This is a genomic window from Pseudoalteromonas luteoviolacea H33-S, from assembly GCF_001625695.1.
Lineage (GTDB): Bacteria > Pseudomonadota > Gammaproteobacteria > Enterobacterales > Alteromonadaceae > Pseudoalteromonas > Pseudoalteromonas luteoviolacea_B.
In genome coordinates this window covers 57,672-173,014 of sequence record NZ_AUXY01000080.1, presented here as the reverse complement: position 1 = coordinate 173,014, position 115,343 = coordinate 57,672, and the positions used below count along the sequence as shown (strand labels likewise).

The following is a 115,343-nucleotide window of genomic DNA, read 5'->3' as shown; positions in this document are numbered from 1 at the left end:
TGCAATTCTTCATTTAGTCGAAAACGCGTCAATTGAAATCGTTGAGATTGCTTGCCACCACTTACATAAAACACGGCAGGAGTTGATTAACTTTGCGTCCTGTCACCCCCATCTTCCTGAGTTAATTGAACAAGTTAACATGGCAATGGAAGGTGGCTTTAACCGTCCACATATCGTCCACTAAAGTAAATGAGGAAAAATCATGGCTTTTACATTGCCACAACTACCGTACGCGTATGATGCGCTAGAGCCGCATATTGATACAAGAACAATGGAAATTCACCATACACTTCACCACCAGACTTATGTCAATAAAGCGAATGCGGCTTTAGAAGGCACAGAGTTTGCCGACCGTGGTGTTGAAGACTTACTTGTAAACATTGAATCACTACCTGAAAACCTTAAAGGTGCTGTAAGAGACCATGTTGGCGGTCACCATAACCACAGCCTATTCTGGACTATTATGTCTCCAGATGGTGGTGAATTACACGAAGGTGAGTTGTCTAAAGCAATTGCAGACACGTTTGGTAGTTTTGATGCGTTCAAGGAGCTATTCACAGCCGCTGCAGTCAGTCGTTTTGGTAGCGGCTGGGCGTGGTTAGTTGTTGACGCTGATGGTGCGTTGAAAGTGACAAGCTCACTAAACCAAGATAGCCCACTTATGAGCAATCAGACACCAATTTTAGGTTTGGATGTGTGGGAACATGCATATTACCTTAAGTATCAAAATCGTCGTCCTGAATACATCGCGGCGTTTTACAATGTTATTAACTGGGCAGAAGTTGAAAAGCGTTATTTAGACGCGAAGTAATTAAGCTTCAGTTTTCTGTGCCTTGAGCGTTTTACTCAAGGCACTTGTTTATATACTCATAAATACAAGACCAATCTCCTGAACCAAAGGCAGAGCGCTACGAGTAGGCTATAGTATAAAGAGTGTCAGGCATGCCTGTGCATTACTTAACTCTTCAACTAGTTGCGAGCCATATGCGTTTTTTAGCATTTTTTCTTTTCATATCATGGTCCTCATTATCACATGCAACCACCTTCATGACCCTGTGTTATGAAGATAAAAACATCCCTCCGTTTTTTCTTGGTAGCGGTTTTGAAGTACCCAACTACCGCCCGGGTGCGACCATTGAGATTTTGCGCGGGCTAGAGAACAAGGTACGTAATGTAAAGTTTAAATTTGTTCGTAAGCCTTGGCAGCGATGTTTGAAAGAAGTTCAAAAAAACAAAGTGGATGCTGTGGTTGCGTCTTATCGCGCTGAACGATCTACTTTTTTGAATTTTCCCATAAATGAACTGGGCAAGGTGGATGAAACATTAGCGATTAGCATGTTAGGTACTTGCTTAGTCGGTAAGCAAGGCTTAGGTCAAGACGTCGCAAACAACAATTTTCCAATTAGCCTCGCGGTGCCGCGTGGTTATGCAGTGTTAAAATCACTCCAACAAGACTTGTATCGTGTGATTCAAACAGACTCTCAAGATGATGCCTATCAACTTGTTTTGAAGGGCTTAGTAGATGGTGCGCTGGGCTTATGCCAAATTTACGATGAACAGATCTCTGGCTTTCCATATAGTGATTTACTTGAGCCAGTGTTTCCACCGGTCGATATAAGTTATGGGTATTTAGCTCTGTCAAAAGATTTCTTGAAGCAAAACCCAGAGGTCTCCCGTGCTTTATGGGAGGGGCTAGGCGCCATGCCCTTACATGAATATTACTTAGATTATGTAAATAACCCAGTGAATCATAAGATTCCTCGATATTGATTGTGGTCAGCTCAGTCAAGTTTCTGTAGACTTACGTGCACTTGAAATCAGACACTTGCAACTATGGCACAACTTTATTTTTATTACTCGGCAATGAATGCGGGTAAATCGACTACGTTATTGCAATCAGCATTTAATTACCGTGAACGCGGTATGACACCATTTATTTTAACCGCTGCCATAGACAATCGCTCAGGTGTTGGAAAAGTTGCTTCTCGTATTGGCCTTGAGGCCGATGCGAGCACCTTCGAACCAGCTACAAATGTGTTTGAATTAGTAAAGCTTGAGCACGAAAAAAACAAACTTGATTGTATTCTAGTAGATGAAAGTCAGTTTCTATCAAAAGAGCAAGTCTCTGAATTAACAGATGTCGTTGATATGTTGGGCGTCCCAGTGTTGTGCTATGGGCTCAGAACTGACTTTAGAGGTGAGCTATTTGAAGGTGCGCAATACTTATTGGCATGGGCTGACAAATTGATAGAACTTAAAACGGTATGTCACTGTGGCCGCAAAGCGAATCACGTATTGCGGTTAGACGAACAGGGCAATGCCATTGCCGATGGTGATCAAGTAGAAATTGGCGGCAACGATCGGTATGTATCTGTGTGTAGAAAACACTACAAAACTGAGCTTAATAGGTTGTAAATTTAACGCTTTTTGCCATGCTTAAGGCTATCAACACTTATAATTGGTAGCCATGCCAAATTCCACATTTTCTTTTCTAGCAAGCGAGTCTTCGCAAGCACAACAAAAACCACAACGTCCTCCGTGGAAAGTGCTCGTCGTTGATGATGAGCCTGAAGTGCACGAAGTGACAAAAATGGCCTTATCAAAGTTCAGTTATCAAGATCGAGGCTTGTCCTTTTTACATGCCTATTCAAAAGCACAAGCGATAGAATGTATGCAGTCAGAGCAAGATATCAGCGTGATCTTGCTAGATGTAATTATGGAGACGGATCAGGCTGGGCTTGAATGTGTTCATCACATCCGAAATGAATTGAACGATCATGATGTAAGGATAATATTAAGAACTGGCCAGCCTAGCACCATACCTGAACATGAGGTGATGCTTAAATATGATATTAACGACTATAAAAACAAAGTTGACCTAACAAAGTCCCGTTTATACATAACGATGACCAGTGCGCTGAGAGCTTTTCAAGATATTAAGAAGCAGTCAGAATTGGCGAGTGCTTTAAAAGACCTAAATGAGAATTTAGAAGTTAAGGTCGCTGAGCGAACTGCGGAGTTACTAAGTGTAAATACCTCACTACAAGCAGCAAAAGATCAAATCTTAGCTCAGCAGGCATCTTTGCTTCAATCAGAGAAAATGGCCTCAATAGGCTACTTAGCCGCAGGAATGGCCCATGAGATTAATAATCCGCTTGGGGCGTTAAAGTGTAATTTTTCAGTGCTGCAAGATTACATTAATGCGGTATTGAATAAAGTAGATGTGACTCATGATGAAGATTTGGACAATGACTTTAAAGACATTTTTGAATTACTTGAAGACAATGCTGTTGATTTAAATAGAATTGAGCGCATTGTGGCTGCCTTGTCGGTTTTTAATGGTATTTCAGATGAGCAGGCTAACCTTTATGACTTACATGAAATTGTTACGAGCTTCAGTGCTGAAATACATAGCCAAGTCGTATTTGAAAATAAGCATGAGCCGCTACCCAAATTAAGTTGCTGTCGTGAGCAATTATTACAAGTGTTCAAAAGTTTATATTTAAATGCGAAGGAATCAGGCTCTGCACTTTGTGACATAAAAATAAGCATACGAAATCATGAGCAGTCAATGAGTGTCTACTTTGAGGATAAGGGGGCAGGGATCCCTGAGCAAAAGCTGAACCAAATTTTTGATCCTTTTTACACAACTAAACCCGTTGGAGCAAATGTGGGGCTGGGTTTAACCATCGCGTTAATGATGGTACAAAATCAAGGTGCTGAGCTTATCGCGACATCGCAGTTAGGTGTTGGTAGCTGTTTTGAAGTTCGACTGCCTCATAATACAAGCAGTTAAGTTTTTCCTTCTTACAATACACTTTGAAGCTTTGGTTTTCGGGTGTATTTAATCTTATTTCTTTCTATATTTATAGCAGGTGGATGGAAACTTACATGGCCGCTGCATATCTGGAGCTGATATGTCTGGAAAAACTTATACAGATTTGGAAAGTGAACTTGAAGGCTTGAGAGAAGAGCTAGAGCAAGTTAAGTTTGAGCGCGACAAATATAAAAAGCTGTTTGATGTATCTGGCGATGCACTTTCAATTATCAATTTAAATTCAGGAAAATTCGTAGAGTGTAACGACGCGGCGATCGAAATGCATGGCATTAGAAGCCAACACGCGTTTTTACAACTGACACCAGCTGATATTTCACCCATACACCAGCCCTGCGGCCAATCATCTGAACACTTAGCTAACCACTATATCGGTAAAACTCAAAATGAAGGCGCGCAATTATTTCAATGGACCCATTCTCGCCCAGATGGCTCAACATTCCCATGCTTAGTATCTCTCACGGCAGTGAAGTTCAATGGTGAGGACCTTATTCTGGCGATTGGTCGAGATATTAGTGAAATTGTGCAGGTCCAACAAAAGCTTGATGCTGCCCATTCTGATATCAAACGGTACAAAAAAGCATATCAAAGGGAAAAAGAAAAATTCGAGCATTTTGTAAATTTGGCGCCAGTAGGCATTGCCATAAACTTTATGAAAGATGGCAGTTTTGACTATGTAAATCAGGAATTCAGTAACATTACGGGTTACTCCGTGGAGGAACTAAATCAAATGGATTACTGGCAACTGACGCCGAAAAAGTATGAACAACAAGAATATAAACAGCTCGATGATTTAAAGATGAAAGGGCGCTACGGTCCTTATGCTAAAGAATATATTCATAAATCAGGAAATGTATTTCCGGTGCTATTGTCAGGGATAAAAATTACCGACAGTGATGATGAGGATTTTATCTGGTCTGTTGTTCAAGACACGACGCAGCAAAAGAAGGTTGAGGCGCAAATGCAAAGGGCAAAAGAAGAGGCGGATTCATTCGCTATTCGAATGCAGCTTGCTAACGACTCTGCAGAGATTGGGGTTTGGGAGTGGGATCTTATTTCCAATGAGTTAATTTGGGATGATTGGATGTTTAAGCTGTATGGCGTTTCCCAAGGGCAGTTCTCAGGCGTTTATGAAGCTTGGGAAAATAGTGTTCACCCACAAGACCTTGAATATGCGCGCTCAAAATTAGAGGCGGCAGTGAAAGGTGAAGGTGTTTATGAGCCTGAGTTTAGAGTTGTGCATCCAAATGGCAATATAAGGACCATGAAAGCGAGTGCGGAAGTGCTCAAAGACGAGTCTGGCAAACCAGTCAAAGTCATTGGAGTAAACTATGATGTCACGGATAAGGTAGCTGTGATAGAAAAACTCGCAGCAGCAAAGCTAGCTGCAGAAAACTCAGTTAAGGCCAAGAGTGATTTTCTTGCCAATATGAGCCATGAAATACGTACACCCATGAATGCGATTTTAGGCGGTTTGCAGTTACTTCAAGGTGCAGATTTAAATTCTGACTATAGAAAAACACTTGCTAATGCTTCATTTTCAGCGCAAAGCTTGCTGACAATTATCAATGATATCCTGGATTATTCAAAAATTGAGTCGAATAAGCTGGAACTAGAAAACGCACCTATTTCATTCGCAGATATTGTCGAGTCGGTCAAGTATGACTTGGATGGGTTGATCAGCAAAAAAGGTATTGATTTTAATGTCGCAATCGATGAGGAGTTTGATGACAGGTGGCTCGGGGATTTGGTGAGGGTTAAGCAGATAATTCTAAACTTGGCGTCCAATGCTGTTAAGTTCACGGATGAAGGGTCAGTAAAAATAAGCGTGATGAACGGAAAGTATGAACACAATCCAGCTGTTGTCCTGAATATAGATGATACAGGGATTGGCATGAGTAAGGAGGTGCAAAGCAGTATATTTGACCGGTTTTCACAAGCGGATACATCGACAACAAGAAAATACGGTGGGACTGGTTTAGGTATGTCTATCACCACAAGCTTAGTGCGACTGATGGGAGGAGAAATAAAATTAAAGAGTGAACAAGCTAAAGGCACCAATATCCGAGTTGTACTGCCACTTGAAAAAACGAGTCAAATACCTAGCTCATTACCCTGTAAATCGCTATCACCTCCAGATTTAAAAGGAAGAAAAGTGTTAATTGCAGAGGATAATAAAATTAACCAGATGCTGGTTAAAGTGATGCTCAAAGAAACACAAGCAGAGTTAGTCATTGTAGAAAATGGAAAATTAGCAATTGACGCTTGCCAAAAAGGTGAGTTTGATTTGGTTTTAATGGATATTCACATGCCAGAAATGGACGGTATCGAAGCGCAAACAGTCATCAATACGCAGCAGCCAAACTTACCTATAGTTGCCTTAACGGCGAACGTGATGAAGAGTGATGTGCAAAGGTATCTTGCACAGGGCTTTGTATCTCATGTAGGAAAGCCCATCGACATGAGAGCGCTGTTTGGTGTGCTGCAACATATTCTCAATGACAAGTAGGGCGATAGTGGGGGCATAAGCAGTTCATTAAAACTGCCATGCGATAAATCGACTTTGCTTATTTCCTTGCAACATATTAACGACTTTATGGTTTTTAACGTTTTGCTGTTTCAAGCACTTTGTTAAAGCTGGCAGGTTATCTTTTTTTGATACCAAGGTCGTGAACCATCCTACTTGCTCTTTAAACTGAGTACTTTCTTTTATCATATTTGTAATAAAGGCAAGCTCGCCCCCGTCACACCAAAGCTCTGGTGCATGGCCACCAAAATTTAGTTGTTTAGCTGTTTTTGTGATTCCAAGGTTTTTCCACTTTCTTTGAGTACCTTGTTGAGCTGCCTGTTCACTTGCATGAAATGGTGGGTTACACATAGTGATATCAAAATAGCTATCTTTTGTGATGACGCCTTGAAATATTGAATTGCTGTCAGCTTGATGTTTTATTTTCACCGCCAGCTTGTTTGCCCTAGCGATATTCTCAGCTACTTTCACTGCAATTGGATTAATATCACTGCCGACAAATCGCCATTTATATTCCGCATGCCCTAATATAGGATAGATTAAGTTAGCGCCTGTCCCAATATCCAAACATTTTATCTTTTTTCCAGTGGGGATTTCGCCTTCATTTTCATCTGCGAGTAAATCAGCAAGGGCATGGATATAGTCTGCTCTCCCTGGTACTGGCGGACATAAGAATTGCGGAGGTAGATCCCAATATTTGATCCCGTAGTGCTTGAACAACAGTGCTTTATTTAATAATAGAACGGCTTGAGCGTCAGAGAAGTCAATCGTAGTTTGGTCATTTGGCTTTTTTACAAGATAATTTGCTAGCTCAGGGACTATGACCGAGAGACCAGCTAAATCGTAGCCGTTGGCGTGTTTATTTCTAGGGTGCATGCTTAGAATGTATATCGCAAAATTACTTTGCAGAATTATACCTTAATTTCAATGCCTTCACTAATGGGTTTACTTTTAAGTCATCCGGCTGGTACGATGAGTTAAAAAGAGCATGCGCATATCATGATAAAGCAAGAGTCGATACAAGTACCAATACCTGATAAAAATGCTTCATTGCATCTTAGGTATATTCACAACCCAGATAAACAAGGACCTGTGGTGTTATGTCTGCATGGTGCAATAGAAAATGGCAAAATTTTTTATACAAATTCAAATAAAGGCTTTGCTCCTTATCTCGCAGCACAAGGGTACCGGTGCTTTGTGTTGGATTTACGTGGAAGAGGTGAAAGCGTACCCGCCATTTCGTCAGGACATGACTATGGTCAGACAGAGTCAATCACAGAGGAAGTACCAGCGGCACTTGAGTACATAACGAAAAAAGTCGGTGAGCGGCCGCACTATTGGGCTGCGCACTCTTGGGGCGGAGTCATCTTGAATAGTGTGTTTGCTCGCTATCCAGATGAAATCAACCATGTAAGAGCTTGCGCTTATTTTGGCTCTAAGCGTAGCTTATACAATAATCACCCTGAAAAATTACTCAAAGCAAATCTGTTGTGGTTTTGGCTTGCACATTATTACGTAAAAAAACACGGCTTTTTACCGGCGAAAAAGCTTCGTTGGGGCGCCGATAGCGAGACAATAAAGTCACATGCGCAAAGTGCGCAATGGGCAAAAATTAGCCCTTGGCTAGATAGTGATGATAACTTTGATTATGGCCAAGCTTTGAGTGGTCTATCTCTTCCTCCTACGCTGCATATAGCGGGAGTAAGTGACAAGGCTTTGGCTCAGCCAATCGATATTGAAATGTTTATGAAAGAGTCAGGAGGGGGCGTTCAGAAATTAAATATTTATGGAAAAAGATATGGTCACACTCATAACTATGGCCATATCGATATGCTCACTCATCCAAACGCGTTGCAAGACCAATTTATAGATGTTCTCAATTGGTTTGATCGTTATAACAGCTCAAGCTATTAGCTGCCTATACTTTATTCAGGCTGCGTGAGCTCTTTTTCTATCTCTTTTTCAAAGACTTGCCAGCGGTTTAATGAACGATTATGGATTGGCTGCCGTACTTGAGTTTTACTCAGTGTTGAGACCTTGCTGCGACTTTTATAAAACTCCATACATTCTGGCTCATACTTTAGATACATAAAGTTAAGAATTTTCTGAACGGTTCGTTCTGGCTCATCGATTAGCTTCTCATAGCTGATATTGAATACATTTCTTTTTAGATTTGATGAAAAGTGGGACATCACTTGTTGTTCAATTTCAGAGTAAAGCTTGAACTCTGGGAGCGAACAAAAGTAGGGTTCATTTTCGGCAAAATGGTTACTGTAAACTGACCAAGCGTTAGCCATAAAATCACGGGTTAAATGGATGATTCTGGCGTTTGGGAATATCCTGTAAATCAGTCCTATGTTCTGAAAGTTTGCCGGAAGCTTATTGATAACAGCTTCTTCTTGGACCCTGTTTTTCTTGATTTCATCTACATAAACACTGCGACAGTAATCAAGCATGGATGTGGATGGTTCATAAATACAATCTGGAAAAGGGCGTTCAGTTCGCATTTCAAGGTATGGCACTATTTTGTCACTGAGCACTATGCTTTCGCCAATTGTGCCGACTTGGCTATGTTGTGTCAGAATTTGCTCAAGCAGTGTAGAGCCGGTTCTGGGTAGTCCAACGATAAACACAGGTGTAAACGTTGATTTCACTTTATCTATTGGCTTTGAGAAAAAGTCCTCATCACAAGTGGCTAATAAACGGTTATAGAATGGCAGCATATCCACTGTGCTAAATTCGCATTGTGTAAGCTGTAGCTCATTGGCTTTTTTATAATATTCAAAGGCTTTTTTATTGTCGCCCAGAGCTTGGTGCGCAGTTGCAAAGGCATGATAGGCAACAATTTGAAATTTTGGGTTCTCAAATTTACCATCAAATTTCTCTAAACGCGCCATTAACTCAGGTATTTCAGAGGGAGGAGCCAATTGCATGAGCTCAAAAATCATAAATACAGAAACACCAGATTCTGGACACTCTAGTCCTTTTTTGAAAACTTGATAAGCGTTATCTATGAAGCCATGATCTAAATAGAATTGACCAAGATGATAGTGAATTTGGGCGTTATGTCTGGCTACACTTAAGGCGTATTCAAGGACGGTTTTAGCATCAACGGGCGATCCAACAGCAATAAATGCATCAGCCAAAGCATATAAAGGGTCGAGCATTTTAGGTAGATGTTCACATGCTCTTTTCAGGTAGTATATTGCGTTATCATATTGCTCTAAACGCATACATATACGGCCTAGGCCAAATAGGGCTTTGCCATTGGTGGGGTTTTGTTTAAGCACTTGTTTAAACATAAACTCGGCTTCTCTGAGCCTGTTTTCTAACAGCAGTTCTGTTGCGCGATCTAAAAGTAACATGTTAATCAGCAGTTTATTTTAATAATAAAAATAAAAAGAGGAAATAGCTATCGCTAATTCCTCTTTTGCTCTGGGTTACAGATAAAGTTTAGAACGTATAAGTTGCTTTGACGTAGTAGAATCCACCATTTATACCAAATGGTGAGGTTTCATAATAAATACCGCCCCATGTGTTGGATGGCGTAAGTTCAGTAGCGCCTTCTTCAGCGAAGTTAATGACTTTTTCAGCATCTTGGTCAAAGATATTATTTGCACCGACTGTAAGGCTGATATTTTCTGTCGCGTAATACGTTAGCTCAGCATCAAATGTAAAGTTTGGATCCGCCATGATTGCAGTCGCGTCATAGTCAACGTGAACGCCTTGATATTCGCCAAAGTAGTTGTAACGAATAAAGCCTGAGAAGTCTTCCCACTGCTGAGTCCAAGTATAAGTGGCTCTATGCTGAGGTAAATCATTCTCCAAACGTTTTACTTTAAAAGCACCTGTAATATCGGAGAACTTGTCAACCTCAGTTTCATTCCAGTTATATGCCATGCTGAAAGTTGCAAAGCCACCTAATAAGTCCATTGAGTAGTTAGCTACAACATCAACGCCTTGTGTTGTGGTATCGAAGTCATTTGTAAAGAACGACACTTGCGCGATGCTATCTACATTCGGGACGCCATCGGCTTTAAGCGCTTCTTTTTGAGTCGGCGTTAGATTAATTTTTTCAGATTGACTGAGTCTATCTTCTACCTGAATATTGTAGTAGTCGATGGTTAAGAATAAGTCGCCTGTCTGGTACACAAAACCAAGTGTATAACTCTCAGACTCTTCAGGTTGTAATTCCGTACCGCCTAATATCTCTGATACAGGGTTTGTAGGTGGTAGAAGCGCTGAGTCTACAAGTACACCGCTGCTCAGATTTGTTTGCACATTACTTACGTTGGCTTGACCAACGGTTGGCGCTCTAAAGCCTGTGCTCACAGAGCCTCGAACTGATAAATCATCTGTCAGTTGGTATTGACCCATGATTTTAAAGTTGGTTGTAGAGCCGAATGAATCATAATCCTCAAACCTGAGTGCCCATCCCATTAAAAACTCTTCTGTGAATGGGGTTTCTACGTCCACATATGCGGCATAGTTACGGCGGGAAAACTCGCCTGCTGCTGCAGGTTGGAAACCAGGGAAACCATTTGAGCCGATACCAAACCCTTGTTGAGTTAACGGCCCGGCTATAAATGAAGCTTCATCACCAGCAATGACTTCAAAAGTCTCTTCGTGCCATTCTAAGCCTGTTGCTACATTCACCTCATAGGCCAAACCAAAGTCGAATTCTTTAGATACATCAAAGTTAAAGTTTTTCTCTAGCTGGATATATTTACCCGGGCTGAATTCCATCGGCGTTTCAGCGCCTAGCGAGGCATTAACTGTGTTGGTGATGAAATAACGGGATTCATTCCGACCGACAGAACCACTAATGTCATAGTAGCCGCCTTCCATAAAGCCTTCTGTGAACTCACCTTTTGTACCAATCGTTAGGGATGTATCGGTAATATTACCGCCAAAATTTGGTGTAAAGCCACCAGGTAAAATCTCATTAAAAGCAAAACAATTTCTACCAACTTCTGTATCGGCTGCAATTTGTTGATAAGCTGCAATGGTCGCGACATTATATATGCGGTTGCCGTCGGCATCTTTTAGGTTTACGGTGGGGCAACCAATTCCTGTGTTTAAGCCGTCGAGATCGGCAACAAGTAACGTATCACCTCCGTCATTAGAATATACTTGAGGGCGGGTTTGTGGGTTACGATAGTAGAACCCACCTTTTACATCACGTTCCGAGTAGTTACCAAACATATAAAATTCAGAACTATTACTTAATTCAAGTCCAACATTACCAAAAAGAGTAATATCGTCTTTGATCTCTGGTGCACCCCAAATTTGCGCTGGGTTTCTTACGCCTTCGACACTCGCGTCAATATATGCTTGAGCATCAGGCCTTTGCACACTTCTACTTGTTGCGTCGGCTTCTTTGTACTGAAAACTTAGGTTTGCAAAGCCTTGATCAGTAAATGGTAAGCCAATATTACCTTCAAATGTCGTTGTATCACCGTCACCTTCGTAATATTCGCCCTGTTTCACAGAAAAACTACCGCCTTCTGAAGCGTCCTTAAGTACAAAGTTCAAAACACCTGCTATTGCATCGGAACCATATTGTGCAGCTGCGCCATCACGCAGTACTTCAACTTGTTTAAGCGCGACACTGGGAATCACAGAAATATCTGGGCCTTGTGCACCATCATTAATACCACCGCCTAAAAATGCGATAACAGATGAGCGGTGTCTGCGCTTACCGTTAAGTAAAATTAGAGTTGAGTCAGCAGGAAGGCCACGGAGGTTCGCTGGACGAACTAAACTTGCCGCATCACTGATTGGGTTGGCATGGACATTAAGTGAGGGCACTGAACCTTTTAAAAGCTCAAGCATATCATCACCACCCGCTTTGCTCAGTTCATCGCCGCCTATGATATCGATTGGTACAGGCGACTCACCAATTGACCTAGGCGCTGCCCTCGAACCAACTACGGCAATTTTCTCAATATCTTTTTTTGCTCCTTCTTCTCTTGCGTCTGCTTGAGCGCTAAATGCGAGTAAGGCTGTGGTCGCTGCAGTAGTAGAAATAGCAAATTGTATCGCTTTTCTTAGTTTGCATCTCTGTAGTTTCATCCTGTTTCCCCAGTTTTTCTAAACTTCTTTTTATAAACCAAATTGCAATATGCAATAACGTGTTATCACGTGAATGTATTCAATTCGTTAACACAATAATAAAAGTAGCAGCCAATTCGCCAAGTTCAATTTTTTGGTTGATTTAATTGCATTTATTTCTAAATTAAGTGGACCTAGACCCAATTTTCCACTTAAGCGAAATGAGTTTGTATTTAAAATGGGTAAATCCATCTCGCTTAGTGTGTTTTGTATAGTTTCTGAATTAACAAGGTAAGGGTGAATGTTCGATATTTGTAAACACGGTTATGAGCCCCCACAGTTATGCAAGGAAAGTTGTTTTAGCTGGACCAAATATCTACACGATTTTTACAGAGAACTTTGCTAGAATGATGGTAAATAAGCTGATTTTGGATATCAATGCGGTTAATAAAAGTCGTGCATAAAGCGCCCATACGGGTGGCACGGATAAGTAGAAAAAGGCAAAGGTTAAGGATAAAACGTACGCTGATTGCGTTGAAAGGGGCGCTCGCCCAAGAAAAGCAAGAAACGGAAGAAATGCTTGATATTTATAAGCGCTATACACTGGGTAATGCATCTAAGTCAGAACTAAGAGTTGCCAACAAACAGTTTGTAGATGTTTTAAAAGGCTTAGGACTAGGGGTTTTTGCTATTTTACCATTTGCGCCCATTACGATACCTTTAATCATCGCATTGGGTAATAAGTTTGGGGTAGAAGTGCTCCCCAGTTCATTCGCAATAAAAAAAGAAGAAAAAAGAAATAAAAGTGAGTGAGCGATGCTCAATGCCACGCTTATTCAGTGCTTTACACTAAGCCAACATAATTATAGAAAAAACTTACCCTTATGACGGTGAATTGTGTCTCAGTTATTGATATCCTTGAGTCAATACAACTTAGAATAAGAGGCACGTATGAGTACTTTACTCGTTCATTCCCAGGAAGGAACACCAGTCCATTTAACCACAGAGTCACAGCTAGAAAGCTGGTTGTCAGAAAATGCACAAACGGCCAAAAGCTTTGTGTTGTCAACGCGTCAAGAGGGACAAAATGTATTGCTGGTCCCGGATTTGGAAAGTGGAGCATTATCAAGTGTTGTATGCATAGTTGAATCGCTTGATGATCAATGGTTAGCCGGTGATCTAGCCAAGCAGTTACCGAAAGGTATGTATCAGTTTGTTGGTGGTGAAGAGTTAATCGAGCGAGCTGCCACGAGTTATATACTTGGTGCATACAAATATAGCGCATATAAGAAAACCGCCCCTATTCAAGCAAAGCTAGCTATCTCAGAAGAGAGCCTATTTAAGAAAGTGTCGAATATCACTGCAGGTATATACTTGGTACGTGATTTAGTGAACACGCCAGCTGCCGATATGATGCCTCAGCATTTGGCAGAAACATTTATTGAACTCAGCGAGCAATTTGGCGGTGAATTTAAACAGCTTATTGGTGACGAACTTTTAGAGCACAACTATCCGACTATTCACATGGTTGGTCGTGCAAGTGATAACAAACCTCGCTTATTAGACTTAACTTGGGGTGACAAAAACGCACCTAAACTGACATTAGTGGGCAAAGGCGTATGTTTTGACTCCGGTGGTTTGGACCTTAAACCAGCTGCAGGCATGAGAAACATGAAAAAAGACATGGGCGGTGCAGCGCATGTACTAGGCTTGGCACATATGATTATGGCGGCAAACCTGCCTGTAAGGTTACGCGTGCTAGTCCCTGCGGTTGAAAATGCAGTGTCAAAAAATGCGTTTAGGCCGGGTGATGTGATTGTTACGCGTAAAGGGATCACAGTTGAAATTGACAATACAGATGCTGAAGGGCGTTTAGTGTTGTGTGATGCTTTGGCTGAAGCACAGACTGAAAAGCCTGATCTGCTAATTGATTTTGCAACATTAACAGGTGCTTGTCGAATCGCCTTAGGTACTGAATTACCTGGTTTTTATAGTACAGATCAAAAGATTGCTAACGACATCATTGCTGAGGGAATTGAGTTAAATGACCCAGTTTGGCAATTACCTTTATTTGATCAATATAAAGGTTTGTTTAAAAGCGATATTGCGGATATTGCGAACTGCGGTTCAACGCCTTTTGGTGGTTCTATTACTGCTGCGTTATATCTCAAAGAGTTTGTTGAACCAGAGAATACACCTTGGCTTCACTTTGATGTTATGGCGTGGAATGTTCGTCATTTACCGGGTCGCCCAGTAGGCGGTGAAGGCTTAGGCTTAAGAGCTACCTTCTCTTATTTGCAAAAGCGCTTTGCTTAGGCAATATTAAAAAACGGCTCAATTGAGCCGTTTTTTGTTATGCAGAATTATGCAGATTTTACAGGGATATTTGAAAGCAGTGCTTTCATTTGCTCCCAGTATAGCCCTACAGAGCCAATATGTACTTTTTCATCTGGAGAGTGAGGGAATTTAATGGTTGGGCCAAATGAAATCATATCCATGTCTGGGTAAGGTTCTTTGAACAGACCACACTCTAAGCCTGCATGAATCACCATGATGTCAGGTTTTTTACCGTAGATACCTTCATACATATCTCTGAAAATATGAATGAGTTCTGATTCTGGTTCAGGTTTCCAACCTGGATATGCACCAGAAAACTCAACTTTTGCGCCAGCAAGCTCGGCCAATGAAGCAAGCGTACCTTCAACGTCCGTTCTACCTGAGTCAATCAAAGAGCGGATCAGACATAAAATTTCCACGCTGTCTTGCTCTGTGGTGATCACGCCAAGATTTAAAGAGGTTTCTACAACTCCTTGAATATCGTCGCTCATTCTTACTACACCATTAGGGCAAGCATTCAACAATGACAGCAATTGCTGTGTGCTTTTTGATGTCATCGGTGTTTGTGATGCTTCGACTTGCGTAGTGATAAAAGTGAGGCCAGTTTCAATTGCAGCAAGCTCTTTACGCATTAGCGCCTGTACTTCCTCAATACGCTCTATCAATTGATTAATATCAGCATCTTGAACTGCAACCGTAGCGTAAGCTTCTCGAGGAATTGCATTTCTTAGCGAGCCGCCTTTGAACTCAACAATTTGAAAATCAATACCACTGAGGTGGTGCTTTAATGTACGAGCTAACAGCTTATTCGCGTTGGCACGTCCGGTATGAATGTCGACACCTGAGTGGCCGCCTTTGAGGCCTTTCAGTGTGATTTCAACATACACTTGTCCGGTTGCTTCAGTCTGCCTTTCTATATCGAGTGTCAGGCTAGCATCAATACCACCGGCACAGCCCATATAGATCTCGCCTTCTTGCTCAGAGTCGGTGTTTAGTAAAATTTCACCTTCCAACCAACCCGCTTCTAGACCAAATGCGCCGGTCATACCAGCTTCTTCATCCACGGTTAAAATCACTTCTAGTGGTCCGTGTGCAATGTCATTTGAGGCTAAAACAGCTAAACAAGATGCCATGCCAATGCCGTTATCAGCACCGAGCGTTGTACCATCAGCTGTTACCCAATCGCCATCGACAAAGGGTCTAATTGGATCTGTCACAAAATTATGATTTGTATCGTCATTTTTTTGCGGCACCATGTCGATATGCGCCTGCAATACGACTGGCTTTCTAGTTTCCATCCCTTCAGTAGCAGGTTTTTTGATGAAGACATTACCTGTTTTATCTCTGCGTGTAGCTAAATTTTGTGACGTTGCCCAGTCAACAATAAACTGTGCAAGTGCTTCTTCATGCTTTGATGGGTGTGGGATTGAACAGATTTGGTCGAAAAATTGCCATACGATTTGTGGTTCGAGTTGGCTGATCTCTGAATGAGGTTTAAACACCATATTCCCCTAATAACTAGCTTGTTGTCAGTAATTTGATTTAATAGCAAACATCGGTTGCTTTATAACAGCGTTCGTTGTGCGGTATTCAAAAGCAACCTCATATTAATTTAAGACGTTTGAATGTCGTTAAAATAAGTATAAAGGCGTCACTTCAGGTTATTTACATAAGACGATGAGATGCCAAGGGCATATAGTCTAGACGCGCTGTGGGAAGTATATTATCAGTTATTCGTGTCTATATCGAGCAGCAGCGTCGACCACTGCTCGGTGTAGATTAATCCGCTTTTTGACAGGCAGCAACAGAGTCGCTGACAAGTTCTAAACCTGACTTTTCACAAGTTGGGAATGTATAATCAGACGTTGAGATAGGCGTTACACGTTCGCTCCATTTGATGTAACTTGCTGCCCAAGTTAATCCTGCACCAAATGCCGCAGACATGATATTTGCGTGTGGTTTGATCATACCTTGCTCAACAGCTTCACAAAGTGCTATCGCAATTGTTGCAGCCGATGTGTTGCCATAATTGTCAATGTTGACCATGACTTTATTGTCGTCAATATCTAATTTTTTCTGAATGGCTTGTATTATTCTCAGGTTAGCCTGATGAGGGATCAGTACATCTATATCTGCAAGTTGCAGGTTTGTTGTTTGTAGCACATCGTCACAAGCTAAGCTCATCCCGGTAACAGCACGCTTAAATATCTCTCTGCCTTCAAACAGTAAATCTGATGGACCAACCGCTTCATATTTATTTAAATCCGTACCGTAGTTCGTAATGTGCAATATATCTCTGTCTTCAGTATCACACCCAGTCTTGGTTCCCATTAAACCGCTCGGCTCAGAGCTCGCTTCAAGCACCACTGCGCCTGCGCCATCTCCAAATAAAACAGCACTGTCTCTTTTGGCCCAGTTGACATACCAGGTCATACGTTCAGCTGCGACGACAACGGCCTTTTTAATCATGCCAGCTTGGATCTGAGCAGTTGCATTTTGCAATGCGTATAAAAAGCCAGAACACGCTGCATTTGTATCACATGCAGCGGCACCTGTTGCGCCAATATTTTTTTGCACAAGAGAGGCGGTATTGGCAACCATGGTTGAAGGCGTACACGTTGCAAGTAAAACAAGGTCAATGTCTTCACCATCAATGCCTGCACATGCAAGCGCATGCTTACTAGCGATAGTGGCCAGCTCTGCTGTGCTAACATGACTTACTCGTCGTGAACGGATCCCTGTACGCGTTGTGATCCACTCGTCTGTGGTATCAACAATCGTACTTATTTCATCATTACTGATTGACGCTGGTGGTACTGCTTTTCCCCAGCCGGTAATTTTGGCATATATCATAGTGTCTCTTTATCAAATCCGACCACTTGGTTAATTGCGTATTTATAACAAACTATTGATTTTTACTCAAAGAATACCTTGTTGAATTAGCACATTTGACTAAAATAAAATGAGAAATAGGTCAGATATCAGTTGTTTATGACTCAGAAAATCACTCAAGAATTACTTGATGAACTTGTATCTTTAGAGCGGCTTTTACTTGAACCTCATGTAAGAGAATCCAAAGAACGCTTGTCTTTGTTGTTGGATGATGACTTTTACGAAATATCTGCGAACGGCTTACTCTTTGACAAAAGACATGTTCTGGCACGATTGCCTTGTGAAAAAGTGCCTCAATTTTACAATCAAGATTTTAGAGGGCAGATGTTATCTGAAACAATCGCGCAGTTAACTTATCATGCAGCATACAGAAGAAACGCATACAGCAATTTGCAGTTTTCATTAAGAATGTCATTATGGCGCGACATAGGATTAGGTTGGCGGTTGCTCTTTCATCAGGGGACACCCTGTCCAGAGTTTGCTTTGAGATATGATTGAGTTTGCAAAAGCACACTTGCTCTCTTTAAGTTAGTTTGTTGTTGGGGTAAAGTACGCGCATCTTCAATCTTTGGCTCGACTTATGGTAATCGCTTTTTCTCCCCAGTCCGCGCTTGGTCAGTTGTTATTGCTTCGCTCCATAGCCATCGTGTTGCAACTTGTTTTGGTTTTGATTTCAATTTTATTATTGGATAAAAGCATTCCACATCAGCCTGTTTTTTCGGTCATTGCATTAGAGTCGTTGTTTCAGTTAATCAGTATTGTGATGTATCGCCGAAGCCGAGAAATATCAGAAAGGGCAATGACCCTTCAGCTCATGGCTGACATTGTATTTTTATCTGTTCTGCTTTCTTTTTTAGGTGGTGCGAGCAACGCCTTTGTCTCTCTTTTGTTATTGCCTTGTATTATTGCGGCTGTAACCGTTTCAATTGGGTATGTCTTATTCGTGTCAGCAAGTGCCTTAGCCGCCTATGGCTATTTGTATGTTGCTGTGACCATGCCAATGCATCACCATGGAATGCACATGGGAGAGCATTTACTTGGAATGTTTGTTAACTTTGTCTTTATGGTGGTTGTGACAGTCGGTGTTGTTGCCATATTGGTTAAAAGGATCAGAGAAAGGGAAGCATTACTTGCAAAAACTAGAGAGAAGCAATTACAACAAGAGCAACTTTTAGCTTTAGGGAGCGCTGCAGCGCAAGTTACTCACCAATTGGCCACACCAATCGCACATCTAAACCTCTTATTAGAAGAGTTACAAGAAGACTTTCCAGCGCATCCCGCAGTCGCTGAGATGAATGGGCCAATATTACAATGTCGAACACAATTAGATAGCTTTCGAGAACAGACCGAACTACTCAAACTTAAACGTCAAGAAAAGTCGCAATCCACTCAATTCGTTTTAGAGCAACTTGAAGAACTGATGACGTTGCAATATCCGGGGCAGTCTTTGACGGTAATTGAGAAGACCTCCAGTGTGGATATTAATGGTGATCCAATGTTAGTGCCTTCTTTACTCAATTTAATCGTGAACGCCGCGAAGGCTAATGAGCGGGCGGGTAAAAACCAAATTGAGCTGAACGCGTTTTCTGAAGCGGGTAAATGGCATTTTACTATCAGAGATCAAGGTAAAGGGATCGCACAGAAAAAGTTAGATGATATCGGAAAGTCAGTTGTTGAGAGTGATACCGGTTTTGGCATGGCTTTATTATTAACCCATGCGACCCTAGAAAGGGTGAATGGTGAGTTGCACCTTGAAAACTTGAGTGAGGGCGGTGTGTTATCTACAGCAGTATTACCAATTGTGGGTGAGTTATGAAGTTATTGATCATTGAAGACGATATTGCGTTTTCTAATACGCTTGCAAGGCGAATGGCCAAAATGGGCTTTGAGTGTCAAATTGTTAATCGAGAGGAAGAGATAGTTTCTCATTGCGAAACTTTTCTTCCCGAGTATGTACTGTTAGACATGAAGTTAGAGCACTCGTCTGGTTTGCAGCACATTGGTGCAATTAGACAAGTGTTATCCTGCGCAAAAATAGTTTTACTCACAGGCTTTGCAAGTATTGCGACCGCAGTAGAGGCCATTAAGCTTGGCGCTGATGATTATCTAACAAAGCCCGCTGATACCAAACTCATTGCGAAAAAGTTATTGGGTGAAGATGTGGTATTAGAAGACACATTTGAATCTACCATGTCACCAGAGCGGCTAGAGTGGGAGCATATACAACAAACGTTGCAGGCAAATGACGGGAATGTCTCAGAAACAGCTCGCCAGCTAAATATGCACAGAAGAACATTGCAGCGAAAACTACAAAAAAAACCTGTATCTAAATAACCTACTGATACACATATATTGCCCTATTGATAGATTTTAACTAAATTGAAAATAATGAAACAATGGGGCAGAGCTCATGTATGTATTCGATATCAATATCATTGCGGTACTACTTGCTGCATTAAGCTCTTTTTTACTAGGCGGGATATGGTATTCGCCTCTACTCTTTCAACGCACATGGCTTGAGGGCGCAGGATTAACTGAACTGGACTTGAAAGCAGCCAATCATAAAATCATTTTTTTGGGATCATTTTTGTTGAGTATTGTTGCATCAGTGGCAGTAGCAACCTTGGTAGGTAAAGGCTCCTCTGTAATCGATACGATGTCATTTGGGCTATTTATTGGGATTTTGTTTGTCGCAAGCTCTTTTGGTGTGAGTTACCTGTTTGAACAAAGACCACTTAAATTATTTCTGGTGAATGCCGGCTATCACACGTTACAATTCACGTTAATTGGGTTTGTGATAGGGAGTTTAAATTAATTGGCAAAACCGAATAAAAAAGGCCCTGTTAGAACAGTCGATATCTTCTGTGCAAATTGTAAAGCAAAGCTTTTCAAATACCGAAAAGGCGGAAAGGGCAGCTTAATAAAGTGTTTTATTGAGCGTATTAGTGTAGACCACACCAATAATCAGACTCATTGTCCCCAGTGTGAGCAGGAGTTTTCCCGTAAAACTTTGATTAGAGGTGCACCAGCACTGAAAATTGTTGGCAATAAGGTGACTTTTAAATAACACCCTTATCGATAAGGACAATTATCCTGTTTTCTCACCCCTATTTTTAAGATACTCACAAAGTTTGTGCTGTTTCAACGATTGAAAGTCACCCTACCCATGGAAAAGGGCCAGCGTGTTTGGGTGAGTATCCACAAAAATATATGGACAAAAACATGATTGATATTTTATTTGATGTAATTGGTATGACTGGTACTTTTCTTGTAGTTGGCGCGTTCTTTTTGTTACAACTTGAAAAAGTCACGCCAGATGGCCTCAAATATAACCTCATGAACCTTTCTGGTGCAATATTGCTACTTATCAGTTTGTGCTACAACTTCAACCTTGCAAGCTTTGTGATTGAGCTATTCTGGATAGTTGCTTCACTCATAGGTTTGTATAAGTATTTCAAGGCAAAGAGATTACAAGCGGCATAAAACTTAAGTAAAAACTTGCACAGTTACATTTCATGCGTATTATTTAGATGTATGAACGGTAACTGTGTAAGCAAAATTGAGTGATTTTAATCGCTTAAATTGAGCTTGTTACGGTATCAGTAGCCAGGCTCAATATGAAAAAAACAACCCCGCTGATATTTTTATTTTCTTTTTGCTTAAGTGCAGCCGCTTCTCAAGATGAGTTGTTCGAATTGAGCTTTGAAGAGCTACTTGATGTTAACATCACCTTAGCAACCAAAACTGTTGAAACTCCCACATCAGTTCCATCTAGTACCACCGTCTTTAATCGTCAACACATTCAACTATTAGGCGTTGCTAATGTATATGAGCTCATGAATTTTGTGCCAGGTATGCAGTCAACCCGCGGAGATTGGGTCGGCGCGGTGCCAAAAGAGCATGCGCGCGGTATTTATCTCGATAGCGGTAATGTACTTGTTATGCTCAATGGACAGCGACTCAATGATGCATCATTTGGTAAAGCGTCTGTTTATGCACCGTTTATCCCAGTTGAAATCGTTGAAAGAGTTGAGTTTATAAGAGGCCCTGGTTCTGCACTTTACGGAAGTAATGCTTTTTTAGGTGTGATGAACATAGTAACCAAAAAGGGCGACAATCAGATCATGGCTGCAGTCGGTGATAATGGGATGTATCAAGGTGCTGTTAGTTTACATAAAGCCTTTGATAATGGCTTATCAGTTCAAGCAAATACCTCTTTATATCGAGATGATGGAGATAAATATTTTGAAGCCCAAGTGAGAGATCCTGTTGATGGTCGGTTTATTGAGCTTGAATTCAGTTGGCACAATTGGCGATTTGCAATTCATAATACAGAGACTCGATTAGATGAGTTTATTAACTTATCTGGGGAATCAAAAGATAATCGTCACACTAGCCGAAATCTAGGTATGCAATTAGAAGTCAACTCTTCATGGCATGAATCCATGACCAACACCACTCGCTTGGATTTTATTAAACACGATATTAAAAGTGCGGGCCTCATTGCCAGTGCAGAAGTTCTTCAGCTAGAAAATGGTTTTTTTGTCGGGCCTCGTTGGCAATCAAGAGATTTAACTTTAAATAGTGAAACTGTGTACACATACGATGAGTCACTTAATGTGATTTTTGGGGCTGAATACTCGTGGGAAGAGCAGTCTCGAGCAGATGTGTACACTAATTATTATAATGCTGATACAGGACAAATCTTTGTCGATGAACCTTACTTTTTAGGCGGCCTTCAGGTGATTAGTAATCACGAACCATTTAAACCGCTTGAAGCGAGTTTTGATTCTTATGCGGTGTATACGCAATTAAAGTATGTACTGAGTGAATCGATTACCATGTTTACAGGTCTGCGTTATGACGATGTGGTAGATATAGATCGAAAGCTTTCGCCAAGGTTGGCGCTGATATATCAGTTTAATCCGGTGCACACATTCAAGTTACAATATGGCGAGGCATTTAGGGTGCCAGTAAGCAATGAGCTATATTCCAACGATGAGGTGACGTCAGGAAATCCAAGCTTGAAAGCTGAATATCTAAAAACGACGGAATTGGTTTGGCATGCTAAAGATAATAATTGGCAGATTGATTTAGTTTTGTTTGATAATGAGCTTGAAGACTTTATTAATTTAATTCCCGTTGATGAAGCGCAATCTCGTTTTACGTTTGATAATGTATTTGAAACCAGTATGCAAGGCTTGGAGTTTAGTGGTACTTTGCATATCAGCGATAATACTTGGCTTTCTAGTACGTTTACACAGTATATAGACTTACCTTTTAATCCGAGTTATAAAAAGTTTGGCTCTTTAGTGTTTAATCACCGTCATGGTGATATGCAATACTCTTTCAACGGCATTTGGCGAGATAGTATTACTGTTATCCCAGCTGTGCTGCCAGATGACCCAGAATTCTCTCCTTATCATCAGTCTAGCCACTGGCTGTTTGGTACAACCGTGAGTTGGAAAGTTGATGAAAAGCAAGGTATTGCATTACAAGTTCAAAACTTATTTGATAAATCAACTGATGCGTTTGACCCTAGAAGATACGATGGCAGAGTCCCTCAAAAAGGGCGTCAAATTAGGTTACGCTATACCTACGACTTTTAATGTTTGGTGAAGCACAGTATTCAAACCGGTAAACTCTTTATCCAGTACCGTTAACTTATAACTCCTAGCGCAGTTCAGGTTTATCAGCCTACATACACCTTTTTGGAACTCCTTAAATTAGATTTTCAAACACGTCATTATTCTAACTTAGTAACTATGTATGTAGTGCTTTGTTTACATTTATTTATTGTACAATATGAAGTTTATCAAAACTTTTGTATAACCATATGATTACTTTGATTAAAAAAATACAGATTGCAAGGGTGTAATTTATGTAAATTAAAGGTTTATTTTTTGTTTTATTTGGCTAGTCTCAACTATGCATCCAACACAGGTGCACATTCAGAACCTGAATGTAAAAACACACAATCAAGGAGCATAAAGTGAAACTACATAAAATAACGAAATTATCTCTCGCCACACTCGCAATATTAAGTTGCGCTGCGAATGCCGCACAAAAGCAGTATTTAAACCAACAAAATAATTTAAATATGATGCTGGTATCAGGCTCAATGAGTGTTTTATCGGCCCCAGCAGAACAAATAATTGGTTTTTCATCAGCTGACTCACTCAAAGTATTAAAAACGTTTAAACACAAAAACGGTGCTACAACCTATCGCTATCAGCAGTTGCACCAAGGGTTGCCAGTGATAGGCGATACGGTCAGCCTGACATTTGATAAGCAGGGGCTTTTGAAACATGCGCACGGGGCGGCCGTTTATGGCATTGCGGGAGATGTTTTGTCAACAAAACCATCCTTGGCAGTAGAGCAGGCAAAAACGATGTCAACTGCGTCGATTGCTTCGGTGCAAAAGGGAAAAGAGAAGTTTCATGAGACAGATAGGCTAGCTATTTGGATTGATAGCAACAATCAAGCGCGGCTAGTGTATGAGTTGTCGCATGTGACATATGGTGAACACCCCTCAAGACCTTACCAAATTGTTGATGCGAATACAGGTGAGGTTTTAGTTAGCTATGACAACATTCAACATGCAAATGCAACGGGTCCAGGTGGCAACCAAAAAACAGGCAAGTATCAATATGGTACAGATTATGGCCATTTAGATGTCAGCCAGTCTGGCAATACATGCACCATGAACAATGCCAATGTAAAGACCATTCACTTAAATCATGGAAGCAGCGGTTCAAGTGCGCACAGTTTTACTTGCCCTGAGAATACGGTTAAAGAAATAAATGGGGCATACTCTCCGCTTAATGATGCGCACTATTTTGGTAATGTGGTTTTTAACATGTACAGTGATTGGCTTGGTACAGCACCACTGAGCTTCCAATTACAAATGCGTGTCCACTATAGCAATAATTATGAAAATGCTTTTTGGGACGGCCGTTCGATGACATTTGGTGATGGTAAAGACCGTTTTTATCCTTTGGTAAGTTTAGACGTGTCTGCACATGAAGTAAGCCACGGCTTTACAGAGCAAAACTCAGGATTAATTTATCGTAACAAATCCGGTGGCTTGAACGAGGCATTTTCAGATATGGCTGGTGAAGCTGCTGAGTATTATATGAAAGGCAGCAATGATTGGCTGGTAGGGCAAGACATCTTCAAAGGTAGCGGTGCACTACGATACATGAACGACCCGACAAAAGATGGTCGCTCTATTGATCATCAGTCAAACTTCACCTCAGGTATGGATGTACATCACTCATCGGGTGTGTTTAACAAAGCTTTTTATCACCTAGCAACGACAACAGGGTGGGATACTAAAAAGGCGTTTGTTGTGATGGCTAAGGCAAATCAGATGTACTGGACAGCGAGCACTGATTGGGATTTAGCAGGTAACGGCGTGATGGATGCGGCATGTGACTTAGGTTACAACCCAGATGATGTTAAAGCAGCGCTTGCGCTGGTCGGCGTAAACTCTCAGTTAAGTTCTGGAAGTAGCTGCGGCACACCGCCAACAGATGAAGCGTTGACCAATGGTGTTGCAAGAACGGGGATCAGTGGCAGTGCCAAATCTCAACAGTTTTTCACCTTGGATGTACCTGCAAATGCAAGCAACCTTAAGTTTGTTACAACGGGCGGCACAGGTGATGCTGATTTATATGTTAAATTTGCTAGTCGACCAACTTTGCAGTCATATGACTGCAAGAGCACAACGTCTACAAGTGCTGAGTCATGTTCAATAGCAGCTGTACAAGCCGGTACTTATTTTGTGATGGTTGAAGCTTGGAATCAAATCTCAGGGGTTTCCCTGACTGGTAGTTATTCAGATGGGGGAAACACAACCCCGCCTATTGATAGAACTGAGAGCAATATTTCAGTATCTACTGGTCAGTGGTCGAGATACACTCAATCACTCGGTGCAGGCTACTCAAATTTGACGGTGACTATTTCTGGTGGCGCTGGCGATGCAGATCTTTACGTGAATTTTGGTTCTGCCTCTTCTACTACAACATATCAATGCCGCCCATACAAAAATGGTAACAGTGAGACCTGTACATTTACCAATCCACAATCTGGTACATGGTATATAGACTTGCGCGGTTACAGTAATGCAAGTGGCGTTAGTTTAAATATTAAAGCCAACTAACACACATCAACAAAAGGCGGCAATGTGTCGCCTTTTACTTACATTGCCCAAAGGAACAACTATGCGTACAAACACTTATTTATGTTTGTTGACGTGTCTGACTTTCCCTTGTTTATCAAATGAAGTATCTGAAAAAAAATGGATCACATTAGGCGCAACAGCAAGTCATCATTACCAGCTAGAAAATTCAGTTAAAGGCCGCTCTTTCGTTCAATCAAAGAGTGATAATTCATCCGTTGATTTACTTTTGATGAATGAAGCGGAGCATGTCCATGTTAGTCATTTTATGCATGATAATTATCATCGCTGTGGTGGGTTTGTATTACATGAAAGTGAAGAGGAGGCATTAGACTATCTGCGCACATTAGACTATGCGCACAACAACCAGCCAGAGCTCACGTACTCCATAGACAACGCTGATACTGCACGAGCCCTAATGAGTAGGGTGTCGACGACAGGCTTGGAGAGTACGGTTAGCGCTATGACGGCTTTCTACAATCGATACTATACACAGCAATCGGGAGTAGATGCTGCCAACTGGGTGAAGCAGCACTGGACAGATTTGGCGCGAAGTCGCACGGATATAAAAGTGGAATCTTATAATCACTCATGGCCTCAGTCATCTGTGGTTGTCACTATTCCTGGCAACGAACTTAAAGATGAAATAGTGATTATTGGTGGGCACTTAGATTCTATTAATGGTTCTAATCCTAGCAATGGAAAAGCGCCTGGGGCAGATGACAATGCCTCAGGTATTGCGGTGCTCAGCGAAGTACTTAAAGCCATTGTGGAGAGTAATTATAAACCCAAAAGAACAGTTCAAATCATGGGCTTTGCAGCGGAAGAGGTAGGGCTTAGAGGGTCAAAAGCAATTGCTCAAGATTATAAGAGCTTAGGTAAAAACGTGGCGGGTATGGCGCAGTTTGACATGTCTGGGCATAAGGGCGGGCAGTATGACATTGTTTTTATTACAGACTACACAAACAGCAGTCAAAACACATTTATGAGCCAGTTGCTAGATACCTATTTAAGCAATGTGAATTATGGCTTTGATAGGTGTGGTTATGGATGTTCAGATCACGCGTCATGGTATCAGCAAAGTTATCCCGCTTCTTTTCCTTTCGAATCCCGAATGAGAGAGTCCAATCGATTGATCCATACGTCAAATGATACTGAGTTTGATGCCAATCACTCAATAAACTTTGCCAAGCTAGCCAGTGCGTATGTGGCGGAGCTTGCTAAAACGGCAGGCTCTGCACCGCCGCCCACTGATCCAACCCCAATTCAAAAGAGTTACAAAGACATAGCTGTGGCCCAAGGACAATGGTGGCGTACAAGCTTGACTTTAGGCAGTGGATACAGCTCACTCATTGTGACCATCTCTGGTGGTACGGGTGATGCCGACCTCTACGTTAATTTTGGTGATCAGTCTACGACTTCTCAATATCGATGCCGACCTTATCGGTATGGTAATGAGGAAAGGTGTGAAATTACAATACCAGAGTCTGGCCAGTGGTATTTTGATTTGAGAGGTTATACGCAAGCTTCCGGTGTTAATTTGACTGTGAGTGCAAATTAAATAAGTGCGATGCTGCCACTTTGTGGCAGCATAAATAATTACGTGTTTTATGTGCTGGTTACTCAAAGGTATTTTTTATGTTTCATAAGCATGCTGTTTGCTTGTAGAAAGTCACACTCTCATTCATACTGCCTCCTTAATTTAAAGACATAATTATAAAAAATAGATAAATGACGGATACAATGGTTAAAGGCAGTTCCTTATACAACAAGTTTTGGCTATTTTTAGGCCCTTTTCTTTTTTTACTTACATGTTTAACGCAAAGCCCAGAGGGGTTATCTGAACAGGGATGGCGCACGGCAGGATTAGCAATGTGGTTAGCCGTTTGGTGGGTGAGCGAAGCAGTTCCAATTCCAGTGACTTCTTTAGTCCCTTTATTGGCTGTGCCTCTAGCAGATATCAATGATATTAAAAGTACATCGTCTGCCTATGCACACCCATTGATATTCTTATTTTTAGGTGGTTTTCTCATCTCTATTGCGATGGAAAAGTCGCAATTACATAAACGTATTGCTTTAAAAACCATGTTAAAAAGCGGCACGAACCCGAAATATCAAGTATTGGCGATGATGCTAGTGAGTGGTTTTCTATCAATGTGGATTAATAACACAGCAACGACGCTGATGTTGCTGCCAATCGCTTTATCTGTGATCCACGTTTTTCAGAAAAATGGTGCCCATTGTGATAATTACGCGAAAGCTTTGCTACTGGCCATCGCTTATAGTGCCAGCTTAGGTGGGGTAGGTACAATTATCGGTACTGCGCCAAATGCTTTGATGGTTGCCTACTTGTGGGATAATCATCAGATAGAAATTGGCTTTGGGCAGTGGATGATGGTCGCTGTGCCTTTTACATTTGGCATGATTGTGTTGTGTTGGCTTTGGTTGACTAAGTTCGCATTTAAGCTCACACCTCAGAAAAGTGATACTCAAATGACCGAGGTTTTCTCTGCTCAACTTCAAGAGCAAGGAAAGATGACGATAGCCGAAAAGAATGTAATGTATGTCTTTTTGTTTGCGGTTTTTGGCTGGCTTTTAAGGCCATACTTGCAGACGTGGACTGGATTAAACATAACAGATACGGGCATTGCTGTTGCAGCATCAATCATGTTGTTTATTTTACCTGCAGATAGCTCAGGTGAGCAAAAAGTGATGGATTGGCCTGCGGCTAAAGAAGTGCCCTGGGGCATACTTTTGTTATTTGGTGGAGGCTTAACCTTAGCAAGCCAAATAAAAGGCTCGGGCCTAGCTGAGTACATCGCTAATTTGTTAGCGGGTGCCAGTGCAATCCCTCTTGTGTTGAGCGTTGTTGCTGTTGCAGCACTCATTACTTTCTTAACCGAGTTAACCAGCAATACTGCTACAGCTGCAGGGTTTTTGCCGCTGCTCGGGCCTGTTGCGGAGCAAGTAACAGGGACGCCTCTTGTATGGATCATCCCAGCTGCAATGGCCGCAAGCTGCGCATTCATGATGCCTGTGGCTACGCCACCAAATGCGATTGTGTTTGGCTCAGGCGAAATTAAAATTAAAGATATGATTAAAGCTGGGTTTGTGTTGAACCTAATTGCAATTGCGGTGATAAGTATCTTAACACTGACAGTTGCTCGTTGGGTTTTTGTATTCTAAATTATCTGCCAAGCTGTTCAGTTTTGAAGAGCTTGGCCTTTCTATTTAAGCTTCGAAACTTCCTACCTTATTTACAAATTATCCGTGTAGATTGCCTACTCAAAACCTTCAAAACCATGCTTTGTGTCGAACTGTTTAGAGTAAGGGCTGATTTGTAATTTATTGGCTAATCTTTCTATTTAATAATAAAGTTGGTGCTAGGCTCATCGCGTAATTATGTCGTGGCGTTTAAACATAGGCGCGATTGCAATAAAAGTTTCAGGTGCATGCTGTTATTTTGGGTATGAAATCAGCTCAAACTATGGAGTTGTACAGTAAGTGAAAGTCAGCAGATAACTCAATGGTATACTAATATCTGGTTAGAAATTGAGGTGAAAAGTGCAATCAAAGGCCACTTACAGATAATGGCTGTTGGTCACGAATAATAATAGTAGTTCTGGAGAATTTTAATACTTTGCAAATATAATCGTACTTTGAGCACGCTCAGGCATTTTTTGCAGGAGAGGGCTTGGTTTATCTGATGAAGATGAAGTTAGAGCGCTTTTCCTTTAAATGTGTAAGCTAATATTAATTTGATAAAAATAAAAAGGGCTTGGTCAACACCAAGCCCTTTTAAAGACTTCAAGCTTATTGAATTGGCAATTCAAGAGTGCCAGTGATCACATCTTCACTACCTTTCAACTGGTAGCTGTAGTTGATTGTAACTGTGTTCTTTGAACCTGTTTTGTTGTCATTCATACGCAAGTCATAATTGTTCCAAATACGTGCTCTATAGCCATTTTCTTGTGCAGAGCCGCCTCTGACCTCACCGTGATGATTTTCGTTTTGAGCGATTTTTGCTAAATACGCTGTTGAATAGTCATGGTAGTCACCGTTAATGACTTCCCGCATATTATTAGCATCGGCAGTAGTTTCTGTATTGTTCTTTGTATATTTAACAACTGAGTAGCTGAATTTTTCAACTAAGTGTAAGTTTTTAGGTAAAATGAAGGTAACATGACCGTCATAATCCCACGCCCAACTATCTTCACCTGCTGAGTTTTTCTTGACGATTAACGTGCCATTTGTGTGGTAGTTAAAGTTATCGGCTGTGAGTTCATTGATATCGAAAACAGCGTTTGCAGCAGGTAAGCTATATTCACCGTAGAAGTTTAGCTGCTCATTTTTACCTGAGATTGTATTCGTAACTTCACCAATAGATACACGGTATCTATGGTTAGCGACTACTTCTTTTTTAGGTGCTACGGTGATGCGTGTATTGTCTAAATCAAGCTTGACGTCATGTTCTACATCTGTTTCTACAGTCTGCAAAGTTGTCCAGCCATCTTTTGACTCGACAACGTGATTTACAGCAACAGCTTTAACGTTGTCCGTGTTTACTTCAACTGGTACGTTTAAGTATAGCTGTACGTCGTTGTCAACAGTGTCTTTTGCTTCAACAGTGGTGATGGTTCTAACTGTTGTTTCACTCAACTCCTCAGTTTGTAACTTAACAACTAGGTTCAAAGTGTTATTTGATAGCTCAACCGAAGAATTGCGGTAATTACTGTATACTTCAAATGCAGAAAGAGCAAGATCATACGAGATATGTATGTTTTCACTGCCGTAAACAAGTTCATCTTTTTCAAAGCCTGGAATAACGATCTCTAAGCTACCCACAAAGTGAGCTTCTAAGTCATATTGCTTAGTTTCTTCATTGAAGCTCGCGTACTTTTCACCAAAATCGTTACCTTCGGCATACACACGTTTAACTTCAAGTGTATTTCCTTCTTCATCTAGGACAGTAAGTGCGATAGTAAATTCGTGGTGATTAGCTGCAACAAGGTACATCACATCCATTGACTCGATCGCACTTGCATCTGCAAGCATAATTTCGCCATTGTTGGCTAGGTAATTCGTTGACTCTGGCACATAATTGTCATTACCGTCACCATTTAAGTCCGACTTATAATATATGTTGGCTGGTAAATCTTTTGCTACCTGAATCTCGTAAACGCCTTTTTCTTCGTTGAAGGTCGCTTTTGATGAGTAGTTAATTTCAGCTTTACGGTCGTAAGTGTTTCGGTTCCAATTGCGGTTTTGTAGACCAAAAACATCATCTGCCCAGATAGTTAAGTTTTTAATTGGCTGGTTGGTCTCAGAGTCAAGAATGCTAATTTCTTTTGTATAGCCTTCAGATACCTCAAGTTCAAACAAATCTGTCGTGTGAACTCCATTAGCAACAGAACCACCCGTTCTTACTTTGAAGTAGCGAGTCATAAAAACATCGCTTTCACTCGATACTTTAACGATGATATTTCTTCCAGCAGGTAGACCTGTGAAATTGAATGAGCCATCCTCTGTTACTGCAACTGCGTCTGACCATGCGTTATCCCAGAAGATGCTTACTTGAGCATCTGCTGCAGAAACGCCTTCAGATACAGAAACAACAGTACCCCTAATCGCTGCTGGTGCTTTTGCGTTATCTTGCTGTTCTTGAAGTAGATCAACTTGAGATTGTAATAGTTGATTTTGTTCATTTAATTGGTTTGAGATCTCCTTATTACCATCATCTTCTACTTCCAAACAACCTGTTAGTGCAAAGCAAGTCGCAAGTCCAAGAGCAATTTTTGAGTATTTAAACATTAACATCTTCCTGTATTAATTTTTTTCACTTTTAAATCGCGGCTATTAAAACACATTCGAATAAGAAAATATTTATATAAATAAAAACAGCCGAAAAACTTTGTGTTATTAATGAACAGCTTGTGTTTTATATGTATATTTTTTGGGACTTAGAGCGATATTTTCTTTTGTAAAAAAAAGTAAATAAAGGGGGAGGGTTATGGCTCTTAGATTAAACATTGTTCAATTATGAGGTTTGTATATTTATTTTTTACTGTGAACTTTTGAACAATTAGCTTCTGAAATAGTAGTAATCTGATAATTTCGATTAAACATAAAGCTAAAAGTTTAATATAATAAGGTGTAAATGTTGGTAGGTGTTAACGGGGGCAGAGTGGCAGTAGCACACAATTTCACTATCAAAAATTCACTTATTACACTTAAAGCGGCTTATTTATCTGGGCCCTATCCTTCGCATGAGGCGCGCCAAAGGCAATTAAACCGATTGAGGTTGGCGATTATTGAGAATAAGTCACGCTTAATTGGTGCAGCTAAAACTGATTTTAGTGTGCGTTCTGAGCATGACACAGTGCTAGCAGATGTCATACCAACTATAAGTCACATTAACTATCTATCAAAGCACCTAAGAGAATGGATGAAACCTGAGAAAAGATCCTCAGGGTTGGAGTTTTTTCCTTCAAAGGTGCTGAGTGAATATGTCCCTAAAGGCGTTGTTGGTATAATTGCACCGTGGAATTATCCGATTCAGTTAGCATTGGTGCCGCTCGCCACCGCAATTGCTGCTGGTAATAAAGTCATGATTAAGTTAAGTGAATACACGCCTGCTGTAAACGCAGTCATAAAGGATGTATTAGCAGTATTGAAAGGTGATTGTGTCGTGATTGAAGGCGGTCCAGATGTTGCTACTGAGTTTAGCCATCAAGCTTTTGATCATTTGTTTTTTACTGGCTCAACAGAAGTTGGTAAAAAGGTTTATACTGCTGCGGCACAAAATTTAGTACCAGTGACATTAGAGCTTGGTGGCAAATCCCCTTTAATCGTTTTAGAAGATGCAAACATCGAAAAAGTGCTTTTAGATATTGTATTTGCAAAAAATATGAATGCAGGGCAAGTGTGTGTGGCGCCTGACTATGTGCTTGTTCATGAAGCGATTTATGATGAATTTATTAAAAAGTTGAAGTTACAATTCTTGAAATCAAATACAAGGGCATTGAAGACGGGCATATTGAATGAGGCACATGCCCAAAGGCTTAAAAACTTGATGGTTGATGCTCAAGACAGGGGAGCAAAAATTTATCACTCAGTAGAATTAGAATCGATACACTCCAAAGAATTTGGCACGCATATGGTTATTGACCCGCCACTTGATGCGCGCATCATGCAAGAAGAAGTATTTGGACCGGTGCTGAATATCATTAAAGTACAAAGTATTGCGCATGCAAAAATGACCGTTCAAGAATTAGGGACGCCACTTGCCTGTTATCTGTATACGAACTGTCAGATTGCTCAGAATGATATTAGGCAGAACCTGCAAAGCGGCGCTTTATGTATTAATGATATGCTTTTTCACGTTGCGGTACCTGATTTACCGTTTGGTGGCGTAGGAAGCTCGGGGTTTGGTAACTACCATGGTAAAGAGGGGTTTGTTACATTTAGTCACTGTAAGTCTATATTCCAGTCAAGCAACAACATATGGCGAAGCAAACTATTCAGCAAATATAGTCATGTCATTCAACGTATACTGACACGACTATATTTAAGGTAGATTGTTTTAATTACTCGGCAAAACCACTGCCCGCAATGTATGTATTAGCTTGGATTTTATGATAAATCTCATTAGCAATACGTTGTCCACGCTCGAGCTGTGAGCGAGACAAACTTTGTTCATCTAATTCCCGACTTTCTGCGGCTTGTTTATAACCGTTGAATTCGGCAAGTAAATTCCATATGTATGAACGTTCAACGTTCTTTTGCACCCCAAGACCTTGGTAATAAAGCAAAGCTAGGTTGTACATTGCTAGGGTATAGTTATTGGCAGCCGCCCGTTCGTACCAAAAGCGTGCTTGCACATAGTCTTGAACTACGCCGTCACCATTAGCATGCATGACACCCAAATTGAATTGTGCAGCTGGTAGGTTTTTCTTGGCGGCTTGAGTAAACAAATCTACGGCTTTTTGCTTGTCAAGTTTTACGCCACGGCCTTCTTGATGCATGACAGCCAGTGCAAACATAGCATCTGCACTGCCAAGTTTAACTGCACGTTGTAAAAGTTCTGCTGCTTTTCTTGGGTTTCTCGGTACGCCATGTCCACCATCATACAGTTTAGCCAGTTCATACATACCAGGCGCAAAGCCCATATCGACTAAATACTGAAATTCTTGGATAGCAACATCAAACTGACCAGCATTTGCAGCAGCGATACCTTCTTCTAACCCTGCAAGTGTTGGAGTTGAACTGAGCAGAAACCCTGAGAATAAAAGTGTTTGAGTTATTTTTCGCATCTAATTTCTCCTTGTAGAGCAGGGGAAGTTTATTGAGTTTTAAGCACTGTGTATACCAATGCAGTTTAGACTATAAGTTTATGAAGGGGAATAAAAAAAGCCCTTTCGGGCTTTTTAATTTTCATATCTACCGTCACCGATATGAGCAATGTAGCAAGTAAATGAGTTTGTGAATATACTGGGTCGAATAGTAATCCACTTAATGAAACAAGCTTTGTGCGTATAATCAAATCATCGCTTCATTGAGAATGATTATCAGTTACTTGCTTTTGGATGTCAACTGTAAATGATAATTAATTGTATTTGAGGGTGTGATGTTTAGAGTATCGATTGTTATTTTTGCTGTGCTGATGCTGACAGGGTGTTTTTATCAAACCGTATATAAAAATTCAGATAAGTTGGCGCTGAATAGACTCGAGGAATATGTTGATTTAAATAAAACTCAAAGGAAGTGGGTGCTTAACGAAGTTCAAAAAGTGCAAATTTGGCATCAAACACGCTACCTACCAATTTACTTGAAGTGGCATTCGCAATTGCAAACGGATTGGCAAAGCGCAGATCGAACTGAACTTTATTCGCTAAGCAAAAAAGTAAGCAGGCATTGGTTCGAGCTTTTACAAGATTTAGAGCCGATAATGGTAGAGTTCTTACTGTCTTTGGATGCTGGACAGCGAGTTCAGTTTATTGAAAATATCAAGGAAAAAATGGCTGAACAGCAAAGCACAAAAGAAAGAGTAGAGAGAACACAGGAGCGGTTTGAAAAGTCACTAGGTCGACTAAGTGATGAGCAGCTAAAAATGATTCAGAAGCACAGTGAGTCCATATCATATTACCGACAAATCAGAAACTTAAATAATCAAAAAAGGCTCTTAGAAATCGAAACTATTTTGTTGAAAAACAAACCTTCAGACACTGATTTGAATCGCCTTGGTGTGCTTATCGTGAATCATCCAAACAGCAGGTCGGAGTATCAAGTCAAGCAAATGGAAAAGCGTGTTTTGTCTCAAATTGATTTTTTAATCAATTTACGAGGTACACTCACTGTTATGCAGAAAAGGGAATTTGAAGAACAAATGATAGAGATTGGTGATATCCTGAGTGTCATTCAATCGACCGAGCTTTAAGGTTGATAGTAAGAGCTGCAGACATTCTTTAAGAGTGGCTGCAGTTTGATTTAATCGCAAGCTCAGCTTATATTTTGCAAGTCGTCGGTATGTTAGGCTTTGCGTATTCTAACCTGTCAATCTTACTTGCCGTGTGGTAGCAGTCCAAGCCAGAGACTGCAACTGTGTCTAATTGTTCTAAGTTAACAAATCCGTCTGCTTTCACTGCGTTATCATCCACTTCAACATGTACAATTTCGCCAATAACAAGTACTGTTTTGTTTAATTCGATAGTTTGATGTTGCCTAAGCTTTAAGCCTATCTTTACTTGGCTTTGCGTTACAAATGGCGCCTCAAAACCTGCATGGTAATAAGGTGTCAATCCTGTTTCGTCAAATTCAGATTGCCCCTCATCATAGCGTGCAGACGTCTGGTGTGCTTCTTTCCAAATCAAAGAATTTACGTGGTTAATTGTATAGGTTTCTGTTTCCAACATATTTTCTAATGTGTCACGCCTTACACTGTGGGGTCTAAAAATAACACCCATAAGTGGTGGATTTGCACCTAAATGAAAGACTGAGCTCACAATTGATAAATTTTCTCTGCCATTTAAGTCCTTGGTTCCAATTAGATTGGCGCTTTTATACCCAGACAGACTGTTGATGAAGTGTGCGCGGTATCTTTCAGATAAATTGAGTATGTCTTGGTTGTTTAAAATCATGAACTTACCATTGTATGTTGTGGCCTTGCCAATCGATATAGTCGATGGCTCCATTGAACTCTCGATTGAGTTGGAATGTATGTAGCTGCTGGGCAACAAATTCCGGCTTAAATAATTTTCCTGCGGGAACATTGTTTTGAAAAGGTTTAGATAATTCAGAATCTGTTGTACCAGGATGAAATAGCATGAGCTTTGCGTTACATTTTCGCCTTTGCAATTCAATACTGGCTGTTTTGAATAACATATTTAATGCAGCTTTTGATGCTCTGTAGCTATACCACCCACCTAATTGGTTGTCAGAAATGCTCCCTATTCGAGCGCTTAATGCTGTGAACACGCAAGGAGTTTGGGTTGATAGAAGGTGCGGTATAAATGCTTGCAGCCACATAAAAGGCGTCATTGTATTCACGTGTAAGAGCGTACTGAAATAATCAATGTCAAACGCTTCAATGCGCTTTTCAGGCATGTTTGTTTGTGTATGTAATACCCCGTTGCATACAGTAATGGATGACAACATGGGGTAGACTCTTGAAATCAGGCTAGCGACATCGCTAATACTTTTTTGCGAATAGTCAGTTTGGTATTTTTTCAACAGGGGATGTGAGATGTTGAGTGTTTCTCGGCTCACAGCAACGACTTGGTTGTTTAGACGCAAATTCAAATTAACTAACGCCTTGCCAATTGCTCCACTTGCTCCGATGATGACAACAGTTTTTTGAGACATAAAACGGATTCTGCACGGATAAATATTTATCATGATGGATACGAAATGTGCCTGAATTTAGATCACTGACTTGCAGGTGCCAAAGAAACTTATCCTTGCTTACCATGGATATGATTGAAAAAAGTGTAATCAAATGGTCTTTTCAATTAAGTCGTTTTAACAGTATATTGGTTTGAATAAAATGTATTCAAAGGAAAGTGTATGGATCAGCAATATACAAATCTTCGCCGTAATGTGAGTCTGTTAGGTGAGTGTTTAGGGGCAACCATCGAACACGCTCAAGGTTCAGAATTACTCGAAAAAGTTGAACAAATAAGACATCTTGCCAAAGCCTCCAGAAGTGGTGATCACCAAGCTAGAGATTTGCTAATTGATACGCTTAAAGCGCTCAGTAACGAAGAATTACTGCCTGTTTGTAGAGCCTTTAATCATTTTCTTAATTTGGCAAATGTCGCAGAGCAATATCACACCACGTCTAAGGCAGGATCGCCGAATGGTGCATTTGAAGCCATTGAAGGCACGATTAAGGAGCTGGCAGAAAAAATTGCAAAAGGTGAGTGCACTCAAGAACATGCGCTTCAAGCGCTGTCATCTTTGCAAATAGAACTGGTACTCACAGCGCACCCGACAGAAGTCACTCGTAGAACCATCATCAGCAAACATGTTGAGTTAAGTGACTGTCTAAAAGAGTTAGAGAATATCGAGTGCTCAGGCGTTGAGCGCGACACTGTGCTTTCTCGAATAGCGCAGCTGATCTGCCAAGCTTGGCATACTAATGAAATTAGAGATAAAAGACCTACCCCTTTAGAGGAAGCCAAATGGGGCTTTGCAGTGGTTGAAAACAGCTTATGGCATGCGATACCAAGGTTTGTGAGCGAGTTGAGAAAAATGGCGCAAGTGCATTTAGGTGTTGTGTTACCGCAAAACTTTTCGCCTGTAAAGCTTGCTTCTTGGATGGGGGGAGACAGAGACGGCAACCCAAATGTAACCGCAAAGGTGACTCAAAGTGTGCTTGATCATGGTCGTTGGATGGCTCTGGACCTGTATTACCGTGATTTGGATAAGCTCAGTGCTGAACTCTCAATGAGTGGCGCAAATGAGGCACTGTTAACGCATACTGGCAATACCAGTGAACCATATCGAGATTTACTTAAAAATGTTAAAGCAGACGTTCGAGAAACAATAGATTTTCTTGAGAGCAAAATCAAAGGTGTCCCGACATCTTGCAGGGATAAGATTAAACACACAGAGCAGTTACAAGACCCTCTATTGATTTGTTTTAATTCTTTAAATGAGATGGGGATGGAAGTTGTTGCCAATGGTTTACTACTTGATGTGCTTAGACGGTTAAATTGCTTTGGCGTTAATTTATGTCAACTTGATATTCGCCAGGACTCAGCCCGTCACACCGAGGTGCTTTCAGAGTTAACAAGGTACTTGGGTGTTGGCGATTATGCGCAGTGGTCAGAAGAAGATAAGCAAGCTTTCTTATTGTCTGAGTTGAGCTCTAGGCGGCCCATTATTCCAAAGCATTGGCGCCCGAATGATTCTGTAAAAGAGGTACTCGATACATTTGACGTGGTAGCTCAGCAAGACCGTGCAGCTTTGGGGATATATATCATTTCTATGGCGCAATACGCTTCAGATGTATTGGCTGTTCAATTGCTGTTGAAAGAGAGTGGGGTCAGGTTTAACTTACCGGTAGCTCCGTTATTTGAAACGCTCGATGATTTGAACCGCGCAGATAAAGTTATGACAGAGTTGTTCAGCTCTAGCTGGTACAAAGGGCATTTATCTCATCAACAGTATGTGATGATTGGCTATTCTGACTCTGCTAAGGACGCCGGGATGATGGCTGCTGGTTGGGCACAATACCGTGCTATGGAATCTCTTATTGAGCTTGGAGAAAAGCATGGCATTAAAATGAAGTTATTCCATGGGCGCGGTGGAACGATCGGCCGTGGTGGCGCGCCTGCGCGTCAAGCATTGCGCTCTCAGCCCCCAGGTTCACTTAAACATGGTTTACGTGTGACAGAGCAAGGAGAAATGATCCGCTTTAAATTTGGCCTCACACCCGTTGCTATTCAAAGCTTGTCTTTGTACGCCAGTGCTATTATAGACAATAACTTGTTTCCACCACCAAAGCCTCAGTCACAATGGCGTGAAGCGATGGGTGTGCTGAGTGAAGCATCATGCAAGAGATATAGAAAATATGTGAGAGACACCCCCGATTTTGTCTCGTATTTTAGAAGTGCAACACCTGAAATTGAGCTTGCAAAATTACCCTTGGGCTCGCGCCCCGCTAAACGAAACCCTAAAGGCGGAATAGAAAGTTTGAGAGCAATTCCTTGGATTTTTGCATGGAGTCAAAATCGGTTGATGTTACCCGCTTGGTTGGGAGCCAATGAAGGGATTAAAGCTGTGCTTGATTTGGGTGGGGAAGCATTAATTGAAGAAATGAGCGAGTTGTGGCCATTTTTTAGAACCCGATTAGAGATGCTTGAAATGGTTTTTTGCAAAGCAGACCTCTGGCTTACCGAATATTATGACGAAAGGCTCGTACCTGAAGTTCTACAACCAATAGGTGAGCAGCTTAGAGCTGAGTTAAAAGAGACAACAGATGAGGTTTTACGCCTTGCACCAAAAGGAAGCTTGCTATCGGCACAGCCATGGATAAAAGAATCCATTTCATTACGAAACCCTTATACCGATCCACTCAATTTATTACAGGTTGAACTACTCAAGCGAAGCCGTAATACAGATAATCAAAGCTTAGATAGTGCATTGATGATCACCATGATGGGGATCGCGGCTGGTTTACGCAATACAGGTTAATACTTATGTGCTAATTGAAGCGTAATAGCACATTTATATAACTTATCGAAATAAAAAACCAATCCCAAAGGGTTGGTTTTTTGTTTTTTACTCATTTTTAAATCTTATTTTATTGACAGCAGCGCCGATTAAATTAAAATCCCCATCCTATTTATAAATTTATTAATCAGTTCCTTTACAGAGTTCTTTATGTCAGCACTATCTACCAGCATTACTTTTGATCAAACAACCTCTCTAATCCTGATGACGGTGCGTGGTAAAGCTGGAGCAGAAGATGTAGTGAATGCGTACAAAGCTGCAAAAGTCTACTCGGAACAGCATGGTAGTAAAAAAGTACTGGTGGATGTCTCTGAGCTGGAACATAAGTTTGCGGCAATTGACATCGTTAATGTCATGCCAAAAGTGGCTCACTATTTAACAAATATGCAAATTGCTCGGGTAGTTGGTTTTGAAGGTTATATGCACGATTTATTTTTGCAAAAAGTTAAAAGATTCGGTATTCATGCAGAAAACTTTGAATGTTTTAAATCTGCAAAGGAATGGTTGAGTAACGCATAAAACCTGCGTAAACTGGCATGCCATATTCTATAATAATTAAATTATGGTAATAATAGACAGCAAAACAGAAGAATATATTTACGATATTGCAAAGCAATCTAACGGTGTTTTTGCATCAAGTGTGGTATCGGAACTGACTAAAAAGCTCAATTGCGATCGTGAGCAATTACAGCAAGCTTTACTTGTTGTTGCAGCAAAATTCTCTCAAGCGCCTATCTCCTCATTTTTTGTTGGTGCAGTCGCCTTCGACAAAATCACTGGGAACCTTTATTTAGGTGCAAATCTTGAATTTAAACACCAAGCATTGTCATTAGTAGTGCACGCAGAGCAGGCGGCGATTAATAATGCATGGGTCAACGGTGCACATGAGATCACGTCAATAGCGATTAATGCGGCGCCGTGTGGGTTTTGCCGCCAATTTATGAATGAGTTAAGTTCAGCTGGCAACCTAAGCATACTACTACCAACGGGGAAATATACTTTAAGTGAACTGCTTCCCTGTGACTTTGGGCCGGGTGATTTAGGCAACGCGTCTTCTTTGATGGCAAACGATGTATCAGACATTGACATTGATTTACCTATTTCTGAAGCACTCAAACAACACCTTCGTTATGCATATGTGCCCTATACACAAAACCTGTCTGCAGCCGAGCTTGTGTTAAAAGATGGCCGAGCATTCTATGGTCGATATGCAGAAAATGCAGCCTATAGCCCAAGTCTATCGCCAATGAATAGCGTTTTAAGCCAACTAGCTTTAGCAGGTGAAGCATTAAATGAAGCGGACGTAGAACGTATTACACTTGTAGAAAAAGCGGGAAATGAAAATCAAAAATCCGTGGCGCAAGCTGTAATGACGAGCTTAAAGGGTAACTTACCACTTATACACCACGTATTTTAGTACAAAGTAGGCGCTAGCCTACTTTGCTTGTGTAAGCAGTATCTCAGCTGCTTTGATAACCACCGACACAGCACGTTTTTCAACTAGCTGGTGGTCAACATCAGGAATTTCTTGTCTCGTACGGTTAACTAATACGCCTGCAACACAAGCGGCTTTAAGCCCAAGCGCCGCACACATAGTAAATAGCGTTGCCGATTCCATCTCATAATTCATAACATTAAGCTTTTGCCACTCTTCACATGAGCCTTGAAATGCTTTAGAAACATAACCAGAGAAGGTGTCATAGCGTTCTTGTCCTGGATAGAAAGTGTCGCTAGATGCTGTAATGCCCGTATGGTACGGTACGCCTTCAAGCTCACATGCTTGTACCATTGCTTGCGTGCTATGGAAATCAGATACCGCAGGGTAAGCCAACGGCGCAAAGTGTTGACTCGCACCATCCAATCTTACAGAGGCAGTACTGACAAGAATGTCACCTTCATCAATTTGCGGCTGAATTGCACCCGTTGTTCCGATGCGTAGGAAAGTTTTGATACCAAGCTGAGCAAGTTCTTCAACAGCAATTGAAGTAGATGGTCCGCCTATTCCCGTTGAGCAGACAACCACAGGTTGTTCTTTGATTGTCGCAAGGTAAATGTGAAATTCACGTGTTTGTGCAAGGCAAATAGCATTATCTAATTGCTGTGCAATACGCTTTGAGCGTTCAGGATCGCCAGGCACGATAGCAAGTGTTGCCCCTTGAAGATCTGCTTTGGTCAACCCTAAGTGAAATACCTTTTCCATAAAAAACCTTTCTGTGTTCTAAAACGTAATGGTTAAAGTTAGCGAGATTTAAGTACAGGACACATGTCCGCTGTGTCGGCGCAAGTTCGTCAACTGGTTATTTTAAAAACGAGCTTGGTTGCAATACAGGTAAACTTGTTACTAGCACACCCATAATATCGATTTGATCAATAAAAACATAAGTGAACTATTGCCATGCTTGCATGTTGGGCTTCGCTAATCTAAACCTTAATATAGCAATGTAGAGAGGACAATTTTATGCCAACATCTCACTCAGTAGATAAAAATCCGGAGTTCGCTCGGTGTTTAGAGAGTAATCAAATAGCAGCACTCGCCCCGTTTCACTGGTTATCATTAGCTTGCAAAGATATTGTTAGGGCGCCAATTCTTAGCTTAGTTTACGGTTTGGTCTTCAGCATCATTCCTGCATTTATCATGTGGCTTGTTTTTCAGTCAGGTACGCATTTAGTGATTTTACCTGCCTCCGTCGCATTTGCCTTAATTGGTCCGGCATTTGCCGCTGGGTTGTATGATGTTGCTTGGGAGTTAGAAAAAGGCCACAAGCCAACACTGATGCATAGCTTAAAGTCAATGTTTAGAAACCCAGCTGGTGAGTGGGGTTTTGCAATCTTATTAATGGTAATCATGATAGTATGGATGCGCTTGGCGGCACTAATACATGCGCTTTACCCAAATGTACCAAACCCTAATTTTGAACAGCTGTCTGCCTTTTTAGCATTGGGCTCTATTGTCGGTGGCATTCTTATGATGGCTGTATTCGCTATCTCGGCATTTACGCCCCAGATTATGATGGAACGCCGTGTTGATATAATGACAGCAGTGGTGTCATCTATCCATGCTGTGGGGACTAATGTCCCAGCGATGATTGTGTGGGGCTTAACCATAGTCACGCTTGTTGTCATCGGGTTTTTAACTGGCGCAGCAGGTTTTATCATTATTATGCCGTTACTATCTTACGCAAGTTGGCATGGTTATATCGCTATTATAAAAACGAAAAAGCCCAGAGGATACGAATAACTAGACATCATCTGTGAATATTCAACCGCTTAGAGAAATGCGCATTTTTCTCTAAGCGGTTGACTTATATTTCCACCATGTTATATCAGCGTTATTCTAATTGTAATTTTCTCTTAGCTCATTATTTTTAATAATAACTCCCTTGAATTTAAAGCGTTTTTTCAATTTTGATTTGATAAACCTAATGGGGAATATGATTGGAAATGGGTTAAATTCAATAGCGGAATACGTTTTTGAAGTAGAGTTAATTTAGCATGATTATGCAAATTATTGAGGAGCACGCTATGAGCAACAGCAAATCACAATACCTTGAAAAACTAGAAAATTGTTTGTGTCCACCAGGTGATGGTGTTTTCACTGTAAATACGGCTAAGGAGCGTAAAGACGCACTTAGACAAAAGTTATATGGCCAAACAGAAGGTGTTGAAGCGCTTTGGAAAGACTCGCTACAAACGATTGATGCGAGTGAGCACAAAGCCGCGATTTTAGGTATTAGCTCTGACTGTGGTGGTGGTATTTTACGTGGTGCAAACTGGGGTCCACTGTTTTTAAGAAGTACGTTAATAGAGCAACAGCCGCAAACATCAGCATTTGATTTAGGTGATGTTCGTGTTATTCCTCACTTACTTCATGACAAGTATTTAAATGAAGGTACGATCTCAAACTGTCAAAAAGCGCTTTATCAAGACGAAAACAGTGAATACTTTGTCGCACCGCTTTCAATCACTGAAGATGTATGTGACGGCTTTTATAAGTATTATCCAGATAAAGGTGTATTTGGTATTGGCGGTGACCATTCTATCAGTTATCCACTTACAAAAGCCTACTTAAAAGCAAAAAGAGAGCAGGGCAAGCGTACGGCTATCATTCATTTTGATGCGCACACTGACTTGCTAGTAGAAAGATTAGGTATCGATCTTTGTTTTGGCTCTTGGTGTACTCACATTCTTGAGTTTTTACCGGCTCCACATCATCTTATCCAGTTTGGCATTCGTTCAAGCGGAAAAGCGAAAGAGCACTGGGAAGGTACTTTCGGTGTTAAGCAGCATTGGGCACATGAAATTCGTGAAAAAGGTGCAGACGCAATTGTTGCTGGTGTAATTGAGCAGCTTAAAGCTGATAATGTTGATGAGCTGTACGTTAGCTTTGACATCGATGCCCTTGATGAAGAGTTTGCTGCGGCGACAGGTACACCTGAAACAGGCGGTTTAACACCTGAAGAGGCGCTTACGATTTTGAAAGCGCTTGCTAAAGAGTTCCCAATTACAGGTGCTGATATGATGGAAATTGCACCATTTACAGATAGTTCTTTAGCTGGGCAATCTAGCTCAGAAACGACTTTACGAGAAGGGGCTAAGATCTCAGCATTTTTGATTGATGCAATGAACAAAGCATAATCTCGGATATGATGAGAGGAGTATTTGCTCCTTTCATCATCTTTAAGTCCCCTGTGAATACCCAATTCAAATATCTTTTCCTACACATTTCACAGAGTATCAATTCTTACCTATAGTTTGTATAAATATACCTAGTCTGATTGGAGAGAAGTGTTGTATTTGTGGGTGCTTGGATGCTATTTCTTTTTGTTCGCGACACTCGTTCAAGCTAATTATACGCTCAATATAGTGACTGAAAATTTTCCAAAGTTTCAATATCTTAATGGTGAGGGCGAATTAGTTGGCAGCGCGGTAGACAAAGTTAAAGCGGTATTAGATGAATCAAAAATAAACTATAGAATTTCTGTGCAGAGTTGGACGACGGCATACAATACGGCAGCACGAGATGAGAATACGTGTATCTTTTCGATGGCTAAAAATGAAGTTCGTAGTGAAAAATTTAATTGGATTTTCCCAATTAGTAAGTTTACAACCTCCTTTTATGCGCTCAAGTCGTCGCAAATTTCTCTAGAAACAATAGAAGATACAAAACAGTATAAAGTAGCAGTGATAAAAGATAACTACAGCCACCAGTTTTTAATCAAGAATGGGTTTATTGAAGGGTACAATTTAGTATTAATAAACTCATTTGACCGAGTGTTTGAGTTACTTGCGACGAGGCGAAAGTTTGTCGATTTGGTTATTCTAAGCGACAATCAGTTTGAATTTAAGAGACAGAATGAACCCAATAGTGCGCTGTTAGAGCCGGTTTTAACCCTGCGGAATTTGGATACTGAACTATATTTTGCCTGTAATAAAGGTCTTTCACCTCATGTGACGAGGAGAATTATCAGTAGTTATGAAAAGCTTAAATTGCATTGATTTTGTCAGCAAGAGGCGTTCACCTCTCACTGTCAGTGGTTACTTTTTTTGAGGACTTGTTGGCCATGCAAAGCCGTGAAAAGTATCTAAATATAGTTGTTCAACTTTGTCTCTAGCCCAAGGCGTTTTGCGCAAAAACTTTAAACTAGACTTAACGGAAGGGTCTTTTTTAAAGCAGTTGATGTCAACATGCTGCGCCATTTCCTCCCAGCCTAGCTCAGCTTCCAGCTTTTCAACTATGTCTTGTAGTTTGACACCATGGAGTGGGTTATTTGGTTGCTGTGTACTCATGTTTAAACCTAAAATTCGTGACGCGCTAGTGTACTCTTATCTTACCTCTGAGATCCAGCCTTTTAGGCTGCCCATTTTCATCGAGTTTTAACCATACTAGCTGGCTATCTGGTTGGTTTGTATATTTGTGACTGCAAACATACATTTCATTAAACTGTTTGATTAATGACCCTTCGCTATATTGAGATGAGTTAAACAAGCAAACGCGCTGCGGTGAGTCAATAAATACCCTCGGCGAATTTTCTTTTGCATTTAATGGCAAACAAGATAAAAAAAGTATTAAAAATGATAAAAAATTGATCTTATACATGGCATTACTCATAGTCTGGGCTAATGTTTATTAGGTCGAAGTACGTTTATCGGCACTAATGTTACTGTAACAACCTAGTACTGAAAACGGCTGTTCAAAAGGATTGTCAGCGGCAAAACCGTCTGACCGATTATATTAAAATGTAAGCACAAGTCATGCCCGAATGGTAGCTTGATTGTAATAGGGGGAAGTATGGCATTTGACACTCAGTTAATGGCGGAACTAGAACTATTGGCAAAATTTCCAAGGAGTAGTTTGCACCAAGGCATCAAAATACATAGCAGTGCGGATCAAAGCATTTTGGCAGCAGCTGAGCGGCTATTTGCGAAAGGCGTAATAGATAGACCTGATGGAGGTTATTTGACTGACTTGGGTCACGACCTACTGTCTCATATTGACCAAGTCCATGGGGCATTAAAATAACGCCCCAATACTTGATTTAATTAAGCTGCATCCGGTTGATTCTCGGGTGCTGCTTTAATAAATGCTTCCAACGTGTTGCAGTGTGCGTAAATGGCTGCAATTTTTGGAAATTGTGTCATATCGACTTTAAAACGCAGTGCATTAAATACCTGTGGCACTAGGCAAAGGTCTGCCAACGTCGGTTGTTCGCCAAAGCAGAAAGGCCCTTCACCTAATGTAGGTTCTAGCTTTTTGAAGCCCTCAATGATCCAGTGTTTATACCAAGTCGTTTTTTGCTCATCAGTTACGTTTAATTCACCACTTAAATATTTAAGAACACGCAGGTTATCAATAGGGTGAATATCACATGCAATGGCATAACTGAAATTTCGTACCTGTGCCTTTTGCCATGGATCCGATGGCAAAAGAGGTATGTTTGGGTGTGTTTCTTCTAGCCACTCTAGGATTGCTAAAGATTGCGCTAAAGTACCTTGCTCAGTTTCCATTGCTGGTAATAGACCCTGTGGGTTTTTATCTGTGTAAGGTGCTTGTTGTTGTTCAGATTTCAAAAGGTTAACAGCTTCAAGCTGATGCTCAATACCTTTAAGGTTGAGCGCGATGCGAACGCGATAGGCCGCCGACGAACGAAAGTAAGTATATAGTTTCATTTTAAATCCTTATTCACGACAAAGGCCACATTGCAGTGGCCAATATAGATATAGTTTTTTATGCAGATTTATCTATTATGCACCTTTGAAGTACTTTTTGATGCCTTTCCAACAATCTGAATAGTTTGGTTGGCGTTCTTTACCTTCCAGCGCATATTTAGTTGGAGAAATCACATAACGAGATTCAAACATAAACGCCAAGGTATTCTCGTAGCGCTGAGGTTCAAGTTCTGCGTTTGAGGCTTTTTCAAATACATCAGCTTCAGGACCATGTGGAGACATGCAGTTATGCAAGCTCATGCCACCAGGCACAAAACCATGCTCTTTTGCGTCATATACACCTTCGATCAGGCCCATAAATTCACTCATGATGTTACGGTGATAATATGGTGGGCGGAACGTATTCTCTGCAACCATCCAACGTGGTGGGAAGATAACAAAATCAACATTAGCAACGCCTTCTTCGCTTGAAGGAGACGTCAAGACTGTGAAAATTGATGGATCTGGATGGTCAAAGCTCACTGTATTCATCACGTTAAAGCGCGAGAGGTCATATTTATATGGTGCGCTGTTACCTGTCCATGCAACCACATCTAGTGGAGAATGTCCGATATCACAACGGAATAGGTTGCCATTGAATTTAGCGACAAGTTCAAAATCGCCTTCTAAGTCTTCAAATGCTGCGACAGGGTACTGAAAGTCACGCTCGTTAGTGTAACCATTTGCGCCAACCGGCCCACGTTCAGGTAAAATATAAGGGTGACCGTAGTTCTCGCAAATATAGCCACGTACTTGTTCGCTAATTAGCTCGACGCGGAACTTAAGACCCCGTGGGATAACTGCAATCTCACCAGGCTTAATCGCCAGCTTACCGCACTCAGTGTGTAATACTAGTTCACCTTGTTGAGGCACAAATAATAATTCACCATCAGCATTATAAAAGTAGCGACCTTCCATTGAGGCATTGGCCACGTATACATGAATGCCAATACCTACTTGGCCATTTGCACTGCCATTGGCAGCCATTGTAATTAGACCATCAATAAAGTCTGTTTTCTCAGTAGGCACTTCAACTGGGTTCCAACGCAGCATTGACGGTGGCGTTGGTACTTCTGTAATAGGACCTGTTCTCACTAAGCCATTGTCCATTGGTTGGTACTCACCTTGTAAAACAGATGGGCGAATACGATAAAACCAATTTCTGCGGTTTTCAGCGCGAGGTGCTGTAAATGCAGTTGTATTATATTGCTCTGCGTATAGGTCGTATTTCACTTTTTGCGGTGAAAACTGTCCTACTGGTAACGCGCCTGGTAGGGCTTCAGTTTCAAATTCGTTACCAAATCCTGTCAAATAGTCGAATTCTGTACTCATTTTACGTAGACTCCATTGATGTTTTCTGTAAGATACTCTCATGTGAGAGTAATTGCAAACATCCTGATAAAGATGTACTGTAAATTAATAATTACAAAAATGAGAGGTGCTTTGCACTGTGAGTAAATCAAAGATTTTAGATATTAGCCATTTTTTGCCTTATCAACTGGTCGCCTTGTCTACCAAGGTTAGTGACGCTTTTGCACACGTTTATAGCCAAGAAGCCGGGTTAACTCAGGCTCAATGGCGTGTGCTCTCGCATGTGATAAATATTCAATTTGCAACGGCGAAGCAAATTTGTGAGTTAGCTAATATGGATAAATCGACTGTGTCACGTGCAATAAAGCAATTAGAGCAGAAGCAATTCCTTCGCCTTAATCAGCACCCAGAAGATAAGCGTGCAACAGTAATAGAGTGCACTGATATGGGATTCGATTTGTATAAACAGCTGACGCCGAAAGCGTTAGAGTGGGAGCAAGTTTTGTTAGAAAGTTTTTCTGAAGGTGAGAAAGATACTCTGAAAAAGCTTATCTCAAAATTATCACAAAGCGTTGATAAAGAGTAGGCTAGAAATGGCGCATCACGATATACTTGTGTGCGCCAAAGCTTCTCGCCTTACAGGCTACGCAGCTTGTTTATAACCGCTTGAATACCATCAAATTTAGTTTTTCTATACTGAGCCTCTTTGACTCTTTTTAAGTTTTCCCAATAGGCTTCATCGCCTGGATACTGAGGTTCAATAACATATGATGTGATTGTATTGCCATGAGGGTCTCGTAGTGAGCATTTATATTCTACGACTTGATCGTGGGGGTCTGGCGCTTCACAGCGTTCACGCAAAGGCAAATCGACACTTTTTTTCTTTCTCAGCATTGTATCTAATATATTCGCAAGGTTTTGTGCTTTGGTTGAGACGACACTTTTAGAAACATAGCCCTGCAAATAGCGCTCAGTATAAATTGCAACTACCACTGATGCTGCAAGTGCATAGGTATCTGCCATATAGTAGAAGTCGTTGTTGTAACGAACATTTAGCGCTCTATGATTAATAACATCCTCTGACTTAACCAGTAAGCTACTTAGCAAAGCAAGATCTGGTGCACCATATCTAGCAGTGTCAGAATAATGTTCCATTGATGACTCTAAAGACCTAAATTCTGAGATGAATTCAAACTCAGCATCTCTGATGATCTCAGCTCTAACGCGCTCTTGAATTGCTTGTAAACTAGCTTCACTGAGCATCACATAATTAGGTCCGCTTGAGCCAAAAAAGCGGTTGAAAAGTAAAGATCCGACGCCTGATAGCAGTTGTTCTTTGGCTAGGTCTAAAATTTGTTCGCCTGCGCTGGCTGTGTCAGCTTCTTGCTGAGTGGCATAGGTAGGTGTAGCAGCGATGCTGCCTAATATGCTTACACTTAGTAATAGTGTTTTTAATTTCATTTGAATTTATCCTTTTCAAAAATGCAGTGTATTTATATATCTGAATTGCTTAACCTTGGGAATATTATATTCATTGGTGTGTGTCGGTTATATGAATACAAGCAAAAGATTTAATTATCTTGAGAAGAAAGAGACGATTTTAATTGAGTGAAAGGAATAAAAAGGCCAGAAATTAAACTGGCCTTTGGTATCTAATTACATGTTTAAGTTAGATATTAGAATTTGTAGTTAACACCTAACTTGATACGCCATGAAGAACGTTCAGCATCAAATGTTGTAGGCGCTTCGTCTTCATAACCTTCGCTGTATACGTACTGGTTAGCTGCTTGGTCATATTCAACACCTACTAAATCGCGGTTGTTGAAGAAATCAGTTCTGTAAACCTTACCTGCACTGCTATCAATTAGGTTAAGTAGATTCTTAACTGAGAAGTATACAGAGCCTTTGTGACCTTCCATAAACCCAGGGATTTCTTGAGTGAATTTAAAGTCTAAACGGGTTGTCCAAGGGCCAGTAACGGTGTTTCTATCAACGATGTTTCCAGCATGACCGCCTAACCCATTTTCGTCAATTAAGGTTTTTAATTGCTCATAGCTATAGCCGTCAGCATATCTTACTTTAGTATCATCAGCACCTGTCGGGATATAAGCTAGGAATTCACCGTCGTCAAAGTTGTTTTGGCCACCAAAAGTGTCAAATCCATTATCAAATATCCAGCTGTAAGGTCTGCCTGAGCTGCGTTCACCTTGTAATGAGAAAGTAGACTTATAACCAGCAAACAATTCAGTAGAGTATGATACATTTAGCTTAAAGCTGTGTTCAATTTCGTAGCGGCTACGGCCAACAACAGGGTTGTTTCTATCAGCTGTGTTGTACTTCTCATAGTTTGAGTTAGCCGTTGAAGAAGTACCACCTACCAAAGATGACGCATCTTGGTTTGCATATGAAGTATTTACATAGAAGCCGTTTTCAAATGCTTTTGATAGGCTTAATGTAAATGTCTTACGCGTACCACCATCGCCATTTGTCAACATGATATCAGCGCGATCACGCTCTCCAGTACCGACATAAATATTTCGACCATCAGGACCTACTACAACTTCTTGCGTCTCACGGTACAGTTCGTGCCAGCGAACGGCATCTTGTTCTTCAACATACATGAAGCTTGCTTCAAGATCCCAGTTGTTACCAAGGCCAATGCTTGAGAAATCCGCAGAGTAGTTAGCTGTAATGCCATATCGCCACTCTGATGGCAGATCGAAGTTAGGGTCGATAAGGTTTACGTCGCCGTCGCCCGGCTCAAGAGTTGCGCCAGCTGGTGGTTGAGTGAAGTTAGGGTTTTCTAAATCTACACCGTCAGTATTAGCACGTACGTTGATTTGGCCATCGTTTGAATAAGAGTTAGAGATCCAAACATTTGGTGTACCACCGTAGTAGCGACCCACACCACCACTGATTGTAAGATCGTCAGCCGCAGTCCAGTTAAAGCCTAAACGAGGAAGGATGATGTCTTTTCCATCTAAGCTGTTGGTGTTTGAGAAACCGTACAAACCAGTGAAAGTGCTGTTTTCACGGATTAAACCTGATGTTGAAATGCGCTCATAACGAACACCTGCATTAATCCATAGGTTATCTTGGATATCCCAGCGGTCTTCAACAAACATATGTAGGTTTTGCACTTCGAAATCGGCAGCAGCATCATTCGGGTTACCTGTATGTGCGTTTGAATAAGACACGCGACTCGCTTTACCTGCTTTAAAGTCTTCCAAAGAGTCGAACGTCCAGTCACCACGTGAGAATGGTACGAACTGGTTAAATACGTCAATCTTTTCAACGCCAATACCAAAGCTCAGTGTGTGGTAATCAAATAGGTACTCACCTTCAACATCAATAGTCGTTGTTGTGTTTTCGAGTTGGTTAGCGTGACGGAATGGATCTGTACCGAAGTACAATCTATTGTCGTCAAAGTCTATACGTACTTGGCCAACTTTTGCATCATTAAGCGCATCAGAGAAAGGTGCTTGATTAGTTTTAGTATCTTTATAGGACACTTTTACCTGAGTTGAAAACTCATCAGTCCAATCTGAATAGAACTGAGCAGCATAAGATGTAATTTCACCTTTTTTATCGTACCAGTTACTTAATAAAGAGAAACGATCATCACGTGTATTTTGCGGCGTGATTGAGTTATCTGTTGAGTCTTGGTAAGTAAACGCTGCACGGTGATAGTCGTTGATATTCCAATCAAGTTTTAACAATAATTTCTCACTATCATTGTCTAAACCGTTTGGTGCATCACCAGTATTAACGCCATATTTGCTGCTAGCTACACTTTGCACATCTGAGATGTCAGCACTAGATAGCCAACTAACCTCGTTTGCAGCACCAGAACCTTGCACGCCCCACTCAGTTACAAATGGTGTTGTTGATTCTTCGTAAGCAACGAAGAAGAAAAGCTCGTCTTCGATGATTTTACCACCAAGCGCTGCACCAAATGTTTTGCGCTCATACTGTAAATCTACATCTGTACCATCTTCACGTTTTGGCGTACCCGCTAATGAATCATCTTCGTACTCATAGAAGAATTCACCAGAAAGCTCGTTAGTACCAGACTTTGTTACTGCATTAACTGATGCCCCTGTAAAACCAGACGCTTTCGCGTTAAATGGTGTGATATCAACAGAAACTTGGTCAATAGCTAGAAGAGAAATAGGAGAACCATTTGTTGGGTAGCCATTGTCGTTTAGACCGAAGTCATCATTTTGTTTAACACCGTCAATCGAGATGCTGTTAAAGCGTGGGTTTACACCAGCAACTGACATTTCGCCGCGTGAATCATCTGAGATGTTCACTAAAGGGTTTTGGCGAACAATGTCTTTTAGGTCACGGTCAAATGAAGGTGCACGTTCAATATCAGCCGCGCCGTAAACACTGCCGATAGTGTCTTTAGATGCGTTGATGATTGAGTGACGAGAAGAACCTGTGATTGTGATTGTTTCAACATCAGAGTTAAGTGCAATATCTAAAGCAGATGTTTTACCTAGGGTAAGGAATAAATCTGTTAGCGTTTTATCTCTGTGCTTTTGAGAGTCGATCACGACAGTGTAAGGACCACCTACGCGCAAACCAGACGCATTGAACACACCACTATCATTAGGAGAAAAAGTTTTCTTCGAACCTGTAGGCTCGTGAATGATAGTGATCACAGACGAAGTATCAGGGTTTCCTTGAGGGCCTACGACCGTACCTTTGATAGTTGCTGTTAAAGAGTTCGCGCTAGCAGCACCACTAGCACCAAGGCCAGCGATTACCGCTAGAGAAAGTGCCGTTTTGCGTAGTTGCGTTTTCATTATGTTGTTTCCCGTGTTATTAGGTTTATCAGTTAGTTTAAATATCATTTTTCAAAACTTTTATTTATAGCAAGCGCATTAATTAAAGGCTTTGAGTTAGTGTCAAAAATTTGGTTTAGTAAACCTGCTAATCTATAGCCACCTTGTTGCAGGCGCAGTTTAATAGTAGGCGTATGTTTATATATATAACCCCAACTTATTTCAGTTTCATTGCTTTGATATATTTTCTCTGCAATTTTGTTTGATTCTAATAACCAATCAGAAGGGGTGCTGTTTAGATAATCAGCAATAAGTTGTTTATTCGAGGTTGTTACTGAGCGAGTAAATTCTGTATATGATAACTTCTGGTGCTCCACTAACTCCGTGTCGAAAACTTTATGAAGGTTAGTAGACTTTCCAAAAAATTCTACTTCGATTTTATTACCACCAAGATCAGCGGCTCTTCCTGCATGAAATGGCTGGTGTGCATCACCAACTAAATGGACAAGGAACTTTAAGGCGAATTGCTTGTCTTCTGTATTCGATGAAGCGTTTTTAAGAACATTAACAGAGTAGTTGATACCATCAAGAATGTGCTTTACTTCGTGTTTATGCTCGATAGACGTATCGTTATGAAGGTGCATTTTTGAAGCGTCATTAATATTGATGTAATGCCATTTACCAGACTGTTTACGCCAAAAGGCATCTGAGCTTGAACGCATTTCGTCTGGCCATGTAGATACTTCTGCTAACGAATCATCACCAAGTAGCAATTGCACATGTGAATTTGCAGTCGGAGTAAGGTTCTTTTGAGCGAGCTCGCCTATTACTCTGTGCCCATTTTGACCCCAAGCAATGACAGAGCTACTAACTAGGCATGTACCCAGTACTAAAAATTGAATTGTACTTCTAAACATCGCTCACTCGACTAAATGTAAATCAAAAAATTACCGTGAATTCCAATGCGGTCAATTGTCCGGTTTTTTCAGGAAAAAAAAAGGAGTCAATAAAATTCATAATTTCTTATTAATAAAGCATTTAAATCAATGGTTTACTTTTAATTAGTAAATTTACCTATTGCAATAAGTAAATAAAGTTGATCTAATAAGCGTGTAGGGAATAAAAGAATCTAATTGATGTGAATTACAATCTCAAATTAAGCAATAATACAACCATTGTTACAGTTTTGTTTCTGTCCGTTTTGGCCTGCTTTTTTCTAGCAAAGCAGTTAAATAGTGCGAGTTCAGTCGTATTACCTAACCTGCTAGAGAAGCATGTACAATGTAAAACACGCTCAGTTTCGAACACTCAATCGTTTAATGTGCACGTACCAGTCAAAAAATTAGCTGATGAGCTTGCCCCAAAACTGTGTGCTGATCCTGTCCTTGCTAAACAATATGGGTTAGTAAATGTATATTGGAGTGGTAATTTAGCTGAGCAAATTGACTTTATTGCCAAAGGACTTGCTGATTTGACTTTGTCAAAAGATAACGTGATGAAGGCATTGATGGCTGAGTCAACGTACAGTTACCGTGCCGTGATTGGCTATCCTGAATATACCGCGTTTTTTATTTCAAATAGAGAAAAGCCAAAACTTGAAAAAGCTTATTTCTTAGACAAAAAAATTGGCTTACTCGATTACCCCACAAGCCGATCAGGTCATATTTTGCCAAAACAAACCTTTAAGCTTCTCGATATAGATATTGATGCACTTGATATTCAATATGTGACTTCCCATAAAACGTTAAGAGAAAAGCTGTCTTCTGGCGAGCTGGATATCATTGCAACTTATTGGAATGAAGATGACGAAGCATATTTTTCTAAAAATTATATTACTCCTACGGGCAGCAATATTAGTGGCAGTAAATGGTATTTAAAAATGCTGAATGACAACACAGAGCTTGCGTGTTCATTACAGCGTCTGTTAAACCAAGTGGCTCAAGATTCGGGTTCAAGCTACTTTGATAGTGTAAAACAGTATTGGCAATGTCGCGTTTTTCCTTATGAGTTTTTAGGAGAACGACCATGAAAAAGCTAAAGAAGTTGGCCACGTTTACGTCATATTTAATGTTCTTTTCAGCTATTTTTATTTTGATGTCAAAATCGACGATTGAAGATGTGATTTATCATGAACAGCAACAAGTAAAATTGAGGGTCTCTCTTGATAAGTACAGATTGCCGCTAGCAGATCCTATGCTGAATTACTCGGGCGATCCTGATGCGCTTAAAAGCTACATTGAAGGCATAAATATTAGTTTGCAGGAACAAAATAGCCGAGTTAAATTACTGGCGATTTCAAATTCGCCTATTTTGCCTTCTGAAGGTGAGAGTATTGAGCAATTGAATGCTCCAGGGAATCGCACATATATATTATTAAAAATAAATGAAACTCATAATAACTTCTTGCTTATTTTTCCTTTGGTATTTGCAATCCTAAATTTTGCTTTACTAAAGAATATAACGAGAACAAAGCGCAAAGCGCAGGCGCGTCCAGAGAGAAAGAATACACTACCAAAGAAAACTGCATTACAAATTGATTTATACTCTAAAACTTTGCAATTAAGCTCTGACAAGGAAGCAAAGGTACAGTTAGCAAATAAACCATTATGCTTTTATTTAGCCTTGCTTGAATACTGCAAATTGTATCCGGACGTATCATTAAACCAAAATAAAGAATTGCCTGATGAGTTACTCGATATGGCTGATAAGTATTTTCATCGTTTAGTTGCATTGGGGCACACAATTAGAAAGCGACCAAACTTTTCCAATAGCTTAGAAAAAACATTAAGTGAAATTCGTGCTGCTTTAGACGAGTTATTACTAAGCACACCTGACTTAAAATTAAAATACTACCCACCAAAAGCACATGGTGAGGGATCACGTTCGAAGCTTCATAGTTACGCTTTGACGCAGATACAAGAGGGTGATATTGAAATTATTGGCAAGTAACAAAGCTTAAGCATGTAGCTTCGTGCTACATGCTTAAATTATTTTGATATAGTTTTAAAGGTTTTCAACTTTTATTGGTGAGTGTTTTTCAATATATGCACGAAGTACTTGTGCATCTGTACTGTCAGTAATTTGAAAATTTTTCTTTTCCGTTAAAATAGGGTACCCATCGCCGCCAGCTGCATTATAACTATTGATACTCATTCTATATGTCCCATTTATATCAAACTTTTTACCATTGATTGAGCGTATTACGGCTTTAGAATTATTAATTTCAAAGTCAATGTTGTGGTATTGCAGATAAGCACCAGCATCAGGTGGGAAGCTACCAACTATGGCTAGGTATTCTAATAACTCAGGGCCTTGCCAATCTATGTAGGCGACACGATTTTTAAATGGGTGAACCTTTAAAATATCTTTATAATTGATATCGCCTGCTTTAATGCTTGCGCGAATACCTCCGCCACTGATAATGCCGAAATCTGCGCCAACGGCTTCTGCCTGGGCGTTGATTATCAAATCTGCAAGTTTACTTTGTTCAAATCTAACAATATCTCTGCGACCATCTAAGAAAGCATCGATGTTGCCTACTGCGCCTGAGAGTTTTTCAGACCCTTTTTGCTGATACGGTAAAAGGAATTCGTAGAGCTCTTGATCTTTTGCTATTTCAGTCGTGATGAAGTTGCCTTTGGCATTTTTTAAATTTACAGGAACAAGCTCGTAACTTAATAACGTCTTGTTACCTTTTTCTATTTTAAAGACGGCTTTACCAACGTATTTTCCCCACTCATGTGCTTGCATGATCCAAGTACCATTTTGCTGATCTGGCCAGCAAGCTTTACCAGGAGAGAAAGTAGCATCAGGATTGCCATCTTTATCAACACATATAGGCTCTTGGGAGTGCCCGCCAATGATCATGTCGAGCGTATTTGGTTTAAGACTTCTGGCAAGCGTGACATCTCCAGGGGCATTAATACCGTGCTTTGCGTCATGGTAGTGGCCCATATGAGTTACAGCAAGGACGACATCTGGTTTGTATTTATCTTTAATTTTACCTGCTAATGGCTGTGCTGCCGCAGCAGGCGTAATAAAGTTTAAGTGACCAATGTATTCTGGGTTTGCAATTTTTGCTGTGTCGACAGTTGTTAGGCCGATAACCGCTATCTTTAGTTCATTCTTTTCAATGATGGCATAGCTTTGATAAGCGGGTTGATTGGTAGTTTTATCGATAATATTTGCCGATAAAATTGGAAAGTTAGACCAAGCAATTTGCTTATCTAGTACGCTTAATGGATTGTCAAACTCGTGATTACCGATTGCCATGGCGTCGTAACCAATAATACTCATACCTTTAAAGTCAGGTTCTGCAACTTGAAGGTCTGACTCTGGAACACCGGTGTTAATGTCGCCACCTGACAAAAGTATCACACTATGGCCTTTGGCTTCTGCTTTATCACGAAGCTGATCAATAAGCGTTTTACGTGCCGCCATGCCATATTCGCCATTTTCGTTGTGCCAAAAGCGTCCGTGATTATCATTGGTGTGTAAAACGGTAAGATACTGCGTATTTGCCTTGGTTTCGATTAGCTGGCAAGCAGTTAAAAAAGAGAGTAAAAACAAAGAAATAATTATGCGCATAAATTATTTTTAAAATCTGAACTTATTTATGCGCGTAGTTTAAAGCAATTACACGAAAATGACATTACAAAGTTGGTGAATTGGAGTTTTTACGAGAACTAATCACAGCCTCTTCTCGTCTATTTAATTCACTCTTGGCGTATGCTTGCTTTTGATGGTTAGTTTCGACCATCCAGTTTAAAAAGCATGCTGGTAACTTACTGTATGGTTCCCCTGCATGTATACCAAAGTCGCAAATTTGCTCTTCAATCATAATTTAGCCCCTGTTATTTTTATGCTACTTGCCTTGTATCATCAGCTTACTTACTGTGCGATCTTAGGCAGTTTAGAGCGTTTTTGAATCAAAAAAAACACTTTTAATCATAAAATTTAACCTTTTTGTCTGTTTTTAAAGCTAAATGGGCAGGCTGTAGGCTTAAATATTTAGTGTGAACGTGTTATTTATAAAGCCTTATCTATGTTTAACAAACAGTTACACTTTTTCTGAGCTTGTACTTGTGCGTATGCAACTTTAATATCAGTATATGAATAATTGTTTAATGCAGTATGCCGTGTCGTTTCGGATTCAATGCATACTTGAAATGGAAAGTATATGAAAAAATTATTGGCTTTGGGTGCTATATCTCTCGGTATTTTAACAGCTTGCTCCTCAACCACTCCTGGCAATTCTACGAGTCAACTTATTGCAGATAATTTAATTGTGAGCCCTAATGACGACAGGGCGTATGAAGTACTTACTCTCGATAATGGAATTGATGTAGTACTTGTTTCAGATCCCAGTGCTGAAAAGTCTGCCGCTGCATTGAGTGTTGGCGTGGGTTTATTACATGACCCTATGACACAACAGGGTATGGCGCATTATTTGGAACATATGTTGTTTTTAGGGACCGAGAAGTACCCAGATCCCGAGGAGTACGCTGCATTTGTGCAAAAAAATGGCGGTTCTCACAATGCTTACACTTGGCTAGATGTAACTAATTATATGGTCAAAATAAACAATGATGCTTTTGATGAAGCGCTGGATAGATTCTCTGATTTTTTTAAGTCTGCAAAACTCTATCCGGAATATACTGAGAAAGAAAAGAATGCGGTAAATGCCGAGTGGTCAATGCGTCGAGAAATGGACTTTTTTGGTCAGTTTAAGCTTGCTAGAGATTTATTGGGGGAGCATCCTGCAAACCGTTTCTTAATTGGTAATTTGGAAACACTAGGCGATAAAGAAAACAGCAATTTACACGAAGAAACAGTTGCCTTTTATAACAAGTACTACTCCTCAAATATCATGAAATTAGCCATGGTATCAAATATGCCGCTTGCTGAGATGGAACAAAAAGCAAGAGCGCATTTTAGTGGCATAGAAAACAAGCAGATCCCTGAGCCTATTGTGACAACCAAATTAGACTTTGACCAAATCGGATCAAAGCGTATTCATTACAGGCCGAATAAAGATGTTAAGTCACTTAACGTAGAATTTATTATTGAAAATAATATGTCTGACTTTGCAGTTAAACCAAATTACTTTGTGAGTTACTTACTGAGTAATGAAATGCAAGGCAGCCCAGCGCAGGTTCTCAAAGATAAAGGTTTGATAGCTTCTTTGAGTGCAAATGCTTCAGCTAATCATTACGGAAACTATGGCGTACTCAATGTTGAAGTTGAACTGACAGATCAAGGCATGGAGCAACGAGAGGTTATTGTTGCGACTGTAATGCAGTATATAAACTTGATTAAAGAGCAGGGCATTGATAGTAAATATTTTGAAGAAATCAAAACATCTCTCGACAATCAGTTTAGATTTTTAGAAAAAAGAGATGAATTCTCTTATGTCAGCACGCTCGCCGCGAATATGCAGGATTACCCACTCACGCATGCTGTTAATGCTAACTATCATTTTGCCAAGTTTGATCGCCAAGCGGTAAAACAGGTTTTAGACCAGCTTACTCCTCAGTCTATGCGAGTATGGTACATCAGCAAAAATGAACCTGTAGATAGTAAATTGCATTTTTATGATGGTGAATACAAAGTTGAAGCAATTTCTGAAAGTGAAGTCGCATCATGGTCTAAACCAAGTGAATTTGCCCTCAGTTTACCGAGTGTAAATCGACTATTGCCAGAGAATTTTGATTTGAAAACGGCCGCGACTAACAATGTGGAGCAGGTGTATGAAGGCTACAGAGTTCAAGCTTGGCTTAAATCAAGTGAGCGTTTTGCAGAGCAACCTAAAGGCAATATTGAAATTTTCTTAAATAGCGAGCTGCCAATCAATAATATTGCTGCGCGTGTATCTGCCAGTATCTGGGTAGATCTTTATGAAATTGAAAAAGCTAAATTAATAACCGAAGCGCAAGTAGCTGGCATGGGGCTCAAACTGAGAAACTCAAATGGCCTTGTTTTATCTTTATCCGGCTTTACTGATAAACAGCTGAAGTTACTTGATGAAGCCTTGAAGGAATTTGCGGTTTCACCAACTCAAAAACAGCTTGATCAAGCGATTGACAGGTATGTAAGAGCAGTGAAAAACAAAGGCAAGCAGATACCGTATTATCAAGCTTTTGATGCCTATAGGCAATTAACCCGTGAGGGCAGTTTTGATGTCGAAGAACTTATTGATGCTGCTAAAGGGATCACGATAGAGAGTTTTAAACAGGCTCAATTAGATTTGTTTGAAAACAATTTAGTGCGCGTGTTTGGCTATGGTAATTACAATAAGGCCGATATTGAGAAGGTTGTTTCGCGTCTTGAACATAGTTTTGGTAAACAGGCTAAACAAACTGAGTACGTTAGAGCCGGCTTTTGGCAACCTAAGTTAAATGAGTATGTCGTATTACAAAAAGATGTCGACGTAGCGGATGTTGCAATAGTTGATGTGTCTGTCCACCCAGTTAAAGGATTTGCACAAAAGGCGACTGCTTTGATCTTGAAAAACCACTTAAGGCAAAAAGCGTTTAATACTCTGCGTACAGAGGAGCAGCTTGCATATGCTGTGGGCGCTTTTTCAACCAGTATTGATGAATATTCTGCAATCGGTTTGTTTATTCAAACACCAGTTAAAGGTCCACAAGAAATGCAATCCCGCTTTGATGCTTTCAAGCTTGAGTATTCAGAAGAGTTAAAAACCTTAACGGATGAAGAGTTTGCGCAAATTAAAGCGTCCACATTGGCGAATTTAAAAGAAGAGCCCAAAAACCTTGCGGATGAAGCAGAGCCTTTCTTTACCGATTGGTACAAAAATACGCTATCTTTCGATTCAAAAGCGCGCTTAATTCAAGCTGCTGAAGAAGTAACTAAAGATGACATTAAGGAATATTTTGAAAAGACGATTATGAATGAAAGTGCACCGCGGCTAAATGTTCAGCTGAGAGGCAGTAAATTTAAGGATCATGCATTCGCTGATTTACCTAACCAAACAAAAATAAGCTCGATGAAAGAGCTATACAAAAAGGTAAGATATAAATAAATTTGCAATATATAGTAAATTTATTTACATCACTTAAAGGCAATGTCTAATCCCATTGCCTTTTTAATATAACAACAGTTGGTAGATATGCTTAATAAATTAGTCGCGCAAACGCAAAGGTGTGAAATCAGACATGCAACCCCTGATGACGCTGATTTTATTATAAAGCTCCTCAATCAAAAGAGCTTTATAGATAATATTGGTGATAAGCAGGTTAGAGATCGTAAAAGTGCGCAAGAGTATATTAAGCGTTCTTTTCAAATGCATTATCAAGCTCAAAGCTTTGCCCCATATATTGTGTATTTGAAGACAGGACAGCAAATAGGTATCGCAGGGTTTTACCAAAGAGCTTATTTACAAGGCCCTGATTTGGGATATGCATTTTTAGATCAGTATACAGGGCAAGGGCTTGCATCTGAGGCTTGTAACAGCCTTATCTGTATGGCTAAAAACAATATGCGGTTGAGTGACTTACACGCAATTACTGATATCAGTAATTTGAAAAGCCAAAAATTGTTGCTCAGCCTTGGTTTTAAGCTGAGTGGTGAAATAAACAGCCAGGTTGGTAAAATAGACAGGCTATTCACTTATAAATTCATTTAAGAAGAATGGATAAGGCTTCTTGATTAATTGTATTAAGAAGCTTTATCCAGTTCTGTTGATGAGCGGATACCAAAGCTTCAAATCCATCTTTATTCAGTTGACTATTCAATGTAAATCTTTGAGTTTGAATAAGCTTAAGCTCACCTTGTTCCTGTTTATATAAATACCAATTTCCACTTAATATAGCACCTTTATTATAATGGCCTGCGAATTCGTTCAACACTAATTTGAGTGAGAACAAAGGTTTTTCGACATCTCCTGCGAGTGCTCTGGGCACGACAGTAAGCCCTAATGTGTGGAAATAGCTTTGTGTTAACTGTGTTAGCATGTTTTCAGGGTGCTCTGCCCAAAAGTGAAAGCGTGCGATATTCACAGTATTTGGTTTAGTGTATTGGACAAAGGCTTGTTGGTTTGATACGCCCAGAATGGACACATCTTCTAAATAAAGGTGAGCGGTTGTCGCTTTTTGTGCTGAAGGCACTTCCAAATTTTGATCTGAAAATTTGTAGTACTTATGCGTATTTTGATTGCTACTGCAACCGATTAATAATAACGAGATTAAACCAAGATAAATTGGGATTTTCATCATCGTTTCCTTGGCGTTGGGTCTTCAGATGCGTCTTTGTCAAAAATAAGCATGTTTGGTTGCTCATTGAGGCCCTTCGTGACAGGTTTTAGTGTATTTGACAAGCTTTCAAGTTCACTGAGTGTGTCGGTCAGTTGTTCCATAACACCCGAACCTTGTTGGTAAGTTGATAATGTTTTTTCAAATTGCTTCAAGCTGGAAGTCAATTGGGTTAACGTGCCTTGTAATTGAGTTAGGTTCTTATCCACTTTTTCCGGTACTTTTTTGTTGTTTAAATTTTCTATTAGTTGCTTTGTCTCGTTTCCAAGCTGTTTGTAAGCAACTAATGTTTTGTTTGCTTCGCTTAATGTATCGTCTAAAGGTAATTTATTTAGCTTATTAAGCAGCGCGATAACTTGTTCTGAGAGCGCCGTAAACCCACTTGGTACACTTGGTAAAACTGGGTACACAGAGTGTTTTGCAATGGTGTCCGGCTTTGCTGCGCTGTAGAAGTCTAACTCTATATATACCGCACCCGTTAACAAATTACCACTTTTTAATGAGGCTCTAAGTCCATTTCTAATCCATTTCTCAATGTTACTTTGCCAATACAATTTCGCTTGCTCATCAACATCGTAGATCCTGCCATATTCGACTTTGATTAAGACTGGTATCGAAGTGTTATCTTGTTGAAAGTACAAAGGTTGCCCATTGCGGACAATGTGTGCTGGGACCTGCTCAACCGTACCAATTCGCATCCCTCTGTACTCTACTGGCGCGCCTGGCTTTAATCCCTTAATAGATTGCTCAAACTCAATGAGATATAAATCAAACAAATCAAATCGTCTTTCTAGCGCCACGGCAAAGTTCTTATGTAGCTTATACTGTGTGTTTTGTTCTGCTATTCCATCAGCTTCGGTATTAGGCGGATAATCAACAGAAATTCCTCCTTTAATTAACTTTGATAGCGAACCTGTAGATACTCTTATGCCCTCAGTTGACAAATCAACCTCGATGCCAGAGTTCACCCAAAATATAGCATTCTTTGATATCAGCTCGTTATACGGAGAATTAATGAAAATACCGTAATCCATTTCCAAGGTTTTCTCGTTAAAACTTGCAGTCTCAACTTGACCAATTTTATAATTTCTGAAGAAAATACCTGTTCCAACGTCTAAAACTTCTGCATTAGCCGCCTTTAGGCTATACCTTAGGCCCTCAATATCAGGTGCAATCAAGGCTGGTTGATTTTGCATAGTAAATAAAGAGGCTTGTTCGTTACTTTCACCTGGCAAAAGTTCAATATATGCACCAGAGAGAAGTGTATTGAGGCCAGAAATACCAGATTCATCAACACGAGGCTTCACAGTCCAAAACTTGGCGTCCTTAGTTAAAAGTGTGTCGTAATCTTTGAAAATTCGTATTGTAGCAATTACAGCGTTTTGCTCTATTTGTAGCTTTAGAGATTCGACTAACCCAACTTGAACGCTTCTTACTTTAATTTCGGTTTTACCCGCGATGATGCCATCAGCGTTATCCATTTTTAAAAAAATGGTGTGTCCTTTATTTGATTGATGTTGGTATAACATCCAACCTGTGATCACAATTGCGATAACAGGCACTATCCAAATAACAGAAAACTTTGGTTTAGACTCGATATAAGCTTGTTCATTCATTTTTATTTAAATTATCCCAAAGTAGCCGAGGGTCGAAATGGTTCACTGATATTATTTGGCATAATACCATAGCTGTGAAAAACACAATACCTGATTGAGGTTCAACACTTAAAACAGTACCAAGTTGCACAAGTGAAACCAGTAATATCACGACGAAGACGTCTATCATTGACCATTTCCCCATAAACTCAAGGGCACGATAAAGTTTGCTGGCGAGCTTTGGCTTAGTGCAGCGTTTTACTTGATAAATTAAGTAAAAGAGGGCAACACCTTTAATTATGGGAATACAAATACTTGCTACAAAAATGAGAATGGCAACAGGGTAGGAACCTGCATGCCACATAACTTCAACACCACTATAAATTGTAGCCTTGGTGTGAAGGCCTAAATTAATCGTGTCCATGATAGGCAGTGCCAGTGCGGGTACCAAAAGCACCATTGCAGTAATCATCCAAGCTGCGCTTTTTTCAAGCGAATTTGCTTTACGAAACTTAAGCTTAGTCGTACACCTTGGACAACGGGTTTCTTTACTGAGTTGTCCGCAGACGTGGCACTTTTTCAATGATTGTTGAAGCGCTCGGGGTGCACAGGTTTTTTCATCAGGGCAATAAGTAATTTGCTCTCGTTCCCATAACTGCTCTTTACTAAGTAGCGAAAGTGTCTCTATGAAGCACAGAACAAATAAGATATATGACCAAAACCCTAGGCCAACCTCAATTTCTGCAAATTCTGTCAATTTGAATGCACTAATCAAGACTGCCACCAAAAATATATCTGCTAAGTTGAGCGGCTTCAGCACCATTAGTGATCTAACTATTATCCGAGCATTAATAGGGTTAAGGTGACGCCAAAAGGGGGAGTGCGCCAACATAATTAGTATAAGTGCAGCCAAGGGCATTAATAAGATGGTGAATGCAAGTAAGCCAGCAAGTAGTGCGCTAAAATTTGTCCCAAGCAATGATATTGCTTCAATTAAACTGATGGATTGTTTGAGGCCGTGCTGCGCATACGAAATAAAGTGAGGATGTAAGCTAACTAGAAGGAATAAAATTGAGGATAAGCCAAACGCATTGATACTTTGGTTATAGTCAATTTTACAGTTGGCCAAGGTGTTACCACAGTGCGGACATATGGCTCTCTGGTGCTTGTCCATATGTGCGATAGACACTAAATAATCACAATGTTGGCAAGCAGTTATCACGATAAGCAACACTTAAAAGAAATTTATACTCTATTGTGTTCCAGCAACTCAAGAATATCAACTATCAAATACGGCCACCGTTTGGTGGCTAAGTGCAAGCAGTTCTCCAGATTTTGAGAAAATCTTTGCATCTTCAATACTGTATCCGTCTTTAGCTTGATGTGTTATGGCTTCATATCCCACCCAATCAAGTGAGTCAATATTTAAAGGTTGTAGGAATTCTATATACCAGGACACTGTACTGGCAGGAGATGGTTTGCTGCAAAGTTGAAGGATCGTAGGTGGCCATGCATCGGCCAAAGCCAATATGTACAACTCAGGAAATGTAATTTGAGTTGTGTGTTTAAATTTCATCCAGCCATGAAGCTCGTTATATTCAGAACCACTAAAAGGCATATCACCAGCTTGAATATTCAAATCTACATGTTGGATAAAAGCTGGAAATGCACCTTCTAAATATTGAATTGTGTTAGCACTTTTTATATCTGGATTGAGAATACGTGGTTTGCTTTGTGGCTCTACTTGAATATTAGATGGGCATTGACCTCCAAAGCATGCTAATGAGACTAAGCACACAGAGTTTTTTTGTTCTATACGGGACTCTAACTGAGTGACTCTTTTACCTTGCCTCAAAATAGTAGTAGTAATAGTGAAAGGCTCTGTTGCGATTAAAGGGGCGACGAAATTACAATTAAATGAACGTAGCTTCCTGTTTTTGTCATTTAGTCGATTCAACATGTGCTTGAGCATTAATGCCGCACTTAGCCCGCCAAAGACTGTTCGACCTTGACTCCATGTTGATGCCACACTTACCGTACTTGGTTGTTCGTTGAGATCTAAAGAAGAAATGATAGTTTCAAAATCCATAGTAAATCCACGTTTCGTTATTTTAGTTTAGAATATAAACACTAATCTAATAAATACAGAATTTTTGTCTGCTTTTTACTCTATTCATCCCAAAAATAAAAAAATTTGAAAAAAAATGAAATTTTTTTCTTGTTTAAGGTTGAATTAGAATTTGCCGCCCCTATTAATCAAGTCATCTAACAGAACAACGAATTTTTTGAGGTCGGAGAAGATTCACATGGGTAAAATTATTGGAATCGATTTAGGTACTACTAACTCTTGTGTAGCAGTATTAGATGGTGAGAACACGCGCGTTATTGAAAACGCTGAAGGCGATCGTACAACCCCGTCGATTATTGCATTTACAGAAGACGGTGAAACACTAGTAGGTCAACCGGCAAAGCGTCAGGCAGTTACTAACCCTACAAATACGCTATATGCAATCAAGCGACTAATTGGTCGTCGCTTTGAAGATGAAGAAGTACAACGTGACATCAGCATCATGCCTTTCAACATTGTTAAAGCTGACAACGGTGATGCATGGGTTGAAGTTCGCGGTGAAAAGCGCGCAGCGCCGCAGATTTCTGCTGAAGTCCTTAAGAAAATGAAGAAGACTGCAGAAGACTATTTAGGTGAAGAAGTAACAGAAGCTGTTATCACAGTACCTGCATACTTCAACGATTCACAGCGTCAAGCAACTAAAGATGCTGGTCGTATTGCGGGTCTTGATGTTAAGCGTATCATCAACGAGCCAACTGCTGCTGCACTAGCTTACGGTATGGACAAAAAGCAAGGCGACAATGTTGTAGCGGTATACGACCTTGGTGGTGGTACATTCGACATCTCAATCATCGAGATTGACGAAGTAGACGGTGAGCACACGTTTGAAGTACTTGCAACAAACGGTGATACGCACCTTGGTGGTGAAGATTTTGATAACCGTGTTATCAACTATCTTGTTGAAGAGTTTAAGAAAGAGCAGGGCATCGACCTTAAAGTTGACCCTCTTGCAATGCAGCGTGTTAAAGAAGCTGCTGAAAAGGCTAAGATTGAGCTTTCATCTGCACAGCAAACTGAAGTTAACCTTCCTTATGTGACAGCAGATGCAACTGGTCCTAAGCACATGAACGTTAAACTAACGCGTGCGAAGCTTGAATCTCTAGTTGAAGACTTAGTCACTCAGTCTATCGAGCCGCTTAAGCGTGCACTAGCAGATGCAGATCTTTCTGTAAGCGACGTAAATGACATCATCCTTGTTGGTGGTCAAACACGTATGCCACTAGTTCAGTCAAAAGTTGCTGAGTTCTTCGGTAAAGAAGCGCGTAAAGATGTAAACCCTGATGAAGCAGTTGCACTTGGTGCAGCGGTTCAAGGTGGTGTTCTTTCTGGTGACGTAAAAGACGTTCTTCTACTTGACGTTATCCCACTATCTCTAGGTATAGAGACTATGGGTCAAGTAATGACTGCGCTAATCGAGAAAAACACGACTATTCCAACGAAGAAGTCACAGGTATTCTCGACAGCTGAAGATAACCAGTCAGCAGTAACAATTCACGTTTTACAAGGTGAACGTAAGCGTTCAACTGATAACAAGTCTCTTGGTCAGTTCAACCTTGAAGGTATTCGCCCAGCGCAACGTGGTGCACCGCAAATCGAAGTTACTTTTGACGTTGATGCTGACGGTATCTTACATGTATCTGCTAAAGATAAAGATACTGGTAAAGAGCAAAAGATCACTATCCAAGCTTCTTCAGGTCTAAGCGATGATGAAGTAGAGAAAATGGTACGTGATGCTGAAGCAAACGCTGAAGAAGATAAGAAGTTCGAAGAGTTAGTGGGTGCACGTAACCAAGCTGACGCTTTAGTCCATGCTACTCGCAAGCAAGTTGAAGAAGCAGGTGATGCACTTCCAGCTGAAGATAAGACTGCAATTGAAGGTGCTTTAACTGAGCTTGAAGCAGCTATCAAAGGCGACAGCAAAGAAGACATCGATGCAAAAACTCAAGCTCTTGCAGAGAAATCTCAAAAGTTAATGGAAATCGCTCAAGCAAATGCACAAGCACAGCAAGCAGGCCCTGGTGCTGACGCTGGCGCTGGCGCACAACAAGGTTCTGCGAAAGCAGACGACGATGTTGTTGATGCTGAGTTTGAAGAAGTTAAAGACAACAAGTAATTGTTGACTGTTAAGGGCGCGCGGCGACTTCGCTAGACGCGCCCTTCGTGTTTTTAAATTTTGGCTCACTACCGATCATATTGGTCGGAGAGTTGTCTTGTAAGAGTAGTGTGATAACTATGTCCAAACGTGATTATTACGAAGTATTAGGTGTTTCAAAAGACGCCGGTGAACGTGATATTAAAAAGGCCTATAAGCGCCTAGCAATGAAGTATCACCCAGATCGTACTGCGGGTGATGAAGCTTTAGAAGCTAAGTTCAAAGAAGTAAAAGAAGCGTACGAGGTCCTAACGGATAGTCAGAAACGCCAGATGTATGATCAATACGGCCATGCAGCGTTTGAACAAAACGGTGGTGGAGGCCATGGCGGGTTCGGTGGTGGAGCCGACTTTGGCGATATCTTCGGGGACGTATTCGGTGATATTTTTGGTGGCGGCGGTGGTCGTCGTCAATCAAGACAGCAACGTGGTGCCGACCTTCGTTACAGCTTAGACTTAAGCTTGGAAGAAGCAGTAAAGGGCAAAGACGTTGAAATAAAAGTGCCTACATGGGTAAGTTGTAAACCATGTGATGGCAGTGGTGCAAAAGCTGGCTCAAAGCCAAAAACATGTTCTACCTGTCATGGTGCAGGTCAAGTGCAAATGCGCCAAGGTTTCTTTGCGGTTCAACAGACTTGTCCTACGTGTCAAGGTACTGGACAAGTTATCTCAGATCCGTGTGATAGCTGTCATGGTCAAGGTCGCGTAGAGAAAACCAAGACGCTATCAGTTAAAATTCCTGCGGGTGTTGATACGGGTGACCGAATTCGACTTTCTGGTGAAGGTGAAGCGGGTATGCACGGCGCGCCAGCTGGTGACCTATACGTTCAGGTTAGCGTTCGTGAACATCCGATTTTTGTTCGTGACGGCAATAACTTGTACTGCGAAGTACCAATTAGCTTCACAACCGCAGCGTTAGGCGGCGAAATTGAAGTGCCGACACTTGATGGTAGAGCTAACCTGAAGATCCCTTCAGAAAGCCAAACTGGAAAGATGTTCCGCATGCGCGGTAAAGGCGTTAAGTCTGTTCGTAGTGGTTCAGTAGGTGATTTAATCTGTAAAGTAGTTATTGAAACGCCAGTTAACTTAAACGAGCGTCAGAAAGAACTACTTAAAGAACTTGAAGAGAGCATGAGTGGTGATACCAGTAAAAATCGTCCTAAAGCACAGGGCTTCTTTGATGGTGTGAAAAAGTTTTTTGATGACTTAACCAAGTAGTTGGTAATGAATCGAATCAAAACGGCGCCTTTGGCGCCGTTTTACTCTCAGTCTAATATTACGAGATAATCCATATCATCGTTGCACCGACACACTAGATCCTGTCGGTTTTCTCCTGAAATCAGTGTTCCAGAATTGCACCCTAAAATTTCACACTTTTGATCACAAGCTAGTTTGTTTGCCCATGCATTATATTCGTTACTTAAAAACACTACTGCGGTTAAAACAGTTAAAGTGATACCGACTATGCTTGAAAGACTTGTATACATACAACAATCTACACTAGGTAAAAATAATTAGGGCTTAACGTCGATTGCCAATGAATGCGCAATCACAACTCAGTAAGCTGATACATACTACTTTAGTCGACATTATCATAATGTCGAGCGTAATTTAGTATAATTTAAAGGGGACTTACCAATGTAAATTACTTACGAATATGCTTTGTCGTGCACAATTGAAAAGCTGTGCGTATCTCGATATGGTTTTAATTTTTAACTCATTAATAAATAAGGACTTATAATGACACCTGCTATAAACTTACTTAAAAAAAATAAAGTTAAATTCGATGTATTAAAATTTAAACATGACCCCACTATACCTAACTATGCTCAAGAAGCTGCGACTAAACTTAAACTGGACGAGAAAAAAGTATTTAAAACCTTAGTGATTGATGTGGATGGAACATTATTTATCGGCGTCACCCCAGCTTGCCAGCAGGTAGATTTAAAGTTATTTGCAAAGTCGGTTTCGGGAAAAAAAGCACATATGGCTGAAAAAAATCGAGCACAAAGTGCAACAGGGTACTTACTTGGCGGGATAAGCCCTTTCGCTCACAAAAAAAACATTCCTGTGATCGTGCATAAAACTGCACTAGATTATGATGAAATTTACGTCAGTGGTGGTCGGCGTGGGTTGGAAATTTCGATTTGCCCGCAATCACTTATGGCTATTACCCGCGCAAATTATGCAGTTTTTTGAGATATATAATTCTCCATATCAATTTTATGCCTATTCATGCAAAAATAATATAAATTCAGCGTACACGTGTAAGCCACTAATTATCAGAAAGTTTTTCCTCTAAAAAGCAATTTACAGTAAAAAATTAGTTAATTATTTCATTCGAGCAATTGATCTAAATTGATTTTTATGCCGTAATGTAGGTATATCTATCTGGTCGGATGAGTTTATTATGAGTTTAAGAACACAACTAAGAAAAATTTTACCTAGCATTTCTGTTACCGAACAAGAAGCCCTGGATGCAGGAGATGTTTGGTTAGAAGGCTCTATCTATCAAGGAAAGCCAGATTTTTCAGCTTTACGCTCAGTAACAGAAGCAAAGCTATCGGCTGAAGAACAGGCATTTTTAGATGGCCCTGTGAATGAGTTGATGGCAATGATCGATGAAAATCATATTCAAAACTCAAAACACTTACCTGAGCATATTTTAGAATTTTTGAAAAAAGAACGATTCTTTTCTCTTATCATTCCTAAGCAGTACGGCGGTTTAGAATTTAGCCCGTATGCAAACTCAACGATTGTTGGCACGATTGCTACAAAATCGTCGGCAGTGGCAGTGACTGTAATGGTGCCAAATTCATTGGGCCCAGGTGAATTATTACTTCACTATGGTACGGCTGAGCAGCAGGCGCATTATTTACCTCGACTTGCTAATGGACGTGATATCCCTTGTTTTGCGCTGACAAGCCCAGAGGCGGGTTCTGATGCTGGTGGTATTCCAGATCAGGGTATTGTCACTAAGGGTATGTTTGAAGGCAAAGAAGTACTTGGTCTAGAAGTTACATGGGATAAGCGTTACATCACGCTTGCACCGATTGCGACTGTACTTGGCTTAGCATTTAAAGTATTCGATCCGAACGGGTTGTTAGGTGGTAAAGAGTCTTTAGGGATCACATGCGCGCTTATTCCTAAATCTCACCCGGGTGTCGAGCTGGGCAATCGCCACGATCCAATGGGTATTCGTTTTTACAATGGTACAACGCGCGGTAATAAGGTATTTATCCCAATGGACTTTATTATCGGCGGTCAAAAAAATATTGGTCGCGGTTGGCAAATGCTCGTGAGCTGTTTAGGCGCTGGCCGAGGCATTTCACTACCAGCTTTAGGTGTTTCAACGAGCCAAGTTGCACTAAAATCTGCATCTGAATATGCTGCAGTGCGCGAGCAATTTGGTCTAGCAATCGGTCAATTTGAAGGTATTCAAGAAAAGCTTGCTGATATCGCGGGTAAAGCATATTTGCAAGAATCTATGCGAGTATTAACAACCGAAGGTCTTGGCATGGGGTTGAAGCCGTCAGTTGTGACAGCAATTGCGAAATATCACATGACGGAGCTTGGTCGAGATGTACTTGATTCAGCAATGGATATATTAGCTGGCAAAGCAATTCAAACTGGACCACAAAACACCTTAGCGAGCGGTTATGTAGCACAGCCGATAGCTATCACTGTAGAAGGTGCAAATATTCTAACACGTAACTTGATGATATTTGGGCAAGGTGTCATGCGTTGTCACCCTTATTTGCAATCGATGGTTGAATCAATTCACAGCGAGCAGCCAAATGCTGACAAAGAGTTCAATAAGATCCTAAGAAAAACGGTCGGATACAGTATTGGCAATGGTTTACGTGCGTTTAAGCTAGGTGCATTTCCGTTTTTAGCCACTGGATCTTCACGCTTACCAGAAGTGGTGCAGTATGAGAAAGCTGCACAGCAATTAGCGTCAAAGCTAGCTGTATACGCTGATTTTTCACTACTTGTACTGGGTGGCAAACTTAAGCAAGCCGAGTTATTGTCTGCGAGGCTTGGTGATGTAATGAGCTTTGTATACGCAGCTATGGCATCTATTAGGTATTACGAGCAAAAAGTGTCAGAGCAAGATAGAGCGCAAGCTGCGCCTTATTTCCATTACGCGACGCGTTATGCACTTGTTGAAGCGGAAAAAGCATTACATAAGTTTTTGGATAACTTTCCAAATACCGCAGCAAGACGCTTTATGCGTGTGGCGACAATGAACTTTTCGCATCGTATGCCACAAATAAATGATGACTTGGTCAGAGAACTTGCTAAAGCATCACAGCTAGATACTTTGTTTAAGCAACAGCTGACTCATTTAGTGAAGCCAACACCGGGTGATGGTCATGATATCAATGAGCAGGCCTATAAAGCCAAAATGGCATGTTTAGACTCGCTGGCAAAAGTGAAGAAAGCACTGAAAAAGAGAGAGATCAAAGCTGGCGTTACATTTAGCGATACATTAAATAATGCCTTTGTTGCCAGTATCGTAAATGAGCAAGAATATGTACAGCTAGTTGATTACAACCGTAAGCGTGAAAAAGCAATTCGTGTTGATGAGTTTGACTTTGACTTGAACTTGGTTGAGGAAAAAAATACCACAGAGGAACTAAAAGCGGCTGTAAATCAATAAAGCCTCGAGCTAAAAAACCATACGCCCAATTATTTCTATAATTGGGCGTTTCATATAAACTGCACAAAAAAGCGAGTATTTTTTTATGCAGTCATCTCTTTATAGTCAATATCTTCATTTAAAACATCGACAAAATCAAACACCTCAAACGCTGTGGAATGGCTGTGGCACGTTAGAAAAATGCCAAATAGGAACTCGCAAATATGCGATCAAGATTAGTCAGGTACCTGACGACTTACAGCATGTCAATATTCAACAAACTTCATTTTCTCTGCAAAGAAAAATAAAAAGTTATGTAAAAGAGCAACATTTTTACAGGCATTATGCATTATGTTTACGAGACTTATGCTTGTTACCGCAAGCGATTGAGCTTCATGAAATTAATGGTAAATTTATTACCCTGCTTGAGGACTTTGAGCCATTAGGTTTTCAAAACAAGAGTTCAGTGTCTACTGTGCATATTAAAAGGGTTTTGGATTGGCTAGCGACATTTCATGCTAATTGGCTGACAGAAGATACAGACAATGATGAGTTTGAAACTTTTGGCTATGGAAACTATTGGCATTTAGATACACGCCCTGATGAATATCAAAAAATGCCTAACTCAGCTTTGAAAGAATCGGCTCATAAAATTGACAAAACATTGAAGCGTATTCGATATCATACCCTTATTCATGGTGATGCTAAATTGGCAAACTTTGCTTTTGATGACAACCGAGTTATTGGTTATGACTTTCAACATGTTGGCTTAGGTAACGGCCTCAGCGATGTGATGTTACTTTTCACGACTGTGTTGAATAACGCACAGCTAGAAACAGAGTGCAATGATTTGTTAGCCTATTATTTCTCTCGACTACAACAAGCTCTTGTGCATAAATGCTCTGCGATTAGTTTCTGTGATTTACAGCAACAATGGCAGGAAAGTTGGTGTTTTATTTGGGCTGATTTTCACCGATTTTTGCAAGGCTGGCGGCCAGAACACCATAAAATTAATGATTATATGAAAAAGCAAACGGCAATTGCTTTGAGGCAAACTGAGAAATAAATATGGAATTTGCATTATTGAGCGCACTGAGTTGGGTTGGGTTTGATTACACGCGTAAACGATTGTCAGCGCATTTTTCCGCGCCCTTAATGTCCGTGATTTTCAGTGCCATTGTCTTACCTGTTTATTTAGTATATTGGCTTGTTGTGAGTAGGGAGTTACCACTTTCAGGTTACTATGTGCCTGCAACGGTAAGTGGTTTACTAGCTGGCATTGGCAGTGTGTGCTTCATTCGTGCTTTAGCACTCGGCAAAGTAGCTGTAATGCTCCCAATGTTATGCTTAACACCGGTTATTTCTGGTGCAGTAGCTTGGTTTTGGTTCGGTGAGGCACTCACACAGTTAGAGCTTATAGCTATCTCTATTCTTGTTGTCGCATCATTTATACTTCAGGGAGGGCGCTTTACAATTCAGGAGCCGGGAAGTGGCTATATTGTTATCACTTCAATTTGCTGGGGTCTTTGCATTGTATTTGATAAACAAGCTTTGATGTATAGCCCTGTCGACTTTCATATTGTATATGTCACTTTTATTGTGTTGGCACTGAACGCGACATTGTACAGACCTGTGATAGTTTTTGATCAAATAAAACAGTACTTATCAGTTTGGTTTTTTGCTGCGCTGTGCTTCTCACTGGCAGTGACTTTTCAATTTATCGCTTTGGAGTCAATCCAGCCGGGCATGCTAGAGGCGCTTAAGCGCGCTATTGGCATCATTGGAGCGGGTTTAATAGGGGTTTACCTATTTAAGGAAAAATTAACCCCAACACAATGGTGCTGTGTCGGGGTTATTTTATGCACAAGTGCAATATCGTCTATTCAGTTGGCAGGTTAGTTACATTTACCAACTTTGCTCCATACGTTAGTGAATACTGTTGGTTCTGCACCACGTGACCACCAAGTTGATCTGTACTCATAACCTTTATAAGAAACACGGTCACCGACACGATAGAATGTAGACGCGCTCCACTCGCTAAGGCCAGTACAACCTGGAGGTGTTACCGCATCTTCTACTGTGACCTGCTTAACAATCGAATCAAAATCGCCTGCTGAGTTGGTTACTTTAAGTGTTACATCATATGTACCTGCTTGAGCATATGTGTGCGTTGGTGCGCTTTGAGAGCTACCGTTACCATCGCCAAATGTCCAATTGTAAGTACCAGCAGTAGAGCTGTTTGTGAATGTTGATGTTAAACCACTTGTTGAGAACGAGAAGTTAGCCACTGGAACTGGGTCACCACCGCCACCACAGCTTTGAGCTAAGTAATCATATGCTGCTTTTGCTTGAACAATACCGTGTCCGTAAGAAGTATCACGACCTGCTGCGCCTTTGTCTTTTGCACTGGCATTAAGTGCCGCGCGGATCTCTACATTTGAACAAGTAGGGTAGTTACTCCATACTAGCGCAGCTACACCAGACACGTGTGGCGTTGCCATCGATGTACCACTAATACTTCTGTAACCACCGTTGTTCCATGTTGAGTTAACGCCAACACCTGGGCCTGCAATTTCAACTTGGCTGTTATACTGTGAGAATGATGCTTTATTTTCAGAGCTATCTACAGCCGCTACAGATACAACATTGTCATAAGATGCTGGGTAGCTAAGTGCACTGTTGCCACCATTACCCGCTGCTGCAATGTGCAGCATACCGCGCTGGTAACTTTGGTCGAAAGCATTTCGCTCTGCTGTAGAGCTACCGCTTCCACCTAAGCTCATGCTAGTGATATGCGCACCAGCTGTCTCACACTGGTTGATAGCTTCAATTAGGTCAGAACCATAAGCCCAACGACCTGAGTCATTGAATACTTTTACGATATGAAGCTTAAGGTTACCAGATGCATTCACACCAACAACACCAGTACCGTTGCCGCCAAGTGCTGCGATTGTACCTGCCACGTGCGTGCCATGTCCATGACCGTCATTGTGCCAAAGACCAGTATCGTTTGATCCGTAACCGTCATCGCCAGTTACGCCTGCGCTAACTAAGTCTTCGTGGCTGCGCATATAACCTGTATCCATGATACAAACTTTTCGATTTGCAGCAGCTGCATCGCTAACCAGTTTCGCTTGAACCATGTTAATACCATAAGGTGTTGATTCAGCGAAAGGTGCGATTTCGCCATCAATAAGTTCTGGCACGTAACGCTTTGGATCCACTTCGACAGTCACGACGTTACCATCTTTTTCAAGTGAAGATAATTGCTCAGGTGTCAGCTCCATTACTACTGCATTGATACTTGGTAATGTTTTAATCGCTTGCGCGTTTATATTGCTTGCAAACAAACTGAGCGATTGTGCTTTATAGTCTGTTAATTCTGCTTCTGATAAGGCTACAGGGAATGTGTTAGCCGTAGATTGTTCTTTTAGAGTAACGATCATACGTTCTGATGTTGCTGCTGTTGCAGAAGCAGCACCAAGCGCAGACGCAACGCCAAGGGCAAGTAAAGTATGTTTTTTGCTTGTTAGAATGTTATGTTTCATTTTGTTTGTCCAAGTTACATGTTGTTAACCAATTTAACTAAAACAGGTATTTTAAAATCTGTCAATAGTGCAAAAAATGCGCTTAAAAACTTGGAGGAAAATATTTTTACATTAAAAATTTAATATGAAATACATATTCATTTAATGTTTTTATGGTAGATAAATATTGTGTGATTAAGTTTTAATCAGGTTAAAAATTTAATTCTTTGTTCAAAGTCATAATATTGTAATTTTTCTTTTGATTGACAAATTGTGAAAAATCTATTTGATTTAGGTTGTTTTCATGTATGGCTTTGTAAATTGGTTCTAAAGTAGGGTTGTATGGTCTAAAAATTGCGACTTTTTGCGTACCAATATATTTGATTAGCCCTTGCTGATATTTTGCAAGTTCAACCAATAGGTACCCGCCAAGAAATACGTGACCACCAATCGAGACATCAAGCTTGTCTACGTGTCCATTGTCCCAATTAATCCCTCCTATTTTGACTTTGTCTCTAATGCCAAGCTCAATAGCGGCTTGATTGACACCAAAAGCAATTGCATCATTTGCACACCAGATCAACTCAACATCCCTATATCGTCTTAGCAAACCTCTTGCTAGTTCATGAGCACGGTTCTGAGACCAATGTGCGTCAACTTTGTCGATGACTTTAATATTCGATAAACGATTAGTGTAGCTCAGTAGCCCTTGCTCTCGTTCTAATGCTGCGGTTGTCACAACGTCACCAAGAAAAGCCAGCATTGAATATGATTCAGGGTTTTGAGCCTCTTTTTGCACCGTGTGCACAAGTTCACGAGCAAGCTCTTTTCCTGCCTGATAATTGTCAGGAAGTATGGCGGCTTTAATACCAAAACCTTTGGCATTGAGTCTGTTTATTTCAAGCTGGTTTGGACTGTTTAAAAGAAATAGAATATTTGGATGCGGCTTTAATGAATTGAGAAGAACTTCAGTTATAGCGCGTTTTTCATCGACTAAAATGAGGTAATCTGCGTCCGATTCAAGTGCTTGTTTAGTCAAATCTTTCATCAAAATGTGGTTGCGCTCAGCGTACATCACAGTTAGGTCAATATTGGTATCTTGAGCAACCGCATTCATGACTTTTGATACATTTAACCAAAAGTTTCCGGTTGGGTTGATACCACCGGAACCTGGATTAACGAATGTGACTCTTAGGGGGCGATCGTTTGGTTTTTGTAATGCGTCACTGGGTGAACTGAAAAAGCAGCTTGTTAAGACAATGAAAAGTAGACGTATTTGTAAGATTAAAGTGGCTGTTTTCATTGCTTGTATTGTGCCTTGTTTACAACTTTTATTTATATATACTAGCTCAAACTTTCAAGGGGGTGTTATGAAGTTTTTTTTTGTTATTTTGATGTTTTTTAGTCTTTCAGCCTTTGCACAGCCGAGTGATTTAAATCAGCTCATGAAAAAAATGGGCCTGGAATACAAACTGGCTGTAAAAGCGCAATCTGCGGATGTGATGCACAAGCATTTAACACAGTTCATTTTATTAGTTGAGCAAGCTAAAAAGCATCCATTCCAACAAGAAAAAAAGCAAAAATCTATTGAGGGTCTTAACCTCACTATTACTGAGGCTAAAAAAGCCATCGCGTTTGCTGAAAGGGGCCAACTTGACGACGCTCGTGCAGTGTTACAAAAAGTCGATTCTTTAAGGTCTCAGTACCATAAGCTGCATGAACCACCTAGCTTCTGGCAGCTTTTGTTTGGTCAATAATAAACGAACGATTCCGAGCAAATGTTCAAAGTCCTTTTAATAAATGAACCGTTAAAAAGTTTATTGTCAAATTGTGGTTTGTTACTACACTCATATCGGAAACCTATCTAAGAACGATGTTAAGTATATTTATTAAGGGGCCCGGTATTACAGATATATACCTAGAATGAGCTCACTTCGGCTCAATCTACCTTATTAATGCAGTTATAGTTAAGAAGTCTCGATTCCAAGCCTAGGTAGGCTCTTGAAATATTAAATAAAAGGGAAAAATGAATGAGACTTCTTCACCCCGTTAGCATTGCTGTCGCTATTGCGCTTGGCGGAGCAGCATACTTAGCACTACAATCTCAAACTTCAACGCCGTACGAACGTAAAGCTGAATTCCTAGAAAAGAAAGCTCAATCCAAGTCGCAATCGCCCAAGCGTTATGACAAGCCAAAAGAAGCGCAAGAGTTTTTTGTGCAGCAAAGGCTACCAGTAGGCGCGCAGTCATTACCTGTCGAAAAGTATTCTGCGGCACTGAAGCAGATCAGGCAAATGACGCATTTTTCTATATCTTCAAGTAGTGTGCTTGCAGACTTTTCGCCCCAATTGAATGCACCGGATGGACAAAATCAGGAGTTAGGTCAGTGGCAGGAGCTTGGACCGGGCAATATTGGTGGACGAACTCGGACTTTAATTATTCACCCAACTGACCATGATATTATGTATACAGCAGGTGTTGCAGGTGGGGTATGGAAAACGAGTGACGCAGGTGCATCATGGACACCATTGAGTGATTTAGCCACAAACCTTGCTGTCACCACGCTTACTTTTGACCCCAATAATGCTAACACTATCTATGCGGGAACAGGTGAGGGTCTATTCAACTTTGATGCATTACGCGGTGATGGTATTTTCAAATCTGAGGATGCAGGTGCTACTTGGACGCAACTTTCTAGCACCTCAAGCAACACCGATTTTCATTACGTAAATAAAATTGTTTTTAGTCCAAACAATGCCAATACACTTTATGTCGCGACGCGCTCAGGTGTGCTCAAATCTTCAGATGGAGGTGCGAGCTGGGAAACTAAGTTTGTTCCTCAAGGAACTTCAACAGGTTGTACGGACTTGAAACTAATATCTCAGTCCAATACAGATATTCTGCTTACTGCTTGCGGTTCATTTAATGCTGGTGGTGTGTACAGAAGTGCCGATGCTGCAGAGAATTGGACTCAAGTGATTACTGGGGCTGAGCAGGGTAGAACAACCATTGCTGTCGCACCGTCAGATAACAACATCATTTATGCTTTGGCAGCTAATCGCAACGACCATGGAATGGATGCTGTTTATAAATCGACAGATATGGGGGTGAATTGGACAACCACTGTAACAAGAGCCACTGCTGACAGATTTACAAGTGTGCTACTCAGTAACCCATATTTCGGACTATTGGACTTGTGTACAGGGGGAACTGCTCAATCATTTAATCAAGGGTGGTATGACAACATCATAGCGGTTGATCCAGTAAACCCGGATGTGGTTTGGACTGGGGGTATAGATACATTTCGTTCAGATGATGGAGGCCAGACATTCGTACCTGCGAGTATTTGGTGGCTTAACCCAACAAATCCGCAATATGCTCATGCGGATCATCACGAATTTGTTTTCCACCCAGATTATGATGGGGTAAATAATACAACGTTATATGTAGCCAATGATGGTGGTATCCAAAGAACAGATAATTCCCTTGGTGGCCGTTTAACCATAGATGAAGTGTGCGGCAATACGGCAGCAGATCCTAATCAACGTGTTAGTTGGTCGACACTAAATAATGGCTATGCCGTCACACAGTTTTATCACGGGACGGTTAAGCCAAGTGGAACGAGCTACTTTGGCGGTACACAAGATAATGGGACGTTAGTGGGTGAAGATGGGTCATTTAATGGCTGGGTCGAGATACTTGGTGGTGATGGCGGTTGGACTGCAATAGATCCGACTAATCCTAATATCATGTTTGCAGAGACTACCCGTTTGTCGCTGAGAAAGTCGACTGATGGAGGGGAAAATTTTTCAAGTGCGGTCAGTGGAATTTCTGGAGATAACGGATTTCCGTTCATCACGCGTTTTGAAATGGCGCCATCTAATCCTCAAGTGTTGTGGATTGGGGGCAATCAGCTTTGGAGAACAAGCGATCAAGCTGACAATTGGTCAGCAGCTTCGGGAGCGCTCGATGGCTCAGTATATTCTATTGGAATAGCCCCTAATACAGAAACTGCCGTCGCGGCGGGTACAGATAATGGTACTGTCTATGTTTCTTATCAGGCAGATCAAGCTTCAGCATCTTCGACTTGGGTAAGCTCTACGCTCGCACAAGGAGTAACAATCAGCTCAATTGCATTTGACCCAGACAACAATCAAACAATTTACGCGACAGTCTCTAATTTTGGCGCAACCCATGTTTGGAAAACAATGGATGGCGGTCAAACTTGGCAAGCAAGTGACAACGGACTGCCAGATATACCAGCCATGACAATTGCAGTTGACCCTGAAAACCCGCAGAAGTTATTTGTTGGTACTGATTTAGGTGTATTTGTGTCAGTTGACGGTGGGCAAAATTGGATGGCTGATGGCTCCGGCCTTGCCAATACCAATATTGCTAAGCTTGCGATTAAAGGAAGAGAGCTATTTGCATTTACTCACGGTCGAAGTACTTATAAAGTGGCGATGAATACGGGCACAATGGACAGAAGTTTTACGACTGATGAAGACACTGAGATTTCCGTTGGTTCTGCTTTTGTTGACAGTTTAAACAATGCTTTTGATTCTGTGGAAATTATTCAATTACCTAACAGTGGTGCTTTAAAACTTGGGGATCAGATGCTCGAACAAGGTGCTCAGGTAATGGCACAAGATTATGCAAATCTAGTGTATATGCCAAGTGAGGACTTTTCTGGTGAAGATTCGTTTATCTTCGAGGACATGACAGCAAACAGTCAGCCTGTGCCCGCAAATGATACGCTGCCTGAAGGGCAATATGCTGTAACGATATCCGTTAACCCTGTGAATGATGCGCCTGTCATAGAGCCTTTGGAAGATGTTGAACTCTATATTGGGGAGTTAACGGAGTTAGACTTTAACGAAAAAGTTGAAGATGTTGACAATAATGACCTAATGCTGCAGCTTGAGCCTTCTGTGCCGGGCATGTCTTTTATAGACGGCGTTCTTGCTGGTAGACCATTTACTGAGTTTGATAGTTTGATGACATTAACTGTCAGTGATGGTGAGCTGCAAACGCAGCAGGAGTTCAATATTAGTATTTCAGTCGCACCTGACAGAGGGCCTGTTATTGAGTCCGGCCAGTCATTTGAAGTAATGGAAAACAATGAGTCTGGAACGTCAATAGGTATGCTGATGTTCAGTGACCCTGATCCGGATATTTCACCAGTTGAAAGTTTTATGATCCTTGATGAAGTGCCATTTATAATTGAGCCTACGGGTGAGCTGTTTGTTACGACAGAATTAGACTATGAAATGCAAAGCGAATATAACTTCTTTGTTCGCGCTATGGACTCGTTGGGCAATTATTCAGAATACACCGAAGTCACAGTTGAGGTGTTGGATGAATTGGGTGACGATGATGTTGAACCTGTTGTCATTGAAGAGCAGCACTTTGAGGTGATGGAAAACTCACCGTTAGATACTGTTATAGGTACGCTTGAATTTGAAGATCCAGATGCAGATGAGTCGCCTGTTGACTCTTTTGTTATTCTCGGTAATGTGCCGTTTGAAATTGCATCTAATGGTGAGATTAAAGTTACTGGTGAAATTGACTTTGAAGTAAGTCAATCATTTGTATTTGGTGTAAAAGCAGTGGATACAATGGGTAACGAATCAGATTTTGTCGAGGTTAAGGTTGATGTAATTGATGACCCAGAAGATGATCAGCTACCTGATAGATCACCAATGATTCCGAGTGGTCAAACTTTCGAAGCTCTAGAGAATGCTGCTTTAGGAACAATTATTGGTCGATTAGAGTTCTCTGATCCTGACTCAGATGTTTCTCCTGTTGAATCGTTTATGGTGATAGGTAATGCGCCTTTCAGTATTGCCAGCAATGGCGATGTTGTGGTTCAAGGCGAACTGGACTTTGAGTTTCAAAGTGTGACCCGGTTTGGTGTAAGAGCACAAGATTCGTTTGGTAATGTATCAGAATACACAGAGGTAACGGTTAATATTATCGATGTGAGAGGCGACGATGATGATGACCAAGATGGAGATTCAGGTTCATTTGGCTTATTAGCATTGCTAAGCCTACCATTGGCGTTGCTAAGAAGACGTAGACGTTAATTGGAATCAACCAGAAAGCGGCGAAAGTCGCTTTTTTTATTTTATATCTAGGTGTTGATAAGAGGAGGGGGCTTTTAAAAGTTTAATTTTGAGCACTTTCTGCAGTAAAGCGCTCATACAGCTATAAGGTAATTAGCGTTTCTTCTTTTTACCCTGAACTGCTTTAAATCTTGGATTTGTTTTACAAATCACGTAAACACGTCCGCGGCGCTTAACTACCTGACAACCAGGTCTATTTTTTGCGCTCTTTAATGAACTTAAAACTTTCAACTTATGCTCCTTAATATGTTTTACAACTTTACGCTTCAACGCGCTTGTTGAAGTTTACATCGCTACGTAGAGCAGCGATGTAAATTAAAAACCATTGCTTACTTAGTTGTAGCAGAAAGGTTTTTGAAACGGCGGTTGAACTTAGCAACACGGCCATCGCTTGCAACGATTTTCTGCTTACCTGTATAGAACGGGTGAGATGCGCTTGAAACATCAATTGGTACGTATGGGTACTCAACACCATCGATTTCAACAGTTCTATCAGATTTAAGTGTTGAACCAACGATGAAGTACTTGTCTACTGCCGTGTCATGAAATGCAACAGCTTGATAATCCGGGTGGATATTTGCTTTCATAATAAATTTTAACCTTACGAAATGTGATAACGTCACAAATGGTATTCTATTTGAGAATAGTTTTCAATTGCTTATCTGAAATTTTTTTTACACTTTTTGTCTATTGATTATACGAATAACGCAATTGTTACTGGATCTTCAATATCAGACTGTTATAACTAGAACCGAGATTGAGAAAGAGGACTACACTGTGAGCGAAGAATCACAACAATTAGACAACAGTGTCATTGCGGAACTGCAAAATAGGGATCATTCGTCGCTAGCTCAGCAAATGGATGAGTTAACTTGCGAACACAGTGACATTATAGAGCTACTGGCACAATATCAGGTTTTGAGCGAACAAGATGATGACGAAAAATTTGATACATGGTACGACAACTTGTGCGAAGACAAAATGAAAGTCTTAAAAGGGTTTGAGATTTATAGAGCGCATTATGAACAATTAGAGACTGTGAATAAGCCTTAACTAAACCTCGTTTACCCAAATAGTAAAAGCCATTTAGAGTAATCTAAGTGGCTTTTAGTTTTTTGGCTTCTAATCAGTAATCTGAAGTGCTGAGAGTATGTTCTGTCTACTAACAAGTTGATAAATCATATTTTTGCATGACACTGTCTATATACTTATACCTGAGGGAATCTTGGCGCTCGTGCGCGGCGTTATGGCTTAAAGATCTATTTAGCAGCTTAAGTGCTTCATGTAACAAAGCACGTTGCTCCGTTGGTACAGTTATACAGGTTCTATCTTCAGTTATTTTATCAACTAAAGCACGGCCAAGGTCGATAAATACAACTTCCTCTACGGTACCGTCCTGACTGATTACACCGTATTTACTACACAAAAATTGCTGCCAAACTTGCTGTATATGCTCAATTAAGTCATCACCAAACTTATCATCTTCACTTACTATGCCCTTATCAGCACAGGCTTTTAGCGTTGTGATATATTTATTCTGAAATAACTCATAAGCATGACTTGAGTGCTCGACTTCATGTCTAAGTAGCATATGACCCCAATCTAGGGCTCCTCTGGGATAGTAGTCAGTCACCTCAATACATTCATACAAACCAAGATATGAGCTACATTTAATAAGATTATCAATACTGTAGCTGGCGTTCGGAAAAATACTGTTCTCTTGCCATTGCTGTAATTGTTCTGGCTTTATTTTAATTAAACTACACAGTTCATTGGCATCATAGAAATTAGATTTTAAGTAGTCAGATAATCGCATAGTGATACTGGTTTTTTATACAGTTGTTTTTAGTTTGTATGATTTTTAGCACATAAGCAAGAAATTTTATAATTCTGTATATTTGGCCTCGGCATACAGGAGCAATTGTGATAAAACATATCGTATATAAACAACTAGCTAGAAATTGCATGCGAAGTATACAATCGATAAAAAAAGCCAGCTTAATCACGGCAATTAAAACCCCTTATCTTATGTCAGGCGAAATCGACTTGCAGGCGTATGACGCACTTGTCGAAGCGCAAATTGCAGCCGGAGTAGACGGTATCATTGTTGGTGGCACAACAGGTGAAGGTCAGTTGATGAACTGGGAAGAGCATCTGATGTTAATAGCCCATAGTGTCAATAAGTTCGCAGATAAACTGGTAATAGTTGGTAATACTGGTAGTAACAATACCCGAGAAGCAATTAAAGCCACTGAGTATGGTTTTGCATCTGGTATGGATGCAGCACTGCAAATTAATCCATACTATGGCCGTACATCAACTGCTGGTGTAGTTGAACACTTCGAACGTGTTTTAGAAATTGGCCCCGCTTTTGTATATAACGTGCCAGGCAGAACTGGACAAGATTTAACGCCTGATATTATCGAGCCACTTGCCAAGCATAAGAATTTCATTGGCGTGAAAGAGTGTGCGGGTAATGAGCGCATTGCACATTATGAGTCACAGGGTATTGCTTGTTGGTCAGGCAACGATGATGAAGCACATGATGGTCGTCATAAATATCAATCTCACGGCGTTATTTCGGTTACCTCAAACTTGGTACCAAAATTATTTAGACAGCTGATGGACAAGCCTGATGAGGCGCTAAATAGAGACTTACAGCCTTTGATGAGCTGGCTATTCTGTGAACCCAATCCAATTGCGATAAACACAGCGTTAATCATGACTGGCGCTGTTAACCCAGTATTTAGATTACCCTATGTACCGCTTACGCGTGAGCAGCAAATTGAAGGGCAGACGCTCATCAATGCGCTAGAAGAGCAGTATATTGTTGGTGGAAAAGCTAATTTAGTGGATGAAACGCTTCTTAAGCTTTGTTAATGCAAAGAATTGACGTATAATCTGCGACCCTTCAGTATTGGTCGCAGGTTTGCCGTTATGAATTTTAAATCGTTTAGTTTTCCAGAGCCGTTATTAAAAGCCTTAGATGAAATTGGCTTTACAGAGCTCACTCCGATCCAACAGGCGGCCATCCCTGTGATCAGAAAGGGTCATGATGTGCTTGCAACTGCACAAACGGGCACGGGTAAAACCGCAGCCTTTGCATTGCCAGTTATCCATAACCTATTAAAGGGTACTTCAACAAAGTCTCCTCGCGCTTTATTTCTCGCACCTACCAGAGAGCTTGCGGAGCAAATCGCAAATAACTGTGAGGCGTTTACAAAGCATACTTCACTGCGCACTGTTGCAGTATTCGGCGGTGTAAATGTCGACGGCCAAACGCAACGCTTAGCACAGGGTGCGGATATCGTCGCTGCCACACCAGGCAGGTTACTTGATTTGGTACGCTTAGGTAGTGTCGATCTAGCGAACATCGAGCATTTAGTGCTTGATGAAGCTGACCGTATGTTAGACATGGGCTTTATCGATGAAATGCAGCGTGTCATTTCACTGGCGAAAGAAGAAAAGCAATTGCTATTATTCTCAGCGACTTTTCCTTCAGCAGTAAAGCAGTTTGCTAAACAGGTATTAAAAGAGCCAAAACTTGTGCAAACAGCACCGGAGAATACGACTGCTGAAACCGTACGTCATGTTGTATACCCAGTTGAACAGCAGCGTAAAAAAGAGCTGTTATCCGAGCTGATTGGCAAGAAAAACTGGCAACAAGTGCTTGTCTTTGTCAACATGAAAGACGATGCTGATACTATTGTAAAAGAGCTGGAGCTGGATGGGATTGCAGCAACGGTTTGTCATGGTGATAAAAAGCAAGGTGCAAGGCGTCGTGCTTTAAGAGATTTTAAAGAGGGCAAAGTTCGCGTACTAGTAGCAACTGAAGTAGCTGCAAGAGGGATTGATATTGAGGGGCTACCACGCGTTGTTAACTACGATCTGCCATATCTCCCTGAAGACTATGTGCACCGTATTGGTCGTACGGGTAGAGCTGGTAACAGCGGTCAAGCAATTTCCTTTGTAAGCAGAGAAGAGGAACAATTCTTACTTCACATTGAAGCTTTGATCGGTCAAAAAATCAAGCGCTATTATTTACCAGGCTATGAAGTTGCAAGCCGCGAAAACTTGATTGATAACTTGAGTAAAAAGCCAAGTCATCAAAGACGTAAGGTACGCACTAACAGGCCAAGCAATCAAGCAAGTGGTGAAGCACGTGTTAAAAATCGAAATAAAATTAGCTCAGTAAGAAGTCGCTTAAAAGGTGTGCAATTAAAGCTAGATAAATAGACACAATTTCTCACATGTGAAAGCGGGCTAATTAGCCCGTTTTTTAATGTGTAATTTAGAATTCAGAGCAAAGAAATAAATTTATACGGGCATGTGCCAAGATTGCATCTCAACCAAGCGGCTTTTTGTCCGTTCAAATTCAAAAGCTAATAACTCTCCAGCATAAAGTGTTTGCAACGAAAAATCTGATTCAATCACAATCAATTTTTTTCGGTCATAAAATTCATCTACAAGTGCGATAAAGCGTCTTGCTTCGTCGTCTAAAGTGCGTGCTGATAGTGTAGATTTTTCTCGCATATAATTATCTTCGATACCTTGAGTCACGCAGTGGCGGTTTGGAGAAGCGCCCATAGAAGGTACGTTCCTTATGAAAATAACATCATAGTCTAATGCTAATTTAATGTAGTCTAGTGTCGCCCTTGGGGAAGAGCATAGAGACATAAACTCAATTAATAAGCCGTTCCTACATTTTCCTAAAATAGCGATAGGGCGGCTGTGGATCTGTATATTTAAACCTTGGTATGAACCTTCAAGAGTCTCAAACAAAGAAGAAAACGCACTGCGATTATTTTCGAAGTAAAAGTTGCTGGGGGTGCCGTTGCTGAATCGATGATCAAGTTCTCCGCTGACATTAACAAGGCTACAATGCGCCATGATTAAGTCGATGGTTGGCTCAAATCGCGTTCTTTGTAATCCATTTTTATATAGATCTGTTGGATGGCTGTTGGAGGTTGTTATAAAAACTATACCTGCTTTAAAAAAGGCATCTAGTAATCCTGCGAGTATCATGGCATCGCCAATATCTTTGACAAAAAATTCGTCAAAGCAAAGTACTTTGGTATGTTTTGCCCACTGTTTAGCAATCGCCTTTAAGGGATCTTTTTTTCCTTGGACTTGCCTTAATTGCTGGTGGATTGTTTGCATAAAGTGGTGAAAGTGCAGCCGTTGCTTTTTCTCTACCAAAATAGTATCGAAAAACATGTCCATCAGCATGGATTTGCCACGCCCGACAGGCCCATATAAATACACCCCCATCGATGGCTTTCCAGCTTCAACGTCAAGACACAGTTTGTCTAATATATTAATGGCACCTAATTGAGCCGGATCGAGTGATAAATGATTGGTTGCTATTAATTGTTCATATTTATTTAAAAGGCGGTGCATAAAAAGTAGTAGTTGGGATTTTTAATAATGATACGGTTAACTTAGCTAGAATAGAAGTAAGTTGATTAAAAACAGTAAAGTCCGATATTACTTTATTAAAATGCAAAAAAGCCTATTTCCATAATAAACATATTATGTAAAATTGGCTTTTAATTCAATTTTAAAGATATGAGCTGAGAGTGAGAATCGTAGTCCTATTTATATGGGCTTAAATCTGTCTGCTCTGTTTCGCATACTTTTTTAATGACAGGGTGCTTAGCCATCCCACGTAAGTATTTTGCTAAATGTTCAAACTGTAGAGGAGGGGTATTTAGCTCATCTGCCCATATACACAACATAAACAAATAGCAGTCGCATATCGTGAACTGTTCATTAACCACATAGCTTTTACCCGCTAAATGCCTATTTACGATAGTAAACATTTCGGTTAGGCGAGTTTGCTGGGTTTTAATGATGTCGTCATACATCAAAGCGCTTTGCGTGTGTCGCTCAGGGTAAAAGTAAATCATCAACTCAGCTTGGATTGTGGTTGTAAAATACATTAGCCATTGATAAAAAACACCTTTTTGTACTGGATCCGCGGGTATTAGCTGACTTTCTGGGTGCTTTTCTGCAAGGTATAAACAAATTGCTCCGCTTTCAAATAGCACAAACTCATCATCAACCAGTGTTGGGATCCTACCTGTGGGGTTGAGTCTTAGATATTGTGCTGATTTTTGTGCATGCTTTTTACGATCAACGAGTTCTAGTTGATATGGTACTTTTAGGGCTTCTAATACAAAGTGTGGTGCGAGACTGGCATTACGAGGGTAATAAAACAAAGTGTACATAACTGGCCTTATCATCAAGTTTTTATTGGTGAGAAAGCTCCTTTTAAGATTATTCCTTTAGGACTTTAGGACAGCATTGGAATAATAACAAATACAATGACGTATTTTTATTCAAAAATTTAAATTGCCCAAAGTGAGTTAACAAGATTAACCTTGAGTTTCTCTGCCGTTAATGATTTTACCTTAAATAGGAATGTTGTGTATAAATTTAGTGGTAGGGGATAAAAATAATGAAAAATATAATTTAGTAGATTTAGGAAGAAGTTTTGAAGATAAAAAGAGCATTTTTGCAGCTGCAAAAATGCTCTTTTTATTAATTAAGGGGTGTAATATATCGGTGAGTTTGGTCCTACTGGCAGACCAAAACCGAATACCCAAATATAAAATAGTGCAACCCAGCCAACGAAGAAGAACATACTGTAAGGCAACATAGTAGCGACTAATGTACCAATACCCATGTCTTTTTTGTATTTTGTTGCAACGGCTAAGATCAGACCGAAATAACTCATCATTGGCGTGATCAGGTTAGTAACTGAGTCACCGATACGGTATGCAGCTTGAATAGTTTCTGGCGCGTAACCAACAAGCATCAACATTGGTACAAAGATAGGTGCTGTAACAGCCCACTGCGCTGAAGATGAACCTAAACATAAGTTAACCATTGCACACATCATGATGAATAAGATGAATACTTCTGGGCCTGTTAGGTTTAGAGCTTGAAGTAATGCTGCACCGTTGATCGCTAGGATAGTACCAAGGTTTGTCCATTTAAAGAATGCAACAAATTGTGCAGCGAAGAAGACAAGAACGATATACATGCCCATAGAGCTCATGCTCTTACTCATGGCATCAATCACATCTCGGTCTGTTTTCATCGTGCCTACAACACGGCCATATACGAAACCCGGGATAGCAAAAGTAACAAAGATAAGAACAACAATCCCTTTCAAGAATGGAGAGCCAGCTACAGCGCCAGTCTCAGGGTGACGCAAAATGCCGTCTTCAGGTACGATGGTGAGTGCTAAAATGCTACATACGATTAGTAGAGAAACACCTGCCCACTTTAAACCACTTTTTTCTTTATCTGTTAAATGCTCAATGTTGTTTTCTGATAGGTCAACGCTTGCATCATCTGGGTTGTATTTGCCAAGGCGTGGCTCGACGATTTTTTCTGTCACCAAAGTACCGACAATGGCGATTAAGAATACAGAAATCATCATGAAGTACCAGTTTGCTTCAGGTCCTACATGGTAAGTCGGATCTATCATTTGAGCTGCAGGGGTTGTGATACCTGCCAATAAAGGGTCGATTGTACCTAGTAATAGGTTTGCACTATAACCACCAGATACACCTGCAAAAGCTGCTGCAAGACCTGCCAGTGGGTGTCTACCTAAGCTATGGAATATCATCGCAGCGAGTGGGATAAGTACGACATAACCGAGCTCTGATGCTGTGTTTGATAAAATTGCCGCAAATACCACCATGAAGGTCACTAGGCGTTTAGAAGCGCCCATAACCATGCCGCGCATGGCAGCTGATAGCATGCCAGAGTGTTCAGCAACACTCACGCCAAGTAATGCAACTAATACAGTACCAAGTGGTGCGAATCCAGTGAAATTAGTGACAAGACCAGTCATAATTTTTTGTAAGCCTTCTGCGCTCATTAAGCTTACAACTTCAATGACACCGTCAGCATCACGTCCTTTAGCTCCCTCTGGGCGAGGGTCAATTGCACTCAAGCCCATCCAGTCGGCAATGCCACTGAAGACCACAATTGCAACACACAACATTGCAAAAAGGGTGATTGGGTGTGGGAGCATATTCCCTAAAAACTCAACGGTTGCCAAAAAGCGATTGAATAGGCCGCTTTGTTGTTCTGGCGATTGAGAGTTTTTATTCGCTTTCGTCTCTACTGCATTCGACATAGCAAGTTTTCTCGGTTCCAAAAAATGCGGCATACCATATCACTTTTTCATTCAGCGGTCATTTATAAAAGTTAACTAGAGGTGAAAATGAGATAAAATTACAAGTATCAGTGATAAAGAGCAGCTTATGCTTTTGATGTAAGTAAGTACTTGGTTTTAGGTGGGTGATTATTAACCTATTCAATTGGCTGGTTTTGATTGTTAATTTTTTATTCTTTATGTGCTGAATTTACTCCCTTGAATAACAAAGGGTATTGTCTGAATTTTCCACCGATATGATCATCAGCCATAATTTGAGTACAAATGCGCTCAATATCGTTATCCGCCGCAAGCACCCACTCTAGGTGTTCGATGGTGCGTTTGAGTCCTTTTTTTAGATATGCCTGTGACTGATAGTGTTGGCAATTCGCTTTTATAATCTCAACTGCTTCTGGGTTTTGTCTTAGCGCTGAGACGATTTGTTCCATGTAGGTGTGTGATGATCTCGAGCTTGATCTGCTTCTACTTCTGGTCCTATTTCTAGTCATCCAGCATACTCGCTATGTAATGAACTTTTTTCATGAAGTCAGCTTTTTGCGATTCTTTGTCGTAATTAAATTGATATGTATTGTGAAAACCGAAGCGTAAAAAAACACCGCTGCCTTTCAAATAAATCGTATAACCATCAGGATCTGAGAACGCTGTTATCCCCTCGAATTGCTTTCCCTCTTCATACTCTTGACCTTGCTGCCTTATGTGTTCATATACCTTCAAAATGAGGTTACTGTTGAGCTCGTTTTTCATATCTCAATACAAGTTGTTTAATTATGTTTATTTTTACTGGCTGTACTAACTAACGGATCAGTTTTGATACGGACTTAAACTGCGGATGTTTTGCATCCTTTAGGATGTCAAAGAGCAAGCTTTCTAAGCTCATGATCACGGCGCCATCATGTCTTAGTTGTTCAATCGACCATGTTTTGTTCTGAGTGTCCCTTGAACCTATTGCATCAGCCACGACGACGACTGGCTGCTGCAATGTTAATAAATCCCTTACCGTTTGATAAACACAAACATGGGCTTCAATGCCAACGACAATTTTAGTGACAGCAGGGTCTAGACTGATTGCTTCTTTTGCTGACGCGTCATTTAGAGCGCTAAAGGTGGTCTTTTCATGACACTCGATTTGGAATTGTGTCAGCGCAGGATCTGTATGCCCAAGTCCTTTTGGATATTGTTCAAATATCAACGCCGGTATTGATAATAGCTCTGCCGCTGTTAAAAGCTTTCCCGTTGTATTCACAAGTTCAGGATATATTTGAATATGTGGCTGAAAACGTGTTTGTATGTCGATGACAAGAATTTGATACTCTGAAGTGTGATGCATAGATTAATCCTTTAGCTACCGAGCGATATCACTTAAACTGGATGTTGTAGTATTATAATTATGGATTTTAGTCAGTTATGCAATTGGAGTTTTTGGGGACTTCGTCTGGAAGCCCGTCAACTTTTCGCAATGTATCAGCAACGGCCGTGAAGTTTGAAAAGTCAAAAGAGTGGGTGTTGGTTGATTGTGGTGAGGGCACTCAGCATCAAATACTAAAATCGAAATTAACCTTGTATCAACTGAGTTTAATTTGCATTAGCCATGTTCATGGCGATCATTGTTATGGGTTACCTGGCTTATTGGCTTCCATGGCGATGTCTGGTAGAAAGCAGCCTGTCTATTTAGTCGCCCCCAAAAAAGTGATTGAGTTTTTGCATGCCACTTTTTCATTGACTGACTTAACGTTGCCTTTTGATCTTAAAACCTGTGCTATTGAAGGCCTTAAAAGCACACCTCTGAATATTGGGTTTTGTCACCTAGAGGTTATTACATTAAAACACCGAGTACCTAGTTTTGGTTTTAAAGTCACTGAGACGCAAGTTCCTAAAAAGCTTAAGATTAATTTATTAAAAAAAGAAGGAGTTGCGACAGGACCTCACTACAATCAGTTGCAAAAAGGCGTAGATGCTGATTATCAGGGGCAAAAACTGGAGTCCAAAAAATATACTTTTGATAGCTGGCTGCCTCGCAAAGTGATTGTTTGCGGTGATAACGAAAGACCGGGTCTGTTAAAAGAATTTATAGATGATGTCGACGCATTGGTGCATGAGGCAACATTTACTCATAAAGATTTAAAAAAAGTTGGCCATCACACTGGACACAGTGATGCTAAACGCATTGCGGAGTTTGCTAACAAATCTAATCTACCTCTATTAATCTTAACGCACTTTAGTGTCCGCTATCATGGCCCCGGGTTGTTGGATAATTTACAAGAGGAAGCTCACACACATTTTTGTGGAGAGCTTATTCTGGCCAATGATGGGCTTGTTGTCGATATTCCAAAAAAGCTACTTTCTGAGTGCCTTGAATAATTCCCAGTCTTCATTTACTTGCTGTGCATATTGATTTGCTTTTTCGACAAGTTTTGTAAACAGTGGTGGCAGGGCGGTTATGCAATGCTCTTGATAGTTCATTGAACGCCGGTCGCCTCTCATATGCGCATAAGCGAGTACTTGTGCGCAGCTTTGCGCATATTGCTCGAAACCATTCCTTTGTGCCGCACGCTTGCCAAGGGTAATATGCTCGGGATCAATACCGACTCGTGCGTGATGGCGGGAGCGAACTAACCAATGTAATCCTTGCCACAGTGCATCATCAATTATTAGGTCTGGTCTTCGCTGCATTTGTCGTTGGCAGTTGACCGTTAAGTGGGCGTGATTGAGGCGGTTTACTGGACTTAACTCTTTAAAGTAGTGCAACGGTGCCGCTAAAGCTTGCTGTTTAATTTCTACGATGTGATATAGCTCAGGTTCCTTTTGCTCTTTGGGCCCGACTAGTAAATAGTAACGCTTCAAGTGGTTGCTGCCAGTGCCTGCATCCAATCGTTCTACACAGTCTATGATGTCGTCATCGACATAAGGTCTGAACTGCTCAATAAGGTTGGTTTTAATGTCGCTATGAATGGCTTCGAACTTTAGTGGGTCTGGTTTAAACTTCAGGGGGTACGCGGTCAGTTCTACATCTTTTGCTAAAGTACTTTTTACAGTGAATGCAGATCCTCCTACGAGTCTTTGCAAGCCTTTTTGCCACCGTTTGTGAAGTATGTGGTCTTTATCAAAATGCGTTAGCGCACTTTGGCTGTTATTTTCTCCGCGGATGGAAGCTTGGCAGGTTTCAACATAGTGCTGTAAGAAAGTCATTTGCGCTTGAGGTATTTGCTCAGTAAGCACAACTGGTTTTTGCTTTATGTTCATAGAGTCGCTTGATTCTCTAAAAGCAGCGCCACTTTGCTGTGCTAAATTGAGACTTACTAGAAACCGGAATATGTCCCAAATTGCATGGCCTATGCAAGCATCATCAAAGTCATTAGGTGTAAAAACTAAGGTTTCACCGTGCGAGCCTTCTTCACTCAAAAAACCGAAGTTACTGGTATGGCAATCTCCCATAATCGTGGTAACGGGGATCTCATACACTGACGTAGGCAAATCAATAATGCCATCAAATATATCACTGTACATCAGTGATGCGGTACCACGGAAAAAATGAAACGCGCTACCTGCCATTTTTTCATGTTTGTTTAACTCTAAAGATGGCACCATACCGTCATGGCGTTCGAAGTAAGATGTAAGTAGGTTTTCACGATTCATTTTACGTCCTCTTGTGCTTTATTCCGAGTTGTTGCTCTGCAAGCGCTACAATATTTGCGTTTATCGGAGGTGGTTCAATCTGCATACCTTTGCTCAATGCTTTAGTAAGCGCTTTAAGTACTTCCACGCGAGCAAACCATTTATGATCGCCAACAATGACTGACCATGGCGCGCCAGAGGTATGTGTTTTTACAAACATGTCATCGATGGCGGCTTCATACTCAGTGCGTTTGTTTCTATTTCTGATATCTTCTTCGGTTAATTTCCAACGTTTGTAAGGGTTATTTAACCGTTCAGAGAATCGTTTTAGTTGCTCGTCACTACTTATATGTAAAAACAGTTTTATGACTTTAATATTATCGTCGAGCAAAAGCTGCTCAAATTCATTGATTTCACGATAAGCGCGTTGCCATTGTGCATCTGACGCATAACCTTCAATTCGTTCTACTAACACTCTGCCGTAATAGGAGCGGTCAAATATAGTCAGAGTGCCTTGCTTAGGAAGTTTATTGAAGAATCGATATAAATAATGCCTGCCTTGCTCATCGTCTCTGGGCGCGGCAATCGGGTAAACTTGGTAGCCACGGGGATCGAGTTTTTCAGTAACGCGGCGGATTGCGCCGCCTTTTCCTGCTGCATCCCAGCCTTCAAAAACGATAACAGCTCTTTGCCCTTGATGGTAATAGGCTTGCTGAACATGAAGTAACTCATTTTGCCAATATTTAAGCGCCTGTTTATACGCTTTTTTATTATCAATAGCTGGATATTCATTGATGTGTTTTAAAGAGGGGGACTGTGTTGTTTGTTGATTATCTATATCAATTTGGCTCACATTGATATCCTCTGTTTATATTGCTTTGGCGTTATGCTCATCACTTTTTTAAATTGCCGCGTGAAGTGAGATTGATCAGTATATTCAAGTTCATAGGCTATATCAGTCAAAGAGCATGTCGGTTTTTGCTTGAGCAAGTTTCTCGCTTTCGATACTTCCACAAGGGTTGCATACTCTTTAGCCGTCATGCCTAGCGCTTGATCAAAGGCTCTTTCTGCTCGTCGGCTATTAATATGTAGGGTGTCATAAATATCAGCCAGCTTTATTGATCTCGGTGATAGTTGGATCTCTTTGGTAATGGTTTCTAAAATGTTAGGAAGTGGTTGATTTAACTTTTTGAATTGCTGTTCAAGCCACTGAGAAATATATTCAATTTTATCTGAAATAGAGGCACCTTCTTGGCGAATTTTATTAAGTAAGGCCTGATCAATTGGGATTGCGTCTAATAACTCGATACACAAATTTTTCGATTCTTTTAGCGGCATAGCGGTGAAGTTTTTGGCGCCCAAGGGTGTGAGCCTAACACCGATGAGATTTTGCACGTCGCTTTCAAAGTGCCATATGGTTGTTTTAGTCTGTGGGCCGATGAAGTAAGCATTTTGATTCAGGCTTGTAGTGCCCATTTTTGATTTACCTGATATAACAAATAAAATCGAAATACAGCCGTCACTGTGTAATGCTTGAGGCAATAGGCTTTGAGAACTTGCATACCAATAATTGATAACATAGGGGGCAAGCGTTGGTGGTGGGGACAAAATAGTATACATGGCGACCTCACTCCTTGTGGGTACTCAAAAATATGCTTGAGCGACTTTAAATTGCCTCATTTAATCTACCGCTTAACTCATTTAAGCGCAATAAAAAAGCAGCCATTGGCTGCTTTGGGTGTTTAAGTTAGTTTACTTCAATTCATATCAACACAAGGTGTTTATCTTGCGTTGGTACTTTCGAAGATTTTATCTGCAGAAGCTGCTACGAAACCCGTGTACAATTCACCATCAGGTTTGTTGTAACGCAGGGCGAACTCGTAGAAGCAACTTGGGATTTCGAACTTGCCGTCAGAGAACTCAATAGGGTGGTGATCAGCAAGTGTAGAAGATTGCTCAAGTAGTACTTCAGGTGAACCTTTGATTTCACCACCTGATGTATTTAGAGCGAAACCAGCATCTTTAAGTGCTTGGTTTACAGCTTCTATGGTCTCAAAATTAGCTAGGTAATTAATGTTTACTGTGAAGTGATTTGCACGGTAACCCCAAGCTGACATCCAAGCTGCATATTCGCTTTCTGCAAGTAGCTTTTTATAAGTTTCATGGCTCACTTGCCAATGTGTACCAGAGTACAAGAAGTTTTCTGCAGTGACGGCACTCTCATCGATGCTATCAATCATTTGGCCAACAATTGCTTGAAGATCTTCTGAGCACTTTTCTAAAAGTAGTTCTGAGATGAATACTTTTGGCTTGCTTGGATCGCTATGCTCATAGTGTTTAGCATACAATTTCTTAGCTTCAAAATGATACTCACCACACTCTTTGTAACCAACAGCTTTAAAATGCGCAGCCAGTTTTTCTAGACCAATTTTTTCATGGTTGAAAGTACGTAGTGCGATATGGTCGTTGATGACATCATCTTTTTGAGTAGAACCTAACAGCTCGTGTACTTTTACAGCAGATGGAGTCACTTCTAAATAGTTGCTCCAAAGGTTCTCAAATAAGCTATCTACATTGTTGTGCATAATGACAATTCCTTAATATAACGGCTTGGCCGCGTTGTAAATGTTACGACAAAGCACGACGTATTTAGTATTTATAAAACAAATCCACTGATCTTATCACCTTGCTTTAACTGCAATGCCTCTGCCGTTTTTGAGGTGATTGTGAATATTTGTGTATGTTCATTCCATACTACCGCAGTAGTAAATGTGGCTCTAAAGTGCGCTAGTTGGCCATTGGATAGGGCCCAAGTTGTTTCACTGTGTGGCAGCTCTTCGACGATATCTAATGTACCGTTTTGAGTTTCACGCACGGTTCGAATATTTTCTAACCTAGCTTCGACAGTGGGGCCAGCATCAAATAAGTCGACATACCCTCTGTGTTCAAAGCCTTCTTTTTGCAGCAGTCGCAGTGCAGGTTTTGTTTTTTCATGCACATGGCCGATAACTGATTGGGCCTCTGGGCTGAGCAAATTGGCGTAAATCGGATATTTTGGCATTAACTCAGAGATAAACACTTTATCGCCCAAGCCCACTAGGTGGTCGGCCTTTGGAAACTCAATACTGAAAAAGTGTTCCTGTAACCATTGCCAAAAAGGGCTGTGGCCGTTTTCATCACTGACGCCACGCATTTCAGCAATCACTCTATCGCTAAAGCGCTCGGCATGTTCAGCCATAAATAAAAAGCGAATACGCGACAAGAATCGACCTGCCAACCCGCGTCTAAATTGCTCTCGTAAGAACAGTGTGCAGATTTCCGAACTACCTGTGTAGTCATTACATATTGATAGAATATCAACGGTGTTATACACATTTAAGGTGCTAGAGTGGTGAACGGTTTTGCCTTGATGGTAATGATACAGAGGGACCTGCATCCCAACAGCTGCCTCAATGGCTGTAGTACCACTAATTTCACCTGTTTCTAAATCTTCGAGGACAAATAAATACCCCTCATCGATTGGCGCATTTAATGATTTACTGAAGCTTTCTTGAGAGCGTTGTATCTTACTCGCTAATAGTTCGTCGTCGACAGGCAAAGATGTGAAACCATGGCCTGACTCTACCGCGATGTTTTTTAAAGCCGCAAAATCTTTGCTGCTAATAGGTCTAAGTACTTGCATAAAAATATCATTTAGGGCGACGAATCGCCCATAAAGGTTAAGCGTTTACTACATCCGCGACAGCCAGCTCGAAGCGTGCTAGACCTGCTTTAATTTCTTCTTCAGTAATCACTAAAGACGGTGTGAAACGAACTACATTAGTGCCAGCGACCAAAGTCATTAAGCCATGCTTTGCACTTGCGACTAGGAAATCTCTCGCCTTACCTTCGTAATCGCCTTTAAGTACGCAACCTAACAATAGGCCTTTACCACGCACTTCGCTAAATACATTGTACTTTTCGTTAATTGCATTTAGGCCATCACGGAACATTTGTTCACGCTCTTTGACACCATTTAATACTTCAGGCGTATTAACTGTGTCAAAAGCAGCCTCAGCAACGGCACAAGCAAGTGGGTTACCACCGTAAGTAGAACCGTGAGTACCAATTTTTAAATGCTTCGCAATATCAGTTGTGGTGATCATCGCACCAATTGGGAAGCCGCCACCTAATGCTTTAGCTGTTGTTAAAATATCAGGCGTAACATTCAAGCCTTGGTATGCGTACAAATCACCTGTACGGCCAACACCTGTTTGTACTTCATCAAAAATAAGCAGGGCATTGTGCTTGTCACATAACTCTCGTACACCTTGCACAAACTCGATATCCGGGGAGATGATACCGCCTTCACCTTGTAGAGGCTCCATCATAACTGCACACGTTTTGTCAGAAATTACTTTTGCAAATGTTTCTAAGTCATTGTAGTCAATGTGAGTGATATCTTGTGGTTTAGGACCAAAGCCATCAGAGTAGGCTGCTTGGCCACCGACGGTTACGGTGAAGAACGTACGGCCGTGGAAACCTTTATTGAATGCAATGATCTGCGTTTTTTCTTCATTATATTTATCTAAAGCAAATCTACGCGCCAGTTTTAAAGCTGCTTCATTTGCTTCAGCGCCTGAGTTTGCAAAATAAACTTTGTCTGCAAATGTCGCATCAGTCAGCTTTTTAGCTAGACGAAGTGCAGGTTCATTGGTCATTACATTTGATAAATGCCAAATCTTTTCACCTTGCTCTTTCAGTGCATTTACCAATGCTGGGTGGCTATGACCTAGACAGTTTACTGCGATACCGCCAGCAAAGTCGATGTACTCATCACCGTTTTGATCCCAAACTCGTGCACCTTTACCTTTTACTGGTATAACAGCAGATGGATTGTAGTTAGGTACCATTACTTCATCGAATAATTCGCGATTCACTTGCATGACGTCGTCCTCATATAACTTCAACTTCTGGGCACGAATATATGTGCCTATTCTTATTCCGACATTATTGCGTGATGTGATGAAAATTTGCAGTGTAATTTTATATAAAATGAGTAGAATGTTCGTCAAAATGACATTGGTATTGTGCAAAATGATTAGCAAACAAGATGAGAGATTGATTTCTGTACTACGAAGTAACGCGAGGGCGAGTATTTCTGAGCTAGCAAGACTATTGGATATGTCTCGAACAACGGTGCAATCACGATTGCAAAAGTTAGAGCAAAGCGGTGTTATTCAGGGTTATAAGATTGATTTTGGTCAAGATTATTTAGGTAGCCTAGTTTCTGCTCATGTTTCAATTAAGGTCAAGCAAAAGCTCACGGCAAAAACTAATATTGCCCTGAAGCAGCTCTCACATATTTCTGCTTTATATGCGATTAGCGGCGAATACGACATGATAGCTATTGTAGAAGCGCAAAGCCTAGAGCAATTAAGCCAGTTGCTGGATGAAATAGGTAATTTAGACGGCGTCGAAAGAACCAATTCAGCTGTTATACTGGAAACTAAATTTCAACGTTAATTTGCTTTGGGTAACCACACACTCGTTCCAGTAGTAGCGATGTGGTTAACATTGCCTTTGAGCACCTTGTCGCCCACATTACGAGAGGTCTCAGGGCGACTCACTAGGTAACCTTGGACACAGCAAATGCCCATATCTTTGACCAGTTCAAACTGATCAAGCTGCTCTACACCTTCTGCAACGATTTTAAGGCCTAGCTGCGCACCAAGCTCGCTGATAGAGTTTAAAATCTTAAAGTATTTAGGGTTGTCTTTTGCTTGTGAAATAAACAGTTTATCTATTTTAATCACATCGATTGGCAGATCAGCTAGTGTGCTCAACGAGCTAAAACCCGTGCCAAAATCATCAATTGCAATAGTCACACCGGCACTGCGGCAACGCTCAAGCTGAGCAATGATTTCATCACTTGCTGTTATGAGTGTTGACTCGGTGATTTCTATCATTAGGGAGGCAGCAGGCAGTCCCGATTTATTAAGTGCATCTAAAACCCAGTCGTAAATAGGTCTATGTTTGAGCTGAATGCCGGATACATTCACCGAGATTTTAACTTTTTTCATCCCAGCATTGTGCCAAGCAGACATTTGTCGGCATGACTCTAGCAATATCCAGTCGCCAAGCTCTAAAATTAAATTTGACTCTTCGGCAATTGGAATAAACTCAGACGGTGGGATCAACCCCTCGATGGGATGATGCCAACGGGTGAGGGCTTCAAAATAGTCTATTGAGCAATCTTCAACATGCACAATTGGCTGAAAAGAGAGTTGAAAATTTTGAGAGGCAATTGCAAGTCTCAATTCTTCTAATAAGTAGTGGTAGCGCCTGATTTTATTCCCCATCTCTGGTGAATAGACTCTGAAAATACCGCGTCCATCCGTTTTAGCTCGATACATGGCAACATCTGACATTTGTAACAGCGCATTAGGGGTAGAGGCACTATCAGGGAATACAGCTATCCCGATACTGGCGCTTATTTTCACTAGCTTATTACCGAGCACAAAGTCTCGTTCAATTTCGCTAAGAATAGTTTGTGCTATCTCAGTACAGAAACTGGTGTCGTTAAGATTGGGCACAAAAATCGAGAACTCGTCTCCACCTAGCCGAGAAAGGTTTTGGTCTAGACCATGGACGGGATGCGCATCATTGAGCTTAAACTGCCTGACAACTTGCTCCAATCGCCCTGAAACCTGAATAAGTATTTCATCACCGAAACTGTGTCCAAAAGAATCATTAACCTGTTTAAAGCCATCTAAATCAATGAATAACAATCCGCATTTTGATTTGCTTTTATCCGCAATGGTCAGCTGCTCGCTAATATGTTCTATATATGCATGGCGATCTATAAGTTTGGTCAATTTATCTTGGTAAACGTGACTATCTGACTGTATTTTTATACGTTGAAGATTATCGCTTAATGATTGAACTGCATAACAAATTTGTGCGACAGGACCGCCAGAGTGAAGCTCTTTATGTTTAATTTCAAGTCCATCAAGCAGGGCGTTTAGGTCTTTATTTATGGCATTGAGTGCTTCTAACTGTGCTTTGTCTCTTTTATTACCTTTGAATTGAGAAATAAAAAACAGCACGGCAATTAAGCAAAGCATTAATAAAGTAGGGGATGACCAGACGAGCTTAAACACTCTTGAGGTCGGCGCGATGGCATATTGAGACTGCTGATTTACGATGATGACGAACGTTTGATTGTCCTTACTAACGAATTGCTGGTCGTAGTAGACAAACTGATACCAAGGAGCCGATCTTTCAACTTGCTCAACATCACTGATCTGAGTTTGCAAAGAAAGTAACCCGGATTGCGCATTCAGGACATGTTTAGCAAAAGTTAGATTTGCAGCAATACCGATTACTACAAGGCTAACAACAGCATAAGCTAAATTTTTAAAAACATTCTGCATGATTGAGACAATCCAAAATTAACCGAAAACCGGATCCTTCATGTTCCTGTAGTATACATCAATTTGACTTCAGGGATGACAACCTTTTACACGCTTTTATTCACAAGTGCAATTATCAAAATTATTTCAATTCAATTTAGGGACAATCATTTACACTTCTCTGAGCAAGATCAATTATCAATATAATTCACTTTACACGATAATGATTCTTATCTACTTTTTTATGTCATTGGCCTAATAATTGCTCACCAGTGTTGGGCATTAATTACCAAAGGGCTTTCTGTCCAAAAATGTACTTTTCTGGTGCAAAGGTATGCTGTATTGCACCGTTGTGAGGCGTACAAGTTTATATTTATGTACTAAACTATTCTCACAAAATATGTTCGCGTAATCATACATTATACGACATAGTTTTGTGGCAAGGAACACCAACCAAGTTAGGTTTTTGGAGCCAAAAATGTTAACAAAACGTTTTTTTAAAACGAAAAACGAAGCCGAAATCACATTTGAATTTTCTCACCCCGAAGCCAAAAAAGTTGAACTCGTTGCAGAATTTAACGATTGGCAACCCATTAGTATGAGGTTTAATAAAAAAGAGCAGCGTTTTAAGCTCAAGCACAGGCTACCTACTGATAAGCAATTCCATTTTCGATACTTGATAAATGGTAACCAATGGGACAATGACAACAGTGCTGATGGATACGCTGCCAATGGTTTTGGTAGCGAAAATAGTATTGTTGATACGCAAAGATTGGCTTAGTTGCCAATGGAAGGGCTACAACAGCTATATTACCTCCATGGTATCGGCTATGACTTCGTTAAATATGATGGCGAACATGTCGTTTTTGATGCGTTAACGAGGCAAACTGCCATTGAATGCTGTGGTATTGAGCCTAATGACCAACATGCCGTTGATCGTCTCAATTTTGAATTAGACATTGCACCATGGACACGAGTCGTCGAACCTGTGACGTTGAGCGATAGTGATTCTGGCAGCTTTGTAATTAAAGTCTCAGAGTCTTTAAAGCACTCAATAGCAAGCATAAAGGTACCTTCGGCAAATATAGATATATCGGTTAAGCTTTCTGAGTGTGAGGAAGTAGGAGACTATATACATGCTGGCAATCGATATGTTGCGTTAGAAGTCAATTTGGGTAAATTACCAATTGGCTATCTTGAATTATTGATAGAGGGTGCATTTGGTCAAGTAGTAGCAGAGCTCTGGTCAGTGCCAAAGCAATGCTATAACCCCTATGTATCCCACAGCAGTAAAAAGCCGCTTGGTGTGTCGTTACAGCTTTATACTCTGAAAAGCGATAGGAATTATGGTATTGGTGATTTCGCTGATCTAAAGCAGTTAATAGCGTTGTTTTCCCAACATGGAGGGGATTTTGTCCTCTTAAATCCATTGCATTTGCTATTCAGTGCAAAACCTGAAGAAGCCAGCCCTTATAGCCCTTCTCATCGCTGCTTAATTAATCCCCTATACATAGCGTTAGATGATATCCAAGAAATAGTTGGCCAAGCATGTGCTGAGCTGTTCTCGTCTGTTGCAGATTTAGGGCATAGACGTTCAGTGACAAGTAAATTTATTGATTACACTCAAACATCCAATGTGAAGTACGCCCTATTTCAAATACTGTATAACTGTTGGCAACAGGATGCGCGCCAAGAAGCGACCTTAAACGCTTTTATAGAAGAAAAAAGATCAATACTTGGGGATGTGGATCTAAGTCAATTTGAGTGGTTTTTACAGTGGTTGGCATCTGAGCAACTGCAGCGTTGTCAGTCACTATGTATTGCTAAAGGAATGGAAATAGGATTAGTGAATGATTTGGCTGTTGGATGCACAGGCAGTGGTCTTGAATTTGAAAGTTATCGCGCTTGCTTTAGTGAGCAGGCAAACATTGGCGCGCCACCCGACCCTTGGGCTGAACAGGGCCAAAATTGGGGAATGCCAGCGCTGAACCCGATAAAAGTAAAGCATAACAACTTTGCATATTTTAAATCTCTGGTTCGGTCCAATTTAAACCAAGTTGGTGCATTGCGTATCGACCATGTAATGTCACTAAGGCGTTTGTGGTGGTGCTTTGCAAAGGAAGGCCAAGAACTTGGGTGTTATGTTTATTATCCATTTGAATATTTGTTGGCCATTTTAAAGATAGAGTCACACTTACATAGTTCAATTGTAATAGGTGAAGATCTTGGGGTTGTACCGCCAGAGGTAACTCAGGCGTTAGAAGAATCAGCAATTTTTGGCAACACACTGTTTTATTTTGAGAAAAATCAAAATGGTGAGTTTAAAGCGAGTGAACAACTGAGGAAAAATGCGCTGATTATGGTCGCTAATCATGATGTTCCTCCATTTCACGGCTGGTGGAATGCCGCGGACATTGACATTAAATTTGATTATCAATTGATTGATGAGCATCAGCGCCATCATCAAAAACATGCTAGAGGTGTTGAAAAAGCGCGGTTAATTAGCTGGATTAATCAGCATGAGTTCCCTGATTTAGAAATTACCGCTTCGAGTCAGGAGGTATATCAGGCCGTCATGCATATATTAGCAAGCAGTCCAAGTCAATTGCTTGCCATTCAATTGGATGACCTAGACCTTCAAGAATTCCCTGTAAATATACCTGGTACAAATACAGAGTACCCAAATTGGCGCCGCAAATTAAATCATGAGCTTGTTGAGCTATTTGAACTTCATAAAGACTTTATTCAACAACTCAATGCAATCAGGAAGCAACAATGAATACCGTAAATAAAAATGTTGAAATGACAGAAGATTACACGGACCAAGTGGCTGCGTTACAAGCTGGCTCATTTTCAGATCCGTTTAGCTTTTTAGGACCGCATGTAGTTAAGGTTGGGCCAAAAACATATACAGTTTTACGGGTCTTTATTCCAAGCGCATTATCTGTAGCAGTTGTTTTGGGTAAAACGCTAACGAATATGACTCGATTTGATGACAGTCAGTTGTTCACTGTGGTACTTGATGCAGAATTGAGCGCTGAAAATTATCGTCTCCAAGTACAATTTGAAGATAGCACTTTGTACTTTCGTGATGTGTATAGTTTTGCTAGCGCGTTGGATGAACAGGCTATGTACCTGTTTAATGAGGGCACACTCGAGCATGGCTATGATCACTTTGGCGCTCGCTTTATAAAGCACGGAGGTGTTCAAGGTGTACAATTTAGTGTTTGGGCACCAAACGCAAAAAGCGTCTCTGTTATTGGAGAGTTTAACTTTTGGCAAGCTAATCAACATTATATGCGTTTTCACCCCGCAAGTGGTGTTTGGGATTTATTTATTCCCGGATTGTCAGCAGATACAAGTTATAAGTTTGCGATCACGACAGTGAGTGGCGAAAGGCTTGAAAAAGCAGACCCTTATGCGAAAAAAATGCAACAAGCGCCCGGCACTGCAAGTGTTTTGCAGCAGACATTTCAAGCGCCAATTTATGATGAGGAAATGTATGAAAGGCGGATGAAGCGAAATCATGTAGAGTCACCTATTTCTATATACGAAGTGCATTTGGGCTCTTGGAAACGAAGAGTCGGTGAGCAAAATCGATATTTAACTTATCGAGAGTTAGCAGATGATCTTGTACCTTACGTAAAAGATTTAGGCTTTTCGCATATTCAATTAATGCCAATTAGCGAATTCCCCTTTGATGGTTCTTGGGGGTATCAACCCGTAGGCCTTTTTGCCCCATCCAGTCGCTTTGGTTCTGTAGACGATTTTTTATATTTCAGTGAAGTGTGTCATAAATACGAGATTGGTTTGTTGCTAGATTGGGTGCCAGGTCATTTCCCGACGGACCCTCACGGTTTAAATCGGTTTGATGGTACACATTTATATGAACATGCAGACAAGCGCCAAGGATTTCATCCAGACTGGAACACTTGCGTTTTTAACTATGATAGGCCAGAGGTGAAGAGTTATTTACTTTCTAATGCGAATTACTGGGTGTCAGAGTTCCAATTAGATGGCCTAAGAGTGGATGCTGTCGCTTCTATGCTTTATCTCGATTACTCGAGAAAAGACGGGGAATGGATAGCTAATAAGTACGGTGGTAGAGAAAATATTGGCGCCATAGATTGCTTACAGAGAAGTAATGCTGTTTGCTACAAAAATGCACCGCATGCCATGATGGTTGCAGAAGAATCTACAGCTTGGCCTGGGGTGACACAAAGTGTAGACCATGGTGGATTAGGGTTTGGCTATAAATGGAACATGGGCTGGATGAATGACAGCTTGGGCTTTATGCAACGAGATCCAATTCATAGAAAGTTTCATCATCATGAAATGACGTTTTCCATGGCTTACGCCTTTTCAGAAAATTATATTTTACCTTTAAGCCATGATGAGGTTGTGCATGGAAAAGGGTCTCTTTTAAGTAAAATGCCTGGGGATGACTGGCAGCAATTTGCTAATTTGCGCGCTTATTATGGGTTTATGTTTGCTCACCCAGGTAAAAAACTACTGTTTATGGGCAGTGAGTTAGCACCTCGAGATGAGTGGGATCATAACAAGCAATTAGACTGGTCATTATTAGAAAGTGAAGCCCACACAGGTGTTTATGAGTCCGTTAAAGCGCTGAATTCAGTCTACCATTCAACTCCCTCTTTATATGAAGTCGATGGTTCACCTGCTGGCTTTAGGTGGATTGATTGTGATAACGCTGAGCAATCAATTCTGAGCTTTGTTCGATTTGGTAAAAAGCAATCTGAGCTTTTGATTGTTGTCAGCCATTTTACACCACAAGTATTTCATCATTTCAGGTTAGGAGTACCCAAAGAAGGCGCGTATCAAGTCGTTTTCAATTCTGATGACAAGCAATTTTACGGCAGTGGCGTTCAAGTTGTCGCACACAAGCAGCAACTTGTTCAGAGTAAAGCTGTGGCATGTCACGGATTAGATAACAGTATTGAAATTACGATACCACCATTAAGTACTGTTTATTTAAAATATATATCGGCATAAACATGATTAGCTCCCGACAAGGCAGTACTTACCCATTAGGCAGCACGGTAACAGACAAAGGTGTTAATTTTGCCGTCTACGCCCCTAATGCAGAGAAGGTTTATTTGTGTTTGTTTGACGGGTTTGGACGGTGTGAAAAAAACCGTCTTGAGATGCATAGTCATGAGGGCGGGGTATGGAGTATTTTTGTTGACTCACTCGCTACTGGTGCACTATACGGTTATCGAGCGGATGGCAAATACAATCATTTGGATGGCCACTTCTTTAACGTCAATAAATTACTTTTAGACCCGTATGCGAAAGATTTTAGTGGGGACTTTACATGGAGTGAAAGGCATTATTGCCATCTGCCTGTAGGTGAGTTTAATAGCTTAGATAACGCCATTGATATGCCTAAATGTAAAGTTGCCAAAGAACAAGCTTACACAGGGGAAAAGCCCAATACACCGTGGCAAGATACGTTTATTTACGAGTGTCATGTGAAGGGGGCTACGCAACTTCACCCACAGATTGATAAATCTAAAGTGGGGAAGTTTGCTGCATTGACTGACCCTGCATTTTTACTGCACCTAAAATCTTTGGGTGTCACAGCCATAGAGCTGCTGCCAGTGCATGCATTTGTGAGTGAGCAGTTTTTAACGACGAAAGGACTACAAAATTATTGGGGGTATAACACCCTAAGCTTTTTTGTTCCGCACAAAGCATATTGCGTGAACGGTGATATGACTGAATTTGTAGATATGGTTCGCCAGTTTCATGAACATAAAATCGAAGTGATTATAGATGTTGTGTACAACCACACTGCAGAAGGCGGCATCGATGGCCCAATGTTGTCATTTAAGGGGTTGAATAATAACGGTTATTATAGAACGATAAATTCACCAGAATCAGTTTACATCAATGATACAGGTTGTGGTAACACGGTGAATATTGACGACCCGATCACATTAAAACTCATTATGGATAGCCTGAGATATTGGGTAGAAGTGATGGGAGTGGACGGGTTTAGGTTTGATTTAGCGACCATACTTGGTCGCACGGTAGAGGGTTTCTCTTGCCGTCACGCATTTTTTCAAGCAGTGTTGCAAGATCCTGTTTTGTCCTCTGTAAAATTAATCGCAGAGCCATGGGATGTAGGGCCTGGCGGGTATCAACTCGGTGCTTTCCCTTCACCTTGGCGAGAGTGGAACGACAAATATAGAGATATTGTAAGGCGATTTTGGCGAGGGGACAGTGGGACTTTGCCAGAGCTTGCTAAACGCATCCATGGCTCCAATGACTTGTTTGAGCATAATCAACGCGGTCCACTCAATTCAATTAACTTTTTGACCAGTCACGATGGATATAGTTTGGCTGACTGGGTGAGCTATGAGCAAAAGCATAATGAGGCTAATGGTGAGAATAACCGAGATGGCCATAGTGAAAACTATTCTTTTAACTGTGGCTTTGAAGGTGATGTAGATAACTCAGAAGTCGTCCAGTTACGCCACAAGATGCAAACTAATGCGCTGATAACTTTGTTCATGTCAAAGGGAGTGCCGATGATAGCAGCAGGTACAGAGTTGAAGCATAGCCAAGCCGGGAACAATAATGCTTATTGCCAAGATAACGAAGTAAGTTGGTTAAATTGGTCTGAATACGAAGGCAATCAAACACTCATTAGATCTATTTCTGAGTTGATGAAGTTGAGAAATGAATTAAGTGTTTTTCAACATCCTTTTTTTGTTCATGCTGACGATGAGCGGTTTTCGGTCGAGTGGTTAAATAAAGAAACACGCCCGATGAGCGAACATGATTGGCATGATGAAGGGAATAAAACGCTCATGTATATTCTCGCAGACAAGCTTATTTCAAAAGCTGTCATGGTGATTTTAAATGCAGACACCGAGCGTTTATCTATTTCGCTGCCAACTCCACCGTTTTCTAGTAATTGGGAATGTATGTTTACGTCAGAGCAAGCAAGTGACAGCGACGTACTTCCTATCTCTTTTTGTCTCACAGGACAAAGTGCTTGGGTACTTATGTCAAACTTAGAGGAAAACACGAATGGCTGAAAAAAAGTCTAATGTGTGTGTTGTTAAGCACTGGCAAGATGCGCCAAAACTCAATGAGAGCGCATTAGCAGATGATTTGAATCGACATTTCTATTATACCCTTGGTCGTGATCGGGTTGGGGAATCAAAGCATTATTTATTTCAAGCGCTAGCATTGACAATCAGAGACAGATTAGTAGCCCGTTGCCGTGCAACAAACCAGCATTTATCACAGCAAAAGACTAAAAAAGCAGCGTACTTGTCCTTAGAGTTTTTAATGGGGCGTGCCCTTGGCAATGCGATTTTGAATTTAGATCTTGAAGAACAAGTGAAATCTGCACTTAAAGAATATGGAACAAATCTTGAGGAGCTTGAGTCTGCTGAGCATGATGCCGGATTGGGTAATGGCGGTTTAGGTCGGCTTGCAGCCTGTTTTTTAGATAGTTGTGCATCATTAGCTTTACCTGTGGTTGGATACGGTATTCGTTATGAGTATGGGATGTTCAATCAATCAATTGAGCATGGCGTGCAAATAGAGCAGCCTGATAAATGGTTACGTGAAGGTCACCCTTGGGAGTTAAGCGCGCCTGAGCAAGCGAAGATTGTTAAGTTCTTCGGTAATGTCGAAACACATACCGATAAGCATGGCCGGATCCATCATCAGTGGGTGAATTCTCAGGATGTGTTAGCAGTTCCTTTTGATGTTCCTATCCCTGGCTATCGTAATGGCGTTGTAAATACGCTTAGATTATGGAAGTCAGAAGCAACAGATGAATTTAATCTCAAAGAATTCAATGCTGGCAGTTACTCAGAAGCCGTTGCTAAGAAAAACCTTGCTGAGCAAATTACCATGGTGCTTTACCCTAATGATGCCAGTGAAAACGGGAAAGAATTGAGGCTTCGCCAGCAATACTTTTTATCTAGTGCCAGTTTACAAGATATTCTCCATCAGTGGGCAGAACAGCATGGTAGTGATTTTAGCGACTTTGCTCAGTATCACGTTTTTCAACTTAACGATACACACCCAAGTGTTGCGGTTGCTGAACTTATGCGTTTGTTACTGGATGAGCATGAAATGGAGTGGGATGATGCTTGGAAAATCACTACATCAACAATGGCATATACCAATCATACCTTGCTACCTGAAGCGTTAGAAAAATGGTCGGTGCCTTTGTTCAGTCGTTTGTTGCCAAGAGTGATGGAAATCATTTTTGAGATTAATGCGCGTTTCTTAGCTGAGGTTGCACTCATGTGGCCAGGAGATGTAGAAAAGCAAAGGCAACTTTCTTTAATCGAAGAGGGTCCTGAACCTCAAATCAGAATGGCTTATCTAGCAATTGTAGGCAGTTTTTCAGTCAATGGCGTGGCCGCTTTGCACACAGAGCTGCTTAAATCAGGACTGTTTAACACCTTTTATAATCTGTGGCCTAACAAGTTTAACAATAAGACTAACGGTGTGACACCAAGAAGGTGGCTTGCCCATTGCAATCCTGATTTAGCTGACCTGATCACGGATAAAATAGGAGAGGGGTGGCAAGCGGATTTTTCAGAGATCAGTGCCATCAGAAGATACTATGACAAACCTGCATTTCACACACAGTGGCAAAAAGTTAAAGAAAGTAACAAAGATAAGTTAGCTGAGCTGGTTAAAGCGCGATGTAATGTAGAGTTTGATACAAGCATGATATTTGATGTGCAAGTAAAGCGTATTCATGAGTACAAAAGGCAACTATTAAATATTTTACATGTCATTGCGTTATACGATCAGATCCGCAGAGGTGACGTGAAAGATATGGTACCTAGATGCGTATTGTTTGGTGGTAAGGCGGCTCCTGGATATTACATGGCCAAATTGATTATCAAGCTAATTAATAATGTGGCTAATGTCGTCAATAAAGACAATGCAGCTAAACCATATTTAAGAGTTGCTTTTTTACCAAATTATAATGTCACAGCGATGGAAACGATTTGCGCTGCTACGGATCTTTCGCAGCAAATATCAACTGCGGGTAAAGAAGCCAGTGGTACAGGCAACATGAAGTTCATGATGAATGGTGCTGTGACAATTGGGACGCTAGATGGCGCAAATATAGAAATTAGGGAGCAGGTTGGGGATGACAACTTTTTCTTGTTTGGCGTTACAGCAGAACAGGCCTGCCAAGTGAGGCAGCATTATGACCCAACAAGTATTATCAACGGATTTGAACCCTTAAAAAATGCCATGAAACTACTTGAAAGTGGTCACTTTAACCTCTTTGAACCCAATCTATTCAACGACATTATTGCATCTATAACTAGCCCGAATGACCCTTGGTTAGTTGCACAGGATTTTGAAAGTTATTTTGATGCCCAAAAGCGGGCTGCGCAAAGTTATACGAATAAGACATTGTGGAATCGTATGAGTATTTTAAATACAGCAGCTAGTGGCACTTTTTCTAGCGATCGTACGATTTCCCAATACAGCGAAGAGATTTGGCGATTAAAACCAATGCAGTAACCGCCACGAACAATAATATGGAGATAAGAAATGCCGAGTTATGCAAACCGTTATATAAGTAACCTGACAAGAGACACTTATGCATTGATCCTTGCAGGTGGACGTGGCAGTCGGTTGCACGAGTTAACCGATTGGCGTGCAAAGCCAGCGGTGTATTTTGGTGGTAAGCACAGAATAATTGATTTTCCATTGTCTAATTGCATTAACTCTGGAATACGCCGAGTTGGAATTGCAACACAGTACAAATCTCACTCGTTGATCAGACATGTTAATCGCGCTTGGGGGCATTTTAAAAAAGAACTAGGAGAATCTGTAGAGATTTTGCCTGCATCACAGCGTTATGGTGATGAATGGTATTGTGGTACGGCGGATGCTGTATTTCAGAATATGGATATAATCCGCCATGAATTGCCTAAATATGTGATGATTTTATCTGGGGACCATGTGTATCGAATGGATTATGGTGCATTAATCGCCAAGCACGTTGAAACAGGTGCTGACATGACCGTGTGTTGTATCGAAGTAGACTGTGAAGAGGCGGCAAACACATTTGGTGTTATGACTGTTGACGAAGGTAAGCGTGTCAGACGGTTTGATGAAAAGCCAGCAGAACCAACATCCATTCCTGGCAAACCGGGCACATGTTTAGCATCAATGGGTAACTATGTGTTTAATACGGAGTTCTTATTTGAGCAGTTAAAACGAGATGCGCAAAGAGAAGGCTCTGGCCGCGATTTTGGTCACGATATTATTCCATCCATCATTGAAGAGCATAATGTATTTGCTTTCCCATTTAGAGATCCGAGCCACCCCGGTCAACCTTATTGGCGTGATGTGGGAACAATCGACTCATTTTGGGAAGCCAATATGGAGCTGGTATCAGTTCAGCCACAGTTAGATTTGTATGATCCATCTTGGCCTATATGGACCTATCAGGAGCAGCTCCCGCCAGCGAAGTTTATTTTTGATGATGAAAATAGGCGGGGTATGGCGGTGGACTCTACTGTCTCAGGTGGGTGTATCATATCGGGTTCAATTGTTCGGAAATCTCTATTATTTTCAAATGTTCATGTGCATTCTTATTGCGAAATAGAAGGCGCAGTCGTATTGCCAGGTGTTAAAATAAACCGACATTGTAAGATTCGAAATGCAATTATTGATAGAAGTTGTGAGATCCCAACCGGAATGCGAATTGGTTTCGATCCTGAGGAGGACCGCAGTAACGGATTTAGAGTTTCAAATAAGGGCATTGTTCTAGTGACCCGAGATATGCTTGCAGCTTTGCAAGCTAGTCAGAAACCAACTGAGTCAAAATTAGAAAGCGCCTAAGGGTAAAGTATGCATGTAGTAATGGTGGCAGCAGAGAATGATAGGCTGCCAAATTGCAAGGTTGGTGGTGTTGCGGATGTTATCCGTGACATCCCTTATGCCTTGTCTCGTTTGGATATCAATACATCGGTGATTGTTCCTGACTATGGTGAAGCACGTTTAGATAGAGAGTTTGTGGCTGATATAGCGGTACCGTTTAAGCAACATTTAGAAACGGCTGTATTGTGGTTGGTAGAATCGGAAGGTGGTGTATCGCAATATGTGATTTCTCACTCATTATTTTCTGAACATGGCGGTGCTGTTTATTGTAATGATGATGGACGGCCATTTTACACTGATGCAAATAAGTTCGCATTTTTTAGCGCTGCTGTATGCGAAGTTATTGAGCACGGTTTGATTGGCAATGTCGACGTGCTGCATTTACATGATTGGCATGCCGCTTGTGTCTCTGTCTTACGAGAATTTAGCCCAAGGTTTTCAGCACTTAAGGAAGTTAAAACGGTTTTTACAGTGCACAACTTGGCTCTACAAGGCGTCAGACCATTCAATGGTGATGAGTCTAGCCTTGAAGCTTGGTTTCCCACCTTGAGTTATGATGGTCAAAAGATTTGCGACCATATTTACCCCCATTGCTTTAACCCTATGAGGGCAGCGATTGGTCTCTCTGATAAGGTACATTTAGTGTCTCCTACATACTGCGATGAGGTGCAAAGGAGTAGTGATCATCAGGCTGGCTTTTTTGGTGGTGAGGGGCTAGAGCATGATATGCAAATAGCCGCAGGCAAAGGTAAGCTCGTGGGAATCTTAAATGGATGTGAATACTCAAAAGCGTTGCCAAAGAAGACTACGGATGATTTTTATCGTTGTGCTGAAGCAAATATTTTTAATTGGATGTCAAAATCTACTGAGCTAAAGAGTGTGCACTATATAGCTCATCAAAGGTTACTGGCATGGCAAAAGTCATCAATGACAGGGCCACTAGTAACGAGTGTGGGTCGTTTAACAAACCAGAAAGTATTCTTGCTGACGCAAAGAATCGATACCAATATGGTTATTGATCAACTAGCTCTTTATTTGCGCGAGCAGCATGGAAGACTGATTATTCTCGGTAGTGGTGATCACGCGCTAGAATATTTATTTGCCCAAGTTATGGCTCGCCATGAAAATGTGCTTTACTTAAACGGGTATGGGCAAGATGTTGGTGACTTGATGTACGTACTTGGGGATCTGTTTCTCATGCCAAGCTCATTCGAGCCATGTGGAATTAGTCAAATGTTAGCAATGAGAGCGGGTCAGCCATGTTTAGTCAATGCCGTTGGGGGACTGGCAGATACGGTACAACACAATGTTAATGGCTTTACATTCTACGGAGACAATATACAGCAACAAGGCTCTAATTTAATTGAGCAGTTTAAGGCATGTGTAAAGGTATTTAATAGTTGCAAAGAAGAGTATAATGATATTGCTTTGAGGGCTTCTCAAAGCCGGTTTACATGGGAAAAAAGCGCACAGCAGTACAAGGAACATTTATATGAGTAGGTAAAACTACTCATCCTAGAGTCACAAAACTAGTACTTTAATGTTTTTGTTGGATTTTATTTATCAGAAATTCGGGTTAAAATAATAAAAAAGAATAAAACTAAAGTACTGTTATTGGAACAGTATAGCTAGGAGCGATGATTTGAAAGTGTTTGTGGCTCGGCAGGCCATTTTTAATCGCAAAAAGCACGTGGTAGCTTATGAGCTATTGTTTCGTGATGGCACAAAAAACAGCTTTCCTAATGTCGCTGAAAATGCTGCTACAGCAAAGTTAATTATGGATAACCAGCTTAATCTGGGCACTCGTTACTTAACTTCAGGGAAAAAAGCACTAATAAACATAGGAGAAGATTCTTTAAATCAAGAGCTTGCACAGTTTTTGCCCGCTGATGATGTGATTTTAGAGCTATTGGAAACTATTCCACCGACTACTAAAAATTATGAAAAGGTACGACAGCTTTTTCACAATAATTATCGTTTGGCGCTTGATGACTTTACTTACTCAAAAGAGTGGGAACCGTTTTTAAAATTGGTAAGGTTAATTAAGTTCGACCTCGTTGAAACCCCGCTTGAAGAAATCGAGCCATTAGTAAACCAACTTAAAACGCGTAAAAACTTGAAGCTTTTAGCTGAAAAAGTAGAAACTGAAGAAGAATTCTTAAACGCTAAAAAAATGGGGTTCAGCTTCTTCCAGGGTTATTTTTTCGCAAAGCCGACAATGATTGCGCAAAATGATATCGAAATTAATTACGCCATTGTGATGCTTATTTATGCGGAAGCATTGAAGCCAAATATGAATATTCCACGGATCGCAGAGCTGTTTGCTCAGGATACTGCGCTGGCTTATAAATTACTTAGGTTGATCAATTCAGGTGTATTCCCTATCAAAAATCGCATAGAGTCATTAAAGCAGGCCTTAGTTTATTTGGGACATGAGCGAATTATTAAGTTTGTTAACCTTATTATGACTGCGCATGTTGCTGAAACAAAACCAACGGAGTTAACACGATTAAGCATTGTACGTTCGCGCTTTTGTGAATTACTAAGTCGACAAGTCGCTCCTTCTTTAGCAGGCATGAGCTTTCTAACAGGACTATTTTCTCTTTTAGACGCTATTTTAGATAAGCCGATGGATGTCGTTGTGGAGCGTTTACCCTTTCCTGAAGTGCTTAGGGATGCCTTGATTGGAGAGCCTAACACTTTGTATTATATATTAAATACAGTAAAAGCTTATGAAAGTGGCAGCTGGTGGGCTATGCAGGAGGCATGCACTATGTTGAATATTTCGGACGAAAACCTTCCTGATTTTCATGCCCAGGCTGTAAACTGGGCTGATATGTATCGTGACCATGTTTATTAATGCAAAGAGTAGACTCTATTGATTTTTTAAGGGGCATCGCTTTGCTCGGCTTGCCCCTTACAAA

Annotated in this window: 95 protein-coding genes (1 of these 95 only partly in view); 54 read left to right on the top strand and 41 right to left on the bottom strand. The window is 40.8% G+C overall.

Annotated elements, in window-relative coordinates:
* From N477_RS15610 to N477_RS15585, 6 genes are all read left to right on the top strand, one after another.
* Window positions 1–184, top strand: partial view of a hypothetical protein gene (locus N477_RS15610; RefSeq protein WP_063363617.1) — the 3' portion only. 323 nt of this gene lie to the left of the window's left edge; 184 of the gene's 507 nt are visible here — the last part of the coding sequence; the start codon falls outside the window, past its left edge; it ends in the stop codon at window positions 182–184.
* Between the two features lie 18 nt (window positions 185–202).
* The gene (locus tag N477_RS15605; RefSeq protein WP_063363618.1) at window positions 203–811 is read left to right on the top strand and encodes a superoxide dismutase; all 609 of its coding nucleotides are present in this window, start codon (window positions 203–205) and stop codon (window positions 809–811) included.
* Window positions 812–1,047: 236 nt separating this feature from the next.
* A complete protein-coding gene (locus N477_RS15600) occupies window positions 1,048–1,770 on the top strand; it encodes a substrate-binding periplasmic protein (RefSeq protein ID WP_196760635.1) in 723 nt (240 codons plus the stop codon).
* Window positions 1,771–1,833: 63 nt separating this feature from the next.
* Window positions 1,834–2,415 (top strand): thymidine kinase, encoded by a 582-nt coding sequence (locus N477_RS15595; RefSeq protein ID WP_063363620.1) that lies wholly within the window; start codon window positions 1,834–1,836, stop codon window positions 2,413–2,415.
* Window positions 2,416–2,467: 52 nt separating this feature from the next.
* Window positions 2,468–3,796: an ATP-binding protein gene (locus tag N477_RS15590; RefSeq protein WP_063363621.1), complete on the top strand. Its 1,329-nt coding sequence runs from the start codon at window positions 2,468–2,470 to the stop codon at window positions 3,794–3,796.
* A 121-nt stretch (window positions 3,797–3,917) separates the two neighbouring features.
* Complete coding sequence (locus tag N477_RS15585) at window positions 3,918–6,344, top strand: PAS domain S-box protein (RefSeq protein WP_063363622.1); 2,427 nt, start codon at window positions 3,918–3,920, stop codon at window positions 6,342–6,344.
* Between the two features lie 27 nt (window positions 6,345–6,371).
* On the opposite strand, the gene rlmF is transcribed toward N477_RS15585, so the two are convergent.
* Window positions 6,372–7,238 carry a 23S rRNA (adenine(1618)-N(6))-methyltransferase RlmF gene (gene rlmF, locus N477_RS15580; RefSeq protein WP_063363623.1) on the bottom strand — a complete coding sequence of 289 codons (867 nt, stop codon included), beginning with the start codon at window positions 7,236–7,238 and terminating at the stop codon, window positions 6,372–6,374.
* Between the two features lie 123 nt (window positions 7,239–7,361).
* Between rlmF and N477_RS15575 the strand changes: the two genes are divergently transcribed.
* On the top strand, window positions 7,362–8,276 hold the full coding sequence (locus tag N477_RS15575; protein WP_063363624.1) for an alpha/beta fold hydrolase: 915 nt from the start codon (window positions 7,362–7,364) through the stop codon (window positions 8,274–8,276).
* Window positions 8,277–8,287: 11 nt separating this feature from the next.
* Here the strand turns inward: N477_RS15575 and N477_RS15570 are convergent, their stop codons facing one another.
* On the bottom strand, window positions 8,288–9,727 hold the full coding sequence (locus tag N477_RS15570) for a tetratricopeptide repeat-containing sulfotransferase family protein (RefSeq protein ID WP_063363625.1): 1,440 nt from the start codon (window positions 9,725–9,727) through the stop codon (window positions 8,288–8,290).
* A gap of 88 nt (window positions 9,728–9,815) precedes the next feature.
* Complete coding sequence (locus tag N477_RS15565; RefSeq protein ID WP_063363626.1) at window positions 9,816–12,437, bottom strand: TonB-dependent receptor plug domain-containing protein; 2,622 nt, start codon at window positions 12,435–12,437, stop codon at window positions 9,816–9,818.
* 417 nt (window positions 12,438–12,854) lie between these two features.
* Between N477_RS15565 and N477_RS15560 the strand changes: the two genes are divergently transcribed.
* Both N477_RS15560 and N477_RS15555 read left to right on the top strand, forming a co-directional pair.
* Window positions 12,855–13,229, top strand: a complete 375-nt coding sequence (locus tag N477_RS15560; RefSeq protein WP_063363627.1) for a hypothetical protein — start codon at window positions 12,855–12,857, stop codon at window positions 13,227–13,229.
* A 138-nt stretch (window positions 13,230–13,367) separates the two neighbouring features.
* Window positions 13,368–14,732 carry a leucyl aminopeptidase family protein gene (locus N477_RS15555; RefSeq protein WP_063363628.1) on the top strand — a complete coding sequence of 455 codons (1,365 nt, stop codon included), beginning with the start codon at window positions 13,368–13,370 and terminating at the stop codon, window positions 14,730–14,732.
* Between the two features lie 47 nt (window positions 14,733–14,779).
* Here the strand turns inward: N477_RS15555 and N477_RS15550 are convergent, their stop codons facing one another.
* Entirely contained in the window at window positions 14,780–16,255 is a 1,476-nt protein-coding gene (locus tag N477_RS15550; protein WP_155731921.1) for an aminoacyl-histidine dipeptidase, read from the bottom strand.
* Window positions 16,256–16,532: 277 nt separating this feature from the next.
* Complete coding sequence (locus N477_RS15545) at window positions 16,533–17,606, bottom strand: ketoacyl-ACP synthase III (protein ID WP_063363630.1); 1,074 nt, start codon at window positions 17,604–17,606, stop codon at window positions 16,533–16,535.
* Between the two features lie 138 nt (window positions 17,607–17,744).
* Here N477_RS15545 and N477_RS15540 point away from each other — a divergent pair, with 138 nt between their 5' ends.
* The 10 genes from N477_RS15540 to N477_RS15495 all read left to right on the top strand — a co-directional run bounded on the left by N477_RS15540 (window position 17,745) and on the right by N477_RS15495 (window position 29,013).
* Window positions 17,745–18,143 carry a DUF4440 domain-containing protein gene (locus tag N477_RS15540; protein WP_063363631.1) on the top strand — a complete coding sequence of 133 codons (399 nt, stop codon included), beginning with the start codon at window positions 17,745–17,747 and terminating at the stop codon, window positions 18,141–18,143.
* Window positions 18,144–18,225: 82 nt separating this feature from the next.
* Window positions 18,226–19,461, top strand: a complete 1,236-nt coding sequence (locus N477_RS15535) for an ATP-binding protein (RefSeq protein ID WP_063363632.1) — start codon at window positions 18,226–18,228, stop codon at window positions 19,459–19,461.
* Window positions 19,458–19,979, top strand: coding sequence for a response regulator transcription factor (locus tag N477_RS15530; RefSeq protein ID WP_063363633.1), 522 nt, complete (start codon window positions 19,458–19,460; stop codon window positions 19,977–19,979). Before N477_RS15535 ends, N477_RS15530 begins: the two co-directional genes overlap by 4 nt.
* A 76-nt stretch (window positions 19,980–20,055) precedes the next feature.
* Window positions 20,056–20,460, top strand: coding sequence for a DUF1761 domain-containing protein (locus N477_RS15525; protein WP_063363634.1), 405 nt, complete (start codon window positions 20,056–20,058; stop codon window positions 20,458–20,460).
* Window positions 20,461–20,712, top strand: a complete 252-nt coding sequence (locus tag N477_RS26475; protein ID WP_063363635.1) for a hypothetical protein — start codon at window positions 20,461–20,463, stop codon at window positions 20,710–20,712.
* Between the two features lie 155 nt (window positions 20,713–20,867).
* Window positions 20,868–21,128 carry a CBU_0592 family membrane protein gene (locus N477_RS15515; protein WP_063363753.1) on the top strand — a complete coding sequence of 87 codons (261 nt, stop codon included), beginning with the start codon at window positions 20,868–20,870 and terminating at the stop codon, window positions 21,126–21,128.
* 134 nt (window positions 21,129–21,262) lie between these two features.
* Window positions 21,263–23,254: a TonB-dependent receptor plug domain-containing protein gene (locus tag N477_RS15510; RefSeq protein ID WP_063363636.1), complete on the top strand. Its 1,992-nt coding sequence runs from the start codon at window positions 21,263–21,265 to the stop codon at window positions 23,252–23,254.
* 383 nt (window positions 23,255–23,637) lie between these two features.
* Window positions 23,638–25,809: a M4 family metallopeptidase gene (locus N477_RS15505; RefSeq protein ID WP_063363637.1), complete on the top strand. Its 2,172-nt coding sequence runs from the start codon at window positions 23,638–23,640 to the stop codon at window positions 25,807–25,809.
* Between the two features lie 61 nt (window positions 25,810–25,870).
* Window positions 25,871–27,388, top strand: coding sequence for a M20/M25/M40 family metallo-hydrolase (locus N477_RS15500; RefSeq protein WP_063363638.1), 1,518 nt, complete (start codon window positions 25,871–25,873; stop codon window positions 27,386–27,388).
* A 170-nt stretch (window positions 27,389–27,558) separates the two neighbouring features.
* Entirely contained in the window at window positions 27,559–29,013 is a 1,455-nt protein-coding gene (locus N477_RS15495) for an SLC13 family permease (RefSeq protein ID WP_063363639.1), read from the top strand.
* Between the two features lie 627 nt (window positions 29,014–29,640).
* On the opposite strand, the gene N477_RS15490 is transcribed toward N477_RS15495, so the two are convergent.
* Complete coding sequence (locus N477_RS15490; protein ID WP_063363640.1) at window positions 29,641–31,638, bottom strand: carboxypeptidase-like regulatory domain-containing protein; 1,998 nt, start codon at window positions 31,636–31,638, stop codon at window positions 29,641–29,643.
* Window positions 31,639–32,011: 373 nt separating this feature from the next.
* Between N477_RS15490 and N477_RS15485 the strand changes: the two genes are divergently transcribed.
* Entirely contained in the window at window positions 32,012–33,403 is a 1,392-nt protein-coding gene (locus tag N477_RS15485) for an aldehyde dehydrogenase family protein (RefSeq protein WP_063363754.1), read from the top strand.
* 10 nt (window positions 33,404–33,413) lie between these two features.
* Here N477_RS15485 and N477_RS15480 read toward each other — a convergent pair whose 3' ends face one another.
* Window positions 33,414–34,139, bottom strand: a complete 726-nt coding sequence (locus tag N477_RS15480) for a tetratricopeptide repeat protein (RefSeq protein ID WP_081216590.1) — start codon at window positions 34,137–34,139, stop codon at window positions 33,414–33,416.
* A gap of 314 nt (window positions 34,140–34,453) precedes the next feature.
* Between N477_RS15480 and N477_RS15475 the strand changes: the two genes are divergently transcribed.
* Window positions 34,454–35,263 carry a DUF6279 family lipoprotein gene (locus N477_RS15475; RefSeq protein WP_063363641.1) on the top strand — a complete coding sequence of 270 codons (810 nt, stop codon included), beginning with the start codon at window positions 34,454–34,456 and terminating at the stop codon, window positions 35,261–35,263.
* Window positions 35,264–35,330: 67 nt separating this feature from the next.
* On the opposite strand, the gene N477_RS15470 is transcribed toward N477_RS15475, so the two are convergent.
* Together N477_RS15470 and N477_RS15465 are read right to left on the bottom strand one after the other, a co-directional pair.
* Window positions 35,331–35,963, bottom strand: a complete 633-nt coding sequence (locus N477_RS15470; protein WP_063363642.1) for a flavin reductase family protein — start codon at window positions 35,961–35,963, stop codon at window positions 35,331–35,333.
* Between the two features lie 4 nt (window positions 35,964–35,967).
* Complete coding sequence (locus N477_RS15465; protein WP_063363643.1) at window positions 35,968–36,687, bottom strand: SDR family NAD(P)-dependent oxidoreductase; 720 nt, start codon at window positions 36,685–36,687, stop codon at window positions 35,968–35,970.
* Window positions 36,688–36,888: 201 nt separating this feature from the next.
* On the opposite strand from N477_RS15465, the gene ppc reads away from it, so the two are divergent.
* The 3 genes from ppc (at window position 36,889) to cdd (ending at window position 40,978) form a co-directional block, all read left to right on the top strand.
* Window positions 36,889–39,522, top strand: coding sequence for a phosphoenolpyruvate carboxylase (gene ppc / locus N477_RS15460; protein ID WP_063363644.1), 2,634 nt, complete (start codon window positions 36,889–36,891; stop codon window positions 39,520–39,522).
* Between the two features lie 189 nt (window positions 39,523–39,711).
* A complete protein-coding gene (locus N477_RS15455) occupies window positions 39,712–40,080 on the top strand; it encodes a hypothetical protein (RefSeq protein WP_063363645.1) in 369 nt (122 codons plus the stop codon).
* Between the two features lie 43 nt (window positions 40,081–40,123).
* Window positions 40,124–40,978 carry a cytidine deaminase gene (gene cdd / locus N477_RS15450; RefSeq protein WP_063363646.1) on the top strand — a complete coding sequence of 285 codons (855 nt, stop codon included), beginning with the start codon at window positions 40,124–40,126 and terminating at the stop codon, window positions 40,976–40,978.
* Window positions 40,979–40,996: 18 nt separating this feature from the next.
* Here cdd and udp read toward each other — a convergent pair whose 3' ends face one another.
* Window positions 40,997–41,761 (bottom strand): uridine phosphorylase, encoded by a 765-nt coding sequence (udp, locus tag N477_RS15445; protein ID WP_063363647.1) that lies wholly within the window; start codon window positions 41,759–41,761, stop codon window positions 40,997–40,999.
* A gap of 258 nt (window positions 41,762–42,019) precedes the next feature.
* Between udp and N477_RS15440 the strand changes: the two genes are divergently transcribed.
* The 3 genes from N477_RS15440 to N477_RS15430 all read left to right on the top strand — a co-directional run bounded on the left by N477_RS15440 (window position 42,020) and on the right by N477_RS15430 (window position 45,057).
* Window positions 42,020–42,799, top strand: a complete 780-nt coding sequence (locus N477_RS15440; RefSeq protein WP_063363648.1) for a DUF2189 domain-containing protein — start codon at window positions 42,020–42,022, stop codon at window positions 42,797–42,799.
* 284 nt (window positions 42,800–43,083) lie between these two features.
* A complete protein-coding gene (locus N477_RS15435; RefSeq protein WP_063363649.1) occupies window positions 43,084–44,196 on the top strand; it encodes an arginase family protein in 1,113 nt (370 codons plus the stop codon).
* A gap of 150 nt (window positions 44,197–44,346) precedes the next feature.
* Window positions 44,347–45,057 (top strand): transporter substrate-binding domain-containing protein, encoded by a 711-nt coding sequence (locus tag N477_RS15430; protein ID WP_231098154.1) that lies wholly within the window; start codon window positions 44,347–44,349, stop codon window positions 45,055–45,057.
* Window positions 45,058–45,096: 39 nt separating this feature from the next.
* On the opposite strand, the gene N477_RS15425 is transcribed toward N477_RS15430, so the two are convergent.
* Together N477_RS15425 and N477_RS26690 are read right to left on the bottom strand one after the other, a co-directional pair.
* Complete coding sequence (locus N477_RS15425; protein WP_063363650.1) at window positions 45,097–45,348, bottom strand: VF530 family DNA-binding protein; 252 nt, start codon at window positions 45,346–45,348, stop codon at window positions 45,097–45,099.
* A gap of 25 nt (window positions 45,349–45,373) precedes the next feature.
* The gene (locus tag N477_RS26690) at window positions 45,374–45,658 is read right to left on the bottom strand and encodes a DUF1496 domain-containing protein (RefSeq protein WP_063363651.1); all 285 of its coding nucleotides are present in this window, start codon (window positions 45,656–45,658) and stop codon (window positions 45,374–45,376) included.
* Between the two features lie 192 nt (window positions 45,659–45,850).
* Between N477_RS26690 and N477_RS15415 the strand changes: the two genes are divergently transcribed.
* Window positions 45,851–46,081 carry a TIGR02647 family protein gene (locus N477_RS15415; RefSeq protein ID WP_063363652.1) on the top strand — a complete coding sequence of 77 codons (231 nt, stop codon included), beginning with the start codon at window positions 45,851–45,853 and terminating at the stop codon, window positions 46,079–46,081.
* Window positions 46,082–46,101: 20 nt separating this feature from the next.
* Here N477_RS15415 and maiA read toward each other — a convergent pair whose 3' ends face one another.
* Together maiA and hmgA are read right to left on the bottom strand one after the other, a co-directional pair.
* A complete protein-coding gene (maiA, locus tag N477_RS15410; protein WP_063363653.1) occupies window positions 46,102–46,728 on the bottom strand; it encodes a maleylacetoacetate isomerase in 627 nt (208 codons plus the stop codon).
* 75 nt (window positions 46,729–46,803) lie between these two features.
* On the bottom strand, window positions 46,804–48,099 hold the full coding sequence (gene hmgA / locus N477_RS15405; RefSeq protein ID WP_063363654.1) for a homogentisate 1,2-dioxygenase: 1,296 nt from the start codon (window positions 48,097–48,099) through the stop codon (window positions 46,804–46,806).
* A 118-nt stretch (window positions 48,100–48,217) separates the two neighbouring features.
* Here hmgA and N477_RS15400 point away from each other — a divergent pair, with 118 nt between their 5' ends.
* The gene (locus N477_RS15400) at window positions 48,218–48,664 is read left to right on the top strand and encodes a MarR family winged helix-turn-helix transcriptional regulator (RefSeq protein ID WP_063363655.1); all 447 of its coding nucleotides are present in this window, start codon (window positions 48,218–48,220) and stop codon (window positions 48,662–48,664) included.
* A 50-nt stretch (window positions 48,665–48,714) separates the two neighbouring features.
* Here the strand turns inward: N477_RS15400 and N477_RS15395 are convergent, their stop codons facing one another.
* The 3 genes from N477_RS15395 to N477_RS15385 all read right to left on the bottom strand — a co-directional run bounded on the left by N477_RS15395 (window position 48,715) and on the right by N477_RS15385 (window position 53,785).
* Window positions 48,715–49,539, bottom strand: a complete 825-nt coding sequence (locus N477_RS15395) for a hypothetical protein (RefSeq protein WP_063363656.1) — start codon at window positions 49,537–49,539, stop codon at window positions 48,715–48,717.
* 215 nt (window positions 49,540–49,754) lie between these two features.
* A complete protein-coding gene (locus N477_RS15390) occupies window positions 49,755–52,889 on the bottom strand; it encodes a TonB-dependent receptor (protein WP_063363757.1) in 3,135 nt (1,044 codons plus the stop codon).
* Window positions 52,890–52,933: 44 nt separating this feature from the next.
* A complete protein-coding gene (locus N477_RS15385; protein ID WP_063363657.1) occupies window positions 52,934–53,785 on the bottom strand; it encodes a S1/P1 nuclease in 852 nt (283 codons plus the stop codon).
* Window positions 53,786–54,006: 221 nt separating this feature from the next.
* On the opposite strand from N477_RS15385, the gene N477_RS15380 reads away from it, so the two are divergent.
* Window positions 54,007–54,897, top strand: a complete 891-nt coding sequence (locus N477_RS15380) for a hypothetical protein (RefSeq protein WP_231098155.1) — start codon at window positions 54,007–54,009, stop codon at window positions 54,895–54,897.
* A gap of 38 nt (window positions 54,898–54,935) precedes the next feature.
* Window positions 54,936–55,817, top strand: a complete 882-nt coding sequence (locus N477_RS15375; RefSeq protein WP_155731915.1) for a hypothetical protein — start codon at window positions 54,936–54,938, stop codon at window positions 55,815–55,817.
* Window positions 55,818–55,871: 54 nt separating this feature from the next.
* On the opposite strand, the gene ushA is transcribed toward N477_RS15375, so the two are convergent.
* On the bottom strand, window positions 55,872–57,455 hold the full coding sequence (gene ushA / locus N477_RS15370) for a bifunctional UDP-sugar hydrolase/5'-nucleotidase UshA (RefSeq protein ID WP_063363659.1): 1,584 nt from the start codon (window positions 57,453–57,455) through the stop codon (window positions 55,872–55,874).
* A gap of 64 nt (window positions 57,456–57,519) precedes the next feature.
* The gene (locus N477_RS15365; RefSeq protein ID WP_063363660.1) at window positions 57,520–57,708 is read right to left on the bottom strand and encodes a hypothetical protein; all 189 of its coding nucleotides are present in this window, start codon (window positions 57,706–57,708) and stop codon (window positions 57,520–57,522) included.
* A gap of 339 nt (window positions 57,709–58,047) precedes the next feature.
* Between N477_RS15365 and N477_RS15360 the strand changes: the two genes are divergently transcribed.
* The gene (locus N477_RS15360; protein ID WP_063363661.1) at window positions 58,048–60,912 is read left to right on the top strand and encodes an insulinase family protein; all 2,865 of its coding nucleotides are present in this window, start codon (window positions 58,048–58,050) and stop codon (window positions 60,910–60,912) included.
* 87 nt (window positions 60,913–60,999) lie between these two features.
* A complete protein-coding gene (locus N477_RS15355; protein WP_063363662.1) occupies window positions 61,000–61,515 on the top strand; it encodes a GNAT family N-acetyltransferase in 516 nt (171 codons plus the stop codon).
* On the opposite strand, the gene N477_RS15350 is transcribed toward N477_RS15355, so the two are convergent.
* From N477_RS15350 to N477_RS15335, 4 genes are read right to left on the bottom strand one after another with little or no spacing between them, the layout of a single operon-like run.
* A complete protein-coding gene (locus tag N477_RS15350; protein WP_081216593.1) occupies window positions 61,508–62,104 on the bottom strand; it encodes a PqiC family protein in 597 nt (198 codons plus the stop codon). The two genes, N477_RS15355 and N477_RS15350, sit on opposite strands and share 8 nt — an antisense overlap.
* Entirely contained in the window at window positions 62,101–63,756 is a 1,656-nt protein-coding gene (gene pqiB / locus N477_RS15345; protein ID WP_063363664.1) for an intermembrane transport protein PqiB, read from the bottom strand. The genes N477_RS15350 and pqiB overlap by 4 nt, the downstream gene beginning before the upstream one ends.
* Window positions 63,749–64,957 carry a paraquat-inducible protein A gene (locus N477_RS15340; RefSeq protein ID WP_063363759.1) on the bottom strand — a complete coding sequence of 403 codons (1,209 nt, stop codon included), beginning with the start codon at window positions 64,955–64,957 and terminating at the stop codon, window positions 63,749–63,751. Before N477_RS15340 ends, pqiB begins: the two co-directional genes overlap by 8 nt.
* A gap of 57 nt (window positions 64,958–65,014) precedes the next feature.
* On the bottom strand, window positions 65,015–65,824 hold the full coding sequence (locus N477_RS15335) for a thioesterase family protein (RefSeq protein WP_063363665.1): 810 nt from the start codon (window positions 65,822–65,824) through the stop codon (window positions 65,015–65,017).
* A 217-nt stretch (window positions 65,825–66,041) separates the two neighbouring features.
* On the opposite strand from N477_RS15335, the gene dnaK reads away from it, so the two are divergent.
* From dnaK to N477_RS15305, 6 genes are all read left to right on the top strand, one after another.
* Window positions 66,042–67,976: a molecular chaperone DnaK gene (gene dnaK, locus N477_RS15330; protein ID WP_063363666.1), complete on the top strand. Its 1,935-nt coding sequence runs from the start codon at window positions 66,042–66,044 to the stop codon at window positions 67,974–67,976.
* Between the two features lie 119 nt (window positions 67,977–68,095).
* On the top strand, window positions 68,096–69,232 hold the full coding sequence (dnaJ, locus tag N477_RS15325) for a molecular chaperone DnaJ (protein ID WP_039610309.1): 1,137 nt from the start codon (window positions 68,096–68,098) through the stop codon (window positions 69,230–69,232).
* A 522-nt stretch (window positions 69,233–69,754) separates the two neighbouring features.
* Window positions 69,755–70,213, top strand: coding sequence for a Cys-tRNA(Pro) deacylase (gene ybaK, locus N477_RS15320; protein ID WP_063363667.1), 459 nt, complete (start codon window positions 69,755–69,757; stop codon window positions 70,211–70,213).
* Between the two features lie 211 nt (window positions 70,214–70,424).
* On the top strand, window positions 70,425–72,677 hold the full coding sequence (locus tag N477_RS15315) for an acyl-CoA dehydrogenase (RefSeq protein ID WP_063363668.1): 2,253 nt from the start codon (window positions 70,425–70,427) through the stop codon (window positions 72,675–72,677).
* Between the two features lie 85 nt (window positions 72,678–72,762).
* On the top strand, window positions 72,763–73,722 hold the full coding sequence (locus N477_RS15310; RefSeq protein ID WP_063363669.1) for a phosphotransferase: 960 nt from the start codon (window positions 72,763–72,765) through the stop codon (window positions 73,720–73,722).
* Window positions 73,723–73,724: 2 nt separating this feature from the next.
* Window positions 73,725–74,555: an EamA family transporter gene (locus N477_RS15305; protein WP_063363670.1), complete on the top strand. Its 831-nt coding sequence runs from the start codon at window positions 73,725–73,727 to the stop codon at window positions 74,553–74,555.
* On the opposite strand, the gene N477_RS15300 is transcribed toward N477_RS15305, so the two are convergent.
* Window positions 74,552–76,204, bottom strand: coding sequence for a S8 family serine peptidase (locus N477_RS15300; protein WP_063363671.1), 1,653 nt, complete (start codon window positions 76,202–76,204; stop codon window positions 74,552–74,554). The two genes, N477_RS15305 and N477_RS15300, sit on opposite strands and share 4 nt — an antisense overlap.
* A 190-nt stretch (window positions 76,205–76,394) precedes the next feature.
* Window positions 76,395–77,486: an ABC transporter substrate-binding protein gene (locus N477_RS15295; RefSeq protein WP_063363672.1), complete on the bottom strand. Its 1,092-nt coding sequence runs from the start codon at window positions 77,484–77,486 to the stop codon at window positions 76,395–76,397.
* 67 nt (window positions 77,487–77,553) lie between these two features.
* Between N477_RS15295 and N477_RS15290 the strand changes: the two genes are divergently transcribed.
* Both N477_RS15290 and N477_RS15285 read left to right on the top strand, forming a co-directional pair.
* Entirely contained in the window at window positions 77,554–77,940 is a 387-nt protein-coding gene (locus N477_RS15290) for a cytochrome b562 (protein ID WP_063363673.1), read from the top strand.
* Window positions 77,941–78,213: 273 nt separating this feature from the next.
* On the top strand, window positions 78,214–82,269 hold the full coding sequence (locus N477_RS15285; RefSeq protein ID WP_063363674.1) for a rhombosortase-dependent cadherin domain-containing protein: 4,056 nt from the start codon (window positions 78,214–78,216) through the stop codon (window positions 82,267–82,269).
* Window positions 82,270–82,401: 132 nt separating this feature from the next.
* Here the strand turns inward: N477_RS15285 and ykgO are convergent, their stop codons facing one another.
* Both ykgO and N477_RS15280 read right to left on the bottom strand, forming a co-directional pair.
* Complete coding sequence (gene ykgO, locus N477_RS25745; RefSeq protein WP_080672543.1) at window positions 82,402–82,539, bottom strand: type B 50S ribosomal protein L36; 138 nt, start codon at window positions 82,537–82,539, stop codon at window positions 82,402–82,404.
* Between the two features lie 98 nt (window positions 82,540–82,637).
* A complete protein-coding gene (locus N477_RS15280) occupies window positions 82,638–82,895 on the bottom strand; it encodes a type B 50S ribosomal protein L31 (protein ID WP_063363675.1) in 258 nt (85 codons plus the stop codon).
* A 190-nt stretch (window positions 82,896–83,085) separates the two neighbouring features.
* On the opposite strand from N477_RS15280, the gene N477_RS15275 reads away from it, so the two are divergent.
* Window positions 83,086–83,361, top strand: coding sequence for a hypothetical protein (locus tag N477_RS15275; protein WP_063363676.1), 276 nt, complete (start codon window positions 83,086–83,088; stop codon window positions 83,359–83,361).
* 109 nt (window positions 83,362–83,470) lie between these two features.
* Here the strand turns inward: N477_RS15275 and N477_RS15270 are convergent, their stop codons facing one another.
* On the bottom strand, window positions 83,471–84,124 hold the full coding sequence (locus N477_RS15270) for a DUF6058 family natural product biosynthesis protein (protein WP_063363677.1): 654 nt from the start codon (window positions 84,122–84,124) through the stop codon (window positions 83,471–83,473).
* A gap of 149 nt (window positions 84,125–84,273) precedes the next feature.
* Here N477_RS15270 and dapA point away from each other — a divergent pair, with 149 nt between their 5' ends.
* Together dapA and N477_RS15260 are read left to right on the top strand one after the other, a co-directional pair.
* Window positions 84,274–85,188, top strand: a complete 915-nt coding sequence (gene dapA, locus N477_RS15265) for a 4-hydroxy-tetrahydrodipicolinate synthase (RefSeq protein WP_063363678.1) — start codon at window positions 84,274–84,276, stop codon at window positions 85,186–85,188.
* A gap of 57 nt (window positions 85,189–85,245) precedes the next feature.
* A complete protein-coding gene (locus N477_RS15260) occupies window positions 85,246–86,544 on the top strand; it encodes a DEAD/DEAH box helicase (RefSeq protein ID WP_063363679.1) in 1,299 nt (432 codons plus the stop codon).
* A gap of 81 nt (window positions 86,545–86,625) precedes the next feature.
* Here the strand turns inward: N477_RS15260 and zapE are convergent, their stop codons facing one another.
* The 6 genes from zapE to N477_RS15230 all read right to left on the bottom strand — a co-directional run bounded on the left by zapE (window position 86,626) and on the right by N477_RS15230 (window position 91,829).
* Window positions 86,626–87,708, bottom strand: coding sequence for a cell division protein ZapE (zapE, locus tag N477_RS15255; RefSeq protein WP_063363680.1), 1,083 nt, complete (start codon window positions 87,706–87,708; stop codon window positions 86,626–86,628).
* A 194-nt stretch (window positions 87,709–87,902) separates the two neighbouring features.
* Window positions 87,903–88,538: a glutathione S-transferase family protein gene (locus tag N477_RS15250; protein ID WP_063363760.1), complete on the bottom strand. Its 636-nt coding sequence runs from the start codon at window positions 88,536–88,538 to the stop codon at window positions 87,903–87,905.
* 317 nt (window positions 88,539–88,855) lie between these two features.
* Window positions 88,856–90,463, bottom strand: coding sequence for an AbgT family transporter (locus N477_RS15245; RefSeq protein WP_063363761.1), 1,608 nt, complete (start codon window positions 90,461–90,463; stop codon window positions 88,856–88,858).
* A gap of 209 nt (window positions 90,464–90,672) precedes the next feature.
* Window positions 90,673–90,930, bottom strand: a complete 258-nt coding sequence (locus N477_RS15240) for a hypothetical protein (RefSeq protein WP_231098156.1) — start codon at window positions 90,928–90,930, stop codon at window positions 90,673–90,675.
* 52 nt (window positions 90,931–90,982) lie between these two features.
* Window positions 90,983–91,246, bottom strand: a complete 264-nt coding sequence (locus N477_RS15235) for a DUF3081 domain-containing protein (RefSeq protein WP_063363682.1) — start codon at window positions 91,244–91,246, stop codon at window positions 90,983–90,985.
* Between the two features lie 49 nt (window positions 91,247–91,295).
* Window positions 91,296–91,829, bottom strand: a complete 534-nt coding sequence (locus N477_RS15230) for an isochorismatase family protein (RefSeq protein WP_063363683.1) — start codon at window positions 91,827–91,829, stop codon at window positions 91,296–91,298.
* Between the two features lie 77 nt (window positions 91,830–91,906).
* On the opposite strand from N477_RS15230, the gene N477_RS15225 reads away from it, so the two are divergent.
* A complete protein-coding gene (locus N477_RS15225; RefSeq protein ID WP_063363684.1) occupies window positions 91,907–92,860 on the top strand; it encodes a ribonuclease Z in 954 nt (317 codons plus the stop codon).
* Here N477_RS15225 and N477_RS15220 read toward each other — a convergent pair.
* From N477_RS15220 to N477_RS15195, 6 genes are all read right to left on the bottom strand, one after another.
* Complete coding sequence (locus tag N477_RS15220) at window positions 92,837–94,135, bottom strand: DUF2252 family protein (protein WP_063363685.1); 1,299 nt, start codon at window positions 94,133–94,135, stop codon at window positions 92,837–92,839. The two genes, N477_RS15225 and N477_RS15220, sit on opposite strands and share 24 nt — an antisense overlap.
* Before the next feature lies 1 nt (window position 94,136).
* On the bottom strand, window positions 94,137–94,967 hold the full coding sequence (locus N477_RS15215; protein ID WP_155731914.1) for a polyphosphate kinase 2 family protein: 831 nt from the start codon (window positions 94,965–94,967) through the stop codon (window positions 94,137–94,139).
* Window positions 94,964–95,734: a helix-turn-helix domain-containing protein gene (locus N477_RS15210; protein WP_063363687.1), complete on the bottom strand. Its 771-nt coding sequence runs from the start codon at window positions 95,732–95,734 to the stop codon at window positions 94,964–94,966. Before N477_RS15210 ends, N477_RS15215 begins: the two co-directional genes overlap by 4 nt.
* A 161-nt stretch (window positions 95,735–95,895) precedes the next feature.
* Window positions 95,896–96,699 carry a DUF1338 domain-containing protein gene (locus tag N477_RS15205; RefSeq protein WP_063363688.1) on the bottom strand — a complete coding sequence of 268 codons (804 nt, stop codon included), beginning with the start codon at window positions 96,697–96,699 and terminating at the stop codon, window positions 95,896–95,898.
* A gap of 71 nt (window positions 96,700–96,770) precedes the next feature.
* Entirely contained in the window at window positions 96,771–97,796 is a 1,026-nt protein-coding gene (gene astA / locus N477_RS15200; protein ID WP_063363689.1) for an arginine N-succinyltransferase, read from the bottom strand.
* A gap of 37 nt (window positions 97,797–97,833) precedes the next feature.
* The gene (locus N477_RS15195) at window positions 97,834–99,039 is read right to left on the bottom strand and encodes an aspartate aminotransferase family protein (protein ID WP_063363690.1); all 1,206 of its coding nucleotides are present in this window, start codon (window positions 99,037–99,039) and stop codon (window positions 97,834–97,836) included.
* A 151-nt stretch (window positions 99,040–99,190) separates the two neighbouring features.
* Here N477_RS15195 and N477_RS15190 point away from each other — a divergent pair, with 151 nt between their 5' ends.
* Window positions 99,191–99,619 (top strand): Lrp/AsnC family transcriptional regulator, encoded by a 429-nt coding sequence (locus tag N477_RS15190; protein WP_063363762.1) that lies wholly within the window; start codon window positions 99,191–99,193, stop codon window positions 99,617–99,619.
* Here N477_RS15190 and N477_RS15185 read toward each other — a convergent pair.
* A complete protein-coding gene (locus tag N477_RS15185) occupies window positions 99,616–101,529 on the bottom strand; it encodes a putative bifunctional diguanylate cyclase/phosphodiesterase (protein WP_063363691.1) in 1,914 nt (637 codons plus the stop codon). The genes N477_RS15190 and N477_RS15185 overlap by 4 nt on opposite strands.
* Window positions 101,530–101,986: 457 nt before the next feature.
* On the opposite strand from N477_RS15185, the gene N477_RS15180 reads away from it, so the two are divergent.
* The 8 genes from N477_RS15180 (at window position 101,987) to N477_RS15145 (ending at window position 115,279) form a co-directional block, all read left to right on the top strand.
* Entirely contained in the window at window positions 101,987–102,289 is a 303-nt protein-coding gene (locus tag N477_RS15180; RefSeq protein WP_063363692.1) for an isoamylase early set domain-containing protein, read from the top strand.
* Window positions 102,290–102,295: 6 nt separating this feature from the next.
* Window positions 102,296–104,287 (top strand): 4-alpha-glucanotransferase, encoded by a 1,992-nt coding sequence (gene malQ / locus N477_RS15175; RefSeq protein WP_063363693.1) that lies wholly within the window; start codon window positions 102,296–102,298, stop codon window positions 104,285–104,287.
* On the top strand, window positions 104,284–106,521 hold the full coding sequence (gene glgB, locus N477_RS15170) for a 1,4-alpha-glucan branching protein GlgB (protein WP_063363694.1): 2,238 nt from the start codon (window positions 104,284–104,286) through the stop codon (window positions 106,519–106,521). The genes malQ and glgB overlap by 4 nt, the downstream gene beginning before the upstream one ends.
* Before the next feature lie 2 nt (window positions 106,522–106,523).
* Window positions 106,524–108,575 (top strand): glycogen debranching protein GlgX, encoded by a 2,052-nt coding sequence (gene glgX, locus N477_RS15165; protein ID WP_063363695.1) that lies wholly within the window; start codon window positions 106,524–106,526, stop codon window positions 108,573–108,575.
* On the top strand, window positions 108,568–111,051 hold the full coding sequence (locus N477_RS15160) for a glycogen/starch/alpha-glucan phosphorylase (RefSeq protein WP_063363696.1): 2,484 nt from the start codon (window positions 108,568–108,570) through the stop codon (window positions 111,049–111,051). The genes glgX and N477_RS15160 overlap by 8 nt, the downstream gene beginning before the upstream one ends.
* A gap of 30 nt (window positions 111,052–111,081) precedes the next feature.
* Window positions 111,082–112,380, top strand: coding sequence for a glucose-1-phosphate adenylyltransferase (gene glgC / locus N477_RS15155; protein WP_063363697.1), 1,299 nt, complete (start codon window positions 111,082–111,084; stop codon window positions 112,378–112,380).
* A 9-nt stretch (window positions 112,381–112,389) separates the two neighbouring features.
* Window positions 112,390–113,919: a glycogen synthase gene (locus tag N477_RS15150; protein ID WP_063363698.1), complete on the top strand. Its 1,530-nt coding sequence runs from the start codon at window positions 112,390–112,392 to the stop codon at window positions 113,917–113,919.
* 142 nt (window positions 113,920–114,061) lie between these two features.
* Window positions 114,062–115,279 carry an EAL and HDOD domain-containing protein gene (locus N477_RS15145; RefSeq protein WP_063363699.1) on the top strand — a complete coding sequence of 406 codons (1,218 nt, stop codon included), beginning with the start codon at window positions 114,062–114,064 and terminating at the stop codon, window positions 115,277–115,279.
* Window positions 115,280–115,343 lie beyond the last annotated feature (64 nt).

Coding starts and splice junctions, on each gene's coding strand:
- N477_RS15605 (WP_063363618.1), top strand. CDS start 203: ATGGCTTTTACATTGCCACAACTACCGTACGCGTATGATGCGCTAGAG.
- N477_RS15600 (WP_196760635.1), top strand. CDS start 1,048: ATGACCCTGTGTTATGAAGATAAAAACATCCCTCCGTTTTTTCTTGGT.
- N477_RS15595 (WP_063363620.1), top strand. CDS start 1,834: ATGGCACAACTTTATTTTTATTACTCGGCAATGAATGCGGGTAAATCG.
- N477_RS15590 (WP_063363621.1), top strand. CDS start 2,468: ATGCCAAATTCCACATTTTCTTTTCTAGCAAGCGAGTCTTCGCAAGCA.
- N477_RS15585 (WP_063363622.1), top strand. CDS start 3,918: ATGTCTGGAAAAACTTATACAGATTTGGAAAGTGAACTTGAAGGCTTG.
- rlmF (WP_063363623.1), bottom strand. CDS start 7,238: ATGCACCCTAGAAATAAACACGCCAACGGCTACGATTTAGCTGGTCTC.
- N477_RS15575 (WP_063363624.1), top strand. CDS start 7,362: ATGATAAAGCAAGAGTCGATACAAGTACCAATACCTGATAAAAATGCT.
- N477_RS15570 (WP_063363625.1), bottom strand. CDS start 9,727: ATGTTACTTTTAGATCGCGCAACAGAACTGCTGTTAGAAAACAGGCTC.
- N477_RS15565 (WP_063363626.1), bottom strand. CDS start 12,437: ATGAAACTACAGAGATGCAAACTAAGAAAAGCGATACAATTTGCTATT.
- N477_RS15560 (WP_063363627.1), top strand. CDS start 12,855: ATGCGGTTAATAAAAGTCGTGCATAAAGCGCCCATACGGGTGGCACGG.
- N477_RS15555 (WP_063363628.1), top strand. CDS start 13,368: ATGAGTACTTTACTCGTTCATTCCCAGGAAGGAACACCAGTCCATTTA.
- N477_RS15545 (WP_063363630.1), bottom strand. CDS start 17,606: ATGATATATGCCAAAATTACCGGCTGGGGAAAAGCAGTACCACCAGCG.
- N477_RS15540 (WP_063363631.1), top strand. CDS start 17,745: ATGACTCAGAAAATCACTCAAGAATTACTTGATGAACTTGTATCTTTA.
- N477_RS15535 (WP_063363632.1), top strand. CDS start 18,226: ATGGTAATCGCTTTTTCTCCCCAGTCCGCGCTTGGTCAGTTGTTATTG.
- N477_RS15530 (WP_063363633.1), top strand. CDS start 19,458: ATGAAGTTATTGATCATTGAAGACGATATTGCGTTTTCTAATACGCTT.
- N477_RS15525 (WP_063363634.1), top strand. CDS start 20,056: ATGTATGTATTCGATATCAATATCATTGCGGTACTACTTGCTGCATTA.
- N477_RS15515 (WP_063363753.1), top strand. CDS start 20,868: ATGATTGATATTTTATTTGATGTAATTGGTATGACTGGTACTTTTCTT.
- N477_RS15510 (WP_063363636.1), top strand. CDS start 21,263: ATGAAAAAAACAACCCCGCTGATATTTTTATTTTCTTTTTGCTTAAGT.
- N477_RS15500 (WP_063363638.1), top strand. CDS start 25,871: ATGCGTACAAACACTTATTTATGTTTGTTGACGTGTCTGACTTTCCCT.
- N477_RS15495 (WP_063363639.1), top strand. CDS start 27,559: ATGACGGATACAATGGTTAAAGGCAGTTCCTTATACAACAAGTTTTGG.
- N477_RS15490 (WP_063363640.1), bottom strand. CDS start 31,638: ATGTTTAAATACTCAAAAATTGCTCTTGGACTTGCGACTTGCTTTGCA.
- N477_RS15480 (WP_081216590.1), bottom strand. CDS start 34,139: ATGCGAAAAATAACTCAAACACTTTTATTCTCAGGGTTTCTGCTCAGT.
- N477_RS15475 (WP_063363641.1), top strand. CDS start 34,454: ATGTTTAGAGTATCGATTGTTATTTTTGCTGTGCTGATGCTGACAGGG.
- N477_RS15470 (WP_063363642.1), bottom strand. CDS start 35,963: ATGATTTTAAACAACCAAGACATACTCAATTTATCTGAAAGATACCGC.
- N477_RS15465 (WP_063363643.1), bottom strand. CDS start 36,687: ATGTCTCAAAAAACTGTTGTCATCATCGGAGCAAGTGGAGCAATTGGC.
- ppc (WP_063363644.1), top strand. CDS start 36,889: ATGGATCAGCAATATACAAATCTTCGCCGTAATGTGAGTCTGTTAGGT.
- N477_RS15455 (WP_063363645.1), top strand. CDS start 39,712: ATGTCAGCACTATCTACCAGCATTACTTTTGATCAAACAACCTCTCTA.
- cdd (WP_063363646.1), top strand. CDS start 40,124: ATGGTAATAATAGACAGCAAAACAGAAGAATATATTTACGATATTGCA.
- udp (WP_063363647.1), bottom strand. CDS start 41,761: ATGGAAAAGGTATTTCACTTAGGGTTGACCAAAGCAGATCTTCAAGGG.
- N477_RS15440 (WP_063363648.1), top strand. CDS start 42,020: ATGCCAACATCTCACTCAGTAGATAAAAATCCGGAGTTCGCTCGGTGT.
- N477_RS15435 (WP_063363649.1), top strand. CDS start 43,084: ATGAGCAACAGCAAATCACAATACCTTGAAAAACTAGAAAATTGTTTG.
- N477_RS15425 (WP_063363650.1), bottom strand. CDS start 45,348: ATGAGTACACAGCAACCAAATAACCCACTCCATGGTGTCAAACTACAA.
- N477_RS26690 (WP_063363651.1), bottom strand. CDS start 45,658: ATGTATAAGATCAATTTTTTATCATTTTTAATACTTTTTTTATCTTGT.
- N477_RS15415 (WP_063363652.1), top strand. CDS start 45,851: ATGGCATTTGACACTCAGTTAATGGCGGAACTAGAACTATTGGCAAAA.
- maiA (WP_063363653.1), bottom strand. CDS start 46,728: ATGAAACTATATACTTACTTTCGTTCGTCGGCGGCCTATCGCGTTCGC.
- hmgA (WP_063363654.1), bottom strand. CDS start 48,099: ATGAGTACAGAATTCGACTATTTGACAGGATTTGGTAACGAATTTGAA.
- N477_RS15395 (WP_063363656.1), bottom strand. CDS start 49,539: ATGAAATTAAAAACACTATTACTAAGTGTAAGCATATTAGGCAGCATC.
- N477_RS15390 (WP_063363757.1), bottom strand. CDS start 52,889: ATGAAAACGCAACTACGCAAAACGGCACTTTCTCTAGCGGTAATCGCT.
- N477_RS15385 (WP_063363657.1), bottom strand. CDS start 53,785: ATGTTTAGAAGTACAATTCAATTTTTAGTACTGGGTACATGCCTAGTT.
- N477_RS15375 (WP_155731915.1), top strand. CDS start 54,936: ATGTTCTTTTCAGCTATTTTTATTTTGATGTCAAAATCGACGATTGAA.
- ushA (WP_063363659.1), bottom strand. CDS start 57,455: ATGCGCATAATTATTTCTTTGTTTTTACTCTCTTTTTTAACTGCTTGC.
- N477_RS15365 (WP_063363660.1), bottom strand. CDS start 57,708: ATGATTGAAGAGCAAATTTGCGACTTTGGTATACATGCAGGGGAACCA.
- N477_RS15360 (WP_063363661.1), top strand. CDS start 58,048: ATGAAAAAATTATTGGCTTTGGGTGCTATATCTCTCGGTATTTTAACA.
- N477_RS15355 (WP_063363662.1), top strand. CDS start 61,000: ATGCTTAATAAATTAGTCGCGCAAACGCAAAGGTGTGAAATCAGACAT.
- N477_RS15350 (WP_081216593.1), bottom strand. CDS start 62,104: ATGATGAAAATCCCAATTTATCTTGGTTTAATCTCGTTATTATTAATC.
- pqiB (WP_063363664.1), bottom strand. CDS start 63,756: ATGAATGAACAAGCTTATATCGAGTCTAAACCAAAGTTTTCTGTTATT.
- N477_RS15335 (WP_063363665.1), bottom strand. CDS start 65,824: ATGGATTTTGAAACTATCATTTCTTCTTTAGATCTCAACGAACAACCA.
- dnaK (WP_063363666.1), top strand. CDS start 66,042: ATGGGTAAAATTATTGGAATCGATTTAGGTACTACTAACTCTTGTGTA.
- dnaJ (WP_039610309.1), top strand. CDS start 68,096: ATGTCCAAACGTGATTATTACGAAGTATTAGGTGTTTCAAAAGACGCC.
- ybaK (WP_063363667.1), top strand. CDS start 69,755: ATGACACCTGCTATAAACTTACTTAAAAAAAATAAAGTTAAATTCGAT.
- N477_RS15315 (WP_063363668.1), top strand. CDS start 70,425: ATGAGTTTAAGAACACAACTAAGAAAAATTTTACCTAGCATTTCTGTT.
- N477_RS15310 (WP_063363669.1), top strand. CDS start 72,763: ATGCAGTCATCTCTTTATAGTCAATATCTTCATTTAAAACATCGACAA.
- N477_RS15305 (WP_063363670.1), top strand. CDS start 73,725: ATGGAATTTGCATTATTGAGCGCACTGAGTTGGGTTGGGTTTGATTAC.
- N477_RS15300 (WP_063363671.1), bottom strand. CDS start 76,204: ATGAAACATAACATTCTAACAAGCAAAAAACATACTTTACTTGCCCTT.
- N477_RS15295 (WP_063363672.1), bottom strand. CDS start 77,486: ATGAAAACAGCCACTTTAATCTTACAAATACGTCTACTTTTCATTGTC.
- N477_RS15290 (WP_063363673.1), top strand. CDS start 77,554: ATGAAGTTTTTTTTTGTTATTTTGATGTTTTTTAGTCTTTCAGCCTTT.
- N477_RS15285 (WP_063363674.1), top strand. CDS start 78,214: ATGAGACTTCTTCACCCCGTTAGCATTGCTGTCGCTATTGCGCTTGGC.
- N477_RS15280 (WP_063363675.1), bottom strand. CDS start 82,895: ATGAAAGCAAATATCCACCCGGATTATCAAGCTGTTGCATTTCATGAC.
- N477_RS15270 (WP_063363677.1), bottom strand. CDS start 84,124: ATGCGATTATCTGACTACTTAAAATCTAATTTCTATGATGCCAATGAA.
- dapA (WP_063363678.1), top strand. CDS start 84,274: ATGCGAAGTATACAATCGATAAAAAAAGCCAGCTTAATCACGGCAATT.
- N477_RS15260 (WP_063363679.1), top strand. CDS start 85,246: ATGAATTTTAAATCGTTTAGTTTTCCAGAGCCGTTATTAAAAGCCTTA.
- zapE (WP_063363680.1), bottom strand. CDS start 87,708: ATGCACCGCCTTTTAAATAAATATGAACAATTAATAGCAACCAATCAT.
- N477_RS15250 (WP_063363760.1), bottom strand. CDS start 88,538: ATGTACACTTTGTTTTATTACCCTCGTAATGCCAGTCTCGCACCACAC.
- N477_RS15245 (WP_063363761.1), bottom strand. CDS start 90,463: ATGTCGAATGCAGTAGAGACGAAAGCGAATAAAAACTCTCAATCGCCA.
- N477_RS15240 (WP_231098156.1), bottom strand. CDS start 90,930: ATGGAACAAATCGTCTCAGCGCTAAGACAAAACCCAGAAGCAGTTGAG.
- N477_RS15235 (WP_063363682.1), bottom strand. CDS start 91,246: ATGAAAAACGAGCTCAACAGTAACCTCATTTTGAAGGTATATGAACAC.
- N477_RS15230 (WP_063363683.1), bottom strand. CDS start 91,829: ATGCATCACACTTCAGAGTATCAAATTCTTGTCATCGACATACAAACA.
- N477_RS15225 (WP_063363684.1), top strand. CDS start 91,907: ATGCAATTGGAGTTTTTGGGGACTTCGTCTGGAAGCCCGTCAACTTTT.
- N477_RS15220 (WP_063363685.1), bottom strand. CDS start 94,135: ATGAATCGTGAAAACCTACTTACATCTTACTTCGAACGCCATGACGGT.
- N477_RS15210 (WP_063363687.1), bottom strand. CDS start 95,734: ATGTATACTATTTTGTCCCCACCACCAACGCTTGCCCCCTATGTTATC.
- N477_RS15205 (WP_063363688.1), bottom strand. CDS start 96,699: ATGCACAACAATGTAGATAGCTTATTTGAGAACCTTTGGAGCAACTAT.
- astA (WP_063363689.1), bottom strand. CDS start 97,796: ATGCAAGTACTTAGACCTATTAGCAGCAAAGATTTTGCGGCTTTAAAA.
- N477_RS15195 (WP_063363690.1), bottom strand. CDS start 99,039: ATGCAAGTGAATCGCGAATTATTCGATGAAGTAATGGTACCTAACTAC.
- N477_RS15190 (WP_063363762.1), top strand. CDS start 99,191: ATGATTAGCAAACAAGATGAGAGATTGATTTCTGTACTACGAAGTAAC.
- N477_RS15185 (WP_063363691.1), bottom strand. CDS start 101,529: ATGCAGAATGTTTTTAAAAATTTAGCTTATGCTGTTGTTAGCCTTGTA.
- N477_RS15180 (WP_063363692.1), top strand. CDS start 101,987: ATGTTAACAAAACGTTTTTTTAAAACGAAAAACGAAGCCGAAATCACA.
- malQ (WP_063363693.1), top strand. CDS start 102,296: ATGGAAGGGCTACAACAGCTATATTACCTCCATGGTATCGGCTATGAC.
- glgB (WP_063363694.1), top strand. CDS start 104,284: ATGAATACCGTAAATAAAAATGTTGAAATGACAGAAGATTACACGGAC.
- glgX (WP_063363695.1), top strand. CDS start 106,524: ATGATTAGCTCCCGACAAGGCAGTACTTACCCATTAGGCAGCACGGTA.
- N477_RS15160 (WP_063363696.1), top strand. CDS start 108,568: ATGGCTGAAAAAAAGTCTAATGTGTGTGTTGTTAAGCACTGGCAAGAT.
- glgC (WP_063363697.1), top strand. CDS start 111,082: ATGCCGAGTTATGCAAACCGTTATATAAGTAACCTGACAAGAGACACT.
- N477_RS15150 (WP_063363698.1), top strand. CDS start 112,390: ATGCATGTAGTAATGGTGGCAGCAGAGAATGATAGGCTGCCAAATTGC.